We start from the raw sequence: 111,014 nt of genomic DNA, 5'->3' as shown, positions 1-111,014 counted from the left end.
CGCCTGCTAAACGCTTTTTACCAGCTTCTAAAAACTCTTTATTCCATTTGTAAAACTGAGATTCATTAATTGAATACTTACGACATAATTCTGCAACTGACATTTCTGCACGTAAAGCTTCCATTACAATTTGGATTTTCTGTTCGGAACTAAAGATTCTTCGTGTATTTCTACGAATGTCTTTGATGAAATTCTCTGCTGTTTTTTTCTTAGGTGTTTTCATACTATTTCAAAGTTAATAATTTTTGAAAACACTCTCTTAGTTTTGAACTAAATCAGTCCACTTTTTGCTGACGATTTACACTAAGAGTTTAGATGATTTAAAATCAAAGATAGAAAAAGAACCATTTGCTACTGGAGGATATTATCTTTTTGTCGATTATGAAATTGTAAATAAAAGATATATTTCTGTTGTGCTATTAAGAAAGAAAAATGGAATAAACATTTTTAAACAAGGAAATGTGTTCAAAGTTGATGGAACTGAAAATATAAATATTGATAAAATTGCAATGGCATTTAGATTGAATTATGATTTATTTTTAGCGAACGATCCGAACAAAAATTATTTAGCAATAATCTCAACACAAAAGGATGGAATTGCATCAGGTTATTTTATTGATTGGGTTTCTGCCGGTGGTTTAATAAAAAATTCGAAGAACACTGCAAGTTTTGTTGCAATAATAAAAACAATAGATATTCCAACAGATGAAGATGGTAAGGAAATGTATACAAGAAGTAGTTTTCAAAAAGCGGTATATGATAGTGTAAATTTGAGAAAAGATAAGATAATAAACATGAGGGATTTAGGAAGACAATTTTATGGTGAAGAAAACGAGAATAAGTTTTTTGAATTTGCTGTAAATAATGATTTGACCATTGATCCTGAATTCAAAAGAGATAGCAAAAGATGGAAAGGGTTGGTAACAATTATTGCTACAATACCAGGTATAACTCTAAATGTTGATTATTTAAAAATTAACTCTGATGAATTTAAAGCAGAAGATGAAACAATAATTATAAAATCAAAAAAATTAGTTGACCAGATAAAAAAGCAATATGAGCAGCAACGAAACTCTTAAAACTACTATAAACGAATTTCTATCAATATTAGATAATGATATTGTAAAGAATTCATTGGTATTTGATGGTAGTAATTTGAGATTTAAGATTGAGAATAATTATTCTTCAAATTTAGAAACAGCAAATAAGATTTTTAAAACCATCAATGAATTAATTAACGGTGAAATCGAAATAAAGCTTACTAGTTGTAAATTAAAAAGTACTTTTTTCTATTTCGATTACGATAATTATTTACGCGATTATGAGTATTACAAAGATGTTTTTAGTAATTCCAATATTGTTATAATTGATTTTGAGGCAAAGATTTTGTTCAAAGAAATTAATGAGGAATTTACATTAAAAAAAGCAGACATATTTAACTATATTCAATATAGAGAATTGCAAGATTTTTTAATTTCAAAAAATGAGTTTACACCCTATCATGATAAATTTAGTAAGCAATTTGTTATTATTGGAAAAGAAAAAGGAGCTTTTCATATTGGATATAATTCACTTGAGAAAAGAAAAATTTCTAATGAAGATATAAAACCATTCGTAGAAGAGTTAAAGTCCGAATTTGTAAAGAAAGAATTTATACAGTTTTTCAAAGATGTAATCATAAACAGCCTTCATAGTACTGATATAAAAGACAGATTATTTGAATTAACTAAAAGTTTAAAGCTATTACTTAATCTAACAGCAAAAGATTATGAAAGTTATGTTTTAGATTTTGCTATCGATAAAATAAAATCTAAATTCAAAGAAGAGCGAAATAAATATTTTGAAAGTTTAGAAAAGAGTATCGATACAGTAAGTAAACAAATAGTTTCATTTCCCTTAACTTTCGGAGCAACAGCGTTTGCTAGTTATCAAGTTAAAGATAAACCTTGGATACTTATTTTGATAGTAATTGCATATTTACTATACACATTCATTGCCTTTAAAGTCTTATCAATAACAGATTACAATATTCTTTGTTTAAAATCAGATGTCAATAAAGAAGAGAATGAAATTAAAAATGGCTATGAAAAAGTTTATGCTGATTTTAAAGAAGATTTTATAAAGATATGGACTAAAATAAGAAAACTTGAAGGTTTAGTTTTAATTTTAAAATGGATTTTGTCTCTTCTATTTTTAATTTTCTTACTATTTGCATTAGTTCAAATTTTTAATCCAGTTGCTTCTGATAAAAAAGAAAAAATATCTGTGGAAACAGAAACCATTAATATAATTGTTAAAGAAAAAAAACATCCTAAAGAAAACTAGCTGTATGGATGCATCAACTTTTTGGAAGAACTTTAACCTTGGTACAGAACTACAAGTATCAGGAAACTTCATCTATAATTCACTTTCAATTTTTGATAAGATGGAAACTTTTTATCACGAGGAAGAAATATTTGAGTTTCTTTATAATTTATCAGTTGGAATTGAAAGATTATTAAAAATCAATGTTATCTTAATTGAACATACTGATGATATAAACCAAGAAGCTTTCTTTGAAAGTATTAGAAATCATAATCATCAAGGTTTAATTCAACGAATTCAAAAAAAATATACTTTAAAAAAATCAAAACCTAAAGGAAAACTAATTCAGATACTTGGAAATTTTTATAATGAAATGCGTTATGATCGTTTCACAAATAAAGAACCTCAACGATATGACAAAGAGAAACAAATATTAATTGAATTCATTAATAAATACTTAAACATTGAAATAAAAAATGAATTTCTCAATGTTACTAAAAATCAAGTTCAAATAAAGAAATTCATCGGAGAAACAGTCAAATCAATTGTAACGGAACAATATGGTATACTTAGAGAAGAAGCCCATAGATTAGGAATATTTGTTTATGAAATTAGATATCTCTCAAAAGCTTACAAGATTTTCATAATGGAACAGTTTGATTTTGAATTTGAAAATCGTATTCAAAAAGAAGTATTAATAAAATTGATAAATGATGATAATTTACTTTTAAAAGAATTCTTGAAAGAAATCAAACCTCTTGATTTTGATAATTATGATGGTAATTTTTATATAAAATGTATTCTCAATAGATTAACAGCTTTAAATCTTGATGGTGAGCTTGATGTTTTATATGAAGAAACAGAAAATTTAGAGGAAAGAGTTGAATTTTTAGATTGTTTAGGAAATGAGGATGTTAGTTTTTATTTTGATGATGAAGATTTAAATTAATTTGAAAGCATTACTATTTTGGAATTACCTAACTTCTTCTTTTATACTCAACCTAACGATAACCGAGAAAAATATACATTCAGCTTTGGTGAAAATGGTATTCACTATACTTTGATGTATGTAGCCCATAAAAAAGCGTTTGACTTTCACAAAAAAGATGATAATGTTAAGGATATTGATAATATTAATCCTTATGAGCCATTTTTTGAAATGTCTTCTTTTAAATTTTTTCGTTTTTTACGAAAAAATGCTATAGTTCAAGAATATCTACTAAAGGAATTTGTTGTAAAAAACAAAATTAACCTTGGGAAACTTAAAAAGAATAACTGTTGGTTGTTACAACTAGAAAATGTTAATTTTTCACAAGAAGTATATAATACGGAACGAAAAGGAAGAATGTTGAAGTCAAATAAAAAATTTAAGCTTGACAGTATGATAACTGAAATGGAATTTTTACATCCTGATGAAATCAAAAACATCAATTGCAATGTTTTCAGTGTTGTGAAATATAAAAATGGAATTACAACTTTCGAGGGATTTATTTACAGAATAAATGGTAAGTTATATTTTTGGAACAAAAAGAATATTAATCAATTAATGAAACTTACTATAGTTTCAAATTACAATCTTTTATCTCAAATAAACTTTATCAATAAAGATGAACTACTAAAAAAACTTTACGAAATAATTACTAGAAAGTATAAGTCTTTAAGAAAATGATTTTTTGTAATACATTTGAAAAGAATTAATAAAATAAAATGCTCAATTCAACCGAAATAAAATCAATAATAGCTTCTGGAGAAGGTTACAATGCCGAATTCAAAGTCAGTATTCCAAGTAAAATAAAAGAAATCACAGAAGAAGTATGTGCATTTGCCAATGCTTCTGGTGGTGTTGTATTAATTGGCGTTGATGATACCAATACTATCAAAGGAATAACAATTGATAATGCTAAACGTTCAGCAATACAAAATTCAATCAACGAAATATCTCCAGTGCTGAAATGTGATTTTAATATTGTTGAGGTAGATGGTAAAGATATAGCAGTAATTGAAGTTCCTTCAGGTCAAAATAAACCTTATGTGTTATCAGGTGCAATATATGTGCGTCAAGGTCCAAATTCGCAGAAACTCACAACGGTTGAAGAAATGAGAGACTTTTTCCAACAAGCCGACAAAATTTATTTTGATGATGCCATTTGTAAAGAAGCCAACATAGAAGATGATATTGCAAAAGAAAACATCAATACATTTCGGTTTGAAGCAGGTTTAGTCAATGCAACTTCAGACGAACAATTATTTACCAATCTAAAGTTAGTAACCAATGATGGCCAATTAAAAAACGGTACCGTTTTATTCTTTGGGAGTAATCCAGAAAAGTTTTTTGAAAAAGCAGTAATTCGTTGTGTAGCATTTGACGGTATAGATAAAAGATATATTGTTGATGATAAAGTAATGACAGGAACATTATACCAACAATATCAAAAAAGTATGATTTGGTTAAAGTCAAAACTAGATGTAAGATATGATATTGAAGGAGAAGGCGGTAAACCAAGAAAAGAATTATGGGAAATACCAGAAACAGCATTCAAAGAAACAATTATAAATTCATTAGCTCATCGCGATTACTACGATAAAGGAGCAAGAATAACTATCGAAGTATTTGATGATCGAGTAGAAATATCAAATCCAGGTGGTTTAGTAAGTGCAGTACCAAGAAGTGAATTTGGGAAAAGAAGTGCCAGTCGAAACCCTTTAATCTTTGGTTTATTTGAAAGAATGCGATTAGTAGAACAAATAGGTTCAGGAATAACTCGTATCAGAGATGTAATGAATGATGAAGGACTAACTCCTCCTGAATTTAATATTGATGGAATGTTTACAGTTACACTTAGAAGACCTTTCGATTTTGAAAAGTGGGTAGAAAAGTGGGTAGTAAAACTAACTGATAATAGAGTTAAAATTCTAAGAGAAGTTCACAATAATCATAAAGTAACTAAAAAAGAATTAGAACAAGTTGTAGGTATAAGTGCTTCTGCTATAGATAATAACATAGATGTTCTTAAAGATTTAGGATTACTTAGTAGAGAAGGAAGTGACAAAGGAGGTTATTGGAAAATCATTCCTATTTTACCATAAGTGGGTAGAAAAGGTGGGTAGAAAAACAAAATTAAATTATCTCATTCAGCTGCACAAAAATCGCTCCTAGTCCAAGTATTCATAGCATCAATGCTGGCGTTTGCTTCATTTCGCTAATTTCAATTTTAAATGACGAGAATGCACTTTTCGTTTAGTGGTAAATTGACGTTTTAGGTTTTCAGTTGCCACTCCATCCCAACGCTCCAAAAAGTTTTTGTATGCCAGAAATGTATCACTCCGAAAGAAAAAAGTGCAAGGCAACAAAAACTTTTCCCAAAGCTTAGTTACATAATGTGGCATTATAATGCATAAAGAACTATCCTGCTACTAATCAAAATCACGGATGCACTATAATAACATTATGTAAAAAAGCCGCTCACCCAACGCGCTTGCCAGTGGCTCCAGGACAACTTTTTTCTATGCTTCCTCGCACCAGCCTGCATAGAAAAAAACCGTCCTTCGCCACTGTCTTTAACAACGTTCACCATTTCATCGGAAACTACACGGTTATAATTGCTTTTAAGAACGTACACGTTAACTGTTTTTATCAGCTTTGTGGTTAAATAGGAAGTGTTTTCATTGCTTTTGTAAGTAATAAAAAGGCTTTTAATCACAGTTAATTTGCCTATGGTAAAAGCCATTTTATTACCCACAAAACCAAAACTCCAGTAAGAGTATCATTTTTTATTTGCCAGAAAATAAGCAGTAATTGCTCCAGCGAAAAAGCTGATGCCATACCGTTTTTTAAGATAATCTGCTGTATACTGAACACTGCGACTGCCAACTAAATTTCAGGCATCAGCTTTTCCACTAAAGCAATCAGAAACACCCCAATAAGCAAATAAAAAATGATACCCTTACTCGCGCTACTGCCACATCGCACTCGGTAGTATAATGCATTGTTTTTTGAAAATGCTTTCCATTTTCAGAACAGCATTCCGATTAAATTGAAAAAACTCATTTCAAAGCACGTTTAGGCATCCTCAAAAATCAAATCCACAAAAGAGTATCAAATTCTTTGGCCGGATAAAAAGCGTTTTTATTGTTTGATTTGTTTTTCATCCATCCAAAGAATTTGATACCCTTTCCGAAGACGTCTATCTTTCAAATCAACTCTCATTCCTTCAGCTAAAATCCGATTAAAAAAGAACGTTTGATTTGACAGGAAATTTCAAAAAAAATAAATAAAAAAAGGAAGCAAAGGTAAGTTCCAGGTATTCAGAAAAAAAAGTTCAAGCCCTACGGGTTTTAAAAAAAATCTCCACCCATAACATTTCGCAAGATATTTTAGACTAAAAACAAAACCCGATTTCCGATGATGTATCGGGTAGTATTTTTTTTAAAAAACTTTTTTTCTGAAACCTTCCACTTAAACGGACGGCTTTCTTTTTTTCTTTTTTTTCTTTTGAAAAATTTTAATGGGCGGAGCCTAGCGAGGCACACCTGCATTTCAAGAGAAAATCTGCGAAAAATTGAAAATATAATCAATTTTTAAAGCCGAAAGTATGCAGAATTTTATCATCAAAACTCACAAGAAAGGTACGATTTACTCGAAACCCCATTTATTCCTACTTAACAAAGGGATGAACAGCGGAAAACCACAAAAAGAGCCATTTACGAACAGTTTTGTAGTCATTTTTGATTTAGAACAGGATTGTGAAAACCTTTATTTTGTTGCTTATAGTTTATGGAAAACTAATTTTTGGCATCAATATTTAGTTGGTTCTGTAATTCCATTTTTACGTCTTAACGATTTCAAAAAGGAGTTTTTTATAAAATCTAAAATTATGATGGAAGAACACGAAGCTCACATTAAACACGTTGCAGCTCTCAAACTTTTAGAGCAAAAAGAAAAACAATTTCACGAAAACATTAACCTAATCAACGATATGCGAAGAGTTATTTTATATAGATATGTTAATAAATAACAAAAATGTATTAAGATTTAGTATTTTTGTAAAAATATAAAATAACAATGCAAGAGAGCGTTTTTATCACTTATAATCCGAATTCGGATAATGAAAAAAATATTGCACTAGACCTATTTAGAAAAGGCAAGCAAAATGGATATTTTATATACTTACCTGAACGAAATAATTATTTTTCAAAAATTAGCCAACAAACTAAATTAAATATTGACTCAGCAAATTGGTTTGTAATTTTTTCAACATCTCAACTTTCCGAAACAGTAAAAGATGAGATAGAATATGCTTTTAAATCAAAAAAAGATAGCAACATAATTGTAATCTATTCTAAACATTTTGGGAAAAACATAGACTTTCCAAACAACAAACCTATTGAAATGTTTATTGATGATTATAATTTAAATAGTATTGAGCAATTCAAGAAAGATTTGTTTGAGAAAATCAAGCCTGTAAGGAACGTAAAAGAGAAAGAAGGAGCAAGTGGATTAGAGATACTTTTAGGTGTTGGTGCTGCATTACTTCTATTGGGTGCATTAACCAGTGATAAAAAGAAGTAGTAATGGTTGAGTTAAACAATAGAAGAACCGTTTTAGAGGCATTAAAAATTCCTTTAGAAAAGAAAATATCTTCAATACTTGAAAACTTCCCTTCATTTAAATCCAAAAAAAATAGTAAAACATTATATCATTACACGGATTTACATAGTCTAAAAGCAATTGTTGAAAATCAATCTTTTTTTTGTAGTAATTCAGCCTATTTAAATGACAAAAAAGAATATTATTATGGGTTAGATCTCTTTAAAAAAGAGTTTGAAAAAATAGCTAATGATCCTAAAAATGATACTTCATTTAATATTGTATCTGCCGTTTTAACGGAGTTAAAAGAAAAAAACATATCAAACCATTTTGCCACTTGTTTTTCGCTTGAGGGAGATTTGTTAAGTCAATGGAGAGCATATGCAAATGATGGAAAAGGAATTGCAATAGGATTAGATAGAAAAAAACTTATTGAAGGTTTTGAAAATATTGCTAGTGGATTTTATATTGAATATGGTTCAAACAATCAATTAGAATTGGTAAATAATTTAATAGAAACAATTACTGAATACTATTTTGAACATTTTGATTTAATATTAGGATTAAAAAGTGATGAAGATGTTTTTAAAGAAATTGCCCAAGAAATAAATGAATTATTAGATAAATATATTGGTCTTTTCAAACATAGTTCTTTTGAAGAAGAAAAAGAATTTAGATTCGAAATGTCAACAGATAAACAATTTAGTACTTCATTAGAGTCTATTTCTTACAGAGTAGGTAAAAACAATCTTTTAGTACCTTATAAAGTTTTAAAAACAGACTATGCTTTTGAAAAAGAGAGAGCAAAAGATGATAAAGCAAGTTTGGAATTATTAGAAAAAAATAAAAAATATAGGGTAAAAAAAATTCCTATTAGTCATATCATTATTGGTCCATCTTTAGACTCTGAATTAAATAAACAATCTATTAAAGACTTCCTATCAAAAAATGGTTATTCAGATGTTGAAATAATTCCTTCTGAAGTTCCTTACAGAATATAAAAGTCGAGCTAAAGTATTGGACTTTTTATTTGTAAATTTGAAGTCAAAATAATTACACATGATAGATTTTGTTTCGGATCAGGATATAAATAAAGAGGTTAAAACTATAGAGGAATCTCATAGGCTTACAGCTTTTTCTGGGCGTCAATACCCAATCGAATATTTATCCTCAAGAGAGTTTGAATTGTTGACGTTTTTTACATTTAAGAAAGACATTGCAAATGGCATATACAATGACCAAATTGATACATGTCGTCTAATGAATGGAACTGCTGATAAAGGTCGTGACATATTGCTTCAATACGCAGGTAAGAATGTCGGAGTAGTACAATGTAAGAGATTTGAAAGTTTGATAACACGTCCAAGCTTAGCTAGAGAAATAATTAAATTTATTTTACATGCATTACAAGATGATGAATTGATTAATGAGGCACAAAATTTTACATATTATTTTACAGCATTAAAGGGATTTAACAACCCAGCAACTAAACTTCTAACTGAATTTAATAAAGAAGTTACAGCAGATGAAGATTTAGCATCATGGACGAACGAAGTAATTAAAGAAAACGAAACTATAAAATTTAAAAAGTACGAAGAAGTAGAAGAGCAACTTTTAGATATATTGAAAAAAATTAAAGTCGAGCCATTAACAGCTGTTGAGTTGGATCAAAAATTGAAAAATAGCAAAGAAATAATTTCAATTTTTTTCGAGGTTGAAAAAGTAGCTAGTGAAGACATGCTTAGAAAAGTATTAAACGAATTTACAGGTTTTAAAAATGATGAAGACTTAGAAAAATTACGCTTAAAGTTACAAGATGTGCCAATTGAAAAAAGAATGTATTTTGGTCTTTTCGATATTTATGGTTATGACATTGAGTTTTATAAAAAAATACTACGTGATAAAGAATTTGTTTTTGAAATAGCAAAAATACGGTCTGAATTTAGCAAGCGATTTATTGATTATTTGGGAGAATTTATAGATAAGTACATTTTGCTTTTTATTTCTGGAATACCTGAAATTTCACCGTTTACCAAATCTATAATGAAACCTTACCTATTCAATAAATTCGCTTTACAACATAGCAACGATGAATTGGGAGCATTTGCAATGCAGATATTTGAGAAGGATAGGCAAGAATCCTTAATTGGGAAGTATCAAACTATTGAACAGCATTTAAGTTATGCATTGGAAATTGGACAAAAAGTATTAAATAATGACTACTCAACATTTGAAGGTGATGAACAACTACTTCAATTAAAAAAAGACCTTTGCCAATTCACTTACGGGAGTTTCAAAAGCATAGATGAAATGAAAACTCGGTTCTACGAAGATATGATAATTGTTCAGCCTATTTTAGAAATGATTGAAAGTGAAGTTCAAGTAATAATGCCTAAAAACCCAACCATTATAATAGGAAGTGGTAGTCTAGGCAATACTGAAGAAGAAGTTGTAGACTTATTTAAAAAAGTACAGAAGTTAAACTAAAAAAAGCCAGGTCACACGACTTGGCTTTCATTTTGTTTAACCCAAAGGTCACCACAACTAGGGCTAAACTTATTTTTTGTGCTTCTTATTCAGGCTTTTAAGTAGTAACGAAATCGTAAAACTGACCACAGCTCCAACAGTTGCTAAGATAACCGTTTTGGCAATATCATCAGAGGAAAGATTAGGTACAATACTTAAAAATGTGCCTCCAGCAGTTCCCATCAATGTGGGATTATTTGCTGTCATCAGTTGTTGTAAGCTGACTTGCAGCTGACAAAACTCCTCCAGCTACTGCTACATAACCTCCAATAGTTGTAACTATAGCAGGTAAGGCAATTGGAGCAGCTAAAATAGTTCCACCTACGGCAGCCAATGCCAACCCAACCGTTCGAAGCACTTTGAAAAATTTTGGTGTGGGAGCTTTTGCTCTATTAATGATTTTTTTCATAATCTATTATTAAGATTGGATAATTAATTCAACACTTTCTTTATTGTCCAAAGCTTTGTAAACAAATACTTTTAGCTTTGCAAAAGCTTTTCTCGACATCAAACCTAAGCCAGGTCCAGAAAGTTTAGTAACGGGAGCAATACAGCCTTGCAATTCCTTTTGAGCATTATTAGCAGGATGAAAAAGAATAAACTTTCTATTCGGTACATCTACCAATTCTAAATGCCATTTGTATTTTGCACTGTATCGCTTTCTAATAAAATATTTCCCTTCCGGAACACAGGAAACCTTCGTTTCGTTCATCTTCCACGGCAATTCAATCGTATTACAAATCAATTTGCCTTCGCATTCGAGTTTACCATTTGTTCCTTCAGGGAAATAAGTTCTAGTTAACCAAATAACCATTACACACCGCTATCAACTTTCGCAATTGATAATGGGTTAAAAGCACCATTTTTCAATGGGTACATTTGTCCATTTATCTCTTGATAGAACTCAACACCTAGAGCCAAAAATAATGGCTTAGTTGAGTTAGCAGTGGCCGCATTCACTTGATTAATTGGAGCAGTAGCAGTTCCATCCCATGGTAAAATTGCAGTTTCAGAAGTAGCAACCACATACGTTTCAGCTTCAAAATCAATTTCAGCTCCACCAGAAATGATTTTGTAGTGAGTAGTTCCACTTGGAGCAGCAATCATATTCGCAGGAATAAATGATGCTAAATCCACAGTAATTTCTCCTGCAACTCTGTCAATAGTTGCCACAAACGGAGCAAACAAAGTGGTCCCAAGCTTACCTCGAATATTGAATTCAAAACCAAATAACAATTCAGCTTCTCCATCAATTACGTTACGTAATCCACGTTCACTAACAGTGTCCGCTTGGATAACTTTCACCATAGCTTGTGTCAAACGGCTTACCATTCTACCATCGGCAGAATTTAAAAGCAACGGTCTTAAAGCGGTTCTAAGCATTTTTCCTGCCTTTCCAGCTCTACCAAACTCAGAACCATTCTCACGAGTTCTTTGAAACGCAGGATCACTCGCAATTCTGCTCGCGTCAATTCCACCTTTCTCTCTCGCTAAGTGACCATCTTGCGTTTTATAAAAAGTAATATCTCCGATAGTACCTTTTAATTTAATTATGCCTTTCTGTCTAGCCATAACTTCAAAATTTTGTTAAACATTCATTTAAAATCTCCTTCATTCTTTCAATCAGTTGCAACCACATTTTGAATGATTAAAGCAAAGTTTACAAAGCATTTCACAAAAGAAAAAACCATAAGTGTACCATATGTCCAAAATCTACACAAGTGTCTTAAATGAGCATAAAAAACCAATAAATAAGTATGAAAAATTATAACTAAATTGCAAAAGATTTTCTGCACGTCAGAAGTATAGCATAGCTATATCAAAGGTATAGATAAAGTATGAAATTGAATAATCAGAGGGTATGCATCTATCCAAAGGACATACAACGTATAACAGGCAAGAGTTATCGTCAAAGTACTAGATTGATGCAAAAGATAAAAAAAGACCTCAATAAGCTCGAAAACGAGTTTCTAACGATTGAAGAGTTCTGTACATATAGTGGCATAAAATATGAACAAGTAACTCACTTGATTTTTGGTTAAAATTGAAAATTACTAAAACAGATTTAATCAAGAAAGCATCACTATAAACTTAAACAACCAGTTCAATTTTTAGTATGATTTAGTAATGAATTAATTTGCAGAAGATTATAAAAAATATTAAATTTACAGTATTAAGATTTAATGATGTTTGTTTCTATATATGAGGAGCAAAATAGAGACCTTTGATTTTTAGAATTATATAATTTATTAAATATGAGCGTATTATGAGGAAAGTTCAAAACCCTCATCGCCCACAAAAAAGCACTTCAAATGAAGTGCTTTTTTTTATATCAAATCTAAAGTTTTTTCTAATGCCATTCCTCTCGATCCTTTTATTAGAAGTAAATTGTTGTTTGGAAGATTCGTCTTTAAAAAAACTGAAAAAGATTCAAATTCTTCGAAGAAACTCATATGTGTATTGTGAATTTGATTTTTGAAGAAATCTTTTCCAATAAAGTAAGTAGTTATCGATGTTTCGTTTTCTAATAATGCAATAATTTTTTTGTGCTCCAAAAGACTCTCTTCACCTAATTCAAACATGTCGCCAAGAATGGCAATTTTGTTCTTTTTTTCTAACTGTATAAAGTTAGCAATTGCAGCAGCCATACTACTTGGATTTGCATTGTAAGCATCTAAAATTATTTCATTTCCATTTTTTTGTATTAATTGAGAGCGGTTGTTTTCTGGAATGTAGTTTTCAATTGCTTCTTTAATTAATTCATCAGAAACTTTGAAATAATTTCCTATTGTAATAGCAGCATTAATATTGTTAGCATTATAAATTCCAATGAGGTGGGATTGTACAGTTTGATTGTTGAATATTATTTTCACCATCGGATTTGCTTCAATAGTTGAAATTTTCACATCTGCAGTTGAATTATTTAAAGAGAAACTAAACCGTTTAATATTGGTTGATTTTTCATTTTGTATCGAATCATCTACATTAACAAAAACCATCTTGTTATTGCCTCTAAGATAATCATACATTTCACTTTTACCCTTAATTACTCCTTCAACTCCGCCAAATCCTTCTAGATGTGCCTTTCCAAAATTTGTTATATAACCATAATCAGGTTGTGCAATTTGACAAAGAAATTCAATTTCTTTTTGATGGTTTGCTCCCATTTCAACAATCCCAATTTCAGTTTCTTTGGTAAATCGTAATAGGGTAAGAGGAACACCTATATGGTTATTTAAATTGCCAATTGTAGCAAGAGTATTGTATTTTTTAGAAAGAACTGCGTGGATTAATTCTTTTGTAGTGGTTTTGCCATTGCTGCCTGTTAAAGCTATGATTGGTAATCCTAAAAAAGTTCTGTGATATTTAGCCAATTCTTGTAAGGCAATTAGCGAATCTTTTACTAGTAAAGTACGATTGTCAATTAGATAAGTTGGATTGTCTATTACCACATATTTTGCTCCTTTTTCTAATGCTTCTTTTGCAAAAGTGTTGGCATCAAAATTATCGCCTTTTAATGCAACGAATAAAGAGTTTTTTTCAATTTTACGCGTATCTGTTGAAACACTTGAACACTCTAAAAATAAAGAATGTAAATTTGCAATTGTGGTCATATAAGTTTTATTAAATTGAAACGAAGATAAAAAAAAGCCCTTTCGTTTGAAAGGGCTTTTTAAAGTATTTTGTATGAAAATTATTTTTTTGGATTTCCTCTAGGAGTCTTTTTGTTTGACTTAGGACCTACTTTAGACATTGCACATCTAAATCCGATGTAGTCTGTAGCCATATCTTGAGGGAAGAATCTTCTAGAAGCAGGGTCTAACCAATAAGCTCTATCTCTCCATGAACCTCCTTTGTAAACTCTAACATTGTCATCAATTAATGTAGTTCTTTTGTTAGATTTATCAAATTTCTTGTCCATTTTACCTAAACTATCTGCTGTAATAGAGTGTTTAGGAGCTTCGTACATTCTGAATTTTTCTTCGCTTCCGCCTTCACTTCCTTCTTCTGAATCATTAAATTTATAGTAACGAGTAGATTGTCTATCACCATCTCTATAATTTCTGTTGTCAGAAGTTGAGAATTGAGTTCTTAAATAAGTCTCGTTTTCATCAACTGGTACTTGAGCAATTTGACCAGGGAAATTTCTAGCCATAATTCTACCATTACTTAAAGTATCGTAAGTAATATTGTCAGAAGTCACTAATTCAACAACTCCATCTTCACCAATTTTGTTTTTTGTATAAACGTTACCTCTGAAGTAGTTGAAGTCATTTGCTTCGTCATCAACCATTGGTCTGTAAACGTCTTGTACCCATTCAGCTACGTTACCTGCCATATCGTATAATCCGAAATCATTTGGCGCATAACTTTTTACTTTATTAGTAATATCAGCTCCATCATCAGACCATCCAGCAATTCCTCCGTAGTCTCCTTTTCCTTGTTTAAAGTTTGCTAATTGGTCACCTCTGTATTGTCTTTTAGACGAACGAGTATATTGACCACTCCAAGGGTATTTCTTTTGTCCTTTGTAAATATTGTACTCTCTATTTCCTACTAAAGCAGTAGCAGCATATTCCCACTCAGCTTCTGTTGGTAATCTGTATTCAGGTAAAATTAAACCTGAACTTCTTTGAGCATAAACATTTTTAGCCGTGTCAGCTGCAGGTCTTCTTCCTCCACCCATTTCTTTTTTCAAAACAACTTCTTCATTACCACCAAATGTTTTAGATGGAGTATTGATATAAGTTTCAGTACTAAATGAGTTTTCAGCAGTTACATCAGAACCTAATTTGATTTTGTTGTCTTTTTTAAGATAACCTTCACGCTCTAAAATATTTTCATTTACACGATCAGTTCTCCATTTGCTAAATTCAACTGCTTGAATCCAGTTAACTCCAACTACAGGGTAGTCAGCGTATGCAGGGTGTCTTAAGTAGTTATTAGTCATCGTTTCGTTGTATCCTAAACGATTTCTCCATACTAAAGTATCTGGAATTGCTCCGTTGTAGATGTGTTTGTAATTTTCTTCTGTTGGAGGAAATACAGTTTTTACCCAAAATAAGTATTCAGAATACATTTTGTTTGTAACTTCTGTTTCATCCATGAAAAATGATTGTACGTGTTGTTGATTTGGAGAGTTATTCCAATCATGCATAACATCGTCTTGTACTTTACCCATTGTAAAAGTACCACCCTCTACCGAAATCATTCCTGGAGGTGTTTCTTGTTGTTTAAACTTGTCGTTAAACTGAAATCCACCTTTTTTGTCATTGATTTTCCATCCCGTAGCAGTAGAACCACCTTTGGTGCTTCCTTTTTTGCTACAACCCGTAAAACCTAATGCCAGTGCTAATACCACTAACACTTTTAAAGCCATAATTTTCTTAATTTTCATACTTTAGTAGGTAATAAATTTAGTGTCGCAAGATAATAATTATGAATTAAAATGCAACATGTTTTTAAAAATTTGTAAAAAAAAAATAATGTTATGTTAAAATCCTTTCTCTTACAACGTTTTATACTAAGTTTTATTGTAAAAAATTAGAATAAAATAAATAATTTTTTTCTCTTTGTAATATATATGTGTTAATCACGTTTTATAGCTAATGAAAAAGATTCTATTATTTTTGGTTTTATTTTATTTTGCGTTTGCTAATGCTCAGCAATCGGAAAAAGTTACGATTAATTGGAAATCGAATTCAGATTATAATATAGGTGAAACTACTATTAAAGTTCCGCAGTTTGATTTAGAGTTTTATAATTTGGATATTCCTTTGAAGAAAATTCAGTTTAGAAAGATTGTTTCTGTTTCAGCTGCCACAAATTCTTCTAGTCTTGTTATTTCAAATGTGTTATATCAAAATGTACCAGAATCTGAACTTTACGATTTAAATAAATCTTTAATTCCAAATAAAATTCAAGCTTCTTTAGAAGTGGTTCGTGCTCGCGATGATTATAAAGGATTGTTGATTGTAAGTCCTATCATAAAAGAAGGTAGCGTTTATAAAAAAATCCTGTCTTTTTCTTATTCTTATCAAAACAATTTGTCAAACAGAAATCAAAGTTCAAATATTGTCCAATCAATTTCTAATTCCGTTTTGGCTACAGGTAGCTGGTATCGTTTTTATGTTGAGAAATCTGGTATTTATAAAATTTCGAAATCGTTTCTTCAAAGTTTAGGTTTCAATGTAAATGTAGATCCAAGAAATATCAAGATTTACGGAAATGGTGGAAGAATGTTGCCTTTGAATAATTCCTCGTCTTATTCGGATGATTTAGTAGAAAATGCTATACAGTTTTCCGGTGAAGATGACGGTGTTTTTGATAACAATGACTATATTTTATTTTATGCTGAAGGAATAGATACATGGAATACAGAAAGTTTAACTAGTGTGAATTTATTTGCAGAGAAATCGTATTATTATGTTACTTCTTCAGGTGGCGCAGGAAAAAGGATTCAATTAGCCACAGAGCCATCAGGAGCACCAACTTTTAATTTTTCTAAATTTGATGATGTTTTATATTATGAGAAAGACCTAGTAAACGTTGGTAAAGTAGGGAGAAGATGGTTTGGGGAACAATTTAATATTACAAACGAACAAACTTTTGATTTTACAATTCCTAATCTTGATAACATTACTCCTGTTTCTATTTATGTAAATACGGCATCAAAATCTTTTGGAAATTCTTCATTTGCTTGTAAGGTTAATAATCAAGATTTTGGTACCATAAACTTTCCTGCATTAATTGCTTTTAGTGGTGTTGAAGGTTATGAGTCAGCAATCAACAATACTATTTCTTTGTCTTCAAATACTATTAGTCTTAAATTAACTTATAATAATGGTGGCGTTCCTAGTTCGAATGGCTATTTAGATTTTATCAAAATTTCTTCAAAGCGAAATTTGGTTGGTTATGGTAAGCAGTTTTCCTTTTTCAATAATGACGAATTGAGTAATGTTGGAATTGGGCAATATACAATTACATCTGCTAACAATATTCCGCAGGTTTGGGATGTGACTGATTTATCAAATGTGATCAAATACGAAAATACTTCTGGAGCTACTTTTGCTTTCAAAGTAAATCTTGGTAATCAGAAAAAGTATGTAGCGCTAGATTTGTCAGATACTTATACCCCTTTAAAAGAAGGAAATAGTGTGGTTCAAAACCAAAACTTAAAAGGAACAATTTTTAATAATAATCAAGGTAATTTTCAAGATATTGATTATTTAATCATAACACCTCAGATTTTGATTACTCAGGCAGAACGTTTGGCTGATTTTCACAGAAATAATTCTGGATTAAGTGTTCGTGTTGTAACATTAGAAAAAATCTATCAAGAATTTTCATCCGGTAAACAAGATATAGCAGCTATCCGTAATTTAATTAAGTATGTATATTGGAATGCTTCTGCTCCTGATAAAAGAGTCAAGTATGTTAATTTATTTGGAGATGCTTCTTATGATTACAAAAGCAGACTTTTTAGTAACACTAATATAGTTCCTGTTTTTCATGGGTTTAATCCTTTTTCATCTGACATTAATAATATTTCTAATATGTCCTTGTATTCGTCGTTTATGTCTGACGACTTTTTTGGTTTAATGGATGCTGGAGAAGGGCAAATGTTAGGAGGTTTTGATGGTATTGATATTGCAGTTGGTCGTATGTTGGTTTCTAATTTGACTCAGGCAAAAGAAATGGTGGATAAAGTAGTGGAGTATCATGATGAGAAATCTTATGGAAGATGGCGAAACAATTATGTAATTTATTCTGATGATGCTGATAATGATACCGATGCTACACTTCAATTTGGATTAGACAATTTAGCGAATACATTAACTGCCCAAAAGCCTTTTGTAAATGTAAAAAAAATACATACCGATGCATATGTTCAGCAAGTGGCAGCTGGTGGTGAGCGTTATCCTGAGGCTAAAAATGATTTCTTGAATGACTTAGAACAAGGAGCATTGGTGTTTAATTATTTTGGTCACGGAAATGAGGAAGCATTGGCGCGAGAACGTTTGTTTGAAAAATTAGATGCTCAAAATTTGACCAATCGTTACCGATATCCACTTTTTATCACAATAACTTGTGAATTTACACGTTTTGATGATCCAAACCGTTTTACAGGTGGCGAATATATGTATTGGAATAAAAGTGGTGGAGCGATCGCTTTAGTTGCAACAACACGTCAAATAGGAGTTACTACTGGATTTGTAATGAATAATTATTTGAGTGAATATTTATATGCTTTTGGGTCTACGAATTATCCAACAATTTCTGAGGCACTTCGATTGACTAAATTGGCTACTACATCAGATAACAGAAGGGTTGTTTCTTTTATAGGAGATCCAGCTGTTAAATTGGCAATTCCAAGACCGAAAGTGGTTTTGACTAAAGTAAATGATGTTCCAGTGAGTCAGCCACTACCTGTTTTGCAAGCATTGAGTTTGGTTAAAATTTCAGGAGAAGTTTGGGATGAAAATAATGCCGTGATTTCAAATTATAATGGTGATTTAGCGGTTCAGATTTTTGATAAAGATATTAATAGAAGCACCTTAGGTAATAATGGTGTTACCGATGCAAACGGACTTATAATAATGAATTTTGTAACTTTAGGGGAAACTGTTTTTAGAGGAAATGCATCTGTTGTAAATGGTCAGTTTGAATTTAATTTTGTGGTGCCACAAGATATTAGAATTCCAGTTGGGAACGGAAAAATTAGTTTTTATGCTAAGCGTAATTCGCCAAATTTAGAAAACCAAACCGGATTTGATAGAACAATCCAAATTGGTGGTGTTAACGTAAATGCTGGAACAGATACGAATCCTCCAAGAGTTAGACTTCATATGAATGATGAAGGATTTGTTTCGGGAGGAATAACAAATTGTTCGCCAATTTTGCTTGCTTTTCTTGAGGACGAAAATGGAATCAATACCGCTAGTGGAATCGGGCATGATATTGTGGCGATTTTAGATGGTGATGAATCGAATCCGTTTGTTTTAAATGATTATTATGAAACAGAGAATGATGATTATACAAGAGGATTTGTTCGTTTTCCATTCCGAGATTTAACGCCAGGTTTGCATACTATTTTATTCAAAGCTTGGGATGTTTATAATAATTTAGTTACAGCCGAAATTCAGTTTAATGCAGTTTGTTCTGATGAAGGTTTAAAAATAGAACGCGTGTTGAATTATCCAAACCCATTTGTGAGTTACACAGAATTTTGGTTCAATCACAATATGCCTTTTGAACCTTTAGATGTTCAGGTGCAAATTTTAACGGTTTCGGGTAAATTGGTCAAAACTATTAATCAGCAAGTAACTACAGATGGTTTTTTATGTAGAGATATTGTTTGGGATGGAAGAGATGATTTTGGAGATAAAATTGGTAAGGGTGTTTATGTTTACAAACTCACAGTTAGATCAGCTACGACAGGTAAATCTGCAGAAAAATATGAGAAACTTGTAATCCTGTAATAAAATACTATATTTGTCAAATTAATATTAATGAAAAAAATGAAAAAAATTGCTCTATTATTAACCGTTTTGGTGGTTAGTCAATATGCAAAAGCACAAGACCGAGTTATTACAACTGGAGTTCCATTCTTACTTATAGCAGCTGATGCACGTTCTGCAGGTATGGCTGATATGGGTGTAGCTACTTCTGCGGATGCTTTTTCACAACAATACAATCCAGCTAAATATGCTTTTTCGTTAGATAAACAAGGTTTCTCAGTAAGTTATACGCCTTATTTAGCAAGTATTGCAAATGATATTTCGTTGGGTCAATTAACATACTATAATAAAATTAATGAGCGTAGTGCGTTTGCAGGTTCGTTTCGTTATTTTGGTTTAGGTGATATTGAATTGAGAAATTCGTTTGATGATACACCAAGAACAGTTAATCCAAATGAATTGGCAATTGATGGTTCTTACTCATTAAAATTAAGTGAGCGCTTTTCAATGGCAGTTGGAGGAAGATTTATTCGTTCAGCATTAAGAGTTCCAGATTTAAATAACGATGTTTCAGCAGCTACAACTTTTGCAGTAGATATTGCCGCTTATTATCAATCTGAAGAAATAGCCTATGATGATTTTAACGGAAGATGGAGAGGTGGTTTTAATTTGCAAAACTTAGGACCTAAAATTAGCTACGATAAAGATGATTTAAATGATAATTTCTTGCCAGCAAACTTACGTTTAGGTGGAGGTTTTGATTTTATTTTTGATGAATACAACAAAATTGGAGTAACAGCTGAGGTGACAAAATTATTAGTTCCAACTCCTAAGGTTGGGTATAATGGAGCAACTTATAGTGGTGAAGATGTAAATGGTGATGGTGTTGTAGATGTTGATGATTTTAATCAGGCAAGAGAAGAATATAGAACAACTAGTTGGATTAGTGGTATTTTTAAATCTTTTGGTGATGCGCCAGATGGTTTCTCAGAAGAATTAAAAGAATTTACATGGGCTTTAGGAGCTGAATATTGGTACCAAGACTCATTTGCATTACGAATGGGTTATTTTAATGAAAATGAATTAAAAGGAGCAAGAAAGTATTTTACCTTAGGAGCTGGATTTAAATACAACATTGTTAAAATCGATGTGTCGTATTTGTTTTCTACTTCAACAGTTAAAAATCCATTGGAAAACACATTGCGTTTCTCGCTTACATTTAATTTTGGTGATAAATACGATGAACTGTAATTTTTAAAATAAATTAATAAACAATCCAAATTCTTATTTTAGAATTTGGATTTTTTTTCCTAACATATGAAACAAATTTCAATAAACACTACCATTTCGGTACTATCAAAAGACGAATTGTCTCAAGAAGAAACAAGTTTAATGTCTCAAGCATTTGAAGCAAGAAGTAAAGCCTATGCGCCTTATTCTAAATTTACTGTAGGAGCAGCCATTCTTTTAGATAACGGAATCGTAGTTCAAGGTTCGAATCAAGAAAATGCAGCTTATCCTTCAGGTTTGTGTGCTGAGCGCGTTGCTATTTATTATGCAGGAGCTACTTATCCAAATGCAAAAATTGTGAAAATGTTTATCACAGCATCTCCTCAAGATAGGGATTTGGAAGAGCCAATTCCGCCATGTGGAAGCTGTAGACAAGCTATTGCTGAGTACGAATTCAAACAAGATACTCCAATTACAATTTTCTTTATGGGAGCAAAAGGAGATATTTATAAATCAGATTCATTAAAAAATATCCTACCCTTAGTTTTCGACAAGAATCATCTATAACGATTTCGTAACTTTTTTTATCGATTTTGTTATAAAAAATACAAAAATCGTAGAATTTAATTTTTTCAATCAGGTTCTATGTAGTATTTTTGCTGTTCGTAAAATTGGGATTGATAAATAATGTCTTTCACAATTCAATTGTATTAAAAAAACAAACAAAAATGAAACCAATTACAAGAGAAGTTTACCTAAAATGGTATGAAGATATGCTATTTTGGAGAAAGTTTGAAGATAAACTTGCCGCTGTTTATATCCAACAAAAAGTTAGAGGATTTTTGCACCTTTATAATGGTCAAGAAGCAGTTTTAGCTGGAGCTTTACATGCAATGGACTTGTCTAAAGATAAAATGATTACCGCTTACCGTAACCACGTTCAGCCAATTGGAATGGGTGTAGATCCAAGAAAAGTTATGGCAGAATTGTACGGAAAAGTAACAGGTACTTCAAAAGGTATGGGTGGATCGATGCATATTTTCTCAAAAGAACATGGTTTTTATGGAGGACATGGTATCGTTGGAGCGCAAATTCCAGTAGGAGCAGGTATTGCTTTTGCAGATAAATATTTTGAAACTGGAGGTGTTACCTTAACTTATTTTGGTGATGGTGCCGCACGTCAAGGTTCTTTACATGAAGCTTTTAATATGGCAATGAACTGGAAATTACCAGTAGTATTCATCGTTGAAAACAACGGTTATGCTATGGGAACTTCTGTAGAAAGAACGGCTAATCATACTGATATTTGGAAACTAGGTTTAGGCTACGAAATGCCTTGTGGACCAGTTGACGGAATGAACCCAGTAAAAGTAGCTGAAGCAATGCACGAAGCTATGGAAAGAGCACGTCGTGGAGACGGACCAACTTTCTTAGAAATGAAAACATACCGTTACAGAGGACACTCAATGTCTGATGCACAATTATATAGAACGAAAGAAGAAGTGGAAGAATACAAAAAAATCGATCCAATTATTCAAGTTTTAGATGTAATCAAAGAAAATAACTACGCAACAGAAGCTGAAATCGAAGTAATCGATCAAAGAGTAGCTGATTTAGTGGCTGAATGTGAGAAATTCGCTGAAGAATCTCCATTCCCTGAAGCACAACAGTTATATGATGTAGTATACGAACAAGAAAATTATCCTTTCATTCCACATAAATTATAAGAACTATGGCACAAATTATAACAATGCCCCGTTTGAGTGATACGATGACCGAAGGAGTTGTAGCAACTTGGTTAAAAAAAGTGGGTGATACAATCAAAACAGGTGATATTTTAGCCGAAATTGAAACGGATAAAGCTACAATGGAATTCGAATCTTTCCACGATGGTGTTTTATTACACATCGGAATTCAAGAAGGACAATCTGCTCCAGTAGATTCTTTGTTAGCTATCATTGGTTCAGCTGGTGAAGATATTTCTGCTTTATTGAATGGTGAAACGGCAACTGAAACTAAAGAAGAAAAAGTAGTTGAAGAAGCAAAACCTACTTCAGCAGCAGTTGAAATTCCAGCTGGAGTAAAAGTAGTAACTATGCCTCGTTTGTCAGACACTATGACAACAGGAACAGTTGCAACTTGGTTAAAGAAAGTTGGAGATACTGTAAAAGAAGGTGATATTTTAGCTGAAATCGAAACAGATAAAGCTACAATGGAATTCGAATCTTTCAATGCAGGAACTTTATTGTATATCGGAGTGCAAGAAGGTGATTCTGCTCCAGTAGATACAATTTTAGCTATTTTAGGTCCAGCAGGAACTGATGTTTCAGGAATTGCAGCTAACTACAAAGTAGGTGCAGTTGTTGAAGCTCCAAAAAATGAAGAAGTAAAAGCAGTTGCTCAAGAAGTAGTAGTTGTAGAACAATCTACTTCAGGAAGAGTTTTTGCTTCACCATTAGCTAAGAAAATTGCGCAAGATAAAGGAATCAACTTGTCTCAAGTAAAAGGTTCAGGTGAGAATGGAAGAATTGTAAAATCGGATGTGGAGAATTTCTCACCATCAGCAGTTGTAACTCCATCTCAAGCGGTTACAGAAGCTACAAATGCAGTTGCAGCAGTTAAACCATTTGTTCCAGCAGGAGAAGTATTCCAAGAAGAAATCAAAAATTCGCAAATGCGTAAAACCATTGCGAGACGATTGTCAGAATCTAAATTTACGGCACCGCATTATTATTTAACTATTGAGTTAGATATGGACAATGCAATTGCTTCAAGAAATATGATTAATGGATTACCAGATACGAAAGTTTCTTTCAATGATATGGTAATCAAAGCAAGTGCGATGGCATTGAAAAAACATCCACAAGTAAATTCACAATGGAGAGAAGATGCAATGGTTATCAATCACCATGTGAATATTGGTGTTGCTGTTGCAGTTGAAGATGGTTTAATGGTTCCAGTATTGAAATTTACAGATCAAATGAGTTTAACTCAAATTGGTACAAATGTGAAAGACTTAGCTGGAAAAGCAAAATCTAAAAAAATTCAACCAGCAGAGATGGAAGGAAGTACATTTACTATTTCTAACTTAGGAATGTTTGGAATTCAATCATTTACTTCGATTATCAATCAACCAAATTCTGCTATTTTGTCTGTTGGTGCAATTATTGAAAAACCAGTAGTTAAAAATGGACAAATCGTTGTTGGAAACACAATGACAGTTACTTTAGCTTGCGATCACAGAACAGTGGACGGAGCAACAGGAGCTCAATTCTTACAAACGTTCAAAGCGTTTATGGAAAATCCAGTAACGATGTTAGCTTAATAAGTGTTAAATTTATCATACAAAATCCCGATTTACTCGGGATTTTTTTATTTTTACTTAAAACTATAAACTATGAAAAAAATCATATTCCTAATTTCTTTTGTTGGATTGTCATTGCATGCACAAACCAATGTTACTTCGAAAAACATTTCTAATTTTAATTACCAAGTTGAAGAAGGAAATGTAATCAAAACTTTGTCTTATTTAACTTCGGATGAACTAGAAGGAAGAGATTCAGGTAGTGAGGGTATTGAATTGGCAACTGTATATTTAGAAAATCTTTTAAAAGAGAACGGAATTAAGCCTTATTTTAAAACGTATCGCGATACACTTTCTAATTTTGATAAAACTTCTTACAACGTAGTTGGTTATATCGAAGGGAACGATAAAGAGTTAAAAAATGAATTTGTAATCATTGGTGCACATTATGACCATATTGGAAAAATTGCAGCTGTAAATGGCGATGATATTGGAAACGGAGCAAATGACAATGCTTCTGGAACTACTGCAGTAACCGAAGTAGCAAAATATTTCGCAAAATTTAAAAACAATAAAAGAAGTATTCTTTTTGTATTTTTTTCGGCTGAAGAAAAAGGACTTTTAGGATCAAAACATTTGGCTGCTAAATTGAAAGAACAAAAAATGGATTTGTATTTCATGTTTAATTTTGAAATGATTGGAGTGCCAATGAAAGACAAAGGAATGGATTTCTATTTAACTGGTTTTGGTAAATCCAATATGGCATCTTTAATAAACGAGTATGCAGGTGAGAAATTAGTAGGATATTTGCCAATAGAAACCAAATATATGTTGTTCAGAGCTTCTGATAATTATCCGTTTTTCACCGAATTTAACGTGCCGGCTCAAACGGTTTCCACTTTCGATTTTGAAAATTTTCAATTCTATCACCAACCTGATGACGAGTTTGAAATGATGGATACCAAACACATGACGACCGTGATTACAAAGACAATTCCAGTTTTAGAAAAAATGATAAATGCCCCAAAAAAAGAAATCAAATTAAATGAAAAATAAAAACATCATCATCACTGGAACTTCTCGTGGAATAGGTTACGAATTAGCCTTGCAATTTGCAAGTGCTGGACACAATGTGTTAGCAATTTCACGTAAGACACCAAAAGAGTTAATGGAAAATCCAAACATAACCTGTTTGTCAATTGATATTTCAAATCCAGAAGAATTGCTTCAGGTAGAAAGTTTTATCAATAGAACTTGGAAAAAAGTAGATGTTTTAATTCATAATGCAGGAAGTTTATTGCATAAAAAGTTCACGCAAATTACTTCAGAAGAATTCCAAAACATATATAAAGTCAATGTTTTTGCTGTTGCCGAATTAACAAAAATCTGTATTCCATTCATGGAAAAAGGAAGTCATGTGGTTACTATAAGTTCAATGGGTGGCATTCAAGGAAGTATGAAATTCGCTGGTTTAGCAGCTTATTCATCAAGCAAAGGTGCAGTAATTACTTTGTCAGAATTATTAGCAGAAGAATATAAAGAACAGGGAATCGCTTTCAATGTTTTAGCACTTGGAGCTGTAAATACCGAAATGTTACAAGAAGCTTTTCCAGGTTACGAAGCGCCACTTTCAGCAAAAGAAATGGCAGATTATATTTTTAATTTTGCCTTAACTGGAAATAAGTATTATAACGGAAAAGTATTGCAAGTTTCATCTTCAACACCTTAAAATTGAGTGACGTATTAAAAAAATACCTTCCTGAACACGCGGTTCATCCTTGTTTTGAGTTAATCAAAGCGAATCATGTGCATCTAAAAATCGTTAATGAGCGTCAAACCCGCCATGGCGATTATCGAAAAGATGCGCAAGGCTATCATTTGATTACTGTGAATGCTAGTTTGAATAAATACCGATTTTTAATAACTCTAATTCACGAAATTGCACATTTAGTAGCTTTCGAAAAATATGGTCGAAACATAAAACCGCATGGTGATGAATGGAAACTCACTTTCCAAAGAATGATGGTGCCGTTTATTCGTCCTGAAATATTCCCAAATCAATTGTTGCCATTACTCGCTAAACATTTTAGAAATCCGAAAGCAAGTAGTGATACCGATGCAAAATTAGCCATCGCTTTAAAGCAATTTGACCAAAAAGAAACCGATAAAAATTATATCTTTGAAATTCCAATGGGAAGTCATTTTAGAATTCACAATGGAAAAATTTTCAAGAAAATAGCATTGCGAGTAAAACGATACGAATGTCAGGAAATAAGTTCTGGACGCTTATATTTGTTTCAACCCAATGCTGAAGTCGAATTGTTGCCGAATAAGTTCTAGCAACAAAAAATATACAAAATGAATAAAAATTATTATGCAATCATAATGGCTGGAGGAGTTGGTTCTCGTTTTTGGCCAGTAAGTACAACGGAGTTTCCAAAGCAATTTCACGATATGTTAGGAACAGGTGAAACTTTGATTCAAAAGACCTTTACTCGTTTGTCTCAAATTATACCAAAAGAAAATATTTTGATTCTTACAAATGAATTGTATAACGATATCGTTTTGGAACAATTGCCTATGATTCAACAAGAGCAAATCGTTTTAGAACCTGCTATGCGTAATACGGCGCCTTGTATTTTATATGCTTCTTTAAAAATTAAAAAGCAAAATCCAGATGCAGTTATGGTAGTGGCGCCTTCTGATCATTGGATTGAAGATGAGGTGCAGTTTTGTTCTAATCTTCAATATGCTTTTGATTTTTGTGAGCGCGATGAAAACTTAATGACCTTGGGTATTTTACCAACATTTGCCAATACAGGTTACGGTTATATCGAGTTTGATAAATTAGATTCTCGTCCAATTAAAAAGGTGAAGCAGTTTAGAGAAAAACCAGATTACGCAACCGCAAGAAAGTTTATCCAAAGTAGAAATTATCTTTGGAATGCTGGAATTTTTGTTTGGAGTGCTAAAACCGTTTTAAAAGCTTATGAAGAGTTTCAACCAGTGATGTATGATCATTTTATGAATGGTTATGAGACTTTAAATACCCCAAATGAAGAAGCTTTTATAAGAGATAATTATCCTTTAGCACAAAATATTTCAGTGGATTATGCTATTTTAGAAAAAGCGCAAAATGTTTACGTTTTACCAGCAACTTTCGATTGGAATGATTTAGGAACTTGGGGTTCATTATACGATAAATTACCAAAAGACGAACAAGAAAATGCCGTAGTAAACGCTTCCGTTTATCTTGAAAATGCAACGAATAACATCATCAGAACTGAAGGAAAAAAACTTGTAGTTATTGACGGCTTAACAGATTATATTATCGTAGATAAAGACGACGTTTTGTTGATTTATCCAAAGAATAAAGAGCAAGATATCAAGCAAATAGTATCTAAAATTCAATAGCACTATTTCACATCATCTTCCAAATACATTTTTCGAACACGTTTGAATAATTCTGAAGAGTATACAAAATCGGTAACAGCTTCGTTATCGGTTTTGAATATTTCTTTGTTAGAACCTTCCCATTCTAATAAACCATTTTTTAAGAACACAATTTTTTCGCCAATTTCCATTACCGAGTTCATATCGTGCGTGTTAATCACGGTTGTAATGTTGTATTCTTGCGTAATTTCCTGAATCAAATTATCAATTACAATCGCAGTTTTTGGGTCTAATCCCGAATTTGGTTCATCGCAAAACAAATATTTCGGATTATTTACAATAGCTCTAGCAATCGCCACACGTTTTTGCATTCCACCCGAAATTTCAGAAGGGCGCTTTTGATGCGCGTTTACTAAGTGAACTCTGTCAATTACAAAATCAACGCGTTCTTTAATTTCTTTTGCCGATTTGTTAGTAAACATTTTTAAGGGAAACCCAACATTTTCCTCCACCGTCATACTATCAAAAAGGGCACTTCCTTGAAATACCATTCCAATTTCGGTTCTTAGCTCACGTCTTTCATCATTAGAAAGTTCAGAATATATTCTGCCGTCAAAAGAAATGGTACCACTATCTGGCGTATGAATTCCTAATAATGATTTTAAGAAAACGGTCTTTCCAGAACCACTTTGTCCAATGATTAGATTAGTCATTCCAGCTTCAAAACGAGTAGAAACTCCTTTTAAAACGGTTTGTTCACCAAACTTTTTTACGATATTTTTTACTTCAATCATTAGCTTAAAAGAAGTTGGGTTAATATAAAGTTCACTAAAATGATAACTACCGATGTCCAAACGAAAGAAACTGTACTTGCTTTACCAACTTCCAAAGCACCACCTTTCATGTAATACCCATGGAAAGAAGGAATCGTTGCTAAAATAAAAGCAAATACAAAAGTTTTAATGAAAGCATAGGCAATATGAAATGGTATAAACTCCGCTTGAAGTCCGGTTGTGAATTCGAAACTGGTAGTAAATCCTCCATAAACAGCTGCCATCCAACCTCCAAAAACGCCTAAAAACATACTTAATCCAATTACGAAAGGATATAAAAGTAAAGCAATTATTTTTGGAAAAACTAAGTAATTCAGAGAGTTAACTCCCATAACTTCTAATGCGTCAATTTGTTCGGTTACACGCATCGTTCCTATACTTGATGTAATGAATGAACCCATTTTACCCGCCATAATAATGGAAATAAAAGTAGGAGCAAATTCTAAAACGACCGATTGACGTGTTGCAAATCCAATCAAATATTTTGGGATTAACGGATTGGTTAAGTTTAATGCTGTTTGAATAGCTACAACACCACCTACGAAAAATGATATAAAAGAAACAATTCCAAGCGAATCGATAATTAAATCATCAATTTCTTTGAAAATTAATTGCTTCATGGCAGACCATTTAGTGGGCTTGTTGAAAATTTCTTTCAACATGATGAAGTATTTTCCTATTTGCGATAAGTAGCGAATGAGCATCATTTTGATAGTGTTCTGTATTCAGTTTCTAGTAAGCAGTAAAAATACAATTTTACAATCAATTTTTGTATTTCTTTTGATGTAACTTTTATCTTAAGTATTCTAAGGCTTTTTCAAGAATTTCATCTCTACCTTCTTGAATGCCTTTAATTGTCTGATTAACTTCAATGTCAATTTTAACTCCTTTTCTTTGAGTAATAGTTTCATCCGGATAGTAAATTCCTGTCCCTGAGAAAAACGATTTGTAACCACCAATAAATTCCGTAAAACTTAAATTTCCATCAGCACCAGCAGTTTGGCTTCCTATAGTTATTACATTATTTGCAGTTTGCAGACACATTACAGAAAATTCTGCCCTACTTTGCGTTTCTTCGTTCACTAACAAAACAACTTTCCCTTTATAATAATCCTTATTGTTTTTTCCAGTTACTTCATTTTGTTTCCAAATAAATTTTCCAGGATATTTTAAATCAGGAATAATTATTTTTACGAAGTCTTTCTTTTCAGAATTTAAATAGTTAGTAATTAAATATGGAATGAATTTAGGATAATTTCTAATGTCGATAATAATAGCTTTAGTATTTTCAAAAGTTTTCATCATTTGGTCTACATCTTTCATTTCTAGAGTTGACATATCTATATATCCGATATTTTTTTCAATTATTTTGTACTTTTCCTTCTTAAAATTCGCTTTAAAAATTAAATCAAACGGATATCGATAAATTGTTTTGTTATACTTAATACCATTTCGTTCTATATCAAGAATTAAACTATCAGTATTACCATTTGCAATTGTATAGTACGTGTCTCTTGTTTTGCTTTTCGGATTTGAGCCATGCATGTATTTTAATTTTTCCTCAATAATGTCTTTAATAGACTTATTATTAACTTTTTCAACAATATCACCTATTTGTAATTCATTAACTTTTGATAAGGAATCATTGTAAAAACCTGTAACAACAGCTTTATTGTCGATAATTTTTAATTTTGCAGGTATGAATTTTGATCCAAAAAAATCTATTGTAAATTTAGTTTTAAAAAGTCCATGACCATCATCTAGCTTAACGACTGTTTCCAACATAGCTAAGTGATACTCCATTTCTGATTTTGAATCAATGAATCTTGGTATCATTTCTAATAAGACTTCATCCCAGTTTAGGTCTGTTAAATATTTATAAGGATAAAAATACTCAATAGTGTTCCAATACTTAAACAAGCTTAGTAATCTAAAATTTCTACTTGGATACTCAAAATCTTTGTATTCTGGCTCATTTTCAACTACAATATTACCATTGCTAGCGGTAGATATGTAGTAGCTTTTTCCTTGAAACCTATTATTCTCTATATACTTTAATTTTTTTGTTAGTTCATCAGAAAATACATTCCGGTCTTGGGTCCAAGAAAGATTAAAATTTTTATCAAATGAATCTTTTGAATTAATGGTTTTACAAGTTTTACATTCTTTAATATTTCCTAAACTATCAATCCAATCAATATAGATTTTGGATATTTCTTGAGTATTTTTAGCATTTTCAATTTTAGGTAAAATGGTTAATAAATGCTCATCCCAGTTAAAACTTCCTTTAGCTACATTTGGATGATAATATTTGAGAAATCCCCATACTTTACATAGATTATAAAAGTTTTTTATTTCATTTTCATTTGGTTTTGAGTTCTCAATATTCTGCCCTTTTACCAAATAGGAATTATTAAATACAAAAAGTAACAGTAAGATATGTGTTAATTTCATTTGTTAATTTTTTAAAATGAGTTAAAATTTAACCACACCAATAAAAAAGTCTGACTTGTTTGTGATTTTTATTTTCTCTTTTTTCTTTACAGATTTTTTGTCCTCGTTTAAATTTAAGATTTTTTTCTTCAAATGGAAGCAATCCAATTTCAAATCTTCTTTTGTTTATAGCTACAAATTTATTAGTATCTTCTGTTTGATGCCATTCATTGTAGTATTCGTCTATATTGCTGAATTTAGATTGAAAATCCATTATTGAGGCATAGATTTCAGGTTGTAAGTTTCCTTTAAATACTTCGTTTTTTAATAACTGATTATAACTTTTGTCTCTTGGATAGGAATAATAGTGAAGTAAAATAAGTTTAGCTTTATTGTTTCCAAACGAATAGTCGTAATTTGGTTGATTCGATAAACTCCTAATGCCCAAATAATTCAAATCGATGTTTCTTTCTTCTGGGAATCCATATTTTGTAATTAGTGGAATTAATTTTACATCAACAATATCTGAAATAATACTATCATATTTCTTCCAATAAATATCCTTGTTTTTTGAATCATAAGTATTCAACGAATCCAAGTAATATATTTTCCACTTATTGTCTAAATCGGATAATTTGTTGATAGAATCAAGTAATGCATAATTGATGCTTTCCTTGTATTTCTTATTTAATATTTTAAATTGGGATTTTATGAATTTATCAAGATTATGTTTAGAAATATAATTTCCAATTAAACTATCATTAGTTAAATATTCAGGAATCAATCCTCTTTCAAATCCTTTTTTTAGTGAGTTTTTAAAGAATTTTATATCGTTTTCAATTGTTGCTACTTGCATAGCTGTAAAACAGTTTTTTGCTATTGGTTTTACATTAATTGAAAAAGCTTTTTTGTAATGTAGAAGCGCTTCTGAATAATTTTCTTTTAAAATAAAAGATTCGGCTTGATTTACACTTAAAGAATAGTTTAAATAAAAATTTGATTTGTCTTTTCTGGTGCTAGAGGTTAATAAAGTTGTTACTAAAAATACTAATATATATTTCATTGATTTAATTTTTAAACTCAATCCCAACTTTATATGTGTTTTGTCTTTTAATCATATAATCATATTTTTTCCATAAAGCAGTTTCACCTTCATGAAGATATCTAAAATAAGGTATAATTTTGTTGTCTTTTGAAACTCCAATTGTGGTTATTCCAGGAGGATAATCAAATCCTAATGCTTGATAGTCTTCTTTAGAAAGATTTTTAATGGTAACGAAAATACCATTTGTAGGAAATTCAAATTCTTCTTCTTCTGAAAGTTCTAAAATAGCATAATCATCATCAATTTGACATGAAACTAAGAGGTTTTTTTTAAATATTTTTTCATTTGGAACTTCATAAATAGAATCAACAGTATAAAAATTTACTTGAATAGGGCTAAACTTAGCATTTCTTCTTTTATTAGTTTTTTTAGTTTCTAGGTTTTCCAGAACTTTATAATCATTGGTGTAAATCTTTAATTTTTGAATAATATTGCTTTGTTTTTTTTCATTTGGAAAATAAAGTGCAATTTCTATGTTACTACCAATTGAACTACTTTTTCCAAAGTTTTCAGGTAGAATATTTCTTGATGAAATCTTCGGAAATAATGATTCTGTTCTCTTTTTAGTTTTAGAAGACACAATTATTTCAATATCTTTCAATTCTTCAAGTTTTTCTTCTAGAAATAAAGTGTCTTGATTTGTTATATTATCAAATGTTTTTAGTTTATATTTTACATGTCTTATTAAAATTGAAGCGTTTAAGTCTACTTCTTTTATTGTAACACTTCCTAAACTATCTGTAATATATTTAGGAGAATTGTTAACAATTAGTAACGCATCTGTAATTGGAGATTTTAAAGTAGAAGCAACTGTGATTTTTTTTTGAGAAAAAACATTACTGACAAAAAGAAGTGTAAATAAGATAATATTTTTCATTTACTAAGAATTAAAACAACTTCTCTTTCATCTTCTTCCAACGATATTTTCTAACAAATTTTGCTTGTTCAGGTGTGACCAACATAGTTTTATTTTCTCTTTTTGCTTTCCAAAAACCTTTGATGTAATCTAAAAATAATAAAGGTTTTCCTTTTCGCATGGCTAGTTTTAAAGAAGCAACGGCTGTGATGAAAAAGCCATAACCTAAGGTATAAAAAGCTTCTCCTTGTTTGAATCTTGCAGCTTGATTGTAGCTAGCACCTGTAGGTTTTAGGTGTTTTACGTGTAAACTTTCATCAGTTACCATTTTCCAATGGTAAAATTTACAAAGTAATTCGTCAACGGTATCCCAACCCATTTGCGGTTTTAATCCGTCAATTTGTTTGAAGGTTTCTTTTCGATACGCTTTCAATGCACCACGAATATGATCTTTATCGGTTAAGTTCTCTAAAACCCAATTCCCATTTTTTTCGATGTAACAAAAGCCACCAACCATTCCAATTCTCTTATCCGATTGGAAATGTTTGATAATGGTTTCGAAGTAATTCTTTGGAAAAATCAAATCAGCATCTGCTTTTACAATGATATCGTAATTGTCGTCGATGTTTTTTTCTCCTTCATGGAATGCTTGAATCACTTTACTTCCAGGTAAATGAATAGCATTCGATTTTTTATTCACTAAGGTAATAAATGGATATTTGGAAGCAAATTCAGAAACAATTTCCGGAGTTTTATCGGTAGAATTATCATTTACCACTACAATTTTTGTTGGTATAACAGTTTGTTCTACTAACGATTGCAAAGTTAAGCTCATAAAAGCTTCTTCGTTGTAAGCAGGAATGATAACGTAATATTTCATTTGGCTTATCACTTTTTACTTGTCACTTTTCACTCTTTCGGCATAAACCAAATAATATCTCGGTGTAAACCATCTTAATAAAGGTCTAAATCCGATTTTTTTTACTGGATGAGTGAATTTTACTCGGTCCACAATTTTAAAGCCTGCTTTTTCAAGTAGCCAATCCAATTGCCAATCTTCAAATTCATGATAATGTCTGTCCCACATATCGGTTTTGCTTCTATAAGCTGGAGAAAACCACAAACGTAAAGGAATCGAAATTAAAATTTTATCCGCTTTTACGTTTTGTAAAACTGTGTAAGGATTTAGTAAATGTTCGAAAATTTCAAAACCTGTAAACACATCATAGTTTTCGTTTTGAAGAGCCGATTGATCATTGTCAATATCTTCTCCTTTAGTATTGATAACAGTATAACCATTATAAACCATAATTTTTGAAAAAGGATTTGGAACGCCTAAATCAAAAATGGTTTCAGAAGTTTTGATATGTTTTTTTAGAAAATCTAAAGTGATATTGAATCGTTTACTCGGATATGTTTTCTCGTACATTATAAAGTTTGTTTCAAGTTTCAGGTTTCAAGTTGGAAACAGTTTGTAAAATTAGCAATTTAACTTGAAACTTTAAACTTGAAACAAAAAATTACATTTGATACACAATAGCGTTAATGTTCATTCCAGCACCAACAGATGCAAAAATAATAACATCGCCTTTGTTTAAATTTTGTCCTTCTAATTCTCCATTTACAATTAAATCATATAAGGTTGGAACCGTTGCAACGCTTGAATTTCCTAATTTATGAATACTCATTGGCATAATTCCTTCTGGAGTTTCCATTTTATACAATTTGTAAAAACGATTGATGATGGCTTCATCCATTTTTTCATTTGCTTGATGAATTAGGATTTTCTTTACATCCGTTATAGCAATTCCACTTTTTTCTAAGCAAGATGCCATTGCTTTTGGAACATTAGATAAAGCAAACTCATAAATTTTTCTACCATACATTTTGATATAGCGAATATTTGGGTCTTCTTCTTTACTAAAGGAGTTTCCAAAATATAAAAACTTAGATTCATCAAAAGAAAAAGTAGCAGATTCGTGAGCTAAAATTCCGCCTTCATCATCAGTAGCTTCAATGATTGTAGCGCCTGCACCATCTGAGTAAATCATGCTATCTCTGTCGTGTTTGTCTACTACACGGGACAAAGTTTCGGAACCAATTACCAAACATTTTTTAGCCATTCCAGCTTTAATGAATGCTTGTGCTTGAATAACAGCTTCTATCCAGCCAGGACAACCAAAAAGAATATCGTAAGCAACACATTTTGTGTTTTTAATTTTTAATCCATATTTAACCCTAGTGGCTAAACTAGGAACAGTATCCGATTGAATGGTGTTTATTTGAATATCTCCGTAGTTGTGAGCAAAAATGATGTAATCTAATGTTTCAGGATCAATACCTGATTTTTCAATAGCTTTTTTTGATGCAATCACAGCCATATCAGAATTTACCATATCATCGGCCGCATAGCGTCTTTCTATGATTCCTGTAATTTCAACAAATTTTTCTGCAATAATATCATTTGTCATATTAAAAGCAGTGCCGTCTTCGTTCAAAAAATCGTGTTGAGCAAAATCAGAATTCGTAACTTTTTTAGTTGGAATATAACTTCCTGAACCTGTTATTTTAATATTCATAATACGTATTGTTAATCTAACGAAATTATTAATTATTTTTTAAGATAAATACAAAACAGATGTTTTATTTGGTGTAATTATTGAATCGTCATTTTAAACCAAAAAAAATATGAAAATCAACTTTTTAATGGCTTTTAATTGAATTTTATCTGCATTATCGTTGCCATACTTAGTGCTTGTGTTTTCATTTGTTCAGCATATTTTCCTGCGAAATGCTCATCAATTGTTGAATTAAAATGTGTTAACCAAGTATCAAAATGTTCTTTTTTGAAAGCATGTTTGTCGTGAACGTCTTTGTGAATAGAAAACATATTGTTGTAATAACCTCCTTTTAAGAATAAAGATTGCTCCCAAAAAGTTGCTAGAATATCAAAATGTGCTTCCAAGTGTTGGTCAACAGATGTCACTTTAGTAAAGAAAAAATTAATTGAATCATCGGCTAAAAGTTTGTCGTAAAACTTGCGCATGATGAGTAAAATATCTTCTCGAGTTTCGATGTCGTTCATTTTCAGATTTTATGATTGTACAAATTTACAACAATACTTTTTGAAGCAATTGACTTTTATCATGTTTAAAAAAAATCCCAAAAACCTGAATTGGAATTTGGGATTTTAACTATTGAAAATTTATTTTTTACATGTAAGCCTCAATCGGAGCACAAGAACAAACTAAATTTCTATCTCCATACGCTTCATCCACACGACGAACCGTTGGCCAGAATTTATTCTCAGCAATATAATCTAATGGGAAAGCGGCTTGTTCTCTCGTGTAAGGGAAAACCCACTCGTTAGCTGTAACCATTGCTAAAATGTGAGGCGCATTTCTTAAAATATTGTTTGCATCATCTTTAGAAGAAGCTTCAATTTCTTTACGAATTGAAATCATCGCATCACAAAAACGATCTAATTCAGCTAAATCTTCTGATTCTGTTGGTTCAATCATTAATGTTCCAGCTACTGGGAAAGAAACCGTTGGTGCATGGAAACCATAATCCATTAAACGTTTTGCAATATCCGTTACTTTGATGCCTTTTTCTTCGAAAGCTCTACAATCTAAAATCATTTCGTGAGCCGCTCTTCCCATTTCTCCAGAATATAAAACAGGATAATGTTCGTCTAAACGTGCTTTCATGTAATTTGCATTTAAGATAGCATATTTAGTAGCATTGGTTAAACCTTCTGCACCTAACATTGTGATGTAACCATAGGAAATTAAACATACTAAAGCCGAACCATAAGGCGCAGACGAAATAGCTGTGATTGCTTGACTTCCTCCTGTTGGAATAACCGGATTCGTTGGTAAGAATGGTACTAATTTTTCGTTAACACAAATTGGTCCAACACCAGGTCCACCACCACCGTGAGGAATAGCAAACGTTTTGTGTAAGTTCAAGTGACAAACATCAGCACCAATAGTAGCAGGATTCGTTAATCCAACTTGTGCATTCATGTTCGCACCATCCATATACACTAAACCACCATTTTCGTGGATGATATTTGTAATTTCGATAATAGCACTTTCAAAAACTCCGTGAGTTGATGGATAAGTAACCATTAAACATGATAAATTGTCTTTATGAAGAATTGCTTTTGCTCTTAAATCTTCTACATCGATATTTCCATTATCCATGGTTTTAGTTACGATGATTTCCATTCCTGCCATAGCAGCAGAAGCTGGATTGGTTCCGTGAGCAGAAGCCGGAATCAAACATACATTTCTGTGGTTATCTCCTCTTGATTGGTGATAAGCACGAATCGCCATCAAACCTGCATATTCACCCTGAGCACCTGAATTTGGTTGTAACGTTGTTCCTTGGAAACCAGTTACTACATTCAATTGTTGCTCTAATTTTTTCAACATGATTTGGTAGCCTTCTGCTTGTTCAATTGGAGCAAAAGGGTGAATGCTGTTCCAATTTGCCATAGATAAAGGCAACATTTCAGCAGCAGCATTTAATTTCATCGTACAAGAACCTAACGAAATCATTGAGTGATTCAACGATAAATCTTTACGTTCTAATTTTTTGATGTAACGCATCAATTGCGATTCTGAATGGTGGTTGTTGAAAACATCATATTGTAAGAAAGAAGATTTTCTCACTAAGTTTTCAGGAACCATAGTATCATTTGCTAATTGATTTACTGTAAATGCATCTTTACTAGTTGCTTCAGCGAAAATAGCAATGATTTGATTGATGTCGTTTACCGAAGTTGTTTCGTTAAATGAAATCGAGATTGTTTCAGCATCTGGATAGAAGAAGTTTACTTCGTGTTTTTCAGCAATTGCTTTTACTTTAGCAGCATCGGCTTTTACTAAAATCGTATCGAAGAAAGCAGAGTTTGTTTGGTAAACACCTAATTTGTTTAAAGCGTCAGCAGTTGTAACCGCAGAAGCATGTATTTTATCAGCAATATATTGTAAACCTTTTGGTCCGTGATACACAGCGTACATTCCAGCCATAACCGCTAATAAAACTTGAGCAGTACAGATGTTTGAAGTTGCTTTTTCACGTTTGATATGTTGCTCACGAGTTCCTAAAGCCATACGTAATGCGCGATTTCCGTTTGCATCGATAGAAACACCAATGATTCTTCCTGGCATCGAACGTTTGAATTCTTCTTTTGTTGCGAAATAACCAGCGTGTGGCCCACCGTAACCCATTGGAATACCAAAACGTTGTGTAGTTCCAACTACAACTGCAGCGCCCATTTCACCTGGAGGCGTTAATTTTGCTAATGATAAAATATCAGCAGCAACTGCTACTTTGATTTCGTTTTCTGTAGCTTTTGCAATGAATCCCGCATAGTCATAAACTTGACCGTATTTTCCTGGATATTGTAAAATAGCACCAAAGAAATCAGTTGAGAAATCAAAAGTTTCATGATTTCCAACTACTAATTCAATATTTAATGGAGTTGAACGCGTTTGTAAAACTGATAAAGTTTGTGGTAAAATTTCTTCTGAAACGAAGAATTTCGACACATTATTTTTCTTTTGATCGCGTGTTCTTACATCGAATAACAATGCCATTGCTTCCGCAGCAGCTGTTCCTTCATCAAGTAACGATGCATTTGCGATTTCCATTCCGGTTAATTCGATAACGGTAGTTTGGAAATTCAAAATCGCTTCTAAACGACCTTGCGCAATTTCGGCTTGATAAGGTGTGTAAGCCGTGTACCATCCTGGGTTTTCAAAAATATTTCTTTGAATAACCGCCGGAACGATAGCTGGGTGATATCCTAAACCAATGTATGATTTGAATACTTTATTTTTCTTTCCTAATTCTTGAATGTGAGTTAAATACTCATACTCTGTCATAGGAGCGTCTAAATTTAAGTCGTTTTTTAAACGAATATCATCTGGAATTGTTTCGAAAATTAATTGGTCTAAAGATTCTACACCAACCGTTTTAAACATGTGATTTAAGTCACTTTCACGTGGCCCTAAATGTCTCAAAGCGAATGCATCTGTTCTCATTTATTAAAAATGTGTATGTGTGTTATTATGTGTTGTTTTGGACAACAAAAGTAATTATTAATCTTGTAATAATTTGTTTTTAAAATGTGAAATTTTGTGATTTTATCAACTAAAATAGCGTCTTATTAACAGATTGATTAATTTTGTTGAATGGTGGTTTTTAAGAAAATTCTCGATTTTTACATCAATAGTAGTTTGCATGTAGCATTATCAGCTTTTGCTTTAGTGTCGATGACACAATATTTCTTTGATGTTAAGGATGATTTTTCGGTAGCTTTCTTTGCTTTTTTTGGGACAGTTGTTGGCTATAATTTTGTGAAGTACGATGCCATCGCAAGGTTAAACAAAACCGAAATCAAAAAAGAACTCAAAGCCATCGTTTTTCTGAGTTTTATTTCGTTGTTGGCTTGTTTTTACTTTTTTACCCAATTGAGTTGGATGTCAAAAGTAAGTGCTTTCGCTTTTTTTGGACTTACGCTTTTATACACCTTGCCTTTTTTTCCAAACAAACAAAACGCTCGAAATTGGAAAGGCGTAAAAATCTACATCGTTGGAATTACTTGGGTTGGAGTAACTGTGATTTTGCCTTTGGTAGAAGCTGGAATTCCTTTTTCTATGGATGTTCTTTTAATGGCGATGCAACGTTTTTTATTAGTTTTCTCAATAGTTTTGGTGTTTGATATTGTAGATGTAAAACATGACGATATTCATTTACAAACCGTTCCCCAAAAAATAGGAGTGGAGCTGACGAAAAGACTAGGTTATCTCCTGTTGTTTTTACTCTTGATTTTAGAATTTTTCTATACCAATAATCATCACTTTTTACCATTCTTTTTCAAACTTTTGGTTTGCGGAACGATTGCTATTTTTCTCTTTTTTGCGAATGAAAACCGTTCGAGATATTATGCTTCATTTTGGTTAGAAAGCGTTCCGATTTTGTGGTGGTTGGTATTAATCCTGACAGGTTTTTGAAACCTGTCAGGATTGTGAATTTACCCATTAATCACAATTCGTTGTTCTACTTGTGTTTGACTTGCTTTTCGTTTTCCTCTAAAGAAGAAATATAAGTTTAAGAACAGCATTAATCCCAAATAAATTGAAAATCCGCCAATTTTATAGCTTAGTTTTTCAATTAGGACTTGATAACTATTGTCATACATGTTCATTTCTAAAATCATAAGTGCAAAACCTAAATTCAGTAAATAAAATCCAGTTTCGAATAGTTTGTTGGTGGCGTTGGCGATTTCTTCTCGACCTTTAAAAATATCCAACATGTAAATTTTACTGTTTTTAAAAAGTGTTTTTGAAACATAGTAGGTTAAAAATAAAGCAATTGGAAGATAAATTGCATAACCGATTAAAATTTTTGTAGTTTCCATAATACGAGTGTTTAAATTAATTTTTTGATGTATTTCGTTAATAAAATAATGTTGATGTAATGCATCACGGCAATCGCAATAATAATGAAAGCCGATTTTGAGGTAATCACTTCAATGAGTTGCGTGATACTTTCAATTTGTTCCCAAGAAATTATCGTCATCGCACAATAACCAATGTTTAACAGATAATAGCCCACCAAAAGCAATTGATTTATTTTATGACACAAGTCTTCATGATTGGGAATCAATTGCGAAACGAAAATGTTTCCATTGTTGTAGCAAATTCTTCCAACTTTCACAATGATAATGCCTGTGATGCTGAAATAGATGAGATAGGCGATGATGTTGAGGTTCATGACAATAGATTTTTAAACGTTTTATCTAAATCACCAAATTCAAATTCAAATCCGTTTTCTGTCAATCTTTTTGAGATTACATTTCTGCTTTTTAAGACCAATTCGGTTTCAGTTTTGATGATTTTTGCACCTAATTCCAACATTGATTTTGAAATAGATAATCCAAATGGAACTCCAATTGCTTTTTGAAGTTTTTTCATAAATTTTTCATTGCGAATGGCTTTTGGAGAAACAACATTGATGCTTCCAGAAAGTTTCTTTTCAATTATAAATTCAATAGCTCTAGCGAAATCTTTTTCATGAATCCAACTAACAAATTGTCTTCCATTTCCGTTTTTTCCGCCTAATCCAAGTTGCGTTAATTTTTTTAATGGAACAAAAGCACCACCATTTTTGCCAAGAACAATTGAAGTACGAATCGCAGTTTTTAATGTTTTTGGTGTTACAACTTCGTAAAATGTTTTTTCCCAAGTTTTAGCAACGTTCATTGAGAAGTCATTCCCGATTTCTCCTGTATATTCATCCATTTCTTTATCTTCTGAATGGCGATAAATAGTTGCAGTTGATGAGTTGATAAAATGTTTTGGTGGATTTTCGCATTGTAAAATGGCTTCGTTTAAAATTTTGGTACTATCAATTCTTGAAGCTAAAATTTCGGCTTTATTTTTTTTGGTATATCTACAATCAACGGATTTTCCAGCTAAGTTTATGACAACATCTACATTTTCTAATTCTTTTTCCCAACCTGAAAATGATTTAGCATTCCAATTTACATATTTGATTTGGTTCTTAATTTCAGATTTTCCTCTGGTTAAGATTACAATTTCTTCAAATTTATTTTTGAAATGTTGGATTAAAACGTTTCCTAAGAATCCGGTTCCTGCTGCTATGATTAGTTTATTTTTCATTTTGTTTTGCTATTTTATTTAATGTGATTGTAAAATATATTGCAATTGTCATTGGTAGGATCATTATAGTTGTAAGCAATATTATGTAATTGTCTAAAATACTTTTCTCTTCTAAAAACAAGTAAGTGGAAAAGGAAAAATATAAGAAAACATAAATCCAATAATTTATAATTTGATATTTGAGTTTTTTCTCAAGTCTTTTAAAGTTGAATGAAATATATAGAGCAATACACAGTTGAGTGAACCCAAGTATAATCTGCGCATATAAACCAAATAGAATTGTAAAGTCTAATATTATCGTTATTATTAATAGAGCTTTATTGATTTTATTAATTATTTTCATATTATCTGTATTTTTAAACTTTCAGAAATAATTGAAAGTTTTAATTAATTTTTTTTATTTCATAATCTTTACCACCAGTTTTGCTAACCAATTGTCTTTGTATTCTGTGATTTTATCCAAAACGTTATCCGCTTTTAATACGAAGTCGTACAATTTTGTGGTTTGATCTACGAAATGTTTTTCCGCTTCGGTTCCATCAGATTTTATTGTAGAAACTTCTTTTAAAACTTTTAAAGCGGGTTTGATTTCACGTTTGCTTCTTTCTCTTGAAATTTTAACTGCCAATTCATCTAAATCTTTTTCTGCGGTGAAAAATTCACGTCTTTCGCCTGCTTTGTATTCTTTGTACACGATGCCCCAATCCATCAACGCTCTTAAATTCATAGAAGCATTACCGCGCGAAATTTGTAATTCTTCCATAATGTCTTCCATAGAAACAGGTTCGTGCGAAACCATTAACAACGCATGTATCTGTGCCATGGTTTTGTTAATGCCCCATTGAGAACCTAAAGCTCCCCAGGTTTGAACGAATTTATTTTTTGCTTCTTTGAATTCCATTTTTTAGAATTATTTCATTTTGATAGGACAAAGTTAAGTAAAAGTTTTTAAAGTTTCAAAAAAAAATGAAAGTTTTTTGTGAGTTTTAAAAAGGTTAATATTGGTGAATATGTTCACCAAAAAATATATAATATTGGTGAATAGGAAGAATTTCAGAAGGTTTATCAAATGTTTTTTTATTATAAATTTTTGTTATTTTTTTTACGGTCATAGAAAATAACCTAAATTTGTTTATCAAAATAAAAGATCTAATGATAAAAAATATTTCAATATCAAATTACAAATCAATTGTAAAGCAAGATATAGATTTAGGTAGAGTTAATGTTTTTATCGGAGAAAATGGTTCTGGTAAGTCTAATGTTTTGGAAGCGGTAGCAATGTTGGCAGCTTCTAAGTGTGATGAATTGACAACTGAAAAATTGTTTAATAGAGGTGTAAGAGTAACTAAGCCATCTTTAACTTTCAATTCTTTTCTAAAGCATAAATTAAAAAAGAAATCTATAATTGAACTTGAAAATTTGGATGGAACAAAAATTAAATCTGTTTTTATAAATGATAATCCGGATGATATATATTCAAAATGGATTGATGAGGAGAATTTGGCTTTTCAAAATACATTTTTAAAATTAACATTGAAGCATTTTAAAAGTCAGAAAGACTTGCAAATTGACGATTTTGACGATTTTGAAAGATTTTTAAGCAACAAGTATTTACCATCAGTAAATCGAAATATCTTTACAGATTTATACGGGGAAAATGTTCTTGATTATGTTATTTATAATATTAATTCGAATGCCTTAAGAGGTATATCAAGTGAAAGCAAAAGAGAGTACTTGGGGATTTTTGGTGAGGGATTGGATGTTTTACTTTCAACTTTTTCAGATGAACAACTTGAAGAGTTAATGTCTTATAATTTTATTTCTTGGTTAGAAGAAATAAAATTAGATGGTAATGATTTATTGAAGTACAAGGGACACAAGTTAGGGAGAAGTAATTCAAATCTGTATTTCACAGATAGATTTATGAAAAGAAATAATAAACTATTCTCAGCAGAAAACGCAAATGAAGGAGCATTACATATATTATTTTATTTAGCATTATTTATTAGTGAGAAAACGCCAAAGTTTTTTGCAATAGATAATATTGAGACTGCATTAAATCCTAAGCTTTGTAGAGATTTGATTGCTTCTATTGTTAAGTTATCTAGTTCTCATGATAAACAAGTATTGATAACAACTCACAATCCTGCGGTTCTTGATGGTATTAATTTATTTGATGAAAATCAAAAATTGTTTGTTGTAAAAAGAGCTGATGATGGACAAACAATAGTTGAACCAATTAAATTTAAACCTAGTTTACAAGATAGTAAGTTTAAACTTTCAGAGTTATGGATGCGTGGTTATTTAGGAGGGTTGTCTAATTCTAATTTTTAGTATGAAGGCTATTATTGTTGCAGAAGGAAGAGGTGATTTAGCGGTTCTTTCGAACATATTAAAAGGGAGTCTAGATATTGATATGTGTGATATAAAATTTTTTTCACCTTAATACGAATATGATCAAACAGATTTATTTCAAATGAATGAAAATGAATTTGGCGGTTGGAATGGTGTTAAAAGGACATGTTTGAATCATGAAGATATTGAAATTTTCTTAGAATTACATGATGAAAGTATATTTATTGTTCAAATAGATTCTGCAGAACGAAATGAAAAAGGCTATGATGTTATAGATCCAATAAAATCTAATAATCATAACTACTGTGAGTTGGTTATTGATAATGTTAGTTTGAAAATTAATGAATGGCTTGGAGGCAAATTTGATTCAAGAACTGCATTTGCAGTTTGTGTTGAAGAGATAGAAGCTTGGTTGTTAACTAGGTTTTTTGATAACACATCAAAGTTTACAAATCCAAAACAAAAATTTGAGTACGAATTCAATAAAAAGTTGTCTAAGAGTGAAGTTAAATCTATGTCTGAGAAGAGTGTTTTCAAAAAATATCATAGCTTAAGCAAACCTTTTTCAAAGAAGAAAGATTTGCCTAAGTATGCCAGAAATAATTTGAGTTTTAACAAGTTTTATGAACAACTTATTTTTTTTGATAATTAAATCAACCCCGCTCTCTTCAACAAAGCCTCCACTTTCGGTTCTTGACCTCTGAATTTTTTATACAATTCCATTGGTAATTCGGTGCCACCTTTTGAAAGCACGTTGTCTTTGAATTTGGTGGCTACTTCTTTATTGAAAATTCCTTTTTCTTGGAAATATGCAAACGCATCGGCATCTAAAACTTCAGCCCATTTGTAGCTGTAATAGCCTGAAGAATATCCGCCTTGGAATATATGTGAAAACGAAGTACTCATGCAATTTTCTTCTACATCTGGATATAACGATGCAATCTCCATTGCTTGTTTTTCAAAGGCTTTTACATCAGCAATAGTTTGTGATTTTCCATGATAAGCCATGTCTAAAATTCCGAAACTTAATTGTCTCAACGTTGCCATTCCTTCTAAGAAACTAGCACTTTCTTTGATTTTTTCTACATATTGTTGCGGAATAATTTCACCCGTTTCGTAATGTTTGGCAAATAATGCCAATGCTTCGGGTTCGTAACACCAGTTTTCCATCACTTGACTAGGTAATTCCACAAAATCCCAATAAACAGAAGTTCCTGATAAACTTGGATACGTTGTATTCGCTAACATGCCGTGTAAAGCGTGCCCAAATTCGTGAAACAATGTTGTTACTTCGTTGAAAGTCAATAATGATGGTTTCGTTTCGGTTGGTGGTGTGAAATTACAAACGATAGAAACATGTGGTCGTTCGTTGATTCCGTCCTTAATATATTGTGGTTTGTAGGATGTCATCCAAGCACCATTTCGTTTTCCTTTTCTCGGGAAGAAATCCGAATAGAAAACAGCTACTAATTTACCTTCAAAATCTAAAACTTCAAAAGTTTGAACGTCTTCGTGGTATTTGTCAATGTCAAAAACTTCTTTGAAAGTGATTCCGAATAACTTTTCTGCGATTGTGAAAGCGCCTTTCAATACATTTTCCAATTGGAAATACGGTTTCAACAACTCATCATCCAAACTGAATAATTTTTGTTTCAATTTTTCCGAATAATAAGCGCCATCCCATTTTTCTAATTGGTCAATTCCGTCTAATTCTTTGGCGAAAGCTGTTAATTCAGCAAATTCTTTATGAGCCGCTGGTTTCGCTTTTTCTAATAAATCATTCAAAAACGATTGTACTTTCTCTGGATTTTGAGCCATTCGTTCTTCTAAAACAAAATGCGAATGCGATTGATAACCTAACAAATTCGCACGTTTGTGACGTAATTCCACAATGCGTTTTACGTTTTCTTTATTATCGAATTCATTATCCTGAAACGATTTCTTTCCAGCAGCAATAGCGATTTCTTTTCGCAATTCACGATTTTCAACGTAGGTTACGAAAGGTAAATAACTTGGGAAATCTAAAGTGAAAACCCAACCTTCTAAATTTTTTGATTTTGCCAAACTCGCTGCCATTTCTTTAGCGCCATCAGGTAAACCTTTTAAATCGGATTCATTAGTAATATGTAATTGATAGTTATTGGTTTCTGCCAAAACATTTTCTCCGAAAGTCAGTTTTATCTTGGCTAACTCGGTATCAATCTCGCGTAATTTTAATTTATCTTCTTCATTCAGTAAAGCTCCATTTCGAGAAAAACTTTTGAATTTTTTATCTAGTAAAGTCGCTTGTTCGGTAGTTAATGTTAAAGTATCTTTTTGATCATAAACTGCTTTTACTCGTTTGAATAAGTCTTCGTTCAAAGCAATATCATTACTAAATGCTGTAAGTAAAGGCGAAACTTCTTGCGCAATTTTTTGCATTTCTTCACAAGTTTCTGCCGAATTCAAATTGAAGAAAATATTCGATAAACGATCTAATTGTTCTCCAGAATAATCCAAAGCTTCAATTGTATTTGAAAAAGTAGGTGCTTCTGTGTTTTTTACGATGTTATCGATTTCAGCACGAGCAAGTTCAATGGTTTTTTCAAAAGCTTCCTTGTAATCTGAAAGATTAATCTTACCAAAAGGTGCTGTATTGTACTTTGTTGTAAATTTTTTTAAAAAAAGTGTCATAAAAATTTGTTTTTACCGATAAAGTGTATAATTTTGTCGATGAAATGATGTAGGAACATCCTTTTTGCCCCAAATCAGAGAGAGAGTAGAATTTTTTTATAGTTGTCACTTAATTGTGAGTAGAAACCCCGAATTAGTAATAAATCGGGGTTTTCTGTTTTTATTTCAATCCTTCCGAAGCTTTTAATACCGCTTGTTTCAAACCTTCTTTGTAGGCGATAATTTTATCTAACACACATTTATCAGAACTTCCGATAATTTGTGCGGCTAAGATTCCAGCATTTTTTGCTCCGTTTAAAGCAACAGTTGCTACAGGAACACCTCCAGGCATTTGTAAAATCGATAAAACAGAATCCCAACCATCAATAGAATTACTTGATTTTACAGGAACTCCAATTACAGGAAGTGGCGACATAGAAGCAACCATTCCAGGTAAATGAGCCGCACCACCAGCTCCAGCAATAATTACTGAGATGCCTCTTTCGTGCGCGTTTTTACTGAAATCAAATAATTTTTCAGGTGTTCGGTGTGCCGAAACAATATCTACTTCAGTTTCGATATCAAATCCTTTTAATATGTCGATGGCTTCTTGCATTACCGGCATATCCGAAATGCTGCCCATTATTATTGCTACTTTGCTCATGTTTAGCCCCCTAACCCCCAAAGGGGGAATTCCTACTAGGGGTGAGTAGGTTTTTATGTTGTTTTTTTGTTTATTAATGCTGAAAAAATTAAACAGATAATCATATTGTATAAAATGTTTATAAAATGAGTTCCGTGTAATAAAGTTCTTTCATCGCATTCTCCTCTAACTTCGAATTGATAATACATTTCAAAAGGAAATCCAATTGTTAAATTGGGAGATATATTGTTAAATCTTGAATAAATCATGGAAAATGATAATGACAAAAATGATAATACACAAAACAATATTGTGGTATAAAAAATAATCTTTAAAATCTTTTTTATCATTTTCAATTCGGTTTTAAATTCCCCCTTTGGGGGTTAGGGGGCTGCTAATTACTCTAATTGAATTCTTCACTTCCTCCGCAATTTTTCTCGCTTCCGTCATATCTTCATTTACGATGGTAACGTGTCCCATTTTTCGGAAAGGTCGTGTTTCTCTTTTTCCGTAAATGTGTGGAGTTACGCCATCAATTGCCATGATTTTCTCTATGTTTTCGTAAACTACTTGTCCAGAATAACCTTCTTCACCTACCAAATTTACCATAATTCCGGCAACTTTGCTATCGGTGTTTCCTAAAGGTAAGTTTAAAATCGCACGTAAATGATTTTCAAATTGTGAAGTATAACTCGCTTCAATCGAATAATGTCCAGAGTTATGTGGGCGAGGAGCGACTTCGTTTACCAAAATTTCATCGTCTGCTGTTTGAAACATTTCCACTGCTAATAATCCAATATGATGAAACGCTTGCGAAACTTTTAATGCAACTTCCGTAGCCTTTTGAGCAACTTTTTCATCAATTCGAGCTGGACAAATTACATATTCTACTTGATTGGCCTCAGGATGAAATTCCATTTCTACTACTGGATACGTTTTCACTTCACCAGAAACCGAACGCGCTACAATTACTGCTAATTCATTTTTGAACGGTACCATTTCTTCGGCAATACATTCTACATCAGGAAGTTTAACCAAATCTAATGCTGAGCGACAAATTTTAACGCCATTTCCGTCGTAACCAAATTGCGCACATTTCCATACAAAAGGAAATTCTAATTCGTCTTTGGCTAAAGCGTTTCTCAAATCGTTTAAGTCAACAAATCGTTGGTGTGGCGAAGTTGGAATATCGTTTGAAACGTAATAATCTTTTTGTTTTCCTTTGTTTTGAATCAAACGTAAGGTTTTTGGCGATGGGTAAATCGGTAATCCTTCTGCTTCTAATTTATCTAAAGCGTCTAAATTTACATTTTCAATTTCGATAGTTAACAAATCGACCATTTTACCAAATTGGTAAACCGTATCAAAATCCATTAAACTGCCTTTGTAAAATCCATTGCAACTGTATCTTGCTGGAGCTTCTTCACTTGGTTCTAAAACTAAAGTTTGAATATCGAATTTTCGAGTTTCGGTCAAAAGCATTTTTCCTAATTGACCTCCTCCTAAAATTCCTAATTTAAAATCAGAAGAAAAATAATTCATTTGTTGTAGTTGTTGTTTGCGCAAAGATACTCAGACAATTGATAATTAACAATTGATAATTAACAATTTGTTACTTGTTGAGTTTTTTCAAAAGATTTCGTGTTGCCGCTTGGTAAGCCGCGGTATGATTCGAATAATCTTGAGAAATAATCGTTTTTAATTCATCGTGAACCCAATCGTATTTCTTTCCCAAAACAAAAAGGGCTTTCATGGCATACACTTTTGCGGCTACCTTTTCGTCTTGAATCAAGCGGTCAATTAAGGCTTCCATTAAATTGTGTTCTTGTTCTTGTGTGAGAGAAATACCGTTTTTTCTGTGATTACTTTTCGCTAAAAAGAAAGCGATTTTAGTCGCTGGTCGTAATGCAGAATCATCTTTTATTTTTGGAAGAATAGTACAGAAATCCTCAATATAAGGAACAAATTGTTTCAGTTTCTTTTCGCAAACCAAATCCAAACTCCAAAATGCTTTTACATGTAATTCATCTTTTGTGTCAAAAGCAAGTTGTATCATTTCTTTTAGATGATTTTCATCTTTCATAGCAAAATTACTAACCATTTTCCGGCTAGCAACATGGCAAGTACTTGCCTCGATTTTCTGATACATTTGGCTTTTCATTTGGTAAATATATCAAATTTGCAAAAAAGTTGAAATACTTTGTAGCTATTCATTTGACTTTCTTAAATTTGTTGTTTATTTCTAAATCTAACCAAAGTGATACAACTACACGATAAGAAATTTGAAGTTTTTATTTCGGGAGAGGAAATTAACTTCGCAATTGAAAACATGGCCAAACAAATTGAAGATGATTTTTGTGATGATGTTCCTGTTTTTATTGGAGTTTTGAATGGCGCTTTCATGGTCGTGGCTGATTTGTTGAAAAAATACAGTCACAATTGCGAAGTTTCATTTGTAAAAATGGCTTCGTATGAAGGAACACAAACTACTAATGAGGTGAAAGAGCTGATTGGTTTGAACCAAAGTTTAGAAGGTCGTTCTGTAATTATAGTGGAAGATATTGTAGATACTGGAAATACAATTGAAGAATTAAAAGCCATTATGAAGCATCACAATGTGAAACATTTCAAAATTGCTACTTTATTCTTAAAACCAGAAGCCTATACAAAAGATATTAAATTAGATTATGTAGGTATTCGAATTCCTAATAAATTTATCGTAGGATATGGTTTAGACTACGATGGTTTAGGAAGAAATTTAAAAGACGTATATCAATTATCAGAATAACTAACTATTACAACTTAACATAACAAAACAATGATCAATATCGTATTATTTGGTAAGCCAGGAGCAGGGAAGGGAACGCAAGCCGATTTTTTAAAGCACAAATATAATTTAGTACATTTATCTACAGGAGATATTTTTAGATTCAACATTAAAAATGACACGGAATTAGGTAGATTAGCTAAAACTTTTATGGATAAAGGTGATTTGGTTCCGGATGAAGTAACAATTAAAATGTTGCAAAGCGAAGTAGATAAAAACCCGCAAGCAGCTGGATTTTTATTTGATGGTTTTCCAAGAACAATTGCACAAGCTGAAGCTTTAGATAAGTTTTTAGAGGGTAAAAATCAAGAAATTACTGCAACTGTAGCTTTGGAAGCGAACGATGAAATCTTAGTTCAACGTTTGTTAGAAAGAGGAAAAACTTCAGGTAGACCAGACGATCAAGACGAAGAAAAAATCAGAAATCGTTACCAAGAATACAACGAAAAAACCGCACCATTAATGGATTATTACAAAGCGCAACACAAATTTTACGCAGTTGATGGTATTGGATCTATTGAAGAAGTGACTGAAAGATTAAGTTTAGTTTTAGATACATTTTAATAGAAAAATCAGCCTTTGAGATAAATTTCGGGCTTTCGATTTTTTTTTCGATATTTGCACACAGAAAAGGAGCTATTTCCGTAATTTGGGATTTTAGCTCTTTTTTTATAATTTTAACTATGGAAATTTTAATCATTCTCTTTCTGATTATTTTAAACGGTGTTTTCTCAATGTCGGAAATCGCATTGATTTCAGCTCGTAAGAATCGTTTAGAAACTGCTGCTAAAAAAGGAAATAAAAATGCTAAGGCAGCTCTAGATTTAGCTAATTCTCCAAACGAATTTTTATCAACAGTTCAAATTGGAATTACCTTAATCGGAATTTTAACGGGTATTTATTCAGGAGATAAAATTACTACAGATGTTCAAAATTTTGTTTCAAGTTTTGAAGCTTTAAAACCGTATTCAGAATCAATTGCGGTTGGGATTGTAGTTGTAATTTTAACGTTTTTCTCTCTAGTTTTAGGAGAATTATTACCAAAAAGAATCGGTTTAAATTATCCAGAAGGAATTGCAAAAGCAGTTGCGGTTCCCATGAAATTAGTTTCTACAATTACAATGCCTTTTATATGGTTGCTGACTATTTCAACTGAATCTTTGATGAAACTTTTGCAAATTAAACCAACAGCTGACGGAAAAGTTACAGAAGAAGAAATCAAAGCCATTATAAAAGAAGGAACTGAAGTAGGTGAAGTTCAAGAAATTGAGCAAGATATTGTGGAACGTGTTTTTCATATTGGCGATAGAAAAGTCAATTCATTAATGACGCACCGAAATTCAATTGTTTATTTGTCTTACGAAGATTCCATTGAAGAAATCAAAGCGAAAGTTTTAGATGAATTGCATTCGGTTTATCCAGTATGTGCGGATAATTTAGACGATGTAGAAGGAATCGTTTTGTTGAAAGATTTGTTTGCCAGTTTTGAAAAAGGAAATTTCGATTTAAAATCGATAATTAAAGAACCAGTATATTTTATTGAGCAAACGTCGGCATATAAAGCATTGGAAAATTTTAAGGTTTCAAAAGTGCATTATGCTTTGGTTACAGATGAACACGGTGTTTTTCAAGGAATAATTACATTGAATGATATTTTAGAAGCGTTAGTAGGAGATGCGGCTGATTTCTATGAAGACGAATTTAAAATTGTAGCAAGAGAAGACGGCTCGTGGTTAGTTGACGGACATTATTCGTTGCACGATTTCCTAACTTATTTCGATATGGATGAGTTAATAGGAGATTACGAAGTAACAACAGTAAGTGGATTAATCATAACAGAATTAGGAGTAATCCCAAAACAAGGACAAAAGTTAATTTGGAACAAATTAGAGTTCGAAGTTATCGATATGGACGGTGTTAAAATTGATAAAGTTTTAATTACCAATTTAAAAGAATAAAACAATGACAGAAGGAAATTTTGTAGACTACGTAAAAATATATGTTTCTTCCGGAAAAGGAGGAAAAGGGTCTTCGCATTTACACAGAGAAAAATTTATTGAAAAAGGTGGACCTGATGGTGGTGATGGTGGTCGAGGTGGACACGTATACATTAAAGGAAATAAAAATCTTTGGACTTTATTTCACTTGAAATTCTTAAAACACATGCGTGCAGGTCACGGAGGTGATGGAGGAAGTTCAAGAAGTACAGGTCATGATGGAGAAGATAAATACATTGAAGTTCCATTAGGCACGGTTGTAAAAGATCAAGAAACTGGTGATGTTTTGTTTGAAATTACCGAACATGATGAGGTGAAAATCTTGGCAGAAGGAGGAAAAGGAGGTTTAGGAAACTGGCATTTTAGAAGTGCTATCAACCAAACGCCTCGTTATGCACAACCAGGAATGCCAGTAAAAGAAGTAGATGTTACTTTAGAATTAAAAGTTTTAGCTGATGTAGGTTTAGTAGGGTTTCCAAATGCAGGAAAATCAACTTTATTATCCGTTTTAACTTCGGCTAAGCCAAAAATTGCAGATTATCCGTTTACGACTTTAAAGCCTAATTTAGGGATTGTAGCGTACAGAGATTTTCAATCGTTTGTAATGGCTGATATTCCTGGGATTATTGAAGGTGCGGCAGAAGGAAAAGGATTAGGACATTACTTTTTGCGTCATATCGAACGTAATTCAACTTTATTGTTTTTAGTTCCAGCTGATGCGGATGATATTAAGAAAGAGTACGAAATTTTGTTAGACGAATTACGTCGTTACAATCCAGAAATGTTAGACAAAGATCGTTTGATTGTGATTTCAAAATGCGATATGTTAGACGATGAATTAAAAGCAGAATTGAAAAAACAACTGGATAAAGAATTAAAAGGAACTCCATATATGTTTATTTCATCGGTTGCTCAACAAGGTTTACAAGAGTTGAAAGACAAATTGTGGCAAATGCTGAATGTAGAAACAAAATAGTTTTCTATAAAAAAGTAAGAAAAAGCATCTCCATTTTGGAGATGCTTTTTTGTTTTTAATGCAGTTTATATAATAAAAAGTTAAAATTGCTTCAATCTAAACTGATTTTGAAATGATAATTTTAACGAAATCGTATTTTTAAGTATATTCGCCACACAAATCAAAAGAACACAGATTTATTATGAAAAAATTATTATTATTTGTCGTTTCTGCAATTATGCTTGTGCCAGCTTCGGTAAAAGCAGATGAAGGAATGTGGTTTTTGATGTTCATTGAGCGTTTAAATCACCGCGACATGCAAAAAATGGGCTTGCAATTAACAGCCGAAGAAATTTACAGTATCAATAACCACAGTTTAAAAGATGCAATCGTGCAATTTAATGGTGGATGTACTGCTGAAATGATTTCAAAAGACGGATTAGTTTTAACCAATCACCACTGTGGATATGATGCAATTGCAGAATTATCTTCAGCAGAAAAAAACTATTTAAAAAATGGGTATTGGGCAAAAAACAGAGCAGAAGAATTAAAACCATCTAGTTTATATGTACGTTTCTTCGTTCGTATGGACGATTGTACAAAAAGAATTTTGTCTGTAGTTAATCCAAGTATGAGCGAAGCGGATAGAGAAAAAGCTATCAATGCTGAAATCGCTAAAATTGAAAAAGAAAACAACGAAGGTGGAAAATATACCGTTTCTGTTCGTCCGTTTTTCCAAGGAAACGAATACTACTATTTCGTTTACCAAGATTACAAAGACGTTCGTTTAGTAGGAACTCCTCCAGAAAGTTTAGGAAAATTTGGTGGAGATACTGACAACTGGGAATGGCCACGCCATACAGCAGATTTCTCTATGTTTAGAGTGTATGCTGATGCTAACGGAAATCCAGCTGAATATTCTACAAGCAATGTTCCATTAAAACCAAAACATTATTTACCAGTAAATATTGGTGGTGTTAAAGAAAATGACTTCGCAATGATTTTAGGTTATCCAGGTAGAACTAACCGTTGGATGCCAGCAGGTGGAATTGAGCAAAACGTAAAATTTGCTTATCCAGCTTGGGTTGAAGGTTCAAAAACAGGAATGGACAACATGAAAAAATACATGGTTCAGTCAGATGCTTTAAACCTTATTTATGCTTCTAAATTTGCAGGAGTTGCTAACTACTGGAAAAACCGTCAAGGAATGATTGATGCATTATCAAAATTTGGTACAGCAAAAACGAAAGCAGCGCAAGAAGCTAAATTCCACAAATGGGCTAATAAGCCAGAAAATAAAGCAAAATATGGTAATGTAGTTCCTACAATCAATAAATATTATGCAATGACGAATGAGAAATCGCGTCATGATAATTATTTACAACAATTATTCAGAACTTCTGCTTTTGGAACTATTGGAAGAACTTTAGGAAGACAATTAGATGCTTATGTAAAAGCAGATGCTGCTAAACGTGCTGAAATGGCTCCAGCTATTTTAGAAATGGTAGACGAAATGTGTAAAGAGTTATATATTCCAGCAGAGAAAGATATTTTAGCAGCTCAATTGAGCTTATATTCAAAAAAAGCAGGATATACTTTAGCTCCAATGGTAGAAAAATTAGCTAAAGAAAACAATGGTGATTTCACTAAATATGTTAATGCAGCTTTCGATTTAAGTATTTTTACTTCAAAAGAAAAAGTAAAAGCATTTTTAGATTTACCAACAGAAGCTTTATTAGTAAATGATCCATTATATGTTTTATCAAATGATTTAATAACTCATTTAGGAAAAAGAAGTGATGAGTTAATAAAAGCGCAAAATGATTTTGGTGCCTCTTTCCGTTTATTAGTAGAAGGTTTGAGAGAATCTAAAATTGGAGAAATCAAATATCCAGATGCAAATTCAACGTTACGTTTAACCTATGGAAAAGTTCGTTCTTTACCAGCTGATAAACGTAATGATGCAACAATTAATAACTACACTACATTAGCAGGTCAAGTTAAAAAATACAAAAAAGGTGATTTAGAATTTGATTTACCTACAAGAGTATTAGAAATGAATGCTAAAAAAGAGTTTGGTCGTTATGCTGATAAAGACGGATCTTTACACGTTTGTTTCTTAACTGACAACGATATTACAGGTGGAAATTCAGGTTCACCAGTATTAAATGGAAAAGGTGAGTTAATCGGTTTAGCATTCGACGGAAACATCGAAGCTATGGCTGGTGACGTTATCTTTGATAAAAAATTACAAAGAACTATCAATGTTGATATTCGTTACGTGTTATGGGTAATTGAGAATTTCTCAGGAGCTAAACACATTGTAGACGAAATGACAATTGTGAAGTAATTTCTAAACAAATAATAAAAAAAACGACTTGAGAAATCAGGTCGTTTTTTTTTATGGTTGATAGTCAAAAGGTAACATATCTCCAACTTTTTTCCAACCCATATAGCCATAAAAAAATAGGTTGGCGGGGTTGTAGTAATTTCCATCAGCAAAATATTCAACAGCTTCATCTTCATTTTTTAATTGCGAGACTTGAAAATTTGCGTTTTCTTTTGTGGTAAAAATTAAAAATTTTTCATCAGGAGCAGCCTTAGTATAGGTTACGTTAATGTAATTGTCAAATTTTATAAATTTCTTTTCGTTTTCTTGAATTGTAAATTTAGAAATAGGCAAAGGAATAGTTCCTAATTTATTGATTTCTTTTTCTGGTAATTTTCTAATTAGAGAATAATCGTTAGTAAGCTTTGCTTTTGCAACTATTTTTTCAACCTCTTTTTCATCAGGATAATCTGGATTTGGCACTTTGATTAGTTCTCTCACACTAAACCCTTCTTCCTGTAACTTCTCATTAAATAAGGCTCTAACAAAATGCATTGAGGAACCTAAATAGGCTTCTAATCTGTTTTTTGAAATTTTTTTAGGATTTAGCTTTTCTTCTTTTGTGATGTCTTTAAAGAATGGGTATCCTAAATAAAAAGTAAATATTTGATTTTGCCCAATAACAGTATGATTAAATTGTATTAATTCATAACTTATGACATAACCGGTAGCTTTGTTTCTAATTTGTAATGGTTTATTTGCGTTAGCAATAAGATTATATTTTTCAGGAGTTTTTTCTTCATTTAAGATTATATCTTCAGGATTTAAAATTTCGGCTTCTCTAGCAATATCGCTATTCCCTATAAAATTTGCTTTGAAAATTTCAAACATTCTTTCCCAATTTTTGTCATGTTTCTGTTTGATGAAAACAACTTCATTTAATTCGTTTTTAATTTCTCTTAAATAAATGGTTTTATTAATATTATTACCATCGGATAGATTCAGACCCGTTTTTATGGTAATATATCCCACATAACTAATTATAATTTCCTTAGTTGTGATGGGAAGCTCTAAACTAAATTTTCCTTCAAAATCACTGTAAGTTCCACGAGAAGAATTTGGAACATAAATGGAGGCTCCTTGCAAGACTTCTTTGGTTGCAGCATCTTTAATGACACCTTCAAAAAGAACTTGTGAGAAGCTATTTATAGAGAAAAATAGCAAAATGAAATACTTCATAAATTAGTTAATTTTTACTTTTTCCGATTTTGAATGACTAGAAAATTCTGGTGCATACATGCTTTGTAAAGTTGCTATTCCGTTGTTAAAACTACCTGAATTTGTTATTCTCACTTCGTAATCAATAATGTAAGTTCCTTGTTTTATAGAGTCAAAAAAGAAATGAGTTGCCACGTCTTTTGTACTCATGTAGTAACTTGCTCCATCCCATATGTATTTTGAAATCACATTTACAGGTTCAAAACACGAAGCTCGTAAATCTTTTAAATGCACATATTCTAAATCAACTTCCGTTTTTATAGTTAAGCGAATCGTAATCAAATCACCCACTTTTAAAGTTTCTTTTGTAATTGGAATCAATTCTGTGCCCGCTTTTGTAGTTACATTTTTAAATAACTCTTTTTGAATTTGAGTTTCTCCTTTATTGTCACTTTTTATTTTCTCTAAATTCTCAAAATATTGCCAATACACACCACCATAACCCGGAACTTCCGATTTATTATCAACAGAAATTGTAGCCATCTCTTTAGATATTTCTGATGCGTTCCAGTTCATTTTAATGTAGCCTGTTTCTGCTTCTTTGTCTTTAGTTGTAAGTTTTTGACTTAAGATTTTTTCGCTTCCAATTTTAAACTTTGTATTGTCTTTTACTGTAGTCCAATCGGTTCCTTGCAATAATAGAGCATAAATGGCTTCCGAAGTTGATTTGGTTGTATTCCAGTTTTTTATTTGCTTGTTTCGAATTAACCACACTTTCATGGCATCAATTGATTTGGTATTATTTTCAATTTCGGCAAAAGCTTCAATGATTAAGGCTTGTGTTTCTATTTTCGATTCATACCAATAATAGCCATTTCGATTGTCAATCCAATACATACCATCATTTTCATTAGATGCCGACGTTTCTTTTAAATGCGTAATGATTTTTTTAGCAAATTCTTTTTCATTAAATCGATGCATTACTAAAGCCATCATCCCTTTTTGATATAGCGAATAATCCAACCATTTTTTCTTCAAATCAGCTAAATCTACTTTGATTATGGAATCTATTTGTTTAGAAATTGGATATTGTTTCAAATAAAAACTTCTAGTGTATAAATAATGAATATCGGTAGGATTGTAACTTGGAGAAGAAAGTTTATTAAGTCTTTTGCTTTCGATAAATTTAGCGTCTAAATACGGAATTGCTTTTTTGGTAATGTTATCAAAATTATTGTCCGAATTAGGGAAAAGTTTGTCCAAGTGACCTAATCCTCCTAAAATGTGTTGGGTGATATAACGACTTTCATTTCCGCCATTAAACCATGGGAAACCACCAGAAGGCATCATTTTATCTTCTAGTTTTTTAAATGTAGCATTTGACGATTCTTTCAAAGTATTCAAGTCGAAAAGTAAAGCTAGACGTTTGTTTTTCGCATTTTCATCAGTATCAAAAAACCATGGAGTTTCAGCTAATAATATCGATTTTAGTTCTTCATTAATTTCTAACTTAGATTTCGTTTTTCCTTCCTTTTTCCAAGATTCAAATACGCTTTCTACTTTAGGATTACTACTAATAATTTCTTTTGCAATAAAATTGGCACAGTAACGAGAAAACGTTTGTTCCGCACACTCGTGTTCGTATTCCATCAAATAAGGAAGCGATTGAATGGCCATCCAAACCGGATTTGAAGTATATTCCAAAGTAAACAAATGATTTCGCAACGTTTTGGAATCATTGTTTTTTAAATTTTCGAAAACTACTTCTTTTTTACTTTTTTCACGAACCCATAACGGAATGCTTTCGGTAACTAAAATCGAATTACTTAAAACAGGTAAAATATTTTCTTCCCCATCTGAAAAATTACCCGACTTAGCAATGATTTTGTATTGTAAACCTTGTAAGCCTTCAGGAATACTTATGGTCCAACTTACAGCAGTATTTTCTTTTGCTTTACAATTAAAGTTTTTAGTATTCTTACTGTTTAAAGTTTCAATATCGATTGATTTTCCTGAGGTAGCATCAAATAATTGAAGCAGCGCAATTCCTGATTTGGCTTCGTTGGTTAGGTTGGCTACTTTTGCAGTTACTGTTATGCTATCATTTTCTCTTACAAATCGAGGCATGTTTGGCATAATCATTAAATCCTTTTGCGAAATAATATCAGCTTCTAAATAACCTGTTTCTGCTTTTTTATTGTGCGCATACATGCGAAGTTTCCATTTGGTAAGAGATTCAGGTGTAATAAATTTAAAATTGACTTTTCCTTCAGAATCCGTTGTTAGATGCGGATAAAAGAAAGCGGTTTCATTGAAGTTAGTTCTTGTTTTTACCTGAGCTAATTCTTTCAAAGCATTTTTTGTTGTAATTATAATAACACCATTTAACCCTTGTTCGCCATATAAAGCAGCTCCTTGTGCTCCTTTTAAAACAGATACTTCATGAATTGCGTCTGGTTTTATATTTCCTAAAATGTTTGCATTTGAAATTACACCATCGATTACTACTAAAGCATCGTTATTCCCAGAGATCGAACGGTTTCCTCTTAAAACAATTCTAGTTGATGGGTTAATGCCATTAGTAGCTGTTTCAATGGTTAACCCAGAAACTTTTCCTGCTAAAGATTGAAGGACATTTGGATTACTAGCTTGCGATAGTTCAGCTCCACTAATTATTAGATCAGAAAAAGTAATAGCGTCAACTTTTCTTTTAATTCCCATAGCGCCAACAATTTCAACGACTTTTCCTTCAACAATATCATCTTTTAATGAAATATTAATCATTGAAGAATTAATTTCATTTGATACCATTTTTTTTCCAGTATAAGTAATAACAAGCGTTTCACCTGTTAAAGCAAAAATTTGATATTTACCATCAAAGTCAGTAGTCGTTTCTCTTGTAGTGCCTTTGATAATTATATTTGCTCCAGGAATAGGACCTAATTCATCTGAAACTACACCATAAACTAATTTAGCTCCATTTGGTATTTCGGCTACTATATTTAACTCTTTTTGATATTTTCTTTGTGACCATGTAATATTTTTGCTTAAATATTCAAATCCGTACCAATTAATTTCTGGTTTCGGAATATATAAGTAAGTAAAATTTTGAATATTGTTTTGTAAACCATAAATATTCATTGTTTTAGTATCGAATTCTCTATTTAAGTAATAAAACTGAGGTTTGTTAGGGTTTTTTTCGTATTCATAAAAATAAGTATTTTGCCAATTTTGTTTAGAAAATAAATCTAGCGAAGAATCGTACATGCTAGCTAAAATTTCAGATTCAAGTTTTTGATCTTTGATTTTAAAAACCCAGTTTTCTAAACTTCCAGGTTCAATTTTATTTCTTATACTTAGAATTTCAAAGTCTAATTTGGAAGCTTTTATAATCTTGTTAATCTTGTGGTTTTTTTCATAAGCTGAATTTTCCCAAAAGGAAACAAATTGAAATTGGTATGAATTATCTAAATTTTGTTTTTTTCTAATTTTAAGAATTCCTTTTCCATTCACTAATTGAATCGTTTCTAAATGAAATTCATTTTCATCTTCATAAGCTCTTGTTGTGATATATAAATTAGGTATAGCAGAATAAAAAACTATTTCAAAATAGTTTAAATTAGGGTTGTCATTTGGTTTAAAAGTAAACAGATCGGTTTTATTTAGATGTGGATTTACTTTTGAATTAAGTGTAAAATTGTTGGAAGTTTGTATAGTGTCACCTTTTATGTCAATTGTAGAAATATCAGCTTGATATTTTCCTAAATTTAATGTTTTAAGGAATGATAAATTAATGTTTCTTTCTTTTTGAGTATCAAAAAAAATAGTCTTGATTAAAATTTTTTCCGAATCCAAATCAGAACTTTCATATGGTTCATGCGGGAATAAATTGGTAAATTCTTCTCTTGAAATATTTTTAAGCTCAGGGAATGTATTTCGATTTATTAAAAATGTCTTTTCTTTGATTTGATAAATTTTTATCTCGCCTTTGCAATCAATAGGATAATTATTATAATTGGTACTTTTTATAGTTATCTTGTTGTTATCTTCTTTGAAATATTCATTATTTACTATTGGTAATAGTTTTATAGTTTTTTGATTCACATAAACTTCTTTTTTACCTATTTTAGTTTCTCCATTCAAATCTGTTATTTCTACATTTATATAAAAACTTATATTTTCGATTTGATTATTTTTTAATATTGAATCGTTTGCAATTAGTTCAATTTCGAAGTTCCCTTCATTATCTGTTTTTGTTTCCTTTTCAAAAACGTATTCAGAATAATTGTCTTTTATATCTAAAATGGATTTTGAAAATGTATATTTGACTTTCGCTTCAGTTATGTTGCTTCCAGCTAGTGCTTTAGCATTGCCTTTTATTTTTAAAGTATCACCAATAGTATATCTTTCTTTGATATCATTAAAATTGATTTCAAATGTTGGTCTTTTATATTCTTCAACTTTAAAACTGAAATTTCCGTATTCATCAAAATCTACATAGTCCCAAAAAGAGTGTTCATCTTCTTTTTCATTATAATATTTTTTATCAATTTCGTAGTTTTCTGGTTCACTAATATATAATGAAAATTCTCCTGTTAGAACATTTTTTGGAATATCAAACTCTCCCGAAAATGAGCCATACTCATTAGTTTGGACTTCATATTCTTTAATTATTTTGTTGTTAACATCTTCAATTCTTACAGCTACAGACAAGAAAGGAACAATGTTTTTCTTTTTATTTTTGTTTTCAATGATTATTCCTTTGTAAAGAACTTTTTGGCCAGGACGGTAGATAGCCCTGTCAAAATACACATTAGCTTTGGCTTCAAATACTTCTTCATTTTTTTCATATTCGTTGGTTAATAATCTTTCTTTATAATATTCATCGACTATTGTATCATTGTCTTTTATAAAGTGAAGACTTGAAAAATTATTTTCATCTTTTTTGTATTCTTTTTTTAAAAAGAATGCTTTTCCATTTTTGTTTGATAAAGTTGATGTGTCATTATTTTTAACGATTACATTTTCTATTGGTTTTCCAGTCTTTCTATCATAAATGAAAAAGACTTCTTCTTTGTTGTTGTAATTCGAATGATAAATCATATTTGTTACTGTTATATGCTCATATGATTTTATTGTTTCTAAACTGTTAGAATTAGTTTTGTTTTCTATAACTAACAAATAATTTCCGACTTCTATTTTTTCGAGTAAAATTTCAGTAGAACTATTAAAGAGTTTTTCTCCCTTTGGCAAAGTTTTGTAATATGTTTTTAAAGGCTTATTCTTAGAAATAAAATTGTTAACCAAAGAATCTTTTGTGTTCTTTGAATAACTTTTAAACCATTTATTGTTCTTAGACGGAAGCTTGAAATAAGATACTTTTAAAGTGTCAATGTTTTTAAAGTTTATGAAAGCTCTAATGTTTTGATTAGCGTAAAGTGTTTTTTTTACAGTAATATTAAGTGATTTTCCTTGTATGTTGTTCTTTAGGTATTCTGCTTCAAAAAGAGCATTATTATTTTCATTTTGAGAGAGAACTAATTCAGCATATTCTAATGCTTGTATGACTTTTTCCTTGTCTTTAGTGTTATATCCCTCAGAATGGTAGTGTTTTGCTAATTCAATTCTAATATTTTGTTTCAGGAATAAAAAATTAGTTTCTTTTTCTAAAGCGGATAATTTTTCAACGAATAAATCATAATTCTTTATTTCATCATGAAAAAATTGCAATCGTTCAAAATAAAATTGATCCCTTAAATTTTGGTTTTTAGCAAATATTTCTTTTTCTTGGTAGAAAGAAATCAGTTTTTGAAAATTTTTATTATCAAATTTCTGATTATCTATTTTGATAAAACGTTCACTGTTTTCATAGAATAAATTAGATGATTGTATAAATGCCTCTGTTTTGGAAATACCATAAAAATTGTGTTTTGAAGTCAAAAATTGGATGTATTTTACACTTAAAAAATCATACAACGAATAATTTGCTCCGTCTAGAAAAGGTGAAATTTTAAAAATTTCTTTATAGTCTTTGACAGAAGTTTGTCGTAATTCTACTTTGTATTTTACTGATTCGTCAAACGCTTTTTCAATTTCATTTGTAAAATCTTGATATGACCAAGTTGAAAAATCTTGTGATGTATTATCTTGAATAGGAGTTCGCTTATAGATATTAGTAGCATTTTTGTTCAAATATTGAGTTAGCAATTGAGCATAGATATAATTTAAAACCCCTTTACTAGGTTTTGAAGCCTCCTTGATTTCCTCTTTGATGTCCAATATTATTTTCTCACTTGCATTTTCATCCAAAACTTGTAGAAATTTTGATTTGTAGAAAAAACATTTAATAATCTCGGGTTCATTGTTTTTTCGATTCGCCTTTCTGTAAATTTTAGTTACAATTTCGTCTGCTGATTTTGTTTTTCCGTCTAATTCAAGTTGCATGACTTCTTTCCACTGTTCTTCGAAATTTTGAGAAAAAGTAAAAGTGCTTATAAGTAAACTAAAAAGGAAAATTTTGAATTTCATAAATTGGGTTTTTATTTATAGAGTATAAAAAGGATAAAAAGGTTGGGACGAAAAAAAATAATTTTTTGTAAGTAAAATTAACTAAAATCATTTCACTATTTTTGAAAAATGAAAAACATCCAAATCTTTTTTCTAATACTTTCGTTTTCAGTCTTTTCGCAATCAACGTTTGAAAAGGCGGAGAAATTGTATGCTCAAAAAAAATACAACGAAGCCGAAAAACTATTTTCCGAACATTTAAAATCGCAACCAAATCATACCAAAACCATTGAATATCTTGGCGATATTGCTGGACATCAAAAAGATTGGAATACCGCAATAACTAACTATAAAAAGCTTAAAGTTAGTTATCCTAAAAACGCAAATTATTGGTACAAATATGGTGGAGCACTGGGAATGAAAGCCAAAGAATCTAATAAATTCAAGGCTTTAGGAATGATTGATGAAGTAGAAGAATCATTTTTAACCGCTGCGAAATTAGACTCTAAACATATCGAAACGCGTTGGGCATTGGTAATGTTATACATCGAATTACCTGGAATCATTGGTGGAAGTGAGAAAAAATCTCAAAAATATGCCGATGAATTAATGGCACTTTCAAAAGTCGATGGTTATTTAGCAAAAGGTTATATCGATGTGTATTTTAGTCGTTATGCAAAAGCAGAAATAAATTATAAAAAAGCACATGAAATTGGTAATTCAAAAACTACTTTCGAAAAATTATATGACTTATATTTGAATAAGCTAAAAGACAAAGTGAAAGCAAATAAGTTAAAAGAGCAATTTGAAAACAAATAGTGTAATTGTTGAAATGTTGAATCTTATAATCGATTTGACAAATTAACAGTTTAACAATTCAACATAAAAAATGAGAACACATTTCATAGCCATCGGCGGAGCAGCGATGCACAATTTAGCATTAGCCTTACACAACAAAGGATATCACGTAACAGGAAGCGATGATGCTATTTTCGAACCATCCAAATCACGTTTGGAGAAAAAAGGATTGTTGCCAGCTGAAGAAGGTTGGTTTCCAGAAAAAATCACAACCGATATCGAAGCAATTATTTTGGGAATGCACGCTAAAGCCGATAATCCAGAATTATTGAAAGCACAAGAATTAGGGTTAAAAATATATTCGTATCCCGAATTTTTATACGAACAATCGAAAAACAAAACCCGAGTGGTGATTGGCGGTTCGCACGGAAAAACGACGATTACTTCGATGATTTTACACGTAATGCATTATCATAATATCGAAGTGGATTATATGGTGGGAGCACAGTTGGAAGGTTTCGATACAATGGTACATTTGACTGAAGATAATGATTTTATCGTGTTAGAAGGTGATGAATATTTGACTTCTCCAATTGATTTGCGACCAAAATTCCATTTGTACCAACCCAATATTGCGTTGTTATCAGGAATTGCGTGGGATCATATTAATGTGTTTCCAACGTTTGATAATTATGTGGAACAGTTTAGAATTTTTGCTAACCAAATCACTCGTGGTGGAATTTTAGTCTATAACGAAGAAGACGAAGCCGTAAAAGCTGTAGCCGAAGGAACCGAAAATCCAATCCGAAAAATTGCCTACCAAACACCAAGTTACACAGTTGATAATGGAACTACGTTATTAGATACGCCAGAAGGTCCAATGCCAATTGAAGTTTTCGGAGCACACAATCTAAGCAATTTAGCAGGCGCCAAATGGATTTGCCAATGTATGGGTGTGGATGAAGCCGAATTTTACGAAGCCATCGCTAGTTTCAAAGGCGCTTCAAAACGATTAGAAAAAATTGCCGAAAGTGCTAATAAAGTCGCGTATAAAGATTTTGCACATTCGCCAAGTAAAGTTTCAGCTACCACAAAAGCTGTGAAAGCACAATATCCAGATAGAAAAGTAGTCGCTTGTTTAGAATTGCATACTTACAGCAGTTTAAATGCCGAGTTCTTAAAAGAATACCAAGGTGCTTTAGACGCTGCTGATGTTGCGGTTGTTTTCTACTCACCCGATGCCGTAAAAATAAAACGTTTGGAAGAAGTAACTTATGACCAAATTGCACAATCGTTCCAAAGAGAAGATTTAATTATTTACACCAATCCAACTGAATTCAAAGACTTTTTATTTAGTCAAAATTTAGATAATTCTGCATTACTATTGATGAGTTCAGGAAATTACGGCGGATTGAATTTTGATGAGGTGAAAGGGTTGATAAATTAATTTGAGAATTTGAAGATTTGAAAATGTTATTGAATTTTCAAATCTTCAAATTAAATACTCTACAAATCATTTTTCATACCTAAAATGCCCCACAATTTTCCAACTAAACAAACAATCTTCTAAAACTTGTCCGCTTCCTACGTTGTGAACAATCATTGGGTTTCCATTGCTTGATTTTATGTGCGTTACAATACCAATATGTGGTAATTTATCGCCTATCATCCAAGTGACTAAATCACCGGCTTTGTAATCTTTAGGATTTTGCGTTATCGGTAAAGTTGCCCCTTTACGAGAAAAGAAAACTTCTAAATTCGGAACTCTTCTGTGGTCGATGTTTTTATCGGTAGTTTTCAAACCCCATTTTTCTAAATTCGGATACAAAGAAAAGTTAGCTTTCAAGTCTTCATGCACTTCTTTTTGCAAATCAATTCCTAATTTTCGATACGCACGAATCACAACATCGGTACAAACACCCGTTTTTGCAGGAACATCACCATTTGGGTATTTTATTCCAACATAAGCCGGTGTATAAACCACTCCAGGATCAATTATAGAAATCGCTGCATTGGATAGTTTTTCATAGAAATCAGTTGGGTTTTCTATGATTTGTGTTGTTGGTTTTGATTCGGATATGTTTTCTGTAATAGTTTGAGATTTTTTACATCCAAATGAAAAGTAGATTAAAAGTAGAGGAATAAATAGTTTCATGTTTTTGCGTTTTATTATTTCAAACGCAATTTTTGAGCCATTTATTTTGAAGGTTTTTGAAACCACATAGAAACACAGAAAAATAAGAATTTCATAGTCAATAAATTTATTCATTTAGCTTCTCTGCAACCTGTCTAAAATAAAATGCCTAATTAAATGAAAAAGTAAACCTATGTTTCTATGTGGTAAAAGTTTAGATTTTTTTCATTTTTTAGAATTTTTAATTAAATTTGTTTTTTATAAACGCCAAAATAAAATTTATGTACACGCCAATCAATCAGTGGGCTGAAGACGATCGCCCACGTGAAAAATTTCTTCTAAAGGGTAAATCCACCTTATCAGACTCCGAATTACTTGCTATTTTAATTGGATCCGGTTCTCGAAATGAGAGTGCCGTGCAATTGTGCCAACGCATTTTAGCTTCCTCCGAAAACAATTTGAATACGTTAGGGAAAATGTCGGTTTCCCAACTCATGCAATTCAAAGGAATTGGTGAAGCCAAAGCCATTTCCATCGCCGCTGCATTAGAATTAGGAAGAAGACGAAGAGCCGAAGATGCCATCGAACTCAAAAAAATTACTTCCAGTAAGGCCGTTTTCGACATCATGCAACCCATCATTGGCGAATTGCCTCACGAAGAATTTTGGGTATTGTATCTTAATAATTCCAATAAAGTCATCTACAAGGCCCAACTCTCAAAAGGCGGAATCACCGGAACTGTTGTAGATATTCGAATAATCTTCAAAATAGCATTTGAACAAAATGCAACGGGTTTAATTCTTTCCCACAATCATCCCTCAGGAAAATTAATGGCAAGCGAAGCCGATTTAAAAATCACCAAACGAATAAAAGAAGCAGGTCAAACTTTAGAAATACAAGTTTTAGATCATCTCATCATCACCGAAAATGACTATTTGAGTTTTCAGGATGAAGGGATTTTTTAAGACGATTCTTGTCATTCCGAACTCGTTTCGGAATCTAAAATAGAGATTGGGATTAGAAGCTGAAACGAGTTCAGCTTGACAGATACATAGTAATAATTATGGAAATTTTAAGAATTCTTAATTTTTTATCTAATCGATAAACCGTATTTTTATCAAAAATTAAAATATCATGAAAAACATAAAACTTTTAGTTGCAACACTTTTAGTAACTCTTACGGCTTCGGCGCAGTTTACACAAAAAGCTTTACCTTATGCTTATAATGCTTTAGAGCCATTTGTAGATGCACAAACTATGGAAATTCATTATAGCAAGCATCATGCAGCTTATGTAAAAAATCTAAATACAGCTTTAGCAGGAACTGCAGATGAAAAACTAAGCTTAAACGAAATTTTTGCAAAGATTTCTACTATGCCAGCAGCAGTTCGTAATAACGGTGGTGGACATTATAATCACGAGTTGTTTTGGTCAGTTTTAACACCTGAGAAAAATACTAAAATGTCGGCTGAGTTAGAAAAAGCGGTAAATGAAACTTTCGGAAGTTTAGACGGATTGAAAGAAAAATTAAATGCAGCAGGAGCAAGTCGATTTGGTTCAGGTTGGGCTTGGTTAGTTGTAACTAAAGAAGGGAAATTAGTAGTAAGTTCAACTCCAAATCAAGATAATCCATTAATGGATATTGCGGAAGTAAAAGGAACACCTATCTTCGGAATAGATGTTTGGGAACATGCTTATTACTTAAAATACCAAAATAAGCGTGCAGATTATTTATCCGCTTTATGGAATGTTGTAAACTGGACAGAAGTTAGTAAAAGATACAAAGCAGCGATGCCAAAACCAGATACTTTTGCTTCTTGGCCAGAAATCAAAACGTTTCACAAGGTAATGTCGCAAACTTTCCATCCAAGTGAAGAAGGAAATTTACAACCTGTCAAAGAAAGAAGTGCTGAAATGGCTGAAAAAGCAAATGCTTTAAAAATGGCAAAAATTCCAGCGGAATTCAATAAAAAAGAAATTGTTGCTGCAGTAAATAAATTAGCTAAAGACAGTAAAGCATTAGATAAATTAGTAAAATCAAAAGCTTCTGATGAAAAAATTACTAAAGCTTTAAATGGTTTACATGACACTTTTCATACAATAGTAGGATTGTGTACGCATGATGAAGAATAATATTTGAGATTAAAATATAAATGCCTTGTGATAAATTATAATCACAAGGTTTTTTATTAGAAATTATTTAAGAAATTTTTCTATCCAATTTCTTATCTTGCAACACTAAAATTAATGTTCGTTGAACTATGATTAGCACCAAAAACATCACTTTTTCCTACTCAAAAGACCAACTCTTTCACATGCCCGATTTGTATTGCGAGGCAGGAAGTACTTTGTTGATTACAGGTGATTCTGGAAAAGGAAAAACTACTTATTTGCACATTTTAGCAGGCTTGTTAAAGCCAAAAACGGGCGAAATTGAAATCGATAAAACCGATATCGTTTCCCTTTCTGAAAAAGCAACCGATAAATTTCGTGGAAAACATATTGGAGTGGTTTTTCAAAAATCGCACTTCATTGGCGCGTTGACAGTTTTAGAAAACTTGGAAATGGCAAGTTGGTTAGCAACGGGTAAAAAACATACCAAAAGGGCTAAGAAATTATTAGAACAATTGGGAATCGAAAATCAAGCGTCTAAATTGCCATCACAATTGAGTATTGGACAACAACAACGCGTTTCAATTGCACGAGCTTTAATGAACGAACCAAAAGTGTTATTGGCAGACGAACCCACATCAAGTTTAGATGATAAAAATGCAGAGAAAGTAATCGAATTGTTGACTTCATTATCGAAAGAATACAAAGCAGCTTTACTAATCGTTACGCACGACAACCGAATTAAAGAAAGATTTATCAATAAAATTACCTTGATATGATAGCAAAATTAGCATGGAAAAATATATGGTTCAAACCATTAAATACCATCTTGAGTGTTGTTTTGCTAACCTCAAGTGTCGCGATTATTACGACTTTAGTTTTGGTCGAAAAACAATTTGAAGAAAAATTCTCAAGCAATATTGATGGTGTTGATTTGGTAATGGGAGCGCAAGGAAGTCCATTGCAATTGATTTTATCTGCAGTTTACCAAGTAGATTCTCCAACGGGAAATATTAGTTACGATTCGGCAAAAGTTTGGATGCAACATCCTTTTGTTCAAAAAGCGATTCCGTTAGCATTTGGAGATAATTATCGCGGTTATAAAATCTTAGGAACAACTCCTGATTATTTAGAAAAATATGGGGCAGAAATATCCGAAGGAAAACTTTTCGAAAAAAACTTCGAAGTCGTAATCGGAAGTGATATCGCTCAAAAATTGAGTTTGAAAATTGGAGATGAGTTCTTTGGTTCCCATGGTGATGCAGCTGAAGGAGAAGTGCATGACCATTACGGATACAAAGTTGTCGGAATTGCAAAACCAACAGGAAAAGTAGTTGATAATTTAATTTTATGTACGATTCCAAGTGTTTGGCAAATGCATGGAAGTCATGGTGAAGAAGTAAATCCCGCTCACGGCGAAGAAGGTCACGTTCATGTGGAAGGTGAAGAACATCACGAAGAAGCTGATATGACTTTGGACGAACCTGGAATGGAAATCACAGCGGTTTTACTAAAATTCCGCAACAAAATGGGAATTGTAACTTGGCCAAGAATCATCGCACAAAATACTAAAATGCAAGTCGCTTCACCAGCTATCGAAGTAAATCGTTTGTTTTCTTTATTCGGAATTGGAATTTCAGCTTTGCAATATTTGGCATACGGAATCATGTTGATTTCAGGAATTTCGATTTTCATTGCACTTTACAACACATTAAAAGAACGTGAAAATGAATTTGCCTTAATGCGTGTCAACGGAGCCAAAAGACTACAACTTTTAAAAGTCGTGATGATTGAAAGTTTGCTTTTATGTGTGGTTGGATTTATCTTTGGTACGATTTTGGGAAGAGTAGGATTAAGTTTGTTATCCAACTCTGCCGAAGAAGATTTCAAAATGAGTTTCAATCCATACGAATTTATTTGGGAGAAAGAAGGAACTTTATTTTTACTAACTATATTTGTAGGTTTTATTGCAGCGTTAATTCCAGCTTTAAAAGCGTACAATTTAAACATTTCAAAAACATTAGCCAATGCGTAATTATATTAAATTAAGTTTAGCTTTCGTAGTGTTCATTTCCTTAATGAGCTTCAGCGATTCTAAAACTACAACTACAAAATCAGTTGTTGAAACTTCAGTTGCAAACGATACCTTGACATGGAAAATGTTAGGTGACATCAAATACACCAGAAAAAAACATGCTACTTACGGCGAAGTAGAATTCCCTCAAGTGAACATGAAATTAAAAATGATGCAAAAGAAAACCGTTTTCATGAGCGGATTTATTGTGCCAATCGACAATAAGAATTATGCTTTGAGTAAAAACGTTTTTGCCGCTTGTTTCTTCTGTGGAAAATCAGGACCAGAGACTATTGCTGGAATCAAATTTAAAGGTGGCGCTTTTCCAAAGTTAAAAACCGATACGTATGTAACTTTAAAAGGAACTTTTAGATATAACGAAACCGATGTCGAAGATTGGATTTACCATATCGAAGACGCCGTAATTATCTCTCAAAGTAAATAATTTAGAAGCCCATTCGTTTGGGCTTTTTTTAATCATTCAAACACATAGCATTGCATTCATTCCAACATAAAAAACATCTCTTTTTCGATTTAGATCACACGCTTTGGGATTTTGATAAAAATTCAGGATTTGCGTTTGATACGATTTTCAAGCAGCAAGGTTTTGATATTCAATTATCGGATTTTCTAAATATTTACATTCCAAGAAACCAACATTATTGGAAATTGTATCAAGTAAATCAAATCTCGCACGACGACTTACGTTATTATCGTTTAAAAGACGTTTTTGATGCTTTACAATTTGAAGTTTCAGATGAAATGATTCATCATTTATCAGAAGAATACATCAAATATTTACCCGAATACAATCATCTTTTTGATGGCGCTATTGAGTTATTGGATTATCTAAAACCAAAATATCAATTACATATTATTACCAACGGATTCGCATCGGTTCAAACCAAAAAAATGAAGAATTCGAAAATTGATCATTATTTTGAAACGATTACCAATTCGGAAATGGCGGGTGTAAAAAAACCACATCGAAACATATTTGATTTTGCCTTATCTTTGGCAAACGCTTCAAAAGAAGAAAGCTTAATGATAGGCGATAGTTACGAAGCCGATATCATTGGAGCACAAGAAGCAGGAATTGAAGCGGTGTTTTTTAATGAACTAAATATCGAAGTTGAAAGTCCTGTTTTTCAGGTAAAACATTTATTAGAATTAAAAAATATTTTATAGTTATGAAGAAAGTAGTTTTGTTATTCGTTTTATTTATATACACGTTTTCCTTTGCTCAAGAGAATTACAAATATATTATTGTACCTAAAAAGTTTAGTTTTTTCAAGGAAGAAAATAAATATAATTTGAATACGACTACTAAAGCTTTCTTTGAAAATAATGGTTTTGAAGTGTATTTTGATACCGATGAATTTCCAAAAGAATTAGCTGAGAATCGTTGCTTGGCATTAACTGTTAATGCAATTGAAAATAATAATGTATTCCTGACTAGAATAAATATCGAATTAATAGATTGTTACAACAAATCGATACTGCTAAGTGATCTTGGAACAAGTAGAGAAAAAGAATATCAAAAAGCCTATACCGAAGCATTTAGAAATGCGTTGACTAATTTAAAAGGGCAATTAAACATCAAAAGGACTTCGGCTAAATCTACTGTTTTGATAGATAATATAGTTGCAGCAACTCCTGTTTCAAAAACTAATACAATTATTGATGTGTCTCAGCTTCGTGCAGTTCCTACTGAAACAGGTTATAATTTAATTAATCATACCAATAACATTGTAATAATTCTACACAATACTTCATTAGACAATGTTTTTATTGCTTCTAAGGAAATTTTTAAAGGAGTTCTAATTAAGAAAAATACAGGTTGGTTTTTTGAATATGATTTTGAAGGTAAAGTGTATTCAGAAAAAGTAGAAGTAAAATTCTAATTAATAACCATACTTATCTTTCCATCGATTTTTCAAAAACTGACGTAATTCTTTTTCGCGAGCATTTTCGCCTGGTTCAAAAAATTTAGTTTCTGAAATTTCGGTTGGCAAAAATTCTTGCTCGGCAAAGTTATTTGGGAAGTCGTGTGAATATTTGTATTCTTCACCGTAACCCAATTCTTTCATTAATTTGGTTGGTGCATTTCGTAAATGAATTGGAACAGGTAAATCTCCTGTTTGTTTTACCATTTGTTGCGCTTTTCCAATTGCCATGTAACTTGCATTACTTTTTGCCGAAGTTGCTAAATAAATTGCGCATTGACTCAAAATAATTCGGCTTTCTGGATAACCAATAGTGGTTACGGCTTGAAACGTATTATTTGCCATAATTAAAGCGGTTGGATTTGCATTTCCAATATCTTCACTTGCTAAAATAAGCATTCTTCGGGCGATGAATTTTACATCTTCTCCACCTTCAATCATTCGAGCTAACCAATACACCGCACCATTTGGGTCACTTCCACGAATTGATTTGATAAAAGCTGAAACTATATCGTAATGTTGTTCGCCTGTTTTGTCATACAACACCGTATTTTTTTGCACCAATTGTATTACTTTTTCATTCGTAATTTCAATGGTATCGCTTTCGGTTGCATTGATAACCAATTCGAAAATATTCAATAACTTTCTACCATCGCCGCCCGAAAGTCGCAATAAAGCTTCGGTTTCTACTAATTGGATATTTTTGTTTTGTAGCTGAACATCGGTTTTCATCGCACGATGCAATAAGGCTTCTAAATCGTCTTTGGTAAACGCATTCAAAACATAAACCTGACATCTTGACAATAAAGCGGGAATAACCTCAAAACTCGGATTTTCAGTTGTTGCTCCAATCAAAGTTACCCAGCCTTTTTCCACCGCTGCCAACAATGAATCTTGTTGCGATTTTGAAAAACGATGAATCTCATCAATAAATAAAATCGGATTTTTTGCGGTGAATAAACCACTGCTTTGTTTCGCTTTTTCGATTACTTCACGAATGTCTTTCACACCTGAATGTATAGCACTAAGTTGGTAAAACGGACGTTTGCTTTCTTGTGCCATGATTTGTGCCAAGGTGGTTTTTCCGGTTCCGGGTGGTCCCCATAAAATCAAACTTGGAATTAATCCTTTGGCAATTTGTTGCGTTAAAGAACCCTCAGGTCCAATTAAATGCAATTGGCTGATGTAATCCGATAATTGTTGTGGGCGAATGCGTTCGGCTAATGGTTGATTCATGACGTAAAATTACAATTTTATGACAAATGTGCATAGAAATATTTTTGGCTTTATCTTTGAATGCAAATCAATATGGAAAAACAGCACGATAATCCTTTTCAGTTTACAAAAGCGGTCATTTTATTGCCGTTATTTTTTGTATTGACTTTATGGTTGGTTTTTTGGTACGAATTACAATTTCAACATAATTTATCGCATTTTGGAATTTATCCAAGAGAAGTGTATGGATTAAAAGGAATTCTATTTAGTCCATTTTTGCATGGCGATATTGAGCATTTGGCAAATAATTCCGTTGCATTATTAGTGTTGTTGCCTATTTTGAGGTATTTCTACAAAGAGCAATCGTTCGTGGTTTTGTTTTTAGGAATTCTGTTTTCAGGATTGGGAACTTGGTTGTTGGGAAGACCAAGTTATCATATTGGCGCCAGCGGATTAATTTATGCTTTGGTGAGTTTTATTTTCTTCAAAGGTATTTTTACTAAATATTATCGATTAGTAGCTTTATCATTCACCATCGTAATTTTATATGGTGGAAGTGTTTGGTATATGTTTCCGAATGTAAAAGAAGGCATTTCTTGGGAAGGTCATTTAGCAGGATTTATTGTTGGTTTAGCTTTAGCGTTAATCTTAAAAACACCTCAATTTTCAAAACCTATTTTCTACGAATGGGAAAAACCCGATTTCAATCCTGAACTCGATCCATTTATGAAAAACTTCGACGAGAAAGGAAATTTCAATCCACCACCAAAACCAGAAGAAGTGATTAAAGAATATTTTAATTCTTCTATGAAAGTGGTTTATGAGTTTTTGGGAGGGAAGAAGTAAAAAAGCCTCCATTATTTTGGAAGCTTTTAGTAAAAAATATTTAAAAGTGTGATTACTACATTCTCTGTCTTACCGTCTCATACAAAAATGCACCACAAGCCACTGAAACATTCAATGATTCGATAGTTCCAAACATTGGTAATTTTGCTTTTTCATCTACAATTTTCAACACAGAAGGATTTACTCCTCTGTCTTCGCTACCCATAATAATGGCAACACCTTCGTTGAAGTTGATATCGTAAATGTGTTGGTCTGTTTTTTCAGTGGCAGCAACGGTTTTGATTCCGCTTCCTTGTAAATAGAAAATAGCATCTTTTATGTGGTCAACTTTACAAATAGGTACATTAAAAACAGCTCCAGCCGAAGTTTTAACCGTATCACCATTCACAGGAGCTGAACCTTGTTTTTGGATAATAATTCCGTCAACACCTGTACATTCTGCGGTTCTAATGATAGCGCCAAAGTTACGCGCATCAGACAATTGGTCTAAAATTAGGAATAAAGGTTTTTTACCACTTTCAATAACATTTTCAACCATAGTTTCTAACGAAACAAAAGAAATAGGAGCAATGGTTGCCACCGCACCTTGGTGATTATTTGGAGTTAATCGGTTTAGTTTTTCAACAGGAACGTAAGAGAAGTTGATGTTGTTTCTTTTCATCGTTTTCATCAAATCTTGCATCAAATCACCTTGTGCATCTTTTTGAACGAACACTTTATCAATTTCCTTTTTAGCGTTAATTGCTTCAATTATTGCTCTAATCCCGAATATTTGGTTGTCTTTTTCCATGGTGCAAAGATAGGATTTTAGTTTGATTTTTGGAGTGTTTCTAATTTAGTGAATTAGAAATTCGTTTTAAAACTAATATGCACAATAGAATTCGAAAGTTTTATGGCTTGCTCGCTCGTGCTTCCATTAGCGTAAACCAAATTAAATAAACCATTTTTGGTAAATAATCCAAATCCGAATCCTAAACCTAATAATCGGTCTTCAATCTTAGAAGTTTTGTCTTGAAAATAACCGAAATCAGTTATGGAATGTAAATATAAATTAGAAGCTAATAAATAACGATATTCTGCTATGATTCCGCTAAAGGCATTCGCTTGTAAGCTGTTTTCGTTAAAACCTCTAATCGAATTAATTCCTCCAAATCGGAACAATTCGTTAATTACATAATCATCACTTTGTAAATAAAAAGTCTGATTTCGAACAAAAATGCTGTTTTTGGCATTTAGATTAAAATTGTAACTCATATCTAATTGCGTAAAAAACTGACTCGTTTTCTGAGATGCAATAGTTCGATTTCCTGTTCCAAATTTTACTAGAATTTTTGCTCTTTCAGGAAAAATAAAACTATCAGGATTCAATTCAAGATGTTCAAAACTTGAAGTTAAAAAGGTGTTAGTAAAATCATTCAAACTAAACGAATTCGTATTCTGAATATCTACAGAAGTTGTTTTTTGATAACCTACAAAAGCTTTCGTGTTGTAAGCGAAATAGTAACCCAAATTCAAATCGGTCATGGTATTCTGAAAAGTGGAATCTTGTTTAAAAATTCTCAAATTGGCTTTAATTCCAATAGGACTTTTGAAGATATACGGCAATTCTGTTCCGATGTTAAATGAAGTTTGTTTGTTGCCATCGTTTTTCCAGTACAAATTGAATTTTTCTCCGGTGTTTAAAATGTTTTGCAATTGCAAATCTAAATAGCCATTAAAAGTTAATTTACTTTTATCGTCATTAGAAAATCCGATAAAACCATCAAATTTGTTAGGTTTCGATTTTTCAACATAGACAAAAATCTTTGTCGAATCGGTGGTGAATAAAATTTCTGGGTATTTGATTTGATTAACGAATTGTAATTTGTCAAAAGTATCGTTAATCTGTTTTAAATTGTCTTGGTTGAAAGTAGCTTTTTTGGCTTTCTTGGTAATTGCTTTTTTAATCCCAGCTGGAAATTTATCATAACCTACAATGACTAAATCGGTAATATTTCTTTTAGCATTGAGTTTTAGTAGCAATTCAGAAAACAAACTATTTTCATTTTTTTGCTGATTAATCAATTGCAAATTCGCTAATGAATAACCTTTCTTTTCCAATAAAGCGATTTTACTTTTCATAAAATTCTCCACTTCATTCGTGGCAATAATTAACGAATCACTTTCTAATTGCAACAGCGATTTTTCTTGGGCAGAAAGTTTACCTATATATATTGTGTTGTTTTTTATCGAATTTCCCAAATTGTATTTGAAAACAAAACTGCTATCGTTTACTTTTTTCTGTTCCAATAACTGCCAATCAAAAAAGCCTTGATTCGTTAACTTGTTTTCAAAACGTTTTTGTTCTTCTAAAATAGAAGCCACCGAAGCGTGTTTGATTTCGTATTGTAAACTATCAATGGTTTTGTTTTCAATTTCCGAAGCTCCTTTTATGTTTAAATAGAAATTTTGTCCCAACGAAAATTGGAAACAAAAAAACAGTATTAAACCCAAGAGTAATTTCATAGCGGTAAAGAAACGAAAAAAAGTAAAATAAATTTTATATCTACTTTGTCATTCTGAACTTGTTTCAGAATCTAATGCAACAATTCATCGGAATTTTGATCTTTCTTTTTTGTAACTCAATACCAATCAAAATACTACAAAATTACAATTGCATTGAAAATTAATAAATTATGATTTGGAAAGTAAAAAATAATTCCTACATTTGCAACCCCGTAAAAAGCGGGAATTTTAAACAGTAAAAATTTTTAGTATTTAATTATGCCAACAATTCAACAATTAGTAAGAACAGGGAGAACCCAAATAACTAAGAAGAGTAAATCGGCTGCTTTAGATTCTTGTCCTCAAAGAAGAGGTGTGTGTACTCGTGTTTACACAACAACTCCTAAAAAACCAAACTCAGCAATGAGAAAGGTAGCTAGGGTTCGTTTAACAAACGGTAACGAGGTGAATGCATACATTCCTGGAGAAGGTCACAATCTACAAGAGCACTCGATAGTATTAGTTAGAGGTGGAAGAGTAAAAGATTTACCAGGTGTACGTTACCACATCGTACGTGGAGCATTAGACACTGCGGGTGTTGCAGGAAGAACACAACGTAGATCTAAGTATGGAGCAAAACGTCCAAAACCAGGACAAGCACCTGCACCAACTGGAAAGAAAAAGTAATTTAAAAATCTTTTAAAGAAAAGACATGAGAAAAAGAGCGGCCAAAAAAAGACCCCTTTTACCGGATCCGAAATTTAACGATCAGTTAGTAACACGTTTCGTGAATAACTTAATGTGGGATGGTAAAAAATCAACAGCTTTTAAAGTTTTCTATGATGCATTAGAAATCGTTGAAACTAAAAAGCAAGATGCAGAAAAAACTGCTTTAGAGATTTGGAAAGATGCATTAACTAATGTTATGCCTCACGTAGAAGTTCGTTCACGTAGAGTGGGTGGAGCTACTTTCCAAATTCCAATGCAAATTCGTCCAGATAGAAAGATTTCTTACGCTATCAAATGGATGATTCTTTATGCAAGAAGAAGAAACGAAAAATCAATGGCAGGAAAATTAGCTTCTGAAATTTTAGCTGCGGCTAAAGAAGAAGGTGCTGCTGTTAAGAAAAGAATGGATACTCACAAAATGGCAGATGCTAATAAAGCATTCTCTCACTTTAGATTTTAATTCGTATAGAAATGGCTAGAGATTTAAAATATACAAGAAATATTGGAATTGCTGCTCACATTGATGCTGGTAAAACAACAACAACTGAGCGTATCTTATTCTATACAGGGAAATCACACAAAATTGGTGAAGTACACGATGGTGCTGCAACAATGGACTGGATGGCACAAGAGCAAGAAAGAGGTATTACAATTACTTCTGCTGCAACAACTTGTGAGTGGAATTTTCCAACAAACCAAGGTAAAGTTTTACCAGAATCTAAATCGTATCACTTTAACATTATCGATACTCCTGGTCACGTTGACTTTACAGTAGAGGTAAACCGTTCGTTACGTGTATTAGATGGTTTAGTGTTCTTATTTAGTGCGGTTGATGGTGTTGAGCCTCAATCTGAAACTAACTGGAGATTAGCTGATCAATATAGAGTTCCACGTATGGGATTCGTAAATAAAATGGACCGTCAAGGTTCTAACTTCTTAGGAGTTTGTCAGCAAGTAAAAGATATGTTGAAATCAAACGCAGTAGCGATTACTTTACCAATTGGTGAAGAAGCTGATTTCAAAGGAGTAGTTGACTTAGTTAAAAATCAGGCTATCGTATGGCATGATGAAACTCAAGGTGCTACTTTCGATATTATCGACATTCCTGCTGATATGGTTGACGAAGTAAAAGAGTATCGTTCAATTTTAATTGAAGAGATTGCTACTTACGACGAAAACTTATTAGAAAAGTATATGGAAGATGAAAACTCAATTACTGAGGAAGAAATCAACAATGCTTTACGTGCAGCTACAATTGACATGGCTATCATTCCTATGATTGCTGGTTCTTCTTTCAAAAATAAAGGAGTTCAATTCATGTTAGATGCGGTTTGTAAGTATTTACCATCTCCATTAGATAAAGAAGGTATCGAAGGAATTCACCCTGATGATGCTGATTTATTAGAAGAAGATCAAAAGAAAATTATCCGTCGCCCTGATACAAAAGAGCCTTTCGCGGCTTTGGCATTTAAAATTGCTACTGACCCTTACGTTGGTCGTTTAGCTTTCTTCCGTGCTTATTCAGGTCGTTTAGATGCTGGTTCTTACATCTTGAATACACGTTCAGGAAACAAAGAAAGAATTTCTCGTATCTACCAAATGCACGCTAACAAACAAAATCCAATCGAATATATTGAGGCTGGAGATATTGGAGCTGCTGTAGGATTTAAAGATATCAAGACTGGAGACACCATGTGTGATGAAAAACACCCAATTATTCTTGAGTCAATGAAATTCCCTGATCCTGTAATTGGTATCGCGATTGAGCCTAAAACAAAAGCTGACGTTGATAAAATGGGTATGGCTTTAGCTAAATTAGCTGAAGAAGATCCAACGTTTACAGTTAGAACTGATGAGGCTTCAGGTCAAACGATTATTTCAGGTATGGGTGAGTTACACTTAGACATCCTTGTAGATCGTATGAAACGTGAGTTCAAAGTTGAGGTTAACCAAGGTGAGCCACAAGTAGAATATAAAGAAGCGTTCACTAAGTCTGCTCAACACAGAGAGGTTTATAAAAAACAATCTGGAGGTCGTGGTAAATTTGGTGATATCGTTTTCCGTTTAGAGCCTGCTGATTTAGTAGACGGTAAAGCTCCTATGGGGTTACAGTTTGTTAATGAAGTTAAAGGTGGTAACGTACCAAAAGAATATATTCCAGCTGTTGAAAAAGGTTTCCGTGAAGCTATGAAAACTGGTCCTTTAGCAGGTTATCAGGTAGATAGTTTAAAAGTAACTTTATTAGACGGATCTTTCCACCCTGTGGATTCTGATGCTCTTTCTTTCGAATTAGCTGCGAAAATGGGATATAAAGAAGTGGCTAAAGCTGCAGGAGCTGTTATTCTTGAGCCAATCATGAAAATTGAAGTTATTACTCCTGAAGAAAACATGGGTGATATCGTAGGTGACTTGAACCGTCGTAGAGGTCAAGTAAATGATATGGGTGATAGAAATGGTGCTAAAACTATTAAAGCTAATGTTCCTTTATCAGAAATGTTTGGTTATGTTACTACATTAAGAACATTGTCTTCTGGTAGAGCTACATCTACAATGGAGTTTTCTCACTATGAAGAAACACCTTCTAACATTTCAGAAGCTGTAATCAAAAAAGCAAAAGGTAACGCTTAATTTTTAAGAAAATGAGTCAAAAAATCAGAATAAAATTAAAATCATACGATCATAACTTGGTAGATAAATCTGCTGAGAAAATCGTTAAGACTGTAAAAAGTACAGGTGCTGTGGTAACTGGTCCAATTCCATTACCAACACACAAAAAGATTTTTACTGTATTACGTTCTCCACACGTTAACAAAAAATCAAGAGAGCAATTCGAATTAAGTTCTTATAAGAGATTGTTAGATATCTACAGTTCTTCTTCTAAAACTATCGATGCTTTAATGAAATTAGAGTTACCTTCAGGAGTTGAAGTAGAAATTAAAGTGTGATAAACACCATTGCAAAAAAGCAATGATTAAATAAAAAAAAACCGTTAATGTGAAAGCATTACGGTTTTTTTCTTATCATTTTTAGTGAGTAAAAAGAGCTTTTTTAAAGTAAATTTTGCTTAACTATTTATTTTTGCGATAATTAAAAAATAATTTATATATTTGCACCCTCAAAATGAGTAGTGTGCAAATACTATTTGTATTATAAATAAGAGTTTAATTAATAATTAGTTTAATATGTCTGGGTTAATCGGAAGAAAAATTGGCATGACTAGCATCTTTGATGAGAACGGGAAAAATATTCCTTGTACTGTAATCGAGTGTGGTCCATGCGTTGTTACCCAAGTCAGAACCAATGAAGTAGACGGATATTCTGCTATTCAGTTAGGTTTCGATGACAAAGCTGAAAAACGTTCAATTAAAGCTGAGTTAGGTCACTTTAAGAAAGCGGGAACAGCTGCAAAGAAAAAAGTCGTTGAATTCAAAGGTTTTGAAGAGGAGTACAAATTGGGCGATGTAATCGCTGTTGACTTATTCGCTGAAGGTGAATTTGTTGATGTTGTTGGTGTATCAAAAGGTAAAGGATTCCAAGGGGTTGTAAAACGTCATGGTTTTGGTGGTGTTGGACAAGCTACGCATGGTCAACATAACCGTTTGAGAGCGCCAGGTTCTGTAGGAGCTTCGTCTTATCCGTCAAGAGTATTCAAAGGAATGCGTATGGCTGGAAGAACTGGAGGAGAAAATGTAACAGTACAAAACCTTAGAGTTTTAAAAGTGGTAGGTGAGAAAAATCTTTTAGTAATAAAAGGTTGTGTTCCTGGTCACAAAAACTCTTATGTAATCATTCAGAAGTAATGGAAGTAAAAGTTTTAGATATCAACGGAAAAGAAACTGGAAGAAAAGTTCAACTTTCTGATTCAGTTTTCGCAATTGAGCCTAATAAACATGCTGTTTACTTAGATGTAAAGCAATATTTGGCTAATCAAAGACAAGGTACTCACAAAGCTAAAGAAAGAGCTGAGGTTGCAGGAAGTACTCGTAAAATTAAAAAACAAAAAGGTACAGGTACTGCGCGTGCAGGATCTGCTAAAAATCCTTTGTTTAAAGGTGGAGGTACAGTTTTTGGGCCAAGACCAAGAAGCTACTCATTCAAATTGAATAAAAACTTAAAAAGATTAGCTCGTAAATCAGCTTTGTCTTTAAAAGTAAATGAGTCAAATTTAGTAGTAGTTGAAGATTTTACATTTGAAACACCAAACACTAAAAATTTCATTAACGTATTGAAAGCTTTAGGGTTAGAGAATAAAAAATCTTTATTTGTGTTGGGCGATACAAATAAAAATGTATATTTGTCGTCACGCAATTTAAAAGCGTCTAGCGTTGTAACTACTTCAGAATTAAGTACTTATGCAATTTTAAATGCAAAAAGTTTAGTTCTTTTAGAGGGTGCAGTAGACGGAATTGAAGCTAATTTAAGTAAATAATAAGATTATGAGCATCATAATTAAGCCTATTATAACTGAAAAAATAACTAAAGATGGTGAAGTTTTTAACCGTTTTGGTTTTGTAGTTGCTAAAAATGCAAATAAAATTCAAATCAAAAATGCTGTTGAAGCTGCTTTTGGAGTGAATGTAGTAGCAGTTAATACAATGAACTATAGAGCTGATAGAAGTGTTAAATATACCAAAAGTGGTTTAATCAGTGGTAAAACAAATGCTTACAAAAAAGCAGTTGTTCAAGTACAAGAGGGAGAAACAATAGATTTTTATACTAATATCTAATAGAAAATGTCAGTTAGAAAATTAAAACCTATTACCCCGGGTCAGCGATTTAGAGTTGTTAATAGCTTTGACACTATTACAACTGATAAGCCGGAGCGTTCTTTGATCGCACCGAAAAAAAACTCTGGAGGTAGAAATAGTCAAGGAAAAATGACCATGCGTTATACAGGCGGTGGTCACAAACAAAAGTATCGTATTATTGATTTTAAAAGAGCTAAAGTTGGGATTCCAGCAACAGTTAAAACAATCGAGTATGATCCAAATCGTTCAGCATTTATTTCATTATTGTATTATGCAGATGGAGCTAAAACTTACATCATTGCGCAAAATGGATTACAAGTTGGACAAACTGTAGTTTCAGGTGAAGAAGCATCTCCAGAAATTGGAAATGCAATGCCTTTAAGTAAAATTCCTCTAGGAACTGTTATTTCGTGTATCGAATTAAGACCAGGTCAAGGAGCTGTAATCGCTCGTTCAGCAGGAACTTTCGCTCAGTTAATGGCAAGAGATGGAAAATATGCAACAATTAAAATGCCTTCTGGAGAAACAAGATTGATCTTGTTAACTTGTATGGCTACAATTGGAGCTGTTTCTAACTCAGACCACCAATTAATCGTATCAGGTAAAGCTGGTAGATCAAGATGGTTAGGTAGAAGACCAAGAACAAGACCGGTAGCTATGAATCCAGTTGATCACCCAATGGGAGGTGGTGAAGGACGTTCATCTGGAGGTCACCCACGTTCAAGAAAAGGTTTACCTGCTAAAGGTTATAGAACTCGTTCTAAAGTTAACCCGAGTAATAAGTATATTGTAGAACGTAGAAAGAAATAATTAGATAGACATGGCACGTTCATTAAAAAAAGGACCATTCGTTCACTTTAAATTAGAGAAGAAAGTTCAAGAAAATATTGCAGGTGGTAATAAAGGTGTTGTTAAGACTTGGTCTAGAGCATCAATGATTACTCCTGATTTCGTTGGGCAGACTATCGCAGTTCACAATGGTCGTCAATTTGTTCCAGTTTATGTAACTGAGAACATGGTAGGACACAAATTAGGAGAGTTTTCACCAACAAGATCTTTTAGAGGTCATGCTGGGGCTAAAAATAAAGGTAAAAAATAAGAAGCAATGGGAGTTCGTAAAAGAGAAGTTGCGGATGCAAGAAAAGAGGCTAACAAGTCTGTTGCATTTGCTAAATTAAATAACTGTCCAACTTCACCTAGAAAAATGCGTTTAGTCGCAGATTTAGTAAGAGGTCAGAAAGTTGAACTAGCTCTTAATATTTTAAGATTTAGTCAAAAAGAAGCTTCAAGAAAATTAGAGAAATTGTTATTATCTGCCATAAATAATTATGTACAGAAAAACGAAGATGCTAATTTAGAAGAAGCAGGCTTATTTGTAAAAACGATTACAGTAGATGGTGGTATGATGTTGAAAAGACTTCGTCCAGCTCCACAAGGTCGTGCACACAGAATTAGAAAACGTTCTAATCACGTAACAATCGTGTTAGGAACAAATAATAACACACAAAGCAATTAATAAACAGTATGGGACAAAAGACAAATCCAATAGGAAATAGACTTGGTATCATCAGAGGATGGGACTCAAACTGGTATGGTGGAAATGACTACGGTGATAAAATCGCTGAAGATTACAAAATCAGAAAGTATATCCATGCTCGTTTATCTAAAGCAAGTGTATCAAAAATAATTATCGAGAGAACTTTAAAACTTGTAACCGTTACTATCACTACTGCTAGACCTGGTATCATTATCGGTAAAGGTGGTCAAGAGGTAGACAAGTTAAAAGAAGAACTTAAGAAAATTACTGACAAAGAAGTTCAAATCAACATCTTTGAAATTAAAAGACCTGAACTTGACGCTTACTTAGTAGGTACAAGTATCGCTCGTCAAATTGAAAGTAGAATTTCTTATAGACGTGCAATTAAAATGGCTATTGCTGCTGCTATGCGTATGAACGCAGAAGGTATCAAAGTTCAAATTTCTGGTCGTTTGAATGGTGCTGAAATGGCACGTTCAGAAAACTTCAAAGAAGGTAGAATTCCTTTGTCAACTTTCAGAGCTGATATTGATTATTCATTAGCTGAAGCACATACTACTTACGGTAGAATGGGTATCAAAGTATGGATAATGAAAGGTGAGGTTTATGGAAAAAGAGATCTTTCTCCGTTAGTAGGAATGGACAAACAAAAGTCTAAACCTTCAGGATCTTCTGCTCCTAAGAGAGATGGTAAACCAAACGCACGCAAAAGAAAGTAATTATTTAAACTAAAGAAAAATGTTACAGCCTAAAAGAACAAAATACCGTAAGGTACAGAAAGGTAGAATGAAAGGCGTTTCTCAAAGAGGACACGAACTTTCAAATGGAATGTTTGGTATTAAATCTTTAGATTCTTCATTTATTACTTCTCGTCAAATTGAAGCAGCTCGTATCGCAGCAACACGTTTCATGAAAAGAGAAGGTCAATTATGGATCAAAATATTTCCAGATAAGCCTATTACAAAGAAACCATTAGAAGTACGTATGGGTAAAGGTAAAGGTGCAGTTGAATATTGGGCTGCAGTTGTTAAACCTGGTAAAATTATGTTTGAAGTTGGAGGAGTGCCTCTATCAGTTGCAAAAGAAGCATTACGCTTAGCAGCTCAAAAACTTCCTGTTAAAACTAAGTTTATCGTTGCTAGAGATTTCGAAGCATAATCAAAATTTATTATGAAACAATCAGAAATTAAAAATCTATCTGCAGCTGAGTTACAAGAACAACTTAGTCAGTTAAAGAAAACGTATACCGACCTAAAAAATGCTCACGCAATTTCGCCTATCCAAAATCCACTTCAATTAAGAAGTTTAAGAAGATCAGTTGCGAGATTACATACAGAGTTAACTAAAAGAGAGTTACAATAATTGTACACTAGCTGAAAGATGGAAAAAAGAAATTTAAGAAAAGAGAGAATTGGTGTGGTGACTTCAAACAAAATGGAGAAATCTATTGTTGTGTCACAAACTACAAAAGTGAAACACCCATTATACGGTAAGTTCGTGTTGAAAACTAAGAAATATGTTGCACACGACGAAACAAACGATTGTAACATTGGAGATACTGTAAGAATTATGGAGACACGTCCATTAAGTAAATCTAAATGTTGGAGATTAGTTGAAATCATTGAAAGAGCGAAGTAATTATGGTACAACAAGAGTCAAGATTAAAAGTAGCAGATAACACAGGAGCGAAAGAAGTTCTTACGATCCGTGTTTTAGGAGGAACGAAACGTCGTTATGCCTCTGTTGGTGACAAAATTGTAGTTTCAATTAAAGATGCAACTCCAAACGGAAACGTTAAAAAAGGAGCAGTATCAACTGCAGTAGTTGTACGTACCAAAAAAGAAGTGAGAAGAGCTGATGGATCTTACATCCGTTTTGACGATAACGCATGTGTATTGTTAAACGCTGCAGGAGAAATGAGAGGAACTCGTGTTTTTGGGCCGGTTGCCAGAGAACTTCGTGAAAAACAATTCATGAAAATTGTATCATTAGCACCTGAAGTGCTTTAATTCTTATACAAATGATAAAGCTAAAAATTAAATCAGGAGATATCGTAAGAGTTATTGCTGGAGACCACAAAGGTTCTGAAGGTAAAGTTCTTAGAGTTCTTCGTGAGAAAAACAAAGCGGTTGTTGAAGGAGTTAACATGGTTTCGAAACATACAAAACCAAGTGCTAAAAACCCTCAAGGAGGAATCGTTAAGAAAGAAGCTCCTATTCATGTGTCTAACTTGTCTTTAATTGATCCTAAGTCAAAAGAAGTGACTAAAGTTGGTTTCAAACAAGAAGGAGACAAGAAAGTGAGATTTTCAAAAAAATCTAATCAAGTACTATAGTTATGGCATATATTCCTAGACTAAAAGAAGAATATAAGAGTAGAGTTATTGCTGCTCTTACAGAAGAGTTCGGTTACAAAAATGTAATGCAAGTTCCTAAACTTGAAAAAATTGTTGTAAGCCGTGGAGTTGGTGCAGCTGTATCTGATAAAAAATTAGTAGATTACGCTGTTGAAGAATTAACAAAAATTACTGGGCAAAAAGCAGTTGCTACTATTTCTAAAAAAGACGTTGCGTCTTTCAAATTAAGAAAAGGTATGCCAATTGGTGCTAAAGTAACGTTACGTGGAGAAAGAATGTATGAATTCTTAGATAGATTGATTACTTCATCTTTACCACGTGTAAGAGACTTCAGCGGAATCAAATCAACTGGATTTGATGGTAGAGGTAACTACAATTTAGGAGTGTTAGAACAAATCATTTTCCCAGAAATTGATATTGATAAAGTAAATAAAATTGCTGGTTTTGATATTACTTTTGTAACTTCTGCTGAAACAGATAAAGAAGCAAAAGCATTATTAGCGGAATTAGGATTACCTTTTAAAAAGAATTAAGACATGGCTAAAGAATCAATGAAAGCCCGTGAGGTGAAAAGAATTGCATTAGTAGAAAAGTATGCTGAGAAAAGAAAAGCTTTAAAAGAAGCTGGTGATTTCGAAGGTTTACAAAAATTACCAAAAAATTCTTGTCCAGTTAGAGTGCACAATCGTTGTAAATTAACAGGTAGACCAAGAGGGTATATGCGTCAGTTTGGTATTTCTCGTGTAACATTCCGTGAAATGGCAAATCAAGGATTAATTCCAGGTGTTAAAAAAGCATCTTGGTAATTCCAAAAAAAGTTATTACTTTTGCAATCCAAAAAATAAGTTTAATTGGTTAAAGGTTCAATCCGCTGAGGGCGGATTGAAAACCATAACCGCAAATCTATACATATGTATACAGATCCAATTGCCGATTATCTAACGCGTGTTAGAAATGCAGTAAGAGCCAACCACAAAGTGGTTGAAATTCCTGCTTCTAATATGAAGAAAGAAATCACAAAGATTTTATTCGATCAAGGATATATCTTAAGTTACAAATTTGATGATTCTACTGTTCAAGGTACAATCAAAATTGCACTTAAATATGATAAAGACACGAAAGAGTCTGTAATCAAAGATATCCAAAGAATTAGTAAACCAGGTTTACGTAAATATGCTGGTTCATCAGACTTACCAAGAATCTTAAATGGTTTAGGTATTGCTATTGTTTCTACATCAAAAGGATTGATGACAGGAAAACAAGCTAAGCAATTAAATGTTGGTGGAGAGGTAATTTGTTACGTATATTAATAAAAAGACGAGACAATGTCAAGAATAGGTAAAAATCCAATTGCAATTCCAGCAGGAGTAACTGTAGAAGTTAAAGATGCTGTAGTTACAGTAAAAGGAAAATTAGGCGAGCTTACTCAAGAATTTTCTGATGTAACCGTTAAAATCGAAGATAACCAAGTTATCGTTGAGCGTTCATCAGATCACAAAGATGAGAGAGCGAAACACGGACTTTATCGTTCATTAATCAACAATATGATTGTTGGTGTTTCTGAAGGTTTTACAAAAGAATTAGAATTAGTTGGAGTTGGATATAGAGCTTCTAATCAAGGTCAAAAACTTGATTTAGCTTTAGGATTCTCTCATAACATCGTTTTAGAAGTTGTAAAAGAAGTTACTGTTGAAACAGTATCAGAAAAAGGTAAAAATCCGATAGTGAAATTATCATCATTCGACAAACAATTATTAGGTCAAGTAGCTGCGAAGATCAGAGGTTTCCGCAAACCTGAGCCATATAAAGGAAAAGGAGTTAAGTTTGTAGGAGAAGAACTAAGAAGAAAAGCAGGTAAATCAGCTTAAAAATTAAGACTATGTCATTAACGAAATCTGAAAGAAGACAAAGAATTAAGTTCAGAATCAGAAAGATTGTAAGCGGAACTGCTGCTCAACCAAGACTTTCTGTATTCAGAAGTAATAAAGAAATCTATGCGCAAATCATAGATGACGTAAACGGTACAACTTTAGTTGCTGCTTCATCGAGAGATAAAGAAGTTGCTCAAGGAACTGCTGTTGAAACTGCAAAAGCAGTTGGTAAATTAGTTGCTGAAAAAGCACTTAAAGCAGGTATTTCAACAATCTCTTTTGATAGAGGTGGGTATTTATACCATGGACGTGTGAAATCATTAGCTGAAGGAGCTAGAGAAGCTGGACTTAAATTCTAAGAAATTATGTATCATAATTATAAAAACGTAGAGATTGTAAAACCAGGAGGTCTTGAATTAAAAGATCGTTTGGTGAGTGTAAATCGTGTTACTAAAGTTACTAAAGGAGGTAGAGCATTTGGTTTCTCTGCTATCGTAGTAGTTGGTGATGAAAACGGAGTAGTGGGTCATGGATTAGGAAAATCTAAAGATGTTTCTGAAGCAATCGCTAAAGCGGTGGAAGATGCTAAGAAAAACTTAGTTAGAATTCCTTTACAAGGACAATCTGTTCCTCATGAGCAAAAAGGTAAATTTGGTGGTGCTAGAGTATTCTTAATGCCAGCTTCACACGGTACTGGAGTTATTGCTGGTGGTGCTGTACGTGCGGTATTGGAGTCTGTTGGTGTTCACGATGTATTATCTAAATCACAAGGTTCATCTAACCCTCACAATGTGGTAAAAGCAACTTTTGATGCTTTATTACAAATGAGAAGTGCTGCTACTGTAGCTAAACAAAGAGGAGTATCTTTAGAAAAAGTATTCAAAGGTTAATTAACAGGAAATCATGGCAAAATTAATAGTAAAACAAGTAAGAAGTAAAATCAATTGTCCTCTTGATCAAAAGAGAACTTTGGAAGCTTTAGGTCTTCGTAAAATGGGACAAGTTGTTGAGCATGATGCAAATCCTGCTATCCTTGGAATGGTAAATAAAGTTAAACACTTAGTTTCTGTTGAAGAAACTAAATAACACTATACAGTTATGAATTTAAGTAACTTACAACCAGCTGAAGGTTCAGTTCACAACCAAAATAAAAGAGTAGGTAGAGGAGAAGGTTCTGGTAAAGGTGGTACCGCTGCACGTGGTCACAAAGGAGCTAAGTCTCGTTCTGGTTATTCTAAGAAAATTGGTTTTGAAGGTGGTCAAATGCCACTTCAAAGACGTGTTCCTAAGTTTGGTTTCAAGAACATCAATAGAGTAGAATATCAAGGTATTAATCTTGATTCGTTACAATTATTAGTAGATAACGGTGTAGTAACTGATACAGTAGATTTTACTGTATTTGTAGATACTCGTTTAGCTACAAAAAATAGCTTAGTAAAGATTTTAGGAAGAGGTGAGCTAAAAACAAAACTTAAAGTAAGTGCTCACAAATTTACTGCATCTGCAAAAGCGGCTATCGAGGCTGCTGGTGGGGAAGCTGTAACTTTATAATCCTTTAGTAAAATGAAGAAATTTATAGATTCATTCATCAACGTTTGGAAAATCGAAGAGTTAAAAAATCGTATTTTATTAACTCTTGGATTATTATTAGTGTACCGTTTTGGTGCGCAAGTTACCCTTCCGGGGATTGATGCTACTAAATTGACAAATCTTACAAACCAAACTGATGAAGGTATCGGATGGTTAATTAATGTATTTACAGGAGGTGCGTTTTCGCAAGCTTCTGTATTTGCATTGGGTATCATGCCTTATATATCAGCTTCTATCGTAGTTCAATTAATGGGAATTGCGGTGCCATATTTACAAAAATTACAAAAAGACGGTGAAAGTGGTAGAAAGAAAATTAACCAAATTACAAGATGGTTGACGATCTTAATTACTTTAGTTCAAGGTCCTGGTTATATCTATAACTTGTACAGAACTTTACCAGGTGAAGCATTTATGTTAACTGGTCCTACATTCATTTTCTCTTCAGTTCTTATCTTAGTAACTGGAACTATTTTTGCAATGTGGTTAGGAGAAAAAATTACTGATAAAGGTATTGGTAACGGTATCTCTTTATTGATAATGGTAGGTATTATTGCAAGAATGCCACAAGCATTTATTCAAGAGTTTTCATCTAGAACTTCTCAAGCAAATGGAGGTGTTATGATGATTGTAATCGAATTAATACTTTGGTTCTTAGTAATAATTGCGTGTATTTTATTAGTAATGGCTGTAAGAAAAATTCCAGTACAGTATGCTAGACGTACAGTTTCTGGGGATTTTGAAGAAGACATGATGGGTGGTAACAGACAGTTTATCCCATTAAAACTAAATGCATCAGGTGTTATGCCGATCATTTTTGCTCAAGCTATTATGTTTATTCCTGCTGCTGTTTCTGGTTTGGCAAAAGAATCAGATACTGCACTTTCTATTGCAGGAATGTTCAACGATCCATTCGGTTTAGTATATAATGTTGTTTTTGCTTTGTTAATCGTAATTTTTACGTACTTTTACACCGCAATTACAGTACCAACTAACAAGATGGCTGATGATTTAAAAAGAAGTGGAGGTTTCATTCCGGGTGTTAAACCAGGTGTTGAAACTGGAGATTACCTAGATAAAATTATGTCTTTAATTACTTTTCCAGGTTCGTTATTTCTTGCTTTAGTAGCTGTGTTCCCAGCTGTTGCGGTAAGTTTACTTGGAGTACAAGGTGCTTGGGGTTATTTTTATGGAGGTACTTCTTTACTAATCATGGTTGGAGTTGCAATAGATACTATTCAGCAAATAAATTCTTATTTATTGAATAAACACTATGATGGTTTGATGAAAAGTGGTAAAAATAGAAAAGCAGTAGCTTAATTTTTATGGCAAAGCAATCAGCAATAGAACAAGACGGAACAATTATTGAAGCATTATCAAATGCTATGTTTCGTGTAGAATTAGAAAACGGACACGTTGTAATTGCTCATATCTCTGGTAAAATGCGTATGCATTACATTAAGTTGTTACCAGGTGACAAGGTTAAACTTGAAATGAGCCCTTACGATTTGTCTAAAGCAAGAATTACCTATAGATACTAAAGCTATTAAAATGAAAGTAAGAGCATCAGTTAAAAAGAGAAGTGCCGAGTGCATTATTGTACGTAGAAAAGGAAGATTATACGTTATTAACAAAAAGAATCCTAGATTTAAACAAAGACAAGGATAATTATGGCAAGAATTGCAGGGGTAGATATACCTAAACAAAAAAGAGGAATCATTGCTTTAACATACATATTTGGTATTGGTAGAAGCAGAGCTAAAGATATTTTAGCTAAAGCTCAAGTGAGCGAAGACAAGAAAGTTCAAGATTGGAATGATGACGAGATCGGAGCAATTCGTGAAGCGGTATCTTATTTCAAAATTGAAGGAGAATTGCGTTCAGAAGTTCAATTAAACATCAAACGTTTAATGGATATCGGATGTCAAAGAGGTATTCGTCATAGAGCTGGACTTCCATTAAGAGGTCAAAGAACTAAAAACAACTCTAGAACTAGAAAAGGTAAGAGAAAAACTGTTGCTAACAAGAAAAAAGCAACTAAATAATAAGTAATAATATGGCTAAAGCAACAGCAAAAAAACGTAAAGTTATCGTTGAATCTTCGGGAGAAGCACATATTAATGCTACTTTTAACAACATCATCATCTCGTTAACAAACAAGAAAGGTGAAGTTATTTCTTGGTCTTCAGCTGGTAAAATGGGCTTTAGAGGTTCTAAAAAGAATACTCCTTATGCAGCTCAAATGGCAGCAGAAGATTGTAGTAAAGTAGCTCTTGAAGCTGGACTTAAAAAAGTGAAAGTTTATGTGAAAGGTCCAGGAAATGGTAGAGAATCTGCTATTAGATCAATCCATAACTCAGGAGTTGAAGTTACAGAAATCATTGATGTAACTCCAATGCCTCACAACGGATGTCGTCCTCCGAAAAGAAGAAGAGTATAATTTAAGTATAACACGGGTAGGTTTAAAATTATCGAAGGATATAGACCTGAATTCATAATTCCTACCTTTTTTAATTTTTTAAAATGGCAAGATATACTGGTCCAAAAACAAAAATTGCTCGTAAATTTGGCGAAGCAATCTTCGGAGATGATAAAGCCTTCGAAAAAAGAAATTACCCTCCAGGGCAACATGGTTTAGCTAAAAAGAGAGGTAAAAAATCTGAGTATGCTGTTCAGTTAATGGAAAAGCAAAAAGCTAAATATACTTACGGTATTTTAGAAAAACAGTTCAGAAACTTATTCAAAAAAGCATCTGCTGCTTCTGGAGTAACAGGTGAAATCTTATTACAATTATGTGAAGCTCGTTTAGATAACGTAGTTTACAGAATGGGTATCGCTCCATCTCGTAGAGCAGCTCGTCAAATTGTATCTCACAGACACATCACTGTAAATGGTGAAGTGGTTAATGTACCTTCTTACCACTTAAAAGCGGGTGATAAAGTTGCTGTACGTGAAAAATCAAAATCTCTTGAAGCTATTGACCGTTCTTTAGCTGCGTCTTCTCAAGTTTATGAGTGGATTACTTGGAATAATGATACTAAAGAAGGTACTTTCGTTTCTGTACCTCAAAGACTTCAAATTCCAGAAAATATTAAAGAACAACTAATCGTTGAGTTGTATAACAAATAATAATTGACATTAGTCGAACATATGGCAATATTTAATTTTCAAAAGCCCGATAAAGTTATCATGATCGATTCTACGGATTTCGAAGGTAAATTTGAATTTAGACCTTTGGAACCTGGTTACGGATTGACTGTTGGTAATGCACTTAGAAGAGTTTTGCTTTCTTCTCTTGAAGGATATGCAATTACATCAGTAAGAATTGAAGGTGTAGAACATGAGTTCTCTACAATTTCTGGTGTTGTTGAAGATGTTACAGAAATTATTTTAAATCTTAAACAAGTACGTTTCAAACGTCAAATTGAAGATATTGATAATGAGTCTGTTTCTATCTCTCTTTCGGGGAAAGACAAGATTACTGCAGGTGATTTTCAAAAATTCATCTCTGGTTTTCAAGTTTTAAATCCAGATTTAGTTATCTGTAATTTAGACAGTAAAACATCTATCAATATGGAACTTTCTATCGAAAAAGGTAGAGGTTATGTTCCTGCTGAAGAGAACAAAAAATCAAATGCTCCTATAGGAACTATTTTTACAGATTCTATTTACACTCCAGTAAAGAACGTAAAATATGCTATTGAGAATTTCCGTGTGGAACAAAAAACAGACTACGAAAAATTAGTTTTTGAAATCATTACAGATGGTTCTATCCATCCTAAAGATGCATTAACTGAAGCAGCTAAGACGTTAATCCACCACTTTATGTTGTTCTCTGATGAAAGAATTACTCTTGAGGCAGATGAAATTGCTCAAACTGAGTCTTATGACGAAGAATCTCTTCACATGAGACAGTTATTGAAAACTAAATTAGTTGATATGGACTTATCTGTTAGAGCATTAAATTGTTTAAAAGCGGCTGAAGTTGATACATTAGGTGATTTAGTATCTTTCAACAAGAACGACTTAATGAAGTTCCGTAATTTTGGTAAAAAATCATTAACTGAATTAGATGAGTTAGTGGCTAATAAAAACCTAACTTTCGGAATGGATTTAACTAAATACAAGTTAGATAAAGAATAATTGCTTCATATTTTGCGCTCCGAAAGGATTGATGCAAGATGAAGATAAATAATAGACGTCATGAGACACGGAAAAAAATTCAATCATTTAAGTAGACAAAAAGGACATAGAGCTGCTATGTTAGCTAACATGGCTTGTTCTTTAATCGAACATAAACGTATCAACACTACTGTTGCTAAAGCAAAAGCTTTAAAACAATTTGTTGAACCATTAGTTACAAAATCAAAAGAAGATACTACTCACAACCGTCGTATTTGTTTTTCTTACTTAAGAAACAAATATGCAGTTACAGAACTTTTCAGAGAAGTTGCTGCTAAAGTAGGTGACCGTCCAGGAGGATACACTCGTATCATCAAGTTAGGAAACCGTTTAGGAGATAACGCTGATATGGCAATGATCGAATTAGTAGATTTCAACACCTTGTACAATGGTGGTAAAAAAGAAGTTAAGAAAACGACTCGTCGTGGAAAAGCTAAAAAAGCAGAAGGTACTCCTGAAGCTCCAGCAGCTGAAACTTCTGAAAACACTGAAGCTACAGAATAATCATGATACCATTCATGTAAAAATAATAAGGATAGACTTTTTTAAGTTTATCCTTTTTTTTTGGTTTTACGATTCAAACAGTTGAAAAAAACAACTTTTATAACTAAATTTGCAACCACAACAACACAACACAATGAAATACAACAATCGTTCTAAGGCCGTTTTACTTCTTAAAGACGGTACTATTTTTCACGGAAAATCAATCGGAATTGAAGGTGTTACTTTTGGTGAAGTCGCTTTTAATACGGGAACAACAGGTTATCAAGAAATTTTTACAGATCCTTCTTACTTCGGGCAAATCATGGTTACTACCAATGCTCACATTGGGAATTATGGTGTAAACGATAAAGAAGTGGAATCAGATTCAGTAAAGATTTCAGGATTAGTTTGTAAAAACTTCAGCTTTAATTATTCACGCGTAGATGCAACTGAAAGTTTGTTTGACTATTTAAGTAAACAAAATCTTATCGTAATTTCGGATGTAGATACAAGAGCTTTGGTAAGTTATATCAGAGATAACGGAGCTATGAATGCGGTCATTTGTACCGATGGAACTCCAATAGAAGAATTAAAAGAAAGATTAGCTCAAGTTCCGGATATGAATGGTTTGGAATTGGCTTCAAAAGTTTCTACTAAAGAGCCGTATTTCTTTGGTGAAGAAACAGCAAAATATAAAATTTCGGCTTTAGATTTAGGAATCAAAACGAATATCCTTAGAAATTTAGCGAAGAGAGATTGCTATATCAAAGTTTTCCCATACAACGCTTCATTTGAAGATTTGAAAGCATTCAATCCAGACGGTTATTTCTTATCAAACGGACCTGGTGATCCAGAACCTTTAGAAACCGCTCAAGAAGTAGCGAAACAAATTTTAAACGAAAATAAACCATTATTTGGAATCTGTTTAGGACATCAAATCATTGGTTTGGCTAATGGGATTTCAACTTATAAAATGTTCAATGGTCACCGCGGAATTAATCATCCTGTTAAAAATGTGATTACAGGAAAAGGTGAAATTACTTCTCAAAATCACGGTTTTGCTATCGTTAGAGAAGAATTAGACAAGCATCCAGATTTCGAATTAACTCACGAACATTTGAATGACGGAACTGTAGCTGGGATGCGAATGAAATCGAAAAACTGTTTTTCAGTGCAATATCATCCAGAAGCAAGTCCTGGACCACACGATTCAAGTTATTTATTCGACCAATTTATCGAAAATATAAAAACTGCAGCTAACTAAAACGTTATCGTTTATAAGTTTTTTGAGTTTTTCAATATCATTATAGTTTAAATTATAAATTTGTTATTATTCACAAGATAGTAACTTAAAAAAATATAAAATGAGTATAATTATCAAAGTTCACGCAAGACAAATTTTAGATTCGCGTGGAAATCCAACAATCGAAGTTGATGTAGTTACAGATAACGGAATTTTAGGAAGAGCTGCTGTGCCAAGTGGTGCTTCTACTGGAGAACATGAAGCAGTAGAGCTTCGTGATGGCGGTAAAGCTTTCATGGGAAAAGGTGTTTTAAAAGCAGCTGAAAATGTAAATACAAAAATTGCTGAAGCGATTGTAGGAATGTCGGTTTTCGAACAAAATTTAATCGACAAAATGATGATTGAATTAGACGGAACTGCAAATAAATCAAACTTAGGGGCTAATGCAATCTTAGGTGTGTCTTTGGCAGTTGCAAAAGCGGCAGCTAACGAATTAGGAATGCCTTTATATCGTTACGTCGGTGGTGTTTCTGCGAATACGTTACCAGTTCCAATGATGAACATCATCAATGGTGGTTCGCATTCTGATGCTCCAATTGCGTTTCAAGAATTCATGATTATGCCAGTTAAGGCAAAAGATTTTACTCATGCAATGCAAATGGGAACTGAAATTTTCCACAACTTGAAAAAAGTATTACACAATAGAAATTTATCTACAGCAGTAGGTGATGAAGGTGGATTTGCTCCAAATTTAGCTGGAGGAACTGAAGACGCTTTAGATTCTATCAAATTAGCGGTTACCAATGCAGGTTATACTTTTGGTGATGATGTAATGATTGCTTTAGACTGTGCAGCTTCAGAATTTTATGTTAACGGAAAATACGATTACACGAAATTTGAAGGTGAAACTGGAAAAATCAGAACTTCTGAAGAACAAGCTTCTTACTTAGCAGAATTGACTGAAAAATATCCAATTATTTCCATCGAAGACGGAATGTACGAAGACGATTGGGAAGGTTGGAAATTGTTAACTGAAAAAATCGGAGATAAAGTACAATTAGTTGGAGACGATTTATTCGTAACAAACGTAGAAAGATTATCTCGCGGAATTAGTCAATCCATCGCAAATTCAATTTTGATTAAAGTAAACCAAATTGGTACTTTAACGGAAACAATTGCAGCTGTAAATATGGCGCATAATGCTGGATATACTTCTGTAATGTCGCACCGTTCTGGAGAAACAGAAGATAACACGATTGCTGATTTAGCAGTTGCTTTAAACTGTGGACAAATCAAAACAGGTTCGGCTTCTCGTTCAGATCGTATGGCAAAATACAATCAATTATTACGCATTGAAGAAGAATTAGCAGATGTAGCTTATTTTCCTGGCGTAAATGCTTTTAAAGTAAAAAAATAATTACTTTTAGATATCATTTTTAAATCCTGTTGTAGTATTTTACAGCAGGATTTTTTATGTATATTATTTAACCATAAATTATAGATAATTTCTTTATTGTTTGATTATTATTTGTTAAATTCGCAATTCACATTAATTTTATCATAAAATATCATATAAATAATATGTCAAAAACTGCAATATTAGAGCTTGATGGCAAAAAGTATGAGTTTCCAGTAATTGTGGGAACTGAGAATGAGGTTGCTATCGACATAGACAAGTTGCGTAGTGCATCTGGTGCTATTACTATTGATCCGGGTTATAAAAACTCAGGTTCATGTACAAGTGAAATTACTTTCTTAGATGGTGAAGAAGGAATTTTACGTTACAGAGGATATTCAATCGAAGATTTAGCGGATAAAGCTGATTTTCTAGAAGTTTCTTATTTGTTGATTTTTGGAGAACTTCCAACAGCAGCACAATTAGAAAAATTCGAAAACGATATTCGCAAATATACATTGGTTAATGAAGAAATGAAAAACATTATTGATGGTTTTCCAAAAACGGCTCATCCAATGGGTGTTTTAGCTTCTTTAACAAGTGCTTTAACTGCATTTAATCCTAAGTCTGTGAATCCTCACAACGAGAAAGAAATGTATGAAGCAGTTTGTAAAACTATGGGTAAATTCTTAGTAATTGCTACATGGACTTACAGAAAAACAATGGGTTATCCATTAAATTATTACGATAATACAAAAGGATATGTTGATAATTTCATGCGTTTAATGTTTGAATTGCCAACAGGACCTTACAAAGCAGATCCAAAAGTTGTAGCTGCTTTAGATAAATTATTTATCTTACATGCTGATCACGAACAAAACTGTTCTACTTCTACAGTAAGAATTGTGGGTTCTTCTCATGCTGGGTTGTTTGCTTCAATTTCTGCTGGAGTTTCTGCTCTTTGGGGACCACTTCACGGTGGAGCTAATCAAGCGGTATTAGAAATGTTACAAGAAATCCATGACAATGGAGGGGATGTTGCTAAATTCGTTTTAAAAGCAAAAGATAAAGACGATCCATTCCGTTTAATGGGATTCGGTCACCGTGTTTACAAAAACTTTGATCCAAGAGCAACGATCATTAAAAAAGCAGCTGATGATGTATTAAGTTCGTTAGGAGTTGATGATCCATTATTAGATATTGCAAAACAATTAGAAAAAGTAGCTTTAGAAGACGAATATTTCAAATCAAGAAACTTATATCCAAACGTAGATTTCTATTCAGGAATTATCTACCGCGCGATGGGAATTCCAGTTGAAATGTTTACGGTTTTATTTGCAATTGGTCGTTTACCAGGTTGGATTGCACAATGGAAAGAAATGAGAGTAAATAAAGAACCAATTGGACGTCCAAGACAAGTTTATACAGGTTATACATTACGTCCTTTTAAAGAAGTTAAAGACAGATAATAATAAAAAATCCCACTGAAAAGTGGGATTTTTGTTTTTATAAATGTACGATTTATTCAGTAGGTTTTTGTGCTTCTTCTTCTGTGCTTCCTGTTAAATCTTCTACCTTATCTTCTACAGTTTCAGCTGTATTTTGTAATGATTCTTTTAAGTTATGCGCTTTTTCTTCCACCCAACCTGCAGCTTCTGCGGTTTTTTCTTTAGCCACATCAACAAATTCGTTTACTTTTTCTGGTACGCCCATTTCTTCTAGTTTTCCAGAAACTTTTTCGGCAACATTTTCAACCGTTTCTTTTACGTCTTCGGCTACATCAGCAGCTTTTTCGGCTACATTTTCTGCAACTTCACTTAAGTTTTCTTTTGCAATTTCCGCTTTCTCTTTTGCTTTCCCAAAAAGAGAACTGAAAAAATTTGATAATCCCATGATAATTTGTTTTTTATAGTTTTCTCAAATTTAATCATTTATATCTAAAAAGAATCTTTTTGAAGCGAATTTATAACGGTTTACTAATTAATATTCTCGTTTCCTTTTTCTATATTTGCCAAAAGCCGAAAGCTATGTTACAATTAAATGTAAAAAACGAAACTTCCCGTTTAAGGGCTGTGGTGTTAGGAACTGCTACAAGTAACGGTCCAACACCTACTATCGAAGAAGCCTATGATCCTAAATCATTAGAGCATATTAAAGCCGGAACCTATCCTGTGGAAGCAGATATGGTAAACGAAATGGAAGCTTTTAACAAAGTGTTCCAAAAATACGACGTAAAAGTCTTCAGACCTCAAATTATTGAAAATTACAACCAAATTTTCGCCAGAGACATCGGATTTGTAATCGATGACATTTTTATCAAAGCCAATATTTTACCGGACAGAGAACGAGAATTAGATGCGATTCAATACGTAATCGATCAAATTGATCCTAAGAAAGTGGTGCGTCCGCCAGAAGAAGTACATATTGAAGGTGGAGACGTAATGCCTTGGAATGAGTATATCTTTATCGGAACTTACAAAGGTTCGGATTACAAAGATTATATCACAGCAAGAACCAACATGCAAGGAGTAAATTATATTAAAGAATTGTTTCCAAATAAAATTGTGAAAGAGTTTGATTTGGTAAAATCGAAAATTGAGCCTCGTGACAATGCGTTGCATTTAGATTGTTGTTTTCAACCTGTTGGAACCAATAAAGGAATCATTTATAAAAGTGGTTTCCGTGAAGAAGCAGATTATATGTTCTTAGTGAATTTATTCGGAAAAGAAAATCTATTTCACATCGAAAGAGAAGAAATGTATCACATGAATTCCAATGTGTTTTCCATTGCTCCTGATGTAGTAGTTTCCGAAAAAAACTTCACCAGATTAAATAATTGGTTACGCGAAAACGGATTTACGGTAGAAGAAATTCCGTATGCAGAAATTGCAAAACAAGAAGGTTTGTTAAGATGTTCAACTTTGCCTTTGATTAGAGATTAGGCTATGCATACTGCAATCTATTTTTATGTGGTTTTTCCAATAATTGTAGTTAGTGCAATAGTATATGTTGTAAAGAATACTAAGAATCCAAATAAAAATAATGTCGTAATCAAAAAATACGATTTATCAGAAAAAAATAAAGAAGAAAAACATGAACCAAACAACTAACTCTATATTGATGATTCGTCCGGTAGCATTCCGTATGAACGAACAAACAGCGGTGAATAATTATTACCAAAAAGTATTGGATAATTTAACACCAGCTTCGGTTAACGCTAAGGCACAAGAAGAGTTTGATACTTTTGTCCAAAAACTTAAAATGATAGGTTTAAATGTGGTGGTGGTTGAAGATACGTTAAGTCCAGATACGCCAGATAGTATTTTTCCAAACAACTGGATTTCATTTCATGAAAATGGAGATGTTGTTCTATATCCAATGTTTGCCGAAAATCGTCGTTTAGAAAGAAGAGAAGATGTTTTAGATCATTTAGAAAATGAAGGTTTTGTAATCAATGAGATTATGGATTACACTTCAGCTGAAGATGATGATATTTTCTTGGAAGGAACAGGAAGTATTGTTTTAGATAGAGCTAACGGAAAAGCGTATTGTGCTTTATCGCCAAGAGCTGATGAAGAATTATTCATCGAATTTTGTGAAGATTTCGAATTTACACCTGTGATTTTTGAAGCGTTTCAAACAGTAAATGGGGAAAGAAAACATATCTATCACACGAACGTAATTATGTGCGTAGGCGAAACATTTGCGGTTATTTGTGCAGATTGTATCGACGATAAAAAAGAACGTAAAATGGTCTTAGATAGCTTGAAAGGCGATGAAAAAGAAGTAATTCTTATCACCGAAGACCAAGTAAACAATTTCGCCGGAAATATGTTAGAGGTAAAAGGAACAGATGACAGAAGATATTTAATTATGAGTGCCTCAGCTCACCAAAGTTTGACTAAAAAGCAAATTGCACAATTAGAAGAACATGTAACTATCGTAAGTTCAAGTTTAGATACAATTGAAGCTTGTGGTGGTGGAAGCGCACGTTGTATGATGGCGGAAATTTTCTTACCGAAAGAATAATTCTAACAACACTTCGAGTGATTTTAAAAAGTAAAAATCCCAAATTCCGAATCATTCGAAATTTGGGATTTTTTTTCTTCCAATTCTCAACTTACTAGATTCCTCTAATAATGGTTAAGATAGCACTAATAATATACTGAATACCAATAGCAATTGTTAAAAATCCAATGATTCTAGAGATTGCTACGATTCCAGAAGAACCTAACATTTTTGCTAAAAAATGGGCACTTCTAAGGACTAAATAAATAGTAGCTGCAACAACTGTAATTGAAATCGTTGAAATTATAATTTCAGATGTAGTATTGTGTTCTTGATAATAAGCAATAAGTAATGAAATAGAACCAGGTCCGGCTAACATTGGCATGGCTAAAGGAGTAAGTGCAATATGTGTTCTGTTTTGAACTTCTTTTTGTACCTTTTTATTGATTCCTTTGTTTTTACTGAAATTCCCATTCAATAATCCGAAGCCAGAACTGGTAATGATGATTCCACCTGCAATTCGTAAAGCCGTAATTGTGATGCCGAAGAAGCTCAAAACGTACTGACCAATAAAAAACGAAATCAACAAGATGATTAAAACGTTAATACTGGTAATTAAAGAAACTTTTGCTCGTTCAGCGCTTGTATAACCTTCGGTTAAGGCAACGAAAATGGGAACGGTTCCAATTGGATTTAATACGGAGAATAAGGCGGCGAATAGATAAATAAATAATTCCATTGTTTTTTTACAAATTTAATACAAGGTAATTATTTTATTTACGAATCAAAAAAAAATCTTCTTTACTTTTAGGTTTACTTAATGTAAGGAAGGTTAATAAGCATCTAATGGAGAGTAAAAGGTGTTTTTTTCTTTTTCCAATTCTAGTTTATCAATGAATTTTTGAACGCCTTTACTGTTTTTGGAACAATCAACCGAAATATAATGATGGTCGATATGAAAAGTAATTGAATTTCCCGGTTTGAATAATACTAATTTATAATAAGGAATTACTAAAGCATAAACATCTAAGCGAGATTGAAAGCCAATGATTATGCCTTTTGGACGTAATTCAATATTACAGAATTTAATCGAGTTGTTAACGTGCAATAAATCGTAAATAGCCGAACTGCATCGGGTAATAAATAATTTTGGAGAACCAATGCCTCCTTTTTTAATATTTTCTAAAATAGTGAAAGGTTTCCCAACTAATTCGTTGATTTCTCTTTCAATTTTTTCGTCTTTATAAGAGATGTTGTAAAGCATTTTTGTTTAAAATTACTTCAAAAAAGGTTTCGAAATCAGACTTTAGCAAATTTTTATTATTTGTTTATTTATCGTAACTTTAGATTTCTAAATAATAGTAAAATGAAAACATTAGTTATAGGAGCTTCCACAAATAAAGAGCGTTATTCGTATAAAGCCATTCACAGTTTAGTAGATAAAAGTCATCAAGTAGTAGCTATTGGATCTAAAAAAGGAATGGCATTTGATATTCCAATCGAAACAGAAAAATTAGATTTTCATGCTGTAGATACAGTTACTTTATATCTTAACCCAAAAGCTCAAGTGGAATATTATGATTACATTCTATCGTTAAAACCAAGACGCGTTATTTTTAATCCTGGTACTGAAAATCCTGAATTTTATAAAATATTAGAGGCGAACAATATTAAATATGAAGTTGCTTGTACGTTGGTTTTATTAGCAACTAATCAATACTAGAATTTGGTTTGACTAGTAGCTGGTTTGCTAATTAGTAATAAGCCAATAAAAGTAATAATGCCGTTTACGATAATTAATTCGTTATCAATTACGTAATCTCCAAAAAGTGCTGCCGAATTTTTGGCTAACAAAAAGCAAATCAATGGGGAAATTACACAGATAATTGGAACTAGTTTATCGTGAACGGTTTTTGATTTCATAAACAATCCAAACGCATATAATCCCAAAAGTGGTCCGTAAGTATAACTTGCTACTTTGAAAATCATAGTTACTACTGATTTATCATTCAATGAATTGAAAATGATAATCACCAAAAACATTAGTAATGAAAATCCAATATGTACAAAATGACGCGTTCTAACAGCATTGGGTTTATTTTGGTTTTCCGCTTTATCCATTCCTAAGAAATCTACACAAAAAGAAGTGGTTAAAGCAGTTAAAGCAGAATCTGTTGTAGCGAATGTAGCGGCTGTTAATCCTAGTAAGAAAACAATAGCTGGGACAATGTTCAAATGATTAAAAGCAATTTCTGGGAAAAGTAAATCGGTACGTTTTACACCATCAACCATCGGAACCGAAATGCCATTTTTTTCTGCATATAAATAAAGTAAAGCTCCAACACTCAAGAAGAAAATGTTAATCACTACAAAAATTCCGGTGAAAGTAAACATGTTTTTTTGGGCTTCACCAATGTTGGCACAACTTAAATTCTTTTGCATTAAATCTTGGTCTAAACCAACCATAGCAATGGTTACGAAGATACCGCCTAAAATTTGTTTCCAAACATAATTGCCTTTTAGATAATCTTCATAGAAAAAGACTTTAGAATAATTACTGTTTTTAACGGTTTCAAAAGCATCAACAAATCCTAAATCTAAACTATTACAAATAAAAATTATCGTCAAAAACACCGAAGAGACTAAGAAAAACGTTTGTAAAGTATCGGTAATAATAATGGTTTTTAAACCACCTCGATAGGTGTAAGCAAAAATCAAGGCCAGCGAAATTAAAACTGTAACGGCAAACGGAACTTCAAAATCATCAAAAACAAAACGTTGTAACACAATCACCACTAAATACAAACGAAAAGCCGAACCAATAGTTCTACTAATCAGGAAAATAGTAGCGGCAGTTTTGTAGCTTACCACACCTAATCGCTGTTCAATATAACTGTAAATAGAAGTCAAGTTCATGCGATAATACAATGGAAGTAAAACGGTGGCGATGATGAGAAAACCTATGGCATTTCCTAAAACAAATTGAAAATATTTAAATTGCAAATCAGGATTTCCTACTTCTCCAGGAACGGAAATAAAAGTCACGCCAGAAAGCGCTGTTCCAATCATTCCAAAAGCTACCAAATACCATTTTGCATTTTTATTAGCCTTAAAAAAAGCGTCGTTACTACTATCTTTTTTGCTAACAAAATTGGAAATTAATATCAGAATTCCGAAGTAGATAATGATAATGGCTAAAATAGTTCCTGAAGTCATATATTGGTTTTTTGTTGTGCTAAAATAGAAATAAATGAGAATATGCAGCATAGAAAATGGAAAAAAGACAATATGAAAAATTTTAACCTTCTATTTTCTGTTGTCTATTTTCTTTTTTCAAAATTGACTACTTTTGCTAAATGGAATTACCATCAAAATTATTGGAGAACGCGGTTAACGAAATGGCTCAATTACCAGGAATTGGTAAAAGAACGGCATTGCGTTTGGTGTTGCATTTATTAAAACAGCCTTCAGAACAAACTGAGGTTTTATCTTCAGCTTTAACAGCTATGCGAAATGATATTCAATACTGCAAAGAATGTCATACCATTTCGGATGCTGATGTTTGTGGTATTTGTTCTAATTCTTCTCGAGATAAATCGATAATTTGTGTGGTAGAAGATGTTCGAGATGTGATGGCATTGGAAAACACAGGAATGTTTAAAGGAGTTTACCATGTTTTAGGCGGGAAAATTTCACCCATCGAAGGTGTTGGACCAAGTCAATTAAAAATCACTTCGCTTGTTGAAAAAGTAAAAGCAGGAAACGTAGCTGAAATCATATTTGCATTAAGTTCCACCATGGAAGGTGATACGACTAATTTTTACATTTACAAACAGATTAAAGAATTCGAAATTAAAACATCAACTATCGCAAGAGGAATTGCTGTTGGAGATGAACTCGAATATGCCGATGAAGTAACTTTGGGAAGAAGTTTGTTAAATCGAATTCCATTCGAAACGTCAATAAAGCCATATTGACAAAATTTTAATCAAAAATTGCGAATAGCTTCGTTTTTTTAATTGTAAAAACTATATTTGTTACCTAATTTAGTGTGGTTTGTCTTTTGTTGTGTTTTATTTACAAAAGTCAAGCATTATCAGTATAGTTAACTCATGAAAAAAATATTTTTTTTAACCATATTTTCGGTTCTACTAACTTCTTGTATTTCTACAAAGGATTTGACGTATTTACAGCCTAACGCCTTAACAAAATCGGATTCTATTAAAGTTTCTCAAGAGGTTTCTAAACCTTACAGAATTCAAACAAATGATGTGATAAGTATTAATATAAAAGCTCTAGATCAAAAGTTAGTAGATATGTTTTCTACATCTTCAGGTGGATCTGGTCAAACTCAAAAGTCTCCGCAAACTTTATACTTTGACGGATATACTGTAGATGATCATGGAAATATTAGAGTGCCAATTCTTGGAGAGCTAAATGTTTTAGGATACACCACTGATGAAGTTAGAATAAAGATAGAAAAACAATTATTGGAAGAATACTTTAAAAAAGAAGCTAATATTTTTGTTACGGTGAAACTATCTGGTTTAAGATATACAATTAATGGAGAAATCAACAGTCCAGGTATGGGTGTCTTGTATCAGGATAGGGCTACTATCATGGAAGCAATCGCAAATTCAGGTGATATTACAATTACAGGGAATCGCAAAGAAGTGCAAATAATTAGAAAATTTGCTCACGGATTTGAAACCTATAGTATAGATTTGACAGATGCTAATGCAGTAAATTCACCATATTTTTATATTCAACCTAATGATTATATCATTATTAAACCTTTGAAGCAAAAATCTTGGGGAACTGGAGTTACCGGAATGCAATCAGTTGCAACAATAATGACAGCGATTTCTTTAATTACAACATTATTAGTGTTGTCTAAAACATTGTAATTGATATGTTAGATACTAAAGATTTTAATTTTTTTGAATCACAGAATTCGTTTGATTTTAAAGGATTTCTTCTAAAAATTGTAGGACATTGGAAGTGGTTTGTTTTGTCTTTTATAATAGCTTTTACTATTGCCTACAACGTAAATATTAGAAAAGAAAGTGTTTATGGAATGGAATCTCTAATTGTTGTAGAAGATCAAAACAATCCTTTTTTTACCTCTAATACGAGTTTGGTTTTTAACTGGGGAGGTACTTCTGATAAAGTACAAACAATAATTACTACTTTAAAATCTCGTTCGCATAACGAAATCGTTGTTGATAAGTTACAATATTACATTAAGTATTTAAAAAAAGGAGAATATTATTTTCAAGATGCTTATGGTGAAGTTCCTTTTTATGTTGAAATTGATAAAACGAAAGGGCAATTATTCGGACAATTGATAAAAATTAAGTTTCTTTCCCCAACGCAATATGAGTTAAGTGTTGATTTCGGAGAAACTACATCAGCATCAGTTATTCAGTATTCAGACTTGGCTGTTAAGCCTGTAAATGTTTCGGGTGGAGAATGCAAAAAAGTCTTCAAAATTAATGAAGCTGTAGATTTACCATTTTTACATCTTAAATTAATGATTAAGCCTGAAGCTTACGAATACACGAATCAAGAATATTTTGTTCAATTTGATGATTTTAATGGTACGGTAGCCGCTTATAGAGGTGTCGATGTAAGTGCAGATGCTAAAGCATTATCAGTAGTTCGCTTACAATTAGAGGGAACTAATAAATATAGATTGGTTGAATATTTAAATACAACGGTTGACGTTTTAAGGAAAATTCAATTGGATAGTAAAAATCAATTTGCTAACAATACCATTAGTTTTATTGATAGTACCTTAAGAGAAATGGAAGGTCAAATCAAAGAAGCAGAAAATGAACTGAAAGAATTCAGGAAAGGGAAAAATATTTTTGAATTAGAAGAAGAAGGGGGTGGAGGACTTTTAAGTGCAAGATTGTCTGAATTTGATGTTCAAAAAGATGCAATTAATAGAAAAATTGCGTACTACAATTTACTTAAAAATTATTTAGATAAAACTACTGATTATGCAAAGCTTCCTGCTCCAACAGTAGCTGGAATTGATGATCCTAATGTTGTGGGAAATGTTTCTAAATTAATTCAGCTGTCTGCCGAGCGAGCGAGCATGTCGTATTCTGTTAAGAACAAAAAATTATTCTCAGACTTTGATGTGGATATGGAATCCACTAAGAAAGTACTTTTAGAAAACATTGCGAGTGCTAAAAGTGCATTGGCATTAGATTTATCATTGGTAAATAAAAACATTGCCAAAGCAGAAGGAGAGGCTAGTTTGCTTCCAGAAAACAAACAAGAGCATATAAAAATTACTCGTAAATACAACTTAAAAGATAAAATTTACAGTACATTTCTAGAGAAAAGAAGTGAAGCAGAAATAGTAAAAGCAGCTAATATTTCAGATATTAAATTCTTAGATCCAGCTAAAGATGTTGGAGGCGGATTAAGAGGTCCTAAAACCAGCATCAATTATATTTTAGCAGCAATGTTAGGTTTTTTAATTCCTTTACTAGTGATTTTTGTAATCACTTTATTGGATAATAGTATAAATAATACAGAGGATATTAGAAAACTAACGGCTATTCCATTAATTGGAGTTATTGGTAAGAAGAATACTGAGAATAATTTGTCGGTATTTGAAAAGCCTAAGTCGCCACTTGCGGAATCATTCAGAGCAATCCGTTCCTCATTGCAGTTTATGTATAAGAAACAGCAAAAAGAAGGAGCTAAAATTTTAATGTTAACATCTTCGGTGAGTGGAGAGGGAAAAACTTTTTGTTCTATTAATTTAGCAACTGTTTTTGCTTTAAGCGATAAAAAAACAGTAATTGTAGGTTTAGATTTAAGAAAGCCAAGAATTTTTGGAGATTTTAATATTGATAATATTACAGGAGTTGTTAATTATCTAATTGGTCAAAAGACTATGGATGAGGTGATTCAAAAAACACATATTCCAAATTTAGATGTGATTCCTTCAGGTCCAATTCCACCAAATCCTTCCGAATTATTAATGAGTGAGGCAATGGGAGAAATGATTGAGGAATTAAAAACTAAATACGATTATATTGTTTTGGATACACCTCCTGTTGGATTAGTTTCAGATGCTTTAGAATTGTCTCATTTTTGTGATGCTACTTTGTATGTAACTCGTCAAGGGTATACTAAGAAAGGAATGTTAAATGTTGTAAACGATAAGCATAAAAGAGGTGAATTACATAACATAAGTATTGTTTTTAATGGTTTCCAAAGTAAAGCAAAATATGGATATGGTTACGGATATGGTTACGGATATGGTTACGGATATGGATATGGAGCATATGGTGAAGCTTACCATGATGAAGTGAAACCAAAAACAGGTTGGAGAAAAATAATAGACAAGTTTAAAAAGAACAGCTGATAAAGTTTTGTAATAAGACATGACGAAGATTTTAAATAAAAAGATACTCATTACAGGCGGAGCAGGTTTTATCGGTTCTAACCTCTGTGAATATTTTTTAGTTGACAATGAGGTGATATGTTTGGATAATTTTTCAACAGGTTACCGTCATAATATAGAGCGTTTTTTGTCTAACTCAAAGTTTACTTTAGTAGAAGGTGATATTAGAGATTTTAAAACTTGTGAATTGGCTGTTTCTGGTGTTGATTATGTATTACATCACGCAGCTTTAGGAAGTGTGCCTCGCTCTATTAATGATCCGATAACTTCAAATGAAGTAAATGTGTCAGGTTTTCTGAATATGTTGACAGCTTCAAGGAATGCTAATGTAAAACGGTTTATTTATGCCGCTAGTTCGTCTACTTATGGTGATTCGGAAGCTTTGCCAAAAAGAGAAGATGTTATTGGGAAACCATTATCTCCATATGCTGTTACTAAGTATGTAAACGAATTATATGCTGATGTATTTAGTAAAACTTACGGAATAGAAACAATTGGATTGCGCTATTTTAATGTTTTTGGAAGAAATCAAGATCCTAATGGGGCTTATGCTGCGGTAATTCCTAAATTTGTAGCCCAATTTTTAAATCATGAAAGTCCGGTTATTAATGGTGATGGAGAATTTTCTCGTGACTTTACGTATGTTGATAATGTAATTCACATGAATGAATTGGCCATGTTGACTGAAAATCCAGAAGCCATAAATACGGTTTATAATACTGCTTTTGGTGAAAGAACAACTTTGAATGAGTTGGTAAATACATTAAAAGAGTTTTTGTCGGCATATGATAAAGAAATTGCTACAGTTCCAATTGTTTATGCACAAAATAGAGTCGGTGATATACCACATTCGTTAGCGAGTATAGATAAAGCAAAAGCTCTACTAAATTACCAACCTCAATTTTCTATGAAAGAAGGTTTGAAAGAAGCGGTAAAATGGTATTGGAATAATTTGCAAGAGAAAAGTAAAAAGTAAAAAGTAAAAAGAGAAAAGTAAAAAGTAAAAAGATAATACAATGATTAAAAATATCTGTTGTATCGGTGCAGGATATGTTGGAGGACCGACGATGGCTGTGATTGCTCAAAAATGTCCGCATATTAAAGTTACCGTTGTTGATTTAAACGAAAAAAGAATTGCGGCTTGGAATGACCAAGACGTTAATAATATTCCTATTTATGAACCCGGTTTAAGTGATGTCGTGGCTGAAGCTCGTGGAAGAAATTTATTTTTCTCTACAGAAGTAGACAAAGCAATCGACGAGGCGGATATGATTTTTATTTCGGTCAATACTCCAACCAAAACCTATGGTGTTGGAAAGGGTATGGCTGCTGATTTAAAGTACATTGAATTATGTGCGCGTCAAATTGCCCGTGTAGCTAAAACAGATAAAATCGTTGTTGAAAAATCGACTTTACCCGTTAGAACAGCTAGTGCCATTAAAGAAATTTTAGAACATACTGGTAACGGAGTACAATTCCAAATCTTATCCAATCCAGAATTTTTAGCAGAAGGAACAGCAATTGAAGATTTATTTGCTCCTGATCGTGTTTTGATTGGAGGCGATACTTCTGCAGAAGGTCAAAAAGCCATTGAAACGTTGGTAGCTATTTATGCGAATTGGGTACCAAGAGATAAAATCCTAACCACCAATGTTTGGTCGTCAGAATTATCAAAATTAACAGCTAATGCGTTTTTAGCGCAACGTGTTTCTTCCATCAATGCTTTGAGCGAATTATGTGAAAAAACAGGTGCTGATGTTAATGAAGTAGCAAGAGCTATCGGTATGGATAGTCGTATTGGTTCAAAATTCTTGAAATCTTCTGTTGGTTTTGGAGGTTCTTGTTTTCAAAAAGATATTTTAAATTTAGTTTATATCGCCAAATCTTATGGCTTAAATGAAGTGGCTGATTATTGGGAGCAAGTAATCATTATGAATGACCACCAAAAACGCCGTTTTGCCAAAAATATAATCAAAACCTTATACAATACTGTTTCTGGAAAGAAAATAGCATTTTTGGGTTGGGCTTTCAAAAAAGACACTAATGATACTAGAGAATCAGCGGCAATTTATGTAGCTGACGATTTATTGAGTGAGCAAGCAACAATTGCGGTTTATGATCCTAAAGTAGGGGAAGAACAAATTCAATTTGATTTGAATTATTTGGAAACGCGTTCTGAGGATGCTAATAAAAAAGGAGTTCAAGTGGTTGATAACGCTTATGAAGCTTGTAAAGATGCTCATGCTATTGCCGTTTTAACAGAATGGGATGAGTTTAAAACCTACGATTGGCAAAAAATATATGATAACATGTTAAAACCAGCTTTTGTTTTTGATGGTAGAAATATATTGGATAAAAAAGAATTAGAGAAAATTGGATTTATTTACCAAGGAATCGGGTCGAGGTAGTTGCGAGTTTCGGGTTTTTGAATGTTGAATTTTGATTGCTTCGCCAGTTCGAGCAGTGCTTTTGGGTAACGAATGATGTTATTAATTTAAACGCAAAGGGAGCAAAGGCGTTTCACTTTTTTGAGATTGGGATGCGGATGATACTGATTTAGCTGATGGTTACGGATTTTTACACAGAGTTGAGGTGAAAAGTTTTTAGAAGTGATTGTCCCCT

114 protein-coding genes and 1 pseudogene are annotated in these 111,014 nt (G+C 32.3%); 79 read left to right on the top strand and 36 right to left on the bottom strand.

Annotated elements, in window-relative coordinates:
• On the bottom strand, positions 1 to 223 hold a 223-nt coding region (locus tag BP92_RS0108730), incomplete at its 3' end, for a transposase (RefSeq protein ID WP_026725714.1).
• A gap of 64 nt (positions 224 to 287) precedes the next feature.
• On the opposite strand from BP92_RS0108730, the gene BP92_RS0108725 reads away from it, so the two are divergent.
• The 5 genes from BP92_RS0108725 to BP92_RS0108705 are packed head-to-tail and all read left to right on the top strand — an operon-like array spanning position 288 to position 5,391.
• On the top strand, positions 288 to 1,079 hold the full coding sequence (locus BP92_RS0108725; RefSeq protein WP_026725713.1) for a nucleoid-associated protein: 792 nt from the start codon (positions 288 to 290) through the stop codon (positions 1,077 to 1,079).
• Positions 1,080 to 1,134: 55 nt separating this feature from the next.
• Entirely contained in the window at positions 1,135 to 2,325 is a 1,191-nt protein-coding gene (locus BP92_RS0108720; protein WP_150111897.1) for a hypothetical protein, read from the top strand.
• Positions 2,326 to 2,329: 4 nt separating this feature from the next.
• Positions 2,330 to 3,253, top strand: coding sequence for a hypothetical protein (locus tag BP92_RS0108715; RefSeq protein WP_026725711.1), 924 nt, complete (start codon positions 2,330 to 2,332; stop codon positions 3,251 to 3,253).
• Positions 3,254 to 3,271: 18 nt separating this feature from the next.
• Positions 3,272 to 3,973 (top strand): hypothetical protein, encoded by a 702-nt coding sequence (locus BP92_RS0108710; RefSeq protein ID WP_026725710.1) that lies wholly within the window; start codon positions 3,272 to 3,274, stop codon positions 3,971 to 3,973.
• Positions 3,974 to 4,011: 38 nt separating this feature from the next.
• Positions 4,012 to 5,391 (top strand): ATP-binding protein, encoded by a 1,380-nt coding sequence (locus tag BP92_RS0108705; RefSeq protein WP_026725709.1) that lies wholly within the window; start codon positions 4,012 to 4,014, stop codon positions 5,389 to 5,391.
• Between the two features lie 359 nt (positions 5,392 to 5,750).
• Here BP92_RS0108705 and BP92_RS0108695 read toward each other — a convergent pair whose 3' ends face one another.
• A complete protein-coding gene (locus BP92_RS0108695) occupies positions 5,751 to 6,032 on the bottom strand; it encodes a hypothetical protein (RefSeq protein WP_026725707.1) in 282 nt (93 codons plus the stop codon).
• An 864-nt stretch (positions 6,033 to 6,896) separates the two neighbouring features.
• Between BP92_RS0108695 and BP92_RS0108685 the strand changes: the two genes are divergently transcribed.
• From BP92_RS0108685 to BP92_RS0108670, 4 genes are read left to right on the top strand one after another with little or no spacing between them, the layout of a single operon-like run.
• Positions 6,897 to 7,319, top strand: a complete 423-nt coding sequence (locus BP92_RS0108685) for a DUF6943 family protein (RefSeq protein ID WP_026725706.1) — start codon at positions 6,897 to 6,899, stop codon at positions 7,317 to 7,319.
• A 47-nt stretch (positions 7,320 to 7,366) separates the two neighbouring features.
• Positions 7,367 to 7,873: a hypothetical protein gene (locus tag BP92_RS0108680; RefSeq protein ID WP_026725705.1), complete on the top strand. Its 507-nt coding sequence runs from the start codon at positions 7,367 to 7,369 to the stop codon at positions 7,871 to 7,873.
• Between the two features lie 2 nt (positions 7,874 to 7,875).
• On the top strand, positions 7,876 to 8,892 hold the full coding sequence (locus tag BP92_RS0108675) for a DUF2971 domain-containing protein (protein WP_026725704.1): 1,017 nt from the start codon (positions 7,876 to 7,878) through the stop codon (positions 8,890 to 8,892).
• A 58-nt stretch (positions 8,893 to 8,950) separates the two neighbouring features.
• Positions 8,951 to 10,378 carry a hypothetical protein gene (locus tag BP92_RS0108670; protein ID WP_026725703.1) on the top strand — a complete coding sequence of 476 codons (1,428 nt, stop codon included), beginning with the start codon at positions 8,951 to 8,953 and terminating at the stop codon, positions 10,376 to 10,378.
• Between the two features lie 69 nt (positions 10,379 to 10,447).
• Here BP92_RS0108670 and BP92_RS17105 read toward each other — a convergent pair whose 3' ends face one another.
• From BP92_RS17105 to gldJ, 6 genes are all read right to left on the bottom strand, one after another.
• Positions 10,448 to 10,624, bottom strand: a complete 177-nt coding sequence (locus BP92_RS17105; protein WP_160169123.1) for a hypothetical protein — start codon at positions 10,622 to 10,624, stop codon at positions 10,448 to 10,450.
• Positions 10,611 to 10,826 carry a hypothetical protein gene (locus BP92_RS0108660; protein ID WP_026725702.1) on the bottom strand — a complete coding sequence of 72 codons (216 nt, stop codon included), beginning with the start codon at positions 10,824 to 10,826 and terminating at the stop codon, positions 10,611 to 10,613. The genes BP92_RS17105 and BP92_RS0108660 overlap by 14 nt, the downstream gene beginning before the upstream one ends.
• Before the next feature lie 9 nt (positions 10,827 to 10,835).
• Complete coding sequence (locus BP92_RS0108655; protein WP_026725701.1) at positions 10,836 to 11,231, bottom strand: DUF5675 family protein; 396 nt, start codon at positions 11,229 to 11,231, stop codon at positions 10,836 to 10,838.
• A complete protein-coding gene (locus BP92_RS0108650) occupies positions 11,231 to 11,989 on the bottom strand; it encodes a hypothetical protein (RefSeq protein WP_026725700.1) in 759 nt (252 codons plus the stop codon). The genes BP92_RS0108655 and BP92_RS0108650 overlap by 1 nt, the downstream gene beginning before the upstream one ends.
• Positions 11,990 to 12,744: 755 nt before the next feature.
• Positions 12,745 to 14,031: a UDP-N-acetylmuramoyl-tripeptide--D-alanyl-D-alanine ligase gene (locus BP92_RS0108645; RefSeq protein WP_026725699.1), complete on the bottom strand. Its 1,287-nt coding sequence runs from the start codon at positions 14,029 to 14,031 to the stop codon at positions 12,745 to 12,747.
• Between the two features lie 80 nt (positions 14,032 to 14,111).
• The gene (gene gldJ / locus BP92_RS0108640; protein ID WP_026725698.1) at positions 14,112 to 15,815 is read right to left on the bottom strand and encodes a gliding motility lipoprotein GldJ; all 1,704 of its coding nucleotides are present in this window, start codon (positions 15,813 to 15,815) and stop codon (positions 14,112 to 14,114) included.
• Positions 15,816 to 16,026: 211 nt separating this feature from the next.
• Here gldJ and porU point away from each other — a divergent pair, with 211 nt between their 5' ends.
• The 9 genes from porU to BP92_RS0108595 all read left to right on the top strand — a co-directional run bounded on the left by porU (position 16,027) and on the right by BP92_RS0108595 (position 27,826).
• Positions 16,027 to 19,899, top strand: coding sequence for a type IX secretion system sortase PorU (gene porU, locus BP92_RS0108635; RefSeq protein WP_026725697.1), 3,873 nt, complete (start codon positions 16,027 to 16,029; stop codon positions 19,897 to 19,899).
• 39 nt (positions 19,900 to 19,938) lie between these two features.
• Positions 19,939 to 21,129, top strand: coding sequence for a type IX secretion system outer membrane channel protein PorV (gene porV / locus BP92_RS0108630; RefSeq protein WP_026725696.1), 1,191 nt, complete (start codon positions 19,939 to 19,941; stop codon positions 21,127 to 21,129).
• 66 nt (positions 21,130 to 21,195) lie between these two features.
• Positions 21,196 to 21,675 carry a cytidine deaminase gene (locus BP92_RS0108625; RefSeq protein WP_026725695.1) on the top strand — a complete coding sequence of 160 codons (480 nt, stop codon included), beginning with the start codon at positions 21,196 to 21,198 and terminating at the stop codon, positions 21,673 to 21,675.
• A 161-nt stretch (positions 21,676 to 21,836) separates the two neighbouring features.
• Positions 21,837 to 22,835, top strand: coding sequence for a pyruvate dehydrogenase (acetyl-transferring) E1 component subunit alpha (gene pdhA, locus BP92_RS0108620; RefSeq protein ID WP_026725694.1), 999 nt, complete (start codon positions 21,837 to 21,839; stop codon positions 22,833 to 22,835).
• Between the two features lie 5 nt (positions 22,836 to 22,840).
• Entirely contained in the window at positions 22,841 to 24,433 is a 1,593-nt protein-coding gene (locus tag BP92_RS0108615) for a 2-oxo acid dehydrogenase subunit E2 (protein ID WP_026725693.1), read from the top strand.
• A 72-nt stretch (positions 24,434 to 24,505) separates the two neighbouring features.
• Positions 24,506 to 25,468 carry a M28 family metallopeptidase gene (locus tag BP92_RS0108610; protein WP_026725692.1) on the top strand — a complete coding sequence of 321 codons (963 nt, stop codon included), beginning with the start codon at positions 24,506 to 24,508 and terminating at the stop codon, positions 25,466 to 25,468.
• Positions 25,458 to 26,141, top strand: a complete 684-nt coding sequence (locus tag BP92_RS0108605) for an SDR family NAD(P)-dependent oxidoreductase (protein WP_026725691.1) — start codon at positions 25,458 to 25,460, stop codon at positions 26,139 to 26,141. Before BP92_RS0108610 ends, BP92_RS0108605 begins: the two co-directional genes overlap by 11 nt.
• Before the next feature lie 2 nt (positions 26,142 to 26,143).
• Positions 26,144 to 26,752: a SprT-like domain-containing protein gene (locus tag BP92_RS0108600; protein ID WP_026725690.1), complete on the top strand. Its 609-nt coding sequence runs from the start codon at positions 26,144 to 26,146 to the stop codon at positions 26,750 to 26,752.
• An 18-nt stretch (positions 26,753 to 26,770) separates the two neighbouring features.
• Positions 26,771 to 27,826 carry a mannose-1-phosphate guanylyltransferase gene (locus tag BP92_RS0108595; RefSeq protein ID WP_026725689.1) on the top strand — a complete coding sequence of 352 codons (1,056 nt, stop codon included), beginning with the start codon at positions 26,771 to 26,773 and terminating at the stop codon, positions 27,824 to 27,826.
• Positions 27,827 to 27,828: 2 nt separating this feature from the next.
• On the opposite strand, the gene BP92_RS0108590 is transcribed toward BP92_RS0108595, so the two are convergent.
• The 10 genes from BP92_RS0108590 to gcvP form a co-directional block, all read right to left on the bottom strand.
• Positions 27,829 to 28,599: an ABC transporter ATP-binding protein gene (locus BP92_RS0108590; protein ID WP_026725688.1), complete on the bottom strand. Its 771-nt coding sequence runs from the start codon at positions 28,597 to 28,599 to the stop codon at positions 27,829 to 27,831.
• Positions 28,599 to 29,345, bottom strand: coding sequence for an MlaE family ABC transporter permease (locus BP92_RS0108585; RefSeq protein ID WP_026725687.1), 747 nt, complete (start codon positions 29,343 to 29,345; stop codon positions 28,599 to 28,601). Before BP92_RS0108585 ends, BP92_RS0108590 begins: the two co-directional genes overlap by 1 nt.
• An 85-nt stretch (positions 29,346 to 29,430) precedes the next feature.
• A complete protein-coding gene (locus BP92_RS16035; RefSeq protein WP_084329699.1) occupies positions 29,431 to 31,092 on the bottom strand; it encodes a S41 family peptidase in 1,662 nt (553 codons plus the stop codon).
• Between the two features lie 28 nt (positions 31,093 to 31,120).
• Positions 31,121 to 32,134, bottom strand: coding sequence for a hypothetical protein (locus BP92_RS0108575; RefSeq protein ID WP_150111896.1), 1,014 nt, complete (start codon positions 32,132 to 32,134; stop codon positions 31,121 to 31,123).
• Between the two features lie 4 nt (positions 32,135 to 32,138).
• A complete protein-coding gene (locus BP92_RS0108570; protein ID WP_026725685.1) occupies positions 32,139 to 33,053 on the bottom strand; it encodes a hypothetical protein in 915 nt (304 codons plus the stop codon).
• A gap of 10 nt (positions 33,054 to 33,063) precedes the next feature.
• On the bottom strand, positions 33,064 to 33,912 hold the full coding sequence (locus BP92_RS0108565; protein WP_026725684.1) for a glycosyltransferase: 849 nt from the start codon (positions 33,910 to 33,912) through the stop codon (positions 33,064 to 33,066).
• A gap of 15 nt (positions 33,913 to 33,927) precedes the next feature.
• Positions 33,928 to 34,461: a class I SAM-dependent methyltransferase gene (locus BP92_RS0108560; RefSeq protein ID WP_026725683.1), complete on the bottom strand. Its 534-nt coding sequence runs from the start codon at positions 34,459 to 34,461 to the stop codon at positions 33,928 to 33,930.
• A 91-nt stretch (positions 34,462 to 34,552) separates the two neighbouring features.
• A complete protein-coding gene (locus BP92_RS0108555; protein ID WP_026725682.1) occupies positions 34,553 to 35,611 on the bottom strand; it encodes a 3-oxoacyl-ACP synthase III family protein in 1,059 nt (352 codons plus the stop codon).
• Between the two features lie 134 nt (positions 35,612 to 35,745).
• Positions 35,746 to 36,117 carry a group III truncated hemoglobin gene (locus BP92_RS0108550; protein ID WP_026725681.1) on the bottom strand — a complete coding sequence of 124 codons (372 nt, stop codon included), beginning with the start codon at positions 36,115 to 36,117 and terminating at the stop codon, positions 35,746 to 35,748.
• Positions 36,118 to 36,244: 127 nt separating this feature from the next.
• Positions 36,245 to 39,088, bottom strand: a complete 2,844-nt coding sequence (gene gcvP / locus BP92_RS0108545) for an aminomethyl-transferring glycine dehydrogenase (protein WP_026725680.1) — start codon at positions 39,086 to 39,088, stop codon at positions 36,245 to 36,247.
• Between the two features lie 150 nt (positions 39,089 to 39,238).
• On the opposite strand from gcvP, the gene BP92_RS0108540 reads away from it, so the two are divergent.
• The gene (locus tag BP92_RS0108540; RefSeq protein ID WP_026725679.1) at positions 39,239 to 40,060 is read left to right on the top strand and encodes a UbiA prenyltransferase family protein; all 822 of its coding nucleotides are present in this window, start codon (positions 39,239 to 39,241) and stop codon (positions 40,058 to 40,060) included.
• Between the two features lie 20 nt (positions 40,061 to 40,080).
• Here BP92_RS0108540 and BP92_RS0108535 read toward each other — a convergent pair whose 3' ends face one another.
• From BP92_RS0108535 to BP92_RS0108515, 4 genes are all read right to left on the bottom strand, one after another.
• Positions 40,081 to 40,467: a hypothetical protein gene (locus tag BP92_RS0108535; RefSeq protein WP_026725678.1), complete on the bottom strand. Its 387-nt coding sequence runs from the start codon at positions 40,465 to 40,467 to the stop codon at positions 40,081 to 40,083.
• Positions 40,468 to 40,478: 11 nt separating this feature from the next.
• A complete protein-coding gene (locus BP92_RS0108530; protein WP_026725677.1) occupies positions 40,479 to 40,823 on the bottom strand; it encodes a hypothetical protein in 345 nt (114 codons plus the stop codon).
• Positions 40,820 to 41,731 carry a TIGR01777 family oxidoreductase gene (locus BP92_RS0108525; RefSeq protein ID WP_026725676.1) on the bottom strand — a complete coding sequence of 304 codons (912 nt, stop codon included), beginning with the start codon at positions 41,729 to 41,731 and terminating at the stop codon, positions 40,820 to 40,822. The genes BP92_RS0108530 and BP92_RS0108525 overlap by 4 nt, the downstream gene beginning before the upstream one ends.
• 397 nt (positions 41,732 to 42,128) lie before the next feature.
• Positions 42,129 to 42,632, bottom strand: coding sequence for a GbsR/MarR family transcriptional regulator (locus BP92_RS0108515; protein ID WP_026725674.1), 504 nt, complete (start codon positions 42,630 to 42,632; stop codon positions 42,129 to 42,131).
• A gap of 251 nt (positions 42,633 to 42,883) precedes the next feature.
• Here BP92_RS0108515 and BP92_RS0108510 point away from each other — a divergent pair, with 251 nt between their 5' ends.
• Both BP92_RS0108510 and BP92_RS0108500 read left to right on the top strand, forming a co-directional pair.
• Positions 42,884 to 44,065 (top strand): AAA family ATPase, encoded by a 1,182-nt coding sequence (locus BP92_RS0108510; protein ID WP_026725673.1) that lies wholly within the window; start codon positions 42,884 to 42,886, stop codon positions 44,063 to 44,065.
• Between the two features lie 142 nt (positions 44,066 to 44,207).
• Positions 44,208 to 44,738, top strand: coding sequence for a hypothetical protein (locus BP92_RS0108500; RefSeq protein WP_026725672.1), 531 nt, complete (start codon positions 44,208 to 44,210; stop codon positions 44,736 to 44,738).
• Here BP92_RS0108500 and BP92_RS0108495 read toward each other — a convergent pair.
• The 4 genes from BP92_RS0108495 to BP92_RS0108475 all read right to left on the bottom strand — a co-directional run bounded on the left by BP92_RS0108495 (position 44,735) and on the right by BP92_RS0108475 (position 49,530).
• Entirely contained in the window at positions 44,735 to 46,759 is a 2,025-nt protein-coding gene (locus BP92_RS0108495; RefSeq protein WP_026725671.1) for a M3 family metallopeptidase, read from the bottom strand. The genes BP92_RS0108500 and BP92_RS0108495 overlap by 4 nt on opposite strands.
• Before the next feature lie 160 nt (positions 46,760 to 46,919).
• Positions 46,920 to 47,402: a 5-(carboxyamino)imidazole ribonucleotide mutase gene (gene purE / locus BP92_RS0108490; RefSeq protein WP_008254544.1), complete on the bottom strand. Its 483-nt coding sequence runs from the start codon at positions 47,400 to 47,402 to the stop codon at positions 46,920 to 46,922.
• Positions 47,403 to 47,744: 342 nt separating this feature from the next.
• Positions 47,745 to 48,923 (bottom strand): 5-(carboxyamino)imidazole ribonucleotide synthase, encoded by a 1,179-nt coding sequence (locus BP92_RS0108480; RefSeq protein ID WP_026725669.1) that lies wholly within the window; start codon positions 48,921 to 48,923, stop codon positions 47,745 to 47,747.
• A gap of 70 nt (positions 48,924 to 48,993) precedes the next feature.
• Positions 48,994 to 49,530 (bottom strand): hypothetical protein, encoded by a 537-nt coding sequence (locus BP92_RS0108475; protein ID WP_150111895.1) that lies wholly within the window; start codon positions 49,528 to 49,530, stop codon positions 48,994 to 48,996.
• A gap of 108 nt (positions 49,531 to 49,638) precedes the next feature.
• On the opposite strand from BP92_RS0108475, the gene hpt reads away from it, so the two are divergent.
• From hpt to BP92_RS0108445, 5 genes are all read left to right on the top strand, one after another.
• A complete protein-coding gene (gene hpt, locus BP92_RS17335) occupies positions 49,639 to 50,169 on the top strand; it encodes a hypoxanthine phosphoribosyltransferase (RefSeq protein WP_026725667.1) in 531 nt (176 codons plus the stop codon).
• 30 nt (positions 50,170 to 50,199) lie between these two features.
• Positions 50,200 to 50,772 carry an adenylate kinase gene (locus BP92_RS17330; RefSeq protein WP_026725666.1) on the top strand — a complete coding sequence of 191 codons (573 nt, stop codon included), beginning with the start codon at positions 50,200 to 50,202 and terminating at the stop codon, positions 50,770 to 50,772.
• A 119-nt stretch (positions 50,773 to 50,891) separates the two neighbouring features.
• Positions 50,892 to 52,166 (top strand): hemolysin family protein, encoded by a 1,275-nt coding sequence (locus BP92_RS0108455; protein ID WP_084329697.1) that lies wholly within the window; start codon positions 50,892 to 50,894, stop codon positions 52,164 to 52,166.
• Between the two features lie 4 nt (positions 52,167 to 52,170).
• Positions 52,171 to 53,181, top strand: a complete 1,011-nt coding sequence (obgE, locus tag BP92_RS0108450) for a GTPase ObgE (RefSeq protein WP_026725663.1) — start codon at positions 52,171 to 52,173, stop codon at positions 53,179 to 53,181.
• Between the two features lie 181 nt (positions 53,182 to 53,362).
• Positions 53,363 to 55,510 (top strand): S46 family peptidase, encoded by a 2,148-nt coding sequence (locus tag BP92_RS0108445; protein ID WP_026725662.1) that lies wholly within the window; start codon positions 53,363 to 53,365, stop codon positions 55,508 to 55,510.
• A 51-nt stretch (positions 55,511 to 55,561) separates the two neighbouring features.
• Here the strand turns inward: BP92_RS0108445 and BP92_RS0108440 are convergent, their stop codons facing one another.
• Both BP92_RS0108440 and BP92_RS16755 read right to left on the bottom strand, forming a co-directional pair.
• Positions 55,562 to 56,728 carry a carboxypeptidase-like regulatory domain-containing protein gene (locus BP92_RS0108440; protein WP_026725661.1) on the bottom strand — a complete coding sequence of 389 codons (1,167 nt, stop codon included), beginning with the start codon at positions 56,726 to 56,728 and terminating at the stop codon, positions 55,562 to 55,564.
• Between the two features lie 3 nt (positions 56,729 to 56,731).
• A complete protein-coding gene (locus BP92_RS16755) occupies positions 56,732 to 63,235 on the bottom strand; it encodes an alpha-2-macroglobulin family protein (RefSeq protein ID WP_026725660.1) in 6,504 nt (2,167 codons plus the stop codon).
• 108 nt (positions 63,236 to 63,343) lie between these two features.
• Between BP92_RS16755 and BP92_RS0108430 the strand changes: the two genes are divergently transcribed.
• Together BP92_RS0108430 and BP92_RS0108425 are read left to right on the top strand one after the other, a co-directional pair.
• Entirely contained in the window at positions 63,344 to 64,033 is a 690-nt protein-coding gene (locus tag BP92_RS0108430) for a tetratricopeptide repeat protein (RefSeq protein ID WP_026725659.1), read from the top strand.
• Positions 64,034 to 64,103: 70 nt separating this feature from the next.
• Positions 64,104 to 65,459 carry a UDP-N-acetylmuramate--L-alanine ligase gene (locus BP92_RS0108425; RefSeq protein WP_026725658.1) on the top strand — a complete coding sequence of 452 codons (1,356 nt, stop codon included), beginning with the start codon at positions 64,104 to 64,106 and terminating at the stop codon, positions 65,457 to 65,459.
• A 66-nt stretch (positions 65,460 to 65,525) separates the two neighbouring features.
• Here BP92_RS0108425 and BP92_RS0108420 read toward each other — a convergent pair whose 3' ends face one another.
• Positions 65,526 to 66,167: a DUF1287 domain-containing protein gene (locus tag BP92_RS0108420; protein WP_026725657.1), complete on the bottom strand. Its 642-nt coding sequence runs from the start codon at positions 66,165 to 66,167 to the stop codon at positions 65,526 to 65,528.
• A gap of 260 nt (positions 66,168 to 66,427) precedes the next feature.
• Between BP92_RS0108420 and radC the strand changes: the two genes are divergently transcribed.
• The 7 genes and pseudogenes from radC (at position 66,428) to BP92_RS0108385 (ending at position 72,236) form a co-directional block, all read left to right on the top strand.
• Positions 66,428 to 67,111 (top strand): RadC family protein, encoded by a 684-nt coding sequence (gene radC, locus BP92_RS0108415; protein ID WP_035693167.1) that lies wholly within the window; start codon positions 66,428 to 66,430, stop codon positions 67,109 to 67,111.
• Positions 67,112 to 67,280: 169 nt separating this feature from the next.
• Positions 67,281 to 67,940 (top strand): annotated as a pseudogene (locus tag BP92_RS16025) (superoxide dismutase); the annotation flags it as partial.
• A gap of 467 nt (positions 67,941 to 68,407) precedes the next feature.
• Positions 68,408 to 69,037, top strand: coding sequence for an ABC transporter ATP-binding protein (locus BP92_RS0108405; protein ID WP_026725655.1), 630 nt, complete (start codon positions 68,408 to 68,410; stop codon positions 69,035 to 69,037).
• Positions 69,034 to 70,293 (top strand): ABC transporter permease, encoded by a 1,260-nt coding sequence (locus tag BP92_RS0108400; protein WP_026725654.1) that lies wholly within the window; start codon positions 69,034 to 69,036, stop codon positions 70,291 to 70,293. The genes BP92_RS0108405 and BP92_RS0108400 overlap by 4 nt, the downstream gene beginning before the upstream one ends.
• Positions 70,286 to 70,777 carry a hypothetical protein gene (locus BP92_RS0108395; RefSeq protein ID WP_026725653.1) on the top strand — a complete coding sequence of 164 codons (492 nt, stop codon included), beginning with the start codon at positions 70,286 to 70,288 and terminating at the stop codon, positions 70,775 to 70,777. Before BP92_RS0108400 ends, BP92_RS0108395 begins: the two co-directional genes overlap by 8 nt.
• 50 nt (positions 70,778 to 70,827) lie before the next feature.
• Positions 70,828 to 71,520, top strand: coding sequence for a YjjG family noncanonical pyrimidine nucleotidase (locus BP92_RS0108390; protein WP_026725652.1), 693 nt, complete (start codon positions 70,828 to 70,830; stop codon positions 71,518 to 71,520).
• 2 nt (positions 71,521 to 71,522) lie between these two features.
• Positions 71,523 to 72,236, top strand: a complete 714-nt coding sequence (locus BP92_RS0108385; RefSeq protein WP_026725651.1) for a hypothetical protein — start codon at positions 71,523 to 71,525, stop codon at positions 72,234 to 72,236.
• Here BP92_RS0108385 and BP92_RS0108380 read toward each other — a convergent pair whose 3' ends face one another.
• Positions 72,237 to 73,514 carry a replication-associated recombination protein A gene (locus BP92_RS0108380; RefSeq protein WP_026725650.1) on the bottom strand — a complete coding sequence of 426 codons (1,278 nt, stop codon included), beginning with the start codon at positions 73,512 to 73,514 and terminating at the stop codon, positions 72,237 to 72,239.
• A 72-nt stretch (positions 73,515 to 73,586) separates the two neighbouring features.
• On the opposite strand from BP92_RS0108380, the gene BP92_RS0108375 reads away from it, so the two are divergent.
• Positions 73,587 to 74,339 carry a rhomboid family intramembrane serine protease gene (locus BP92_RS0108375; protein WP_026725649.1) on the top strand — a complete coding sequence of 251 codons (753 nt, stop codon included), beginning with the start codon at positions 73,587 to 73,589 and terminating at the stop codon, positions 74,337 to 74,339.
• Positions 74,340 to 74,394: 55 nt separating this feature from the next.
• Here BP92_RS0108375 and rlmB read toward each other — a convergent pair whose 3' ends face one another.
• Both rlmB and BP92_RS0108365 read right to left on the bottom strand, forming a co-directional pair.
• Positions 74,395 to 75,129 carry a 23S rRNA (guanosine(2251)-2'-O)-methyltransferase RlmB gene (gene rlmB, locus BP92_RS0108370; RefSeq protein ID WP_026725648.1) on the bottom strand — a complete coding sequence of 245 codons (735 nt, stop codon included), beginning with the start codon at positions 75,127 to 75,129 and terminating at the stop codon, positions 74,395 to 74,397.
• A 53-nt stretch (positions 75,130 to 75,182) separates the two neighbouring features.
• Positions 75,183 to 76,796: a BamA/TamA family outer membrane protein gene (locus BP92_RS0108365; RefSeq protein ID WP_245598370.1), complete on the bottom strand. Its 1,614-nt coding sequence runs from the start codon at positions 76,794 to 76,796 to the stop codon at positions 75,183 to 75,185.
• A 306-nt stretch (positions 76,797 to 77,102) separates the two neighbouring features.
• Between BP92_RS0108365 and rpsL the strand changes: the two genes are divergently transcribed.
• From rpsL to BP92_RS0108195, 35 genes are all read left to right on the top strand, one after another.
• Complete coding sequence (gene rpsL, locus BP92_RS0108360; RefSeq protein ID WP_026725646.1) at positions 77,103 to 77,510, top strand: 30S ribosomal protein S12; 408 nt, start codon at positions 77,103 to 77,105, stop codon at positions 77,508 to 77,510.
• A gap of 25 nt (positions 77,511 to 77,535) precedes the next feature.
• Positions 77,536 to 78,012 carry a 30S ribosomal protein S7 gene (gene rpsG / locus BP92_RS0108355; protein ID WP_026725645.1) on the top strand — a complete coding sequence of 159 codons (477 nt, stop codon included), beginning with the start codon at positions 77,536 to 77,538 and terminating at the stop codon, positions 78,010 to 78,012.
• An 11-nt stretch (positions 78,013 to 78,023) separates the two neighbouring features.
• Positions 78,024 to 80,180, top strand: coding sequence for an elongation factor G (fusA, locus tag BP92_RS0108350; protein WP_026725644.1), 2,157 nt, complete (start codon positions 78,024 to 78,026; stop codon positions 80,178 to 80,180).
• Positions 80,181 to 80,191: 11 nt separating this feature from the next.
• Positions 80,192 to 80,497, top strand: a complete 306-nt coding sequence (rpsJ, locus tag BP92_RS0108345; protein WP_009779180.1) for a 30S ribosomal protein S10 — start codon at positions 80,192 to 80,194, stop codon at positions 80,495 to 80,497.
• A 237-nt stretch (positions 80,498 to 80,734) separates the two neighbouring features.
• Positions 80,735 to 81,352 carry a 50S ribosomal protein L3 gene (rplC, locus tag BP92_RS0108340; protein ID WP_026725643.1) on the top strand — a complete coding sequence of 206 codons (618 nt, stop codon included), beginning with the start codon at positions 80,735 to 80,737 and terminating at the stop codon, positions 81,350 to 81,352.
• Positions 81,352 to 81,981 (top strand): 50S ribosomal protein L4, encoded by a 630-nt coding sequence (gene rplD / locus BP92_RS0108335; RefSeq protein ID WP_026725642.1) that lies wholly within the window; start codon positions 81,352 to 81,354, stop codon positions 81,979 to 81,981. The genes rplC and rplD overlap by 1 nt, the downstream gene beginning before the upstream one ends.
• Before the next feature lie 7 nt (positions 81,982 to 81,988).
• On the top strand, positions 81,989 to 82,279 hold the full coding sequence (gene rplW / locus BP92_RS0108330; protein ID WP_026725641.1) for a 50S ribosomal protein L23: 291 nt from the start codon (positions 81,989 to 81,991) through the stop codon (positions 82,277 to 82,279).
• A 6-nt stretch (positions 82,280 to 82,285) separates the two neighbouring features.
• A complete protein-coding gene (rplB, locus tag BP92_RS0108325; RefSeq protein ID WP_026725640.1) occupies positions 82,286 to 83,110 on the top strand; it encodes a 50S ribosomal protein L2 in 825 nt (274 codons plus the stop codon).
• Positions 83,111 to 83,120: 10 nt separating this feature from the next.
• Positions 83,121 to 83,399, top strand: a complete 279-nt coding sequence (rpsS, locus tag BP92_RS0108320) for a 30S ribosomal protein S19 (RefSeq protein WP_008254487.1) — start codon at positions 83,121 to 83,123, stop codon at positions 83,397 to 83,399.
• Positions 83,400 to 83,405: 6 nt separating this feature from the next.
• A complete protein-coding gene (gene rplV / locus BP92_RS0108315) occupies positions 83,406 to 83,816 on the top strand; it encodes a 50S ribosomal protein L22 (RefSeq protein ID WP_026725639.1) in 411 nt (136 codons plus the stop codon).
• Between the two features lie 8 nt (positions 83,817 to 83,824).
• Entirely contained in the window at positions 83,825 to 84,556 is a 732-nt protein-coding gene (gene rpsC / locus BP92_RS0108310) for a 30S ribosomal protein S3 (protein ID WP_026725638.1), read from the top strand.
• A gap of 19 nt (positions 84,557 to 84,575) precedes the next feature.
• On the top strand, positions 84,576 to 84,995 hold the full coding sequence (gene rplP / locus BP92_RS0108305) for a 50S ribosomal protein L16 (protein ID WP_008254483.1): 420 nt from the start codon (positions 84,576 to 84,578) through the stop codon (positions 84,993 to 84,995).
• A 12-nt stretch (positions 84,996 to 85,007) separates the two neighbouring features.
• Entirely contained in the window at positions 85,008 to 85,199 is a 192-nt protein-coding gene (rpmC, locus tag BP92_RS0108300) for a 50S ribosomal protein L29 (RefSeq protein ID WP_026725637.1), read from the top strand.
• An 18-nt stretch (positions 85,200 to 85,217) separates the two neighbouring features.
• A complete protein-coding gene (gene rpsQ, locus BP92_RS0108295; RefSeq protein WP_026725636.1) occupies positions 85,218 to 85,475 on the top strand; it encodes a 30S ribosomal protein S17 in 258 nt (85 codons plus the stop codon).
• A 2-nt stretch (positions 85,476 to 85,477) separates the two neighbouring features.
• Entirely contained in the window at positions 85,478 to 85,846 is a 369-nt protein-coding gene (gene rplN, locus BP92_RS0108290) for a 50S ribosomal protein L14 (RefSeq protein ID WP_007803649.1), read from the top strand.
• Positions 85,847 to 85,857: 11 nt separating this feature from the next.
• The gene (gene rplX / locus BP92_RS0108285; protein ID WP_026725635.1) at positions 85,858 to 86,172 is read left to right on the top strand and encodes a 50S ribosomal protein L24; all 315 of its coding nucleotides are present in this window, start codon (positions 85,858 to 85,860) and stop codon (positions 86,170 to 86,172) included.
• Between the two features lie 2 nt (positions 86,173 to 86,174).
• Positions 86,175 to 86,726 (top strand): 50S ribosomal protein L5, encoded by a 552-nt coding sequence (rplE, locus tag BP92_RS0108280; protein ID WP_026725634.1) that lies wholly within the window; start codon positions 86,175 to 86,177, stop codon positions 86,724 to 86,726.
• Positions 86,727 to 86,729: 3 nt separating this feature from the next.
• Complete coding sequence (rpsN, locus tag BP92_RS0108275; protein WP_014387709.1) at positions 86,730 to 86,999, top strand: 30S ribosomal protein S14; 270 nt, start codon at positions 86,730 to 86,732, stop codon at positions 86,997 to 86,999.
• A gap of 105 nt (positions 87,000 to 87,104) precedes the next feature.
• Positions 87,105 to 87,503, top strand: coding sequence for a 30S ribosomal protein S8 (gene rpsH / locus BP92_RS0108270; RefSeq protein ID WP_026725633.1), 399 nt, complete (start codon positions 87,105 to 87,107; stop codon positions 87,501 to 87,503).
• A 15-nt stretch (positions 87,504 to 87,518) separates the two neighbouring features.
• A complete protein-coding gene (gene rplF, locus BP92_RS0108265; RefSeq protein ID WP_026725632.1) occupies positions 87,519 to 88,061 on the top strand; it encodes a 50S ribosomal protein L6 in 543 nt (180 codons plus the stop codon).
• A gap of 11 nt (positions 88,062 to 88,072) precedes the next feature.
• Positions 88,073 to 88,423 (top strand): 50S ribosomal protein L18, encoded by a 351-nt coding sequence (gene rplR, locus BP92_RS0108260; RefSeq protein WP_026725631.1) that lies wholly within the window; start codon positions 88,073 to 88,075, stop codon positions 88,421 to 88,423.
• Between the two features lie 6 nt (positions 88,424 to 88,429).
• Positions 88,430 to 88,954 (top strand): 30S ribosomal protein S5, encoded by a 525-nt coding sequence (rpsE, locus tag BP92_RS0108255; protein ID WP_035693159.1) that lies wholly within the window; start codon positions 88,430 to 88,432, stop codon positions 88,952 to 88,954.
• Positions 88,955 to 88,967: 13 nt separating this feature from the next.
• Positions 88,968 to 89,150: a 50S ribosomal protein L30 gene (rpmD, locus tag BP92_RS0108250; protein ID WP_026725629.1), complete on the top strand. Its 183-nt coding sequence runs from the start codon at positions 88,968 to 88,970 to the stop codon at positions 89,148 to 89,150.
• A 12-nt stretch (positions 89,151 to 89,162) separates the two neighbouring features.
• Positions 89,163 to 89,615, top strand: coding sequence for a 50S ribosomal protein L15 (gene rplO, locus BP92_RS0108245; protein WP_026725628.1), 453 nt, complete (start codon positions 89,163 to 89,165; stop codon positions 89,613 to 89,615).
• A 12-nt stretch (positions 89,616 to 89,627) separates the two neighbouring features.
• Positions 89,628 to 90,971, top strand: coding sequence for a preprotein translocase subunit SecY (gene secY, locus BP92_RS0108240; protein ID WP_026725627.1), 1,344 nt, complete (start codon positions 89,628 to 89,630; stop codon positions 90,969 to 90,971).
• A gap of 5 nt (positions 90,972 to 90,976) precedes the next feature.
• The gene (gene infA, locus BP92_RS0108235; protein WP_026725626.1) at positions 90,977 to 91,192 is read left to right on the top strand and encodes a translation initiation factor IF-1; all 216 of its coding nucleotides are present in this window, start codon (positions 90,977 to 90,979) and stop codon (positions 91,190 to 91,192) included.
• Positions 91,193 to 91,202: 10 nt separating this feature from the next.
• A complete protein-coding gene (gene ykgO / locus BP92_RS16910) occupies positions 91,203 to 91,319 on the top strand; it encodes a type B 50S ribosomal protein L36 (protein ID WP_002987490.1) in 117 nt (38 codons plus the stop codon).
• Between the two features lie 2 nt (positions 91,320 to 91,321).
• On the top strand, positions 91,322 to 91,696 hold the full coding sequence (gene rpsM, locus BP92_RS0108230; protein WP_026725625.1) for a 30S ribosomal protein S13: 375 nt from the start codon (positions 91,322 to 91,324) through the stop codon (positions 91,694 to 91,696).
• An 11-nt stretch (positions 91,697 to 91,707) separates the two neighbouring features.
• Positions 91,708 to 92,091, top strand: a complete 384-nt coding sequence (gene rpsK, locus BP92_RS0108225) for a 30S ribosomal protein S11 (protein WP_008254446.1) — start codon at positions 91,708 to 91,710, stop codon at positions 92,089 to 92,091.
• An 83-nt stretch (positions 92,092 to 92,174) separates the two neighbouring features.
• On the top strand, positions 92,175 to 92,780 hold the full coding sequence (gene rpsD / locus BP92_RS0108220; RefSeq protein WP_026725624.1) for a 30S ribosomal protein S4: 606 nt from the start codon (positions 92,175 to 92,177) through the stop codon (positions 92,778 to 92,780).
• A 21-nt stretch (positions 92,781 to 92,801) separates the two neighbouring features.
• On the top strand, positions 92,802 to 93,794 hold the full coding sequence (locus BP92_RS0108215; protein ID WP_026725623.1) for a DNA-directed RNA polymerase subunit alpha: 993 nt from the start codon (positions 92,802 to 92,804) through the stop codon (positions 93,792 to 93,794).
• A gap of 60 nt (positions 93,795 to 93,854) precedes the next feature.
• Positions 93,855 to 94,337: a 50S ribosomal protein L17 gene (rplQ, locus tag BP92_RS0108210; protein WP_026725622.1), complete on the top strand. Its 483-nt coding sequence runs from the start codon at positions 93,855 to 93,857 to the stop codon at positions 94,335 to 94,337.
• A 133-nt stretch (positions 94,338 to 94,470) separates the two neighbouring features.
• Complete coding sequence (gene carA / locus BP92_RS0108205) at positions 94,471 to 95,580, top strand: glutamine-hydrolyzing carbamoyl-phosphate synthase small subunit (RefSeq protein ID WP_026725621.1); 1,110 nt, start codon at positions 94,471 to 94,473, stop codon at positions 95,578 to 95,580.
• A 100-nt stretch (positions 95,581 to 95,680) separates the two neighbouring features.
• Positions 95,681 to 96,976 (top strand): phosphopyruvate hydratase, encoded by a 1,296-nt coding sequence (gene eno, locus BP92_RS0108200; protein WP_026725620.1) that lies wholly within the window; start codon positions 95,681 to 95,683, stop codon positions 96,974 to 96,976.
• 164 nt (positions 96,977 to 97,140) lie between these two features.
• Positions 97,141 to 98,424: a citrate synthase gene (locus BP92_RS0108195; protein ID WP_026725619.1), complete on the top strand. Its 1,284-nt coding sequence runs from the start codon at positions 97,141 to 97,143 to the stop codon at positions 98,422 to 98,424.
• A 52-nt stretch (positions 98,425 to 98,476) separates the two neighbouring features.
• Here the strand turns inward: BP92_RS0108195 and BP92_RS0108190 are convergent, their stop codons facing one another.
• On the bottom strand, positions 98,477 to 98,848 hold the full coding sequence (locus BP92_RS0108190) for a hypothetical protein (RefSeq protein ID WP_026725618.1): 372 nt from the start codon (positions 98,846 to 98,848) through the stop codon (positions 98,477 to 98,479).
• A 134-nt stretch (positions 98,849 to 98,982) separates the two neighbouring features.
• On the opposite strand from BP92_RS0108190, the gene BP92_RS0108185 reads away from it, so the two are divergent.
• Entirely contained in the window at positions 98,983 to 99,897 is a 915-nt protein-coding gene (locus BP92_RS0108185; protein WP_026725617.1) for a dimethylarginine dimethylaminohydrolase family protein, read from the top strand.
• Positions 99,898 to 100,048: 151 nt separating this feature from the next.
• On the top strand, positions 100,049 to 100,984 hold the full coding sequence (gene ctlX, locus BP92_RS0108175) for a citrulline utilization hydrolase CtlX (protein ID WP_026725616.1): 936 nt from the start codon (positions 100,049 to 100,051) through the stop codon (positions 100,982 to 100,984).
• Positions 100,985 to 101,078: 94 nt separating this feature from the next.
• On the opposite strand, the gene BP92_RS0108170 is transcribed toward ctlX, so the two are convergent.
• Together BP92_RS0108170 and BP92_RS0108165 are read right to left on the bottom strand one after the other, a co-directional pair.
• A complete protein-coding gene (locus BP92_RS0108170; protein ID WP_026725615.1) occupies positions 101,079 to 101,702 on the bottom strand; it encodes a MarC family NAAT transporter in 624 nt (207 codons plus the stop codon).
• Positions 101,703 to 101,795: 93 nt separating this feature from the next.
• A complete protein-coding gene (locus BP92_RS0108165; protein WP_026725614.1) occupies positions 101,796 to 102,227 on the bottom strand; it encodes a hypothetical protein in 432 nt (143 codons plus the stop codon).
• Between the two features lie 102 nt (positions 102,228 to 102,329).
• Between BP92_RS0108165 and BP92_RS0108160 the strand changes: the two genes are divergently transcribed.
• Positions 102,330 to 102,686, top strand: a complete 357-nt coding sequence (locus BP92_RS0108160; RefSeq protein WP_026725613.1) for a CoA-binding protein — start codon at positions 102,330 to 102,332, stop codon at positions 102,684 to 102,686.
• Here BP92_RS0108160 and BP92_RS0108155 read toward each other — a convergent pair.
• Positions 102,683 to 104,179, bottom strand: a complete 1,497-nt coding sequence (locus BP92_RS0108155) for a sodium:solute symporter (RefSeq protein ID WP_026725612.1) — start codon at positions 104,177 to 104,179, stop codon at positions 102,683 to 102,685. The genes BP92_RS0108160 and BP92_RS0108155 overlap by 4 nt on opposite strands.
• Positions 104,180 to 104,319: 140 nt before the next feature.
• Here BP92_RS0108155 and recR point away from each other — a divergent pair, with 140 nt between their 5' ends.
• The 5 genes from recR to BP92_RS0108130 all read left to right on the top strand — a co-directional run bounded on the left by recR (position 104,320) and on the right by BP92_RS0108130 (position 110,800).
• The gene (gene recR, locus BP92_RS0108150; RefSeq protein WP_026725611.1) at positions 104,320 to 104,940 is read left to right on the top strand and encodes a recombination mediator RecR; all 621 of its coding nucleotides are present in this window, start codon (positions 104,320 to 104,322) and stop codon (positions 104,938 to 104,940) included.
• Positions 104,941 to 105,075: 135 nt separating this feature from the next.
• Positions 105,076 to 105,870 carry a polysaccharide biosynthesis/export family protein gene (locus BP92_RS0108145; protein WP_026725610.1) on the top strand — a complete coding sequence of 265 codons (795 nt, stop codon included), beginning with the start codon at positions 105,076 to 105,078 and terminating at the stop codon, positions 105,868 to 105,870.
• A 5-nt stretch (positions 105,871 to 105,875) separates the two neighbouring features.
• On the top strand, positions 105,876 to 108,353 hold the full coding sequence (locus tag BP92_RS0108140) for an exopolysaccharide transport family protein (RefSeq protein WP_026725609.1): 2,478 nt from the start codon (positions 105,876 to 105,878) through the stop codon (positions 108,351 to 108,353).
• Positions 108,354 to 108,372: 19 nt separating this feature from the next.
• Entirely contained in the window at positions 108,373 to 109,368 is a 996-nt protein-coding gene (locus BP92_RS0108135; protein ID WP_026725608.1) for an SDR family oxidoreductase, read from the top strand.
• 40 nt (positions 109,369 to 109,408) lie between these two features.
• Complete coding sequence (locus BP92_RS0108130; protein WP_035693153.1) at positions 109,409 to 110,800, top strand: UDP-glucose 6-dehydrogenase; 1,392 nt, start codon at positions 109,409 to 109,411, stop codon at positions 110,798 to 110,800.
• Positions 110,801 to 111,014: the final 214 nt, after the last annotated feature.

Source organism: Flavobacterium sasangense DSM 21067 (assembly GCF_000686885.1).
Taxonomy (GTDB): Bacteria; Bacteroidota; Bacteroidia; order Flavobacteriales; family Flavobacteriaceae; genus Flavobacterium; species Flavobacterium sasangense.
This window is presented reverse-complemented; position numbering and strand designations above follow the sequence as displayed.

Coding starts and splice junctions, on each gene's coding strand:
- BP92_RS0108495 (WP_026725671.1), bottom strand. CDS start 46,759: ATGACACTTTTTTTAAAAAAATTTACAACAAAGTACAATACAGCACCT.
- rplX (WP_026725635.1), top strand. CDS start 85,858: ATGATAAAGCTAAAAATTAAATCAGGAGATATCGTAAGAGTTATTGCT.
- rpsG (WP_026725645.1), top strand. CDS start 77,536: ATGAGAAAAAGAGCGGCCAAAAAAAGACCCCTTTTACCGGATCCGAAA.
- BP92_RS0108145 (WP_026725610.1), top strand. CDS start 105,076: ATGAAAAAAATATTTTTTTTAACCATATTTTCGGTTCTACTAACTTCT.
- BP92_RS17330 (WP_026725666.1), top strand. CDS start 50,200: ATGATCAATATCGTATTATTTGGTAAGCCAGGAGCAGGGAAGGGAACG.
- rlmB (WP_026725648.1), bottom strand. CDS start 75,129: ATGGAAAAAGACAACCAAATATTCGGGATTAGAGCAATAATTGAAGCA.
- BP92_RS0108650 (WP_026725700.1), bottom strand. CDS start 11,989: ATGGCTAGACAGAAAGGCATAATTAAATTAAAAGGTACTATCGGAGAT.
- BP92_RS0108400 (WP_026725654.1), top strand. CDS start 69,034: ATGATAGCAAAATTAGCATGGAAAAATATATGGTTCAAACCATTAAAT.
- BP92_RS0108380 (WP_026725650.1), bottom strand. CDS start 73,514: ATGAATCAACCATTAGCCGAACGCATTCGCCCACAACAATTATCGGAT.
- BP92_RS0108510 (WP_026725673.1), top strand. CDS start 42,884: ATGATAAAAAATATTTCAATATCAAATTACAAATCAATTGTAAAGCAA.
- BP92_RS0108135 (WP_026725608.1), top strand. CDS start 108,373: ATGACGAAGATTTTAAATAAAAAGATACTCATTACAGGCGGAGCAGGT.
- BP92_RS0108420 (WP_026725657.1), bottom strand. CDS start 66,167: ATGAAACTATTTATTCCTCTACTTTTAATCTACTTTTCATTTGGATGT.
- BP92_RS0108165 (WP_026725614.1), bottom strand. CDS start 102,227: ATGCTTTACAACATCTCTTATAAAGACGAAAAAATTGAAAGAGAAATC.
- BP92_RS0108550 (WP_026725681.1), bottom strand. CDS start 36,117: ATGAACGACATCGAAACTCGAGAAGATATTTTACTCATCATGCGCAAG.
- rplB (WP_026725640.1), top strand. CDS start 82,286: ATGTCAGTTAGAAAATTAAAACCTATTACCCCGGGTCAGCGATTTAGA.
- ctlX (WP_026725616.1), top strand. CDS start 100,049: ATGAACCAAACAACTAACTCTATATTGATGATTCGTCCGGTAGCATTC.
- gldJ (WP_026725698.1), bottom strand. CDS start 15,815: ATGAAAATTAAGAAAATTATGGCTTTAAAAGTGTTAGTGGTATTAGCA.
- BP92_RS0108595 (WP_026725689.1), top strand. CDS start 26,771: ATGAATAAAAATTATTATGCAATCATAATGGCTGGAGGAGTTGGTTCT.
- BP92_RS0108590 (WP_026725688.1), bottom strand. CDS start 28,599: ATGATTGAAGTAAAAAATATCGTAAAAAAGTTTGGTGAACAAACCGTT.
- rpsN (WP_014387709.1), top strand. CDS start 86,730: ATGGCTAAAGAATCAATGAAAGCCCGTGAGGTGAAAAGAATTGCATTA.
- rplP (WP_008254483.1), top strand. CDS start 84,576: ATGTTACAGCCTAAAAGAACAAAATACCGTAAGGTACAGAAAGGTAGA.
- rpsC (WP_026725638.1), top strand. CDS start 83,825: ATGGGACAAAAGACAAATCCAATAGGAAATAGACTTGGTATCATCAGA.
- rpsJ (WP_009779180.1), top strand. CDS start 80,192: ATGAGTCAAAAAATCAGAATAAAATTAAAATCATACGATCATAACTTG.
- BP92_RS0108440 (WP_026725661.1), bottom strand. CDS start 56,728: ATGAAGTATTTCATTTTGCTATTTTTCTCTATAAATAGCTTCTCACAA.
- BP92_RS0108645 (WP_026725699.1), bottom strand. CDS start 14,031: ATGACCACAATTGCAAATTTACATTCTTTATTTTTAGAGTGTTCAAGT.
- BP92_RS0108555 (WP_026725682.1), bottom strand. CDS start 35,611: ATGAATATTAAAATAACAGGTTCAGGAAGTTATATTCCAACTAAAAAA.
- BP92_RS0108675 (WP_026725704.1), top strand. CDS start 7,876: ATGGTTGAGTTAAACAATAGAAGAACCGTTTTAGAGGCATTAAAAATT.
- BP92_RS0108215 (WP_026725623.1), top strand. CDS start 92,802: ATGGCAATATTTAATTTTCAAAAGCCCGATAAAGTTATCATGATCGAT.
- BP92_RS17105 (WP_160169123.1), bottom strand. CDS start 10,624: ATGACAGCAAATAATCCCACATTGATGGGAACTGCTGGAGGCACATTT.
- eno (WP_026725620.1), top strand. CDS start 95,681: ATGAGTATAATTATCAAAGTTCACGCAAGACAAATTTTAGATTCGCGT.
- BP92_RS0108185 (WP_026725617.1), top strand. CDS start 98,983: ATGTTACAATTAAATGTAAAAAACGAAACTTCCCGTTTAAGGGCTGTG.
- BP92_RS0108405 (WP_026725655.1), top strand. CDS start 68,408: ATGATTAGCACCAAAAACATCACTTTTTCCTACTCAAAAGACCAACTC.
- porV (WP_026725696.1), top strand. CDS start 19,939: ATGAAAAAAATTGCTCTATTATTAACCGTTTTGGTGGTTAGTCAATAT.
- obgE (WP_026725663.1), top strand. CDS start 52,171: ATGACAGAAGGAAATTTTGTAGACTACGTAAAAATATATGTTTCTTCC.
- BP92_RS0108695 (WP_026725707.1), bottom strand. CDS start 6,032: ATGGCTTTTACCATAGGCAAATTAACTGTGATTAAAAGCCTTTTTATT.
- rpsE (WP_035693159.1), top strand. CDS start 88,430: ATGTATCATAATTATAAAAACGTAGAGATTGTAAAACCAGGAGGTCTT.
- BP92_RS0108655 (WP_026725701.1), bottom strand. CDS start 11,231: ATGGTTATTTGGTTAACTAGAACTTATTTCCCTGAAGGAACAAATGGT.
- BP92_RS0108575 (WP_150111896.1), bottom strand. CDS start 32,134: ATGAAATATATATTAGTATTTTTAGTAACAACTTTATTAACCTCTAGC.
- rplN (WP_007803649.1), top strand. CDS start 85,478: ATGGTACAACAAGAGTCAAGATTAAAAGTAGCAGATAACACAGGAGCG.
- porU (WP_026725697.1), top strand. CDS start 16,027: ATGAAAAAGATTCTATTATTTTTGGTTTTATTTTATTTTGCGTTTGCT.
- infA (WP_026725626.1), top strand. CDS start 90,977: ATGGCAAAGCAATCAGCAATAGAACAAGACGGAACAATTATTGAAGCA.
- BP92_RS0108685 (WP_026725706.1), top strand. CDS start 6,897: ATGCAGAATTTTATCATCAAAACTCACAAGAAAGGTACGATTTACTCG.
- BP92_RS0108680 (WP_026725705.1), top strand. CDS start 7,367: ATGCAAGAGAGCGTTTTTATCACTTATAATCCGAATTCGGATAATGAA.
- rpsK (WP_008254446.1), top strand. CDS start 91,708: ATGGCTAAAGCAACAGCAAAAAAACGTAAAGTTATCGTTGAATCTTCG.
- BP92_RS0108195 (WP_026725619.1), top strand. CDS start 97,141: ATGTCAAAAACTGCAATATTAGAGCTTGATGGCAAAAAGTATGAGTTT.
- gcvP (WP_026725680.1), bottom strand. CDS start 39,088: ATGAGAACAGATGCATTCGCTTTGAGACATTTAGGGCCACGTGAAAGT.
- fusA (WP_026725644.1), top strand. CDS start 78,024: ATGGCTAGAGATTTAAAATATACAAGAAATATTGGAATTGCTGCTCAC.
- rplF (WP_026725632.1), top strand. CDS start 87,519: ATGTCAAGAATAGGTAAAAATCCAATTGCAATTCCAGCAGGAGTAACT.
- rplE (WP_026725634.1), top strand. CDS start 86,175: ATGGCATATATTCCTAGACTAAAAGAAGAATATAAGAGTAGAGTTATT.
- BP92_RS0108585 (WP_026725687.1), bottom strand. CDS start 29,345: ATGATGCTCATTCGCTACTTATCGCAAATAGGAAAATACTTCATCATG.
- rplQ (WP_026725622.1), top strand. CDS start 93,855: ATGAGACACGGAAAAAAATTCAATCATTTAAGTAGACAAAAAGGACAT.
- rpsH (WP_026725633.1), top strand. CDS start 87,105: ATGTATACAGATCCAATTGCCGATTATCTAACGCGTGTTAGAAATGCA.
- BP92_RS0108525 (WP_026725676.1), bottom strand. CDS start 41,731: ATGAAAAATAAACTAATCATAGCAGCAGGAACCGGATTCTTAGGAAAC.
- purE (WP_008254544.1), bottom strand. CDS start 47,402: ATGAGCAAAGTAGCAATAATAATGGGCAGCATTTCGGATATGCCGGTA.
- rplW (WP_026725641.1), top strand. CDS start 81,989: ATGAGCATCATAATTAAGCCTATTATAACTGAAAAAATAACTAAAGAT.
- rplD (WP_026725642.1), top strand. CDS start 81,352: ATGGAAGTAAAAGTTTTAGATATCAACGGAAAAGAAACTGGAAGAAAA.
- BP92_RS0108385 (WP_026725651.1), top strand. CDS start 71,523: ATGAAGAAAGTAGTTTTGTTATTCGTTTTATTTATATACACGTTTTCC.
- BP92_RS0108190 (WP_026725618.1), bottom strand. CDS start 98,848: ATGGGATTATCAAATTTTTTCAGTTCTCTTTTTGGGAAAGCAAAAGAG.
- BP92_RS0108625 (WP_026725695.1), top strand. CDS start 21,196: ATGAAACAAATTTCAATAAACACTACCATTTCGGTACTATCAAAAGAC.
- rpmC (WP_026725637.1), top strand. CDS start 85,008: ATGAAACAATCAGAAATTAAAAATCTATCTGCAGCTGAGTTACAAGAA.
- rplR (WP_026725631.1), top strand. CDS start 88,073: ATGTCATTAACGAAATCTGAAAGAAGACAAAGAATTAAGTTCAGAATC.
- BP92_RS0108560 (WP_026725683.1), bottom strand. CDS start 34,461: ATGTACGAGAAAACATATCCGAGTAAACGATTCAATATCACTTTAGAT.
- BP92_RS0108395 (WP_026725653.1), top strand. CDS start 70,286: ATGCGTAATTATATTAAATTAAGTTTAGCTTTCGTAGTGTTCATTTCC.
- BP92_RS0108610 (WP_026725692.1), top strand. CDS start 24,506: ATGAAAAAAATCATATTCCTAATTTCTTTTGTTGGATTGTCATTGCAT.
- BP92_RS0108425 (WP_026725658.1), top strand. CDS start 64,104: ATGAGAACACATTTCATAGCCATCGGCGGAGCAGCGATGCACAATTTA.
- BP92_RS0108475 (WP_150111895.1), bottom strand. CDS start 49,530: ATGTATCAGAAAATCGAGGCAAGTACTTGCCATGTTGCTAGCCGGAAA.
- BP92_RS0108375 (WP_026725649.1), top strand. CDS start 73,587: ATGGAAAAACAGCACGATAATCCTTTTCAGTTTACAAAAGCGGTCATT.
- BP92_RS0108565 (WP_026725684.1), bottom strand. CDS start 33,912: ATGAAATATTACGTTATCATTCCTGCTTACAACGAAGAAGCTTTTATG.
- BP92_RS0108430 (WP_026725659.1), top strand. CDS start 63,344: ATGAAAAACATCCAAATCTTTTTTCTAATACTTTCGTTTTCAGTCTTT.
- BP92_RS16755 (WP_026725660.1), bottom strand. CDS start 63,235: ATGAAATTCAAAATTTTCCTTTTTAGTTTACTTATAAGCACTTTTACT.
- rplO (WP_026725628.1), top strand. CDS start 89,163: ATGAATTTAAGTAACTTACAACCAGCTGAAGGTTCAGTTCACAACCAA.
- BP92_RS0108480 (WP_026725669.1), bottom strand. CDS start 48,923: ATGAATTATTTTTCTTCTGATTTTAAATTAGGAATTTTAGGAGGAGGT.
- rpsQ (WP_026725636.1), top strand. CDS start 85,218: ATGGAAAAAAGAAATTTAAGAAAAGAGAGAATTGGTGTGGTGACTTCA.
- BP92_RS0108535 (WP_026725678.1), bottom strand. CDS start 40,467: ATGGAAACTACAAAAATTTTAATCGGTTATGCAATTTATCTTCCAATT.
- secY (WP_026725627.1), top strand. CDS start 89,628: ATGAAGAAATTTATAGATTCATTCATCAACGTTTGGAAAATCGAAGAG.
- BP92_RS0108160 (WP_026725613.1), top strand. CDS start 102,330: ATGAAAACATTAGTTATAGGAGCTTCCACAAATAAAGAGCGTTATTCG.
- BP92_RS0108155 (WP_026725612.1), bottom strand. CDS start 104,179: ATGACTTCAGGAACTATTTTAGCCATTATCATTATCTACTTCGGAATT.
- BP92_RS0108445 (WP_026725662.1), top strand. CDS start 53,363: ATGAAAAAATTATTATTATTTGTCGTTTCTGCAATTATGCTTGTGCCA.
- rpsM (WP_026725625.1), top strand. CDS start 91,322: ATGGCAAGAATTGCAGGGGTAGATATACCTAAACAAAAAAGAGGAATC.
- carA (WP_026725621.1), top strand. CDS start 94,471: ATGAAATACAACAATCGTTCTAAGGCCGTTTTACTTCTTAAAGACGGT.
- BP92_RS16035 (WP_084329699.1), bottom strand. CDS start 31,092: ATGAAATTAACACATATCTTACTGTTACTTTTTGTATTTAATAATTCC.
- rpsD (WP_026725624.1), top strand. CDS start 92,175: ATGGCAAGATATACTGGTCCAAAAACAAAAATTGCTCGTAAATTTGGC.
- rpmD (WP_026725629.1), top strand. CDS start 88,968: ATGGCAAAATTAATAGTAAAACAAGTAAGAAGTAAAATCAATTGTCCT.
- BP92_RS0108615 (WP_026725693.1), top strand. CDS start 22,841: ATGGCACAAATTATAACAATGCCCCGTTTGAGTGATACGATGACCGAA.
- BP92_RS0108570 (WP_026725685.1), bottom strand. CDS start 33,053: ATGAAAAATATTATCTTATTTACACTTCTTTTTGTCAGTAATGTTTTT.
- ykgO (WP_002987490.1), top strand. CDS start 91,203: ATGAAAGTAAGAGCATCAGTTAAAAAGAGAAGTGCCGAGTGCATTATT.
- rpsL (WP_026725646.1), top strand. CDS start 77,103: ATGCCAACAATTCAACAATTAGTAAGAACAGGGAGAACCCAAATAACT.
- BP92_RS0108130 (WP_035693153.1), top strand. CDS start 109,409: ATGATTAAAAATATCTGTTGTATCGGTGCAGGATATGTTGGAGGACCG.
- BP92_RS0108540 (WP_026725679.1), top strand. CDS start 39,239: ATGGTGGTTTTTAAGAAAATTCTCGATTTTTACATCAATAGTAGTTTG.
- recR (WP_026725611.1), top strand. CDS start 104,320: ATGGAATTACCATCAAAATTATTGGAGAACGCGGTTAACGAAATGGCT.
- BP92_RS0108455 (WP_084329697.1), top strand. CDS start 50,892: ATGGAAATTTTAATCATTCTCTTTCTGATTATTTTAAACGGTGTTTTC.
- BP92_RS0108715 (WP_026725711.1), top strand. CDS start 2,330: ATGGATGCATCAACTTTTTGGAAGAACTTTAACCTTGGTACAGAACTA.
- rplV (WP_026725639.1), top strand. CDS start 83,406: ATGGGAGTTCGTAAAAGAGAAGTTGCGGATGCAAGAAAAGAGGCTAAC.
- BP92_RS0108500 (WP_026725672.1), top strand. CDS start 44,208: ATGAATGAAAATGAATTTGGCGGTTGGAATGGTGTTAAAAGGACATGT.
- BP92_RS0108515 (WP_026725674.1), bottom strand. CDS start 42,632: ATGGAATTCAAAGAAGCAAAAAATAAATTCGTTCAAACCTGGGGAGCT.
- BP92_RS0108670 (WP_026725703.1), top strand. CDS start 8,951: ATGATAGATTTTGTTTCGGATCAGGATATAAATAAAGAGGTTAAAACT.
- rplC (WP_026725643.1), top strand. CDS start 80,735: ATGTCTGGGTTAATCGGAAGAAAAATTGGCATGACTAGCATCTTTGAT.
- BP92_RS0108530 (WP_026725677.1), bottom strand. CDS start 40,823: ATGAACCTCAACATCATCGCCTATCTCATCTATTTCAGCATCACAGGC.
- BP92_RS0108605 (WP_026725691.1), top strand. CDS start 25,458: ATGAAAAATAAAAACATCATCATCACTGGAACTTCTCGTGGAATAGGT.
- BP92_RS0108660 (WP_026725702.1), bottom strand. CDS start 10,826: ATGAAAAAAATCATTAATAGAGCAAAAGCTCCCACACCAAAATTTTTC.
- BP92_RS0108170 (WP_026725615.1), bottom strand. CDS start 101,702: ATGGAATTATTTATTTATCTATTCGCCGCCTTATTCTCCGTATTAAAT.
- pdhA (WP_026725694.1), top strand. CDS start 21,837: ATGAAACCAATTACAAGAGAAGTTTACCTAAAATGGTATGAAGATATG.
- BP92_RS0108705 (WP_026725709.1), top strand. CDS start 4,012: ATGCTCAATTCAACCGAAATAAAATCAATAATAGCTTCTGGAGAAGGT.
- BP92_RS0108140 (WP_026725609.1), top strand. CDS start 105,876: ATGTTAGATACTAAAGATTTTAATTTTTTTGAATCACAGAATTCGTTT.
- radC (WP_035693167.1), top strand. CDS start 66,428: ATGTACACGCCAATCAATCAGTGGGCTGAAGACGATCGCCCACGTGAA.
- rpsS (WP_008254487.1), top strand. CDS start 83,121: ATGGCACGTTCATTAAAAAAAGGACCATTCGTTCACTTTAAATTAGAG.